Origin of the sequence: Gilvimarinus agarilyticus, from assembly GCF_000832015.1 — a bacterium.
Taxonomy (GTDB): Bacteria; Pseudomonadota; Gammaproteobacteria; order Pseudomonadales; family Cellvibrionaceae; genus Gilvimarinus; species Gilvimarinus agarilyticus.
Map to the genome: position 1 here is coordinate 74,827 of NZ_JXCJ01000001.1, position 92,290 is coordinate 167,116.

Here is a 92,290-nt window from a genome sequence, read left to right on the forward strand (position 1 = left end):
GTTGGTAGAACAACCTGTCTAAGGCGCCTTAATTAGCTGTTATATGGTTTTTAGTATGGAAGTGCTTTCTAATACGTTGCTAATAATTGGAATGGTGAGCGGTGGCGTTTTTACACCCCTTAGCATTTTCGTGCTTCATAGCTTTGAGAAAAAGCTTGGAAAGAGACCGCCAGCATTCAATTTTTGGCCATTCTATAAAGAGTTAAAGGAGGTCTACCCAAATGCTGCCAAGGTAGGATCGATTCTTGAGATCGCTTCAATGGCTTGTTTCGTAGCTTTCTTCGCAATTAATTACGTTGGCAAGCAGTGAGAGTCCGTAGTTTTTTACCCATATAACCAAACGTATCAGTACATCATCGCAAGGGAGATGAGGTGCGCGAAAAATCCGTCCATGTGCGCGGTGTTACATTATAAAGAGCCATACATGACGTTATACATAGCATTCTTTCGCGGTTTAAATGTCGGTGGAAAAACATTATTCCAATGAAGGGCTTGACGGGGCTCATGGAGTCGTGTGGTTATCAAAATATTAAGACGTATATACAAAGCGGTAATGTTGTATTTTACGGTGTAAAGGAGCCGGGGTTAGATATCGTCTCTGCGGTTGAGCGTGAATATGGGTTTAAGCCGGATGTTTTGTTTCTGCAGAAGTCAGAGCTACTTGATGCTATCGAGCATGGGCCTTTCAACTCAGAAGAGGGTAAAACGTCGCATGTCTATTTTTGTAAAAAACCGAAACTGGATCAGAAAAAGTTGAAAAAGTATGCAGCCGAATCCGAAAGGTATCACCTCAGCGGTAACGTGTTTTACTTGCATGCGCCCAACGGCATCGGCCGATCAAAACTAGTGGCTAATATAGAGTCGTGTTTAGGTTTAGGGACTATTGTGACAGGGCGAAACCTCAATACGATTTACAAGGTTTTAGATATGGTGCGCAATGCCTAACAGTAGGCGCCAGAGGGAGTTTGGGGGCGGCGCTCTTTTGCGAAGAACTTTGCGAGGTACAGCACTTTGACTCTTGATGGTAATGTATTGGTTTCGGTAAAAAAGGGAACCCTTACCTTCTTTTGCGGCAAGATGGGCGCCGGTAAGTCGACGCTGGCCCGGCAACTTGCTGCCGAGCAAGGCGCTGTGTTGCTTAGTGAAGACGACTGGCTGGCGGCGCTTTATCCCAATCAGATATTAACCTTAGCGGATTATGTCGCGTGCTCGGCCCGGTTAAAAGCGCCGGTTAAAAAGTTGGTGCAGTCGATACTGCTGGCGGGTACGGATGTGGTGATGGATTTTCCGGCCAATACTCAGGCGCAGCGGGCGTGGCTGAGTGAGGTGTTTAGCGAGGTCGGGGCCGAGCATTGTTTGGTGTATATCGACTTGGCTGATGATGTTTGCCTGAAGCGCATCGAACAGCGCCGCCTTACTGAGCCCGGGCGGGCGCATACAGATACGCCGGAGATGTTTGCGCAAGTGACCCGCTACTTTGAGGTGCCGTCGCCTGCCGAAGGTTTTACTCTCAAAGTGTATGAATAATCCGTTTAATGGCTGCAGTAGAGGACTTTAGACGCTATTCTTAAGGCTCTTGGGTAATGCATCAAGGAGTGATCCATGCGCTGGCAAAACCGCAGACGCAGTAACAATATCGACGATCGGCGTGGGCAGCGGGTAACGGGCACCCGCGCCGGTGGCGCACCTTTGCTGCGGCTGCTGCCGCTATTGTTGGGGCGCAAAGGTGGCAAATGGATACTGCTTATTATTGGCGGTTTGTTTGTCGCCTCGTACCTTGGGGTGGATATCCCGTTTCTATCGGCTACCGGGCCGGCCGGCCAGCAAAGCGCTGCTTACCAACCCAGCGCCGCCGAGCAGGAGCTGGCGGAGTTTACCGCCGTGGTGTTGGCCGATACCGAGGACACCTGGACGCAGTTATTTCAGCAGGCTGGTCGCACCTATCAAAAGCCCACACTGGTACTGTTTAGCGGGGCAGTACAGTCGGCCTGTGGCCAGGCCAGCTCGGCGGTAGGGCCGTTTTATTGTCCGGCCGATCAGCAGGTGTATATTGATTTAAGCTTTTATCAGGATCTAAAAAAACGGCACCAGGCGCCGGGGGATTTTGCGCAGGCGTATGTGATTGCTCACGAGGTGGGCCACCATGTGCAAAATCTTCTGGGTGTCTCCAGGATGGTGAATCAGCGTCAGGCGCAAATAAATCAGGTGGAAGCTAACCAAATGTCGGTACGCCAAGAATTGCAGGCCGACTGCTTCGCCGGTATTTGGGGCCACTACGCAGACCGTTTTAGGCAGCTACTTGAGCCTGATGATTTGAACGAGGCCTTGGTGGCAGCGGCCGCTATTGGCGATGATCGCCTACAGCGCGAAGCGCGCGGTTCGGTACACCCCGAGAGTTTTACCCACGGCACCTCAGAGCAGCGCGTGCACTGGTTTAAAGTGGGCTTTGACAGCGGTGATATTGCCCGGTGCGATACGTTTAATTAGCGGGGGACATCGGTTTCGTCTGTCGGTCCTTGTGCACACTTAGGTGCTGTTAGGGCGGCCTCATACCAATGACCGCGCTCGGCCCAAAAAATATGATCTTGCGCTGCAAGGCTGGGCGAACGATCGAGAGAGCCGGCTTGGACCACCCAAGTGGCATCGTCATCTAAATAGGGTGCCGGGCAGCCACAGGTTTTACAAAAACCGTGGCTAATTTTACGGCCGGGTACGGTGTACACGCTGATATTATTTTCACCACTTTTCCACCGTAGGGCGTCGCGTTTTATAAACAAATTTGCGACGTTCGCTGCCCCGCTTATTTTTTGACACTGCTTACAGTGGCATAAATGAAACGCACTAAACTCATCGCGCACACTAAATTGTACCGCTTTACACAAGCACCCGCCGGAAATGTCCATAGCTCTACTCACATGCCTAACCGTGTTGGTTGGCGTGCCGGGGTGCTTGCCTACATTGACTCACTCATAGGCTTTAATACCGTTTTACCACTGGCACGCGATTGTAATCTGTTGGCGTACTCTAACAGCTGCGGGTGATCTCTGACCAGATTAATGCTGGCTGGGGCGTCTTTGTTGTAGGCCAGCATAGGCGCTAGCATGGCATCGGCGAGGCTAAACGTATCCCCAACCAAATAGTTTTTATCGCCTAGCTGTTGGGCAATAATCTTCAGAGCGTTTTCGGCACTGGGGCGATTAGCGGTAATGACATCCAGGCGCGGTTCGCCATTGTTGCCCTTTGGAAATACCAGCTCCAGCATAAACTGACGCACCACATAAAAATCAACGTAATGCGAAATTAGTGAGCACCACTGATCTATGTGTGCTCGCTCCCATCCGTTGCCGCCCTGTAAAGTCTCGGGGCCAAAAGTGCGATCTAAGTAGCGGATGACGCTGGCGGTTTCACACAGAGTGTTATTGCGGTGACGCACAATGGGTACTTTGCCAAAGGGGTGTAGTTTAAAGTGCGCCTCGCTGTGCATCTCAAACGGTTGCTTGTTAATGTTTTTTTGGTGTTGGTAGACGATGCCTTTTTCTTCACACACCAATGCCACTGTGCGCACAAACACACTAAATGGTGCTCCATATATTTGAACGATCTGGCTCATGGCTGGCTCCTTACGATGTAGTAGGGGGCCTGTAAACACTAATTGAGTCCACCTGATGGAAGTCACTTTTGCATCCAGTTAGACCCCATGAGCGCAGCGAGTGCTTTGGGTCTCGGCAACAGATTGGATTCAATTAGTGTTAACAGGCCCTAGAAGCGAGCCTAGCAATCACAACAGTATGTTCAAGAACATATTTTTGAGTGCTTTATTTTAATAAGGAGCCTAATAGCCCGCGCATAATTTTACGCCCAAAGCCACTGCCTAAACTGCGGGCGACACTCTTTAAGAAAGCCTCGCCGACACTTTGCCGAGAGGATCTTGCGCGTGATTTTTTGGGTTTTACGGTTTCTTTTTCGGCTCGCTCAGCAAGCGATTTTTGCCGCTTTTGTAGTATCTCGTGGGCGGATTCAGGATCTACCGCTGTTTTATAGCGGGCCAGTAGGGGGTCGGCTGCAATCAGCGAGTTGCGTGCGCTTTTACTGATAGGGCCTATTTGCGATCCTGGAGGCGCCATGGTAGTGCGCTCGACTACGCTGGGAATACCGCCCTCCTGTAGTGTTGATACCAGCGCCTCGCCGACGCCCAGCTCGGCAATCACTTGCTCGGTATCGAGTGCGGGATTGGGGCGAAACGATTGCGCGGCAACCCGCACCGCCTTTTTTTCTTTGGGGGTATAGGCGCGCAACGCGTGCTGGATACGATTGCCCAATTGCGCGAGTACATCGTCGGGGATATCGCTTGGGCTTTGGCTAATAAAGTAAATGCCTACCCCTTTTGAGCGTATAAGCCGGACGACCTGCTCGATTTTATCGACGAATGCTTTGGGACAGTCTTTGAACAGCAAATGCGCCTCGTCAAAAAATAACACCATGACGGGTTTATCCGGATCGCCTACTTCGGGTAAGTTTTCAAACAGCTCGGACATTAACCAAAGCAAAAAAATAGCATAGGTTTTAGGGGTGTTTATCAGCGATCGGGCATCCAGTATATTGATGATGCCGTGGGATTTATCGGTGGATATCAAGTCCTCAAATTCGAGCGACGGTTCGCCAAAGAAATCCTCCAGTCCTTCTTGTTCCAGCAACAGCAGGCGCCGGCGGATAGCGGCAATCGAGGCGGCGGAAATGCGGCCGTAGCTCTTCTGAATATCGGCCGAGTTCTCCTGAATGAAACTTAAGCTGGTTTTTAAGTCGTTTAAATCCAGCAGTAAAAAACCCTGATCGTCGGCATAGTCAAAGATTATGCTGAGTATGGCCTCTTGCGTATCGTTTAAATCCAGTAGGCGCGACAGCAATTGCGGCCCTAGGTCCGATAGCGAGAGCCGAACAGGAATCCCGCGGGTTGCGGTTATATCCCAAAAACGCACAGGGTTGGCGTCAAAACTAAAATCCGGTATGGCCATTTTTACCAGTCGGTGCTCGATTTTTTTATGCGGCTTCCCCGCACAGGCCAAGCCCGATAAGTCGCCTTTGATGTCCGTTAAAAAAACCGGCACCCCTATACGCGAGAAGTGCTCGGCGAGCACTTGCATACTCACGGTTTTGCCGGTGCCGGTGGCGCCGGCGATTAAGCCGTGACGGTTAGCCAGGGCCGCCAATAAACATACATTGCGGCCGTTAGTGCCGCCTAACACAAGTGGTGAAGCCATAGGTCTACCTCAAAGAATAGTCGACTTTGACTATAGACCAGATTGCCTGCTTGTTTGTTGAATAGGCCCGGTCGCGCTGTTGTAGGGCTCGCAGTCGTCTACAATATGTTAATGAACATATTGTAAGGGGCGGTATGATACTGACCTAAACCTAAGGCTTAATTACTAGGAGCCGTACATCATGGCATGGAGCAAAACTCACAAACCTCAGTCGCGGCAAGCCATTTTAACGGCCGCTGCCAGGCTGTTTACCGAGCACGGCTACGAGCGGGTAGGCATTGATGAGGTGATGGCCGCCGCGGGCTTAACGCGCGGTGCGTTTTACTCGCACTTTGCTTCTAAATCGGCTCTCTATGCCGAGGCCATTGGTGTGGCCGCGATACGCGCGCGAGATCATATTCTAGAGCGTACCCCGGCAACTCCCTGTCTAACCGATATTGCCGATCGCTATTTGAGTCGCGAGCGTGCCGCTGGCGGCCCCGATCGCTGCCCGTTGGCATTTCTGGCGACGGATATTCATCTGCGTAACCAACAGGTGCGAGACGCCTATGCTCGGGTATTTAAAGGGTTTGTAAGCAATATCGCCGGTGCCGATAAGCGCGATGAGCAAGACACCAGTGCTTTGCAGGCGGCGGTATTAATGGTGGGTGGCCTGGCGCTTGCCCGGGCGCTGGGCGATGACCCTATTGGCGATCAGGTGCTGGCCGTGAGTAAGCAAGCCATTGCGCAATTAACGCGCAATAGTTAATTTTTCGATTGAGCAATTGGCGCAAACGTGGCGCCACACAAGCGGCTTAAATCGATGGGCGATAGCTCGATCTCTAAGCCTCTTTGTCCCGCGCTGATCAATATACACTCGTGATTATGGGCCGAGCTATCGATATAGGTTGGCAGGCGTTTTTTCTGCCCTAGCGGGCTAACGCCGCCCAATACATAGCCGGTACTGCGCTGCACATCGGCCGGCTGCGCCATACTGACTTTTTTAACGCCAGCGGCGCGAGCCAATAGCTTTAAGTTTACGTTGCCACTGACCGGTACCAGCCCCACGAGTAACGCCCCCTCCAGGCTCTGAACCACCAAGGTTTTAAACACTTTATCGGCGCTCACATTAAGCTTTTGCGCCGCCTCTAAACCGTAGGAGGCACTGCTTTCGTCGTGCTGATACTCGTGCAAAGTGAAGGGCACTTTGTGGCGGGTTAGCGTTTTTACGGCTGGTGTCATGGGGCGAGCCTTGTTGCTGTGGCAATGGTGGCGGGGTAAACCTTTATGCTATGGCTTCGGATCATAACCGCAAATTGGGCCCCTCTCTAGGGGCACGCGATAAAGCGGCAGAGAGCCTATTGCCACAATTGATCACAATTGCCCATCACAATGCCTTATTTAGTCGCGGAAAAGGCCGATTGTGCTGGTGTACTGCCTGTAATGACACTCATCAGTACAGGGAGATTCACAATGGTTAATCAACAATGGCGAATTGCCGGGAGAATGTGGCGGTGGCTCGGTTTGGTTGTATTTTTCAGCTTTTGTACCCATGCCAGAGCCGGAGACGACTCTGGCCGGCTGGTAATAACGGCGGCGGAAGAGGGCACAGAGCTGCCCCAAAACCTTCAGGATGCACTGCACCTGCGCACTCACTTTGAGCTGGATGTGCAGGGGCTGCAGACGCGTGTGCTGGTGACACAAAGTTTTAAGAATCAAACCGAACAATGGGTTAACGGCACTTACACTTACCCGCTTGCCGAAGACAGTGCGGTAAGCCAGTTAACCATGGTGGTGGGCGAGCGCGTTATTGAGGGCGAGATTCAGGAGAAAGCTCAAGCGCAAAAAACCTTTGCCGCGGCAAAGGCGGCCGGCCAGAAAGCCACGTTAGTTGAACAGCAGCGGCCCAATTTATTTCGTCAGCAAATTGCCAATATAGCACCCGGTGAAACCGTCCGTATTAAGTTGGGGTACAGCCAGCAGGTGTTGTACGAGGCGGGCGAGTTTCGCCTGCGTTTACCGCTGACGCTCACGCCGCGTTATATTCCGGGCAGCGTTATTCCGGGTGCCGTAGATGGCGACGTAGCGGCCGGGCAAAGCTTAACCACAGGGGTGAGTGGCTGGGCGCTGGCGACCGATCAGGTGGCGGATGCCGCTTTCATAACGCCCGGTCAGCAGCATCTGACGGCGGGCGAGACACTCAACCCGGTGACATTGTCGTTAAAGCTAAACGCCGGCGTGCCATTGGCGCAGGTGCACAGTGCCACTCATAAACTGGATATTAATCAGCCCACCGGCGCGGATCAGGGGCAGCGCCAGATTCAGTTTGCGCGCGGTGAAGTGAGTATGGATCGCGACTTTGAAATTACCTGGCAGCCTCAACCACAAGCCGCGCCCGTGGCTGCGCAGTTTGTGCATCAATGGCAGGGTGACCGTTATGTGCAGTTAATGTTGATGCCGCCGCGCGATATCAATGCCGCGCAAAAAATGCCGCGTGAGCTTATCCTGGTGGTTGATACCTCGGGGTCCATGGCCGGAGACTCGATTAAGCAGGCGCGTGCCAGTGCCTTGATGGCATTGGATACCTTAACGGCACAAGATCGGTTTAATGTGATTTTGTTTGCCAGCGACACCCGCCCCTTGTTTGATCAGGCGGTGATAGCCAGCGATGCCAATGTGCAGCGCGCCCGTCAGGCACTTAAGCGTATGCACGCCGATGGTGGCACCGAAATGATGCCGGCATTAACCCGGGCATTTGATCACAAGGCAACCGAGCAACACTTGCAACAAATAGTGTTTGTCACCGACGGCAGTGTCGGTAACGAAGCGGCGTTGTTACAGCACATTCATCGCAACCTCGGCGATGCCCGACTGTTTACCGTCGCTATTGGTAGTGCGCCCAATCGTTTTTTTATGCGTCGTGCGGCTGATTTTGGTCGGGGCAGCTTTACTGAAATTGCCACGGCGGCGCAAATCGAGCAGCGCATGGCCGGTTTATTACAAAAACTAAAAACGCCTCTGGTTAGCGATATTAGCATCGACTGGCCTCAGCCGGTGGAGGTGTTTCCCCGTCGAATTCCGGATTTATATTGGGGCGAGCCACTAGTGGTAACGGCAAAGCTAGCGCCTTGGCCAAGCCGATCGCAGCCGCTTATTACCGTGCGCGGCACCAGTGCGGGTAAAGCGTGGCAGCGTCAACTCCCATTAAGTATGGCAACTACGAAAGAGTTAAGTGACGCAAAATCACCGCCGCTGTTGGCGCAGCGCTTTGGCCGCGAGAAAATTGCATTTTTAGAAAACGAGTTTTACATCAATGGTCGCGATAGCGCCGATGATGCCCGCGAGAAAATATTGCCGGTGGCGCTTAATTATCAGCTAATGTCCCGCTACACCAGTTTAGTCGCGGTGGACAATACCCCGGCGCGACCGCCAGAAGTGTCGGCTCATGAGAAGGCGCTGAGTAATGCCATGCCCGCCGGCGCCACGATGCAGGCGGTCGGTTATCCGCAGACGGCGCTGGGTATCACCTGGCACTGGCTGTTGGGCACGCTGGCTTTAATGGGGTTAATCGCCTTTGCTACATGGGAGGTGCGCTATGTACGAGCCGCGTAACTCTTCGGTTAAACCACTGCCGCTTTGGCATCGCGGTCGGTTGGTCATTAGCGGGCTGTTGCTAGTGGTGCTTATTTGGCAGTGGGGCAGTGCCTTCGCCATCGAGGCAAAAGCGCAATTAGCCCAGGTATTAATTGAGCGTGCCTGGCAGCAAAAGCTTGATGCTCCCGAGCTTGATGTCGCGCCCTGGCCATGGGCCGATACACAGCCGGTGGGGCGCTTGCAGTGGGTAGACGCCGCTGGCCGGGTGCGCAAAGATTTATACGTACTGGGCGGTGGTCATGGCGAGGCGTTAGCCTTTGGCCCAGGATTAATGCAAGTGGGTGCGGGCAGCGGTAGTAGCGCGCGCGTTATAGGCGGGCACCGCGATACGCACTTTGCATTTTTACAGCAGCTACAAGGCGGCGAGGTGTTGCGCTGGCAGGCAAGCGACGGTCAGTGGCGCCGTTACGTTATTAGCCAGCGCAGTATTGCCGATGCCGAGCAGGGCGACTTATGGATCAACCCGGATGCCGACAGCCTGTGGTTAGTGACTTGCTACCCGTTTGATGCGGTACGCGCCGGCGGGCCACTGCGCTACGTTGTGCGTGCCGATAGTGTCTCTCTGGATGCAAGCTACGCACACAACCGCCGTTTTACCCTGTAGCTAAAGTACGAGTTTGCGCGGTAAAGCTGTAACGTTTATGGCGTGTCTTGCTGGCGAAGCAGTGGTTTCGCCAGTTCGGGCATGAGGGTTGGGTCGGGGTGTTTCAGCACGATAATACGGGTGTTTTTATCGCGGATATGCCTAATGGTATCGCCAAAATATTGCTCGAGGAACTGTTCATGGCTGCCGTCTTGTATCAGTTGCTCAAATCCCTCGGCAATGCGGTGGGCCAGTTCGGGGTGTTTGCCGCTCACCTGGAACACCATCGCATGGGGGTAGTAAACGATCGGTTGTTCGGCAACGCTTAGTTCTGCTTTTAAGGGGCTTGCCGCGAGCTCTTGTTTTGCCTCAACGGCGCCCAATAACAAAGCATCAAAGCGGCCATAGTTAAGCATTTCAAACAAGTTGGTAAAGCGGCCGTTATCGTTTACGGTGTAGTGGTTAAAACGCAAAATTTTGGCGTCCTCCCAGCCTCGGCCCTGGCCTATTACTAAGCTGCGTAAATCATTGTCGGCCGCGGCTTTGGCAAAACGCTCGGCGTCGTTTGTGCGGATAATAGCGGAGCGATAACCAATAAGCCCCTTCATGGTTGGTTGGCGCACCAGCAGTATTTGTTGTTCGCGCGTGTAGTCGTCTTCGCGTAAACCCGAAACGTATACGTTGGCAAGTTCGCCATCGGCGATAACCTGCCGGCCGCGCTGGGTGCCTAGCGGGTCGTGCATTACACTGAGTTGATAGGGTGGGTAGTGTTGCTCGGTGCGCTCTAAGATGGCTTTGAGCAGAGCTAGCTCAAACTCCCCCCGGCCACTTTTACTGGCCCATAGTGACACACTCATAACGGGGGGTTGCTGCGCGCTGGTGTGTATGGTTCGGCGTACGCCACGGGTATGCCCAATAAACTAACATAAAAGCTAAGCCACAGTGTTAGCCGTTTAATGGCCATAGAGAGGTGAGTGGCGATTGATAAATACATAGCGTGGCTCGCTGCGCACTGTGCTGGTAGGCGGTTTGGTGATGCGCTGCTATCGATAGTATAACGCGTCACGGCTTGGTGCAACCGGCGCGCAGGGCGTGCTATTAACACGTATAATTAAAATCTTTAAGCACAAGGAGAAGCTATGTCGGCGCGGCGTCATCTACAGGGGTTGCAGGTTGCCAGTGCGCTGCGCGCCAGCTGCTTGCGCGAGCGCTACAGCCTGGATAAGTTTCGCGGTGACCTTATGGCGGGCCTCACCGTGGGTATCTCTGCTATCCCGCTGTCAATGGCACTGGCTATTGCTATTGGCGTGCCGCCACAGCACGGGCTGTACACCTCGCTGGTGGCCGGGTTACTTATGGCGTTGTTAGGTGGCTCGCGCTATTCGGTGTCGGGCCCCACGGCGGCTTTTGTGGTGATATTACAACCGGTGGTGCAGGCTTACGGCTTACCCGGCTTACTCCTCACCACTGTGTTGGCCGGCGGTTTTATTTTACTGATGGCTGTTGCCCAGTTTGGCCGGGTGCTCAGTTATATTCCTCACACGGTTACCTTTGGTTTTACCCTGGGTATTGCGGTGGTGTTGGCCACCTTGCAGGTGCCCGATTTATTTGGCTTGGTTTTAACCGAACCACTGCCTGATTTTTTCTTTGCCAAACTGTGGGAGATCGTGCGCCATATCCCCACCATTCACTGGCCCACATTAATGGTAACCGCGGTATCGTTTGCCGTGATGTACCTTTGGCCAAAATTAAAAATCCCGATTCCGGCCCATCTCATTACGCTGCTAGCGGGGGTGTTGGTGGCATTTTTACTATCGCATTGGGGGTACCCGGTGGCTACCATTGCCAGCTCGTTTGAGTTTCATGCCCACCCGGGGCATACCGCCTCAGGCATCCCTAATTTTTTGCCGCAGTTCGCTTTGCCCTGGCACGGGCTCGAGGGCAACTACTGGACTTTTGATATGTTGGGCGAGGTGTTGCCCCAGGCGTTAACCATTGCCCTGCTGGGGGCCATCGAGGCTTTGTTGTGCGCGGTAATGCTAGAGCGTATGACGGGAAAGCGTTATCACGCCAACGCCGAGTTGTTTGGTTTGGGTGTGGGCAATATCGCAGCGCCTTTTTTTGGTGGCTTTAGCGCTGCGCCCGAGCTTGCCCGCTCCACCACAAATTTTCGCGCCGGGGCCGCCACACCGCTAGCGGCGGTTATTCACACCGGCGTTATTGGTATATGTTTGTTGTGGGCTTCGCCCTACCTCAAGCATTTGCCCATGGCCTGTATGGCAACCTTGGTGGTTATTGTCGCCTGGCGCATGTGCTATGGCCGACAAATTGTAAATACCGTGCGTACTGCGCCCACTGCTGACGTGGTGGTGTTTTTGGTGTGCTTCTCATTAACGCTGCTGGTGGACATGGTGGTTGCCATTGGCTCGGCTGTGGTCATTGCGGCGTTGTTGTTTATGCGCGATATCGCCGCTATGACCAAAGCGCGAGATATTACCAAAGCGCTTAAACATGTACCCCGGCCGTTGCCTGAGGGCTGGCGGGTTATTAAAATATCGGGCCCGTTATTTTTTGCCGCGGCCGATAAAATTTTTGCCGAGCTCGATGAGTTTGCCAAAGAGCAGCAAGGGTTGGTGGTGCATATGGACGGTGTGCCGCTGCTGGATGCCGGTGGCCTGGATGGCTTAACCGGGTTTATTACGCGCTGTAAAAAACGCAAATGCCAGCTGATATTTTCCGATATTCAGTTTCAACCGCTCAAGGCGATGGTGCGCGCCGGTATTAAAGCCGAAAACGGCAACTTTACGGTGTACCCTATTTTGGCCGATGCGCTGGATGCCGTGCTCGATCAAGATCCACATCAGCCGCCGGTGACGGAGCCGACCGCTGAGAGTTAAGGTGTCCGGCTGCTGAAAGTTAAGGTGTAGAGTACCGTTATATCGCCCGATACAATTGAATTTTCTTAACGCTGTCGTACAAAGCAAAAAGTGCATAGGCTGCCATGGCTAGTGCAATCGAAAGACTGCTTATGGCCCACTGACTACTTGTCTCGCCCGTACCGATGACGATTGTCAGTGGTGCATCCCAGCCGTAAATCACCGCCATAATAATCAGCGATGGAATATACAGCGCCAGCTCTTCGATGATTTTACGCCGCGTCCAGTAAGGGAATAGTAATTTGCTTACTGCTAGCACAATGCTGCCCAGTAGCACGGCGTTAATCCAGGGCAGTAATGTTGCCCACTGATCGGAAAAAACAAATCCGATAGGATTGTCCCCCAAGCTTTGCGGTATCACGCGGTTTAACCACGCGGCAAAATATACGGTAACGACCAGCTCAAACGTCGTTGCTGTGCGGCTTATATAGTCGCCCTCGGCAATGACTTTAGGCAAAGACTCTGGCCGCCAGCGTGTAAAAATATCCGCGCGGCTGACTGATTCGCCCAGTAGGTAAAAAATTAAAGTAAGCCAGGCAAAACCGTACAGGCTTTTTTCCAAAATACTCCACAGCAGTTGCGGTAAAGCTTGCCATAGGCGCACTTCACCGGCTCCGGCAAAGGCGGCCACCATCAGGCACAGCTGCACGGCGGCGATGGCGATTACCATCCATTGCAGCAGTTGCCGGTAAATGGGAAATAAGCTCTCGCTCACCAGTGTGGGGCGCGGTTGAAAGTCGGCCGCCACCAACATGGGGTGGCCGCGTTCGCGCAGTAGCGCCTTCAGCTCGTCATCGGTAAGTGGGCGGCCCAAAGATTCTTCGCGGTAATCGCGCTCGTCTTGTAAGTCGCTTAATAACTCGTCCGCCACATCGTTTCTAACACTGGCAGGCAAGTGGGATTTAACCGCAAAAGTATAGCGCTCTAACCAGTTCATGGTGTTGTCTCCGTAATATTGGCAAGCGCTTTATTAAGGCTCTGCCATTCCATATTCATGGCCACTCGGGCAGAGTCTCCGGTTTTGGATAACCGATATACACGCCGTTTACGGCCCTCCTGCACTTGCCACTCGCTCTCGAGTAACGTTTGACTTTCTAATCGGCGCAGCAATGGGTAAAGTGTGCCTTCATCTACCTCGAGCCCCTGTTCTTGCAAAAAGCGTCGCAGCGAATAGCCATAGTGCGGCTGCACCAGTGCCTCCAGCACCGCCATCACTAGCAGGCCCCGGCGCAGCTCCATGGTTAATTTGGTCAATCGGTCTGGATCGTCTGGCAAAATTCCACCTATACTGTGTAGTGCACAGTATATACTATGTGTCACACAGTATTGTATTGTCAATAGGTTAATTGTGGCGGTTGAGTTATCGCGTAATCACAGGGGCCCCAGAGGGTAGGTTAACTGCGTGCTAGGCGCCTCTAATACCGTGGGCCTTAAATTGCGCGTAGGCCTTTTGTCCCGCCGCTAGAGCTAGTGCCTGAACCGCTCTGGGCGTAATAAGCGCATAGAGCTCATTGCCGTGCCAGTCCAGGGTGGCGATGATACTGGTATCACTCACGGGGTTCAGCGCGTTAATGGTGACGGCCAGGGTATTGGCAATACTGGAGGGGGTGGGTGGCTCGCGGGCGATGGAGACTTCGTGGGCATCGATACGAAGGCGATAAGTCGCCTCAGGCAGTGGGCCGCACTCCAGGCTATGACCGCGTACCAATACTTGCCCGTCGCCCGGCGGTTGATCCAGTGGCCATAGGGCGTAGGCGTTGTCTGGCTGCTCTAGAACGTGGTGTTTATGGGCCTCAGAGATCGGGCAAAGGGTTTGGCTTTGCCATTGGTACAGCCAATCGCAAGTGGAGGCTAAATCGTGCCACTGATGACTGACGATAATGGCCGCGAGTTGCCGCTCGTGCGCCCAGCACCGCAGGCAGTTAAGGGCCTCGCGCGCGGCGTTGGCGTCTAGCGCCGAGACGGGCTCGTCGAGCAGTAATAAATGTTTAGCGCACATAAACGCGCTGAGCAGGGCGACCCGCTGGCGTTCACCACCGGATAAGGTGTCGGTGTATTGCGCCTGCAATGGGGTGATGTGCAGCTCGCGGGCATAGGCTTGCCAGTCGTCAAAGCCGTGCTGAGCGGCCAAGGTGGCGAGCATGGTGTGTACGGTTTGATTGGGCCACAAAGGCGCGCCTTGCACGGCCCAGCCAAGGCCGCGCTTATGTGTCGGATAGCTTAGTAAGTTAGGGCTTTGCGAACACTGTAAAAGCCCTTGCCGACCGCAGGCGGTGGCGGTTAATAACTGGGTTTTACCACAGCCCGATGGGCCACTAATGCCCAGCCACTGCCCTGCCGGCCACTGCCAGTGATGGTCGTTTAACTTAAGCTGCCACACGGTGGTGTCTCCGGTGTCGCTGCCAGCCGTAAAGCGCCACTAGCAAGACGAATGAGGCGGCCAACAAGCCGCCGGCAATACGATGGGCCTCGGCAAAGTTTAAGGTTTCTACCTCGTCGAATAATAATATTGAGAGCACCTGAGTCTCGCCGGGAATATTGCCGCCTATCATCAGTACCACGCCAAATTCACCCACCGTATGGGCAAAGCCCAGTGCGCCTGCCATCACAAAAGCGTGGCTGGTGGCGGGTAAGACGATGCGTCTGAGCAGCTGCCAGGTATTGAGCCCCTGGCTGCGTCCCAGTTGCAGTAGGCGAGTATCCAGTTGGGCGAAACTGGCGGCGAGCGGTTGCACCACAAATGGCAGCGAGTAAATGACCGAGCCAATCACCAGCCCGATAAAACTAAAGGCCAGCCCCGACTGACTGAACTGCCCGATAGCGCCATCGGGTGCCAGTAATAACAACAGATAAAACCCCAGCACCGTGGGTGGCAGTATCAGCGGTAGCGCCACGACGGCTTCGGCCAGAGTGCGTAAATAGCGACCACGGCCCTGCGCCAGCCACCACGCCAGCGGTGTGCCGATAACGAACAGCACCAGTGTTGTCACCAGTGCCAGTTTGCAGGTAACCCAAATTGCGGCGTTCACGGTGTAGCGGCTAAGTATCCGTTTTGTTGTATTAAGTGCTGAGCTTCAGCGCTAAGTAAAAAGCGTAAAAACTCTGGCGCAGCGCCTGTGGTATCCAACACGCTGGCCGCTTGTGTTAACACCGGCGCGTGATCCAGCGAGTACCAGTGTAGCTCAGGCGCAAGAGTTTGAAAGCTGCTCGCTACCAGGGCGCATTCGGCGTTGCCGGTGGCGACAAATTGCAGCGCGCCGGCCACAGAGCCGGCTTGTACTTGTTTGGCTGTCATTGATTTGCCATATTGTTGCAGCCAGCGGGTGGCGGCGCGACCATAAGGGGCGGTGCGGGCATTGGCAAGCGCCAGGGTGTGGGCTTGGGTTAGTGCTTGAGCGCCAGAGCTGGCGGCAAACGCGCAGGCAGCCACGAGTTGCCCGCGGGCGTAGACGACGGGCTTGGCGCTTTTGGCGTTTGCATGCAGTGCCTGGGGGTAATCGGCATCGGCCGATAAAAACAACCCGAAGGGGGCGCCGGCGAGTATTTGCTGGGTAAGAGCGCCGGAAGGGCCGCTGGACAGTACAACCGAGGTATCGCTGTGTACTTGCCAGAGGGGCAATAGGGCTTCGAGCGTAGGCTTAAAGTTGCTTGCCACCGCTATGCGCAAAGGCTCGGCGGCCTGTAATTGGGCGGTCAAAAAAAGCAGCAGAGCGGCACTTAATATTCTCATGGATACCTACTAATAGCGGTGGCGCCCAAGGTGTAACGAGCGCCAGTATCCGCTATTGTGCCACAGAAAACCGGTGTGATCAGGCCGCGTGATGTTTGCTTTTGCCTGAGCTTCCGGCTGTGCCGCGGCGCGTTGCAATGGGCTCGACCTTGCGTTGTTTCTCGTACAAAAAGCGTAACACGGCGCTGCGGTAGTGGTTGTACTCAGGGTTGTCGGCTAGGGCCAGTCGGTCGCGCGGGCGCGGCAATTCGATATCGAGAATCTCCCCCACAGTTGCGGCGGGGCCGTTGGTCATCATAACGATACGATCGGACAACAGTACCGCCTCGTCCACATCGTGGGTAATCATAATAACGGTGTTGCCCAAATCGGCCTGAATCTCCATGAGCGAGTCTTGCAGGTGCGCGCGGGTGAGCGCATCCAAAGCGCCAAAGGGTTCATCCATTAGCAGCACTTGCGGCTCCATAGCCAGGGCCCGGGCAATACCAACGCGCTGCTTCATGCCACCAGAGATTTCATCGGGTTTTTTGTGTAAGGCATGACCCATTTGCACCAGCTCCAGGTTGTGCTCGATCCACTCACGCATCTCGCGACGGCTTTTGCTGCGGCCAAATACTCGCTTAACAGCCAGCTCAACGTTCTGGTACGCGGTCAGCCATGGCAACAGCGAATGGTTTTGAAACACCACGGCGCGTTCGGGGCCCGGCTCGTTAACCTCGCGGCCATTGAGCACAACGCCTCCGGTACTCGCTTGATATAAACCGGCGACGATATTCAGTACGGTGGATTTACCACAACCTGAGTGCCCAATGAGTGATACAAATTCGCCTTTTTTAATTTTTAAATCGACGTCTTTGAGGGCACAAAAAGGCCCTTTCGGGGTTGGAAAACTGATGCCTACGCGGCTGAGTTCTAAATGTACATTGTTCATAGTGATCTCCTAACGCATCACAGCGTTCTTGTCCCAGTTAACCCGGCTTTGCAACAGCAGTAGGGCGCGATCTAATAAAAATCCAATAAAGCCGATCATTAGCACAGCCACACAAATTCGCCCTAGCGAGTCGGACGAACCGTTTTGAAACTCATCCCATACAAACTTTCCAAGACCCGGGTTTTGCGCCAGCATCTCCGCGGCAATTAACACCATCCAGGCGATACCAAGTGACAGGCGTAGGCCGGTAAACATCATGGGGATTGAGGCGGGTAAAACGATGGTTTTAACGTGCGTAAGCCAGCCCAAGCGCAGTACCCGGCTAACGTTTTTTAAATCCTGGCCGATGCTGGCCACGCCGACAGCGGTGTTGACCATGGTTGGCCACAAGCAGCAAAGAGTAACGGTTACCACTGAGGTGATAAACGATTTGGCGAACATCGGGTCGTCGGTGACATACACCGCGCTCACCACCATGGTGACCAGCGGTAACCAGGCCAGCGGTGAAACGGGCTTAAAGATTTGGATAATGGGGTTGAGTGCACGGTACATGTTGTTACTTAAACCGATACAAATACCCAGCGGTATAGCAATTACTGTCGCCAATAAAAAGCCCGTCATTACCGTAATAAGGCTGGTAATAATCTGATCGAAAAATGTGGGGCGGCGGTTGAAGTCGCGCCATTTAATGTCGGCATCGGGATTGGCCGCTAATTTTTTTTCGTTACGCTCTTGTTGACGCTCGTAAAAGGCCGCCTCGCGTTGGTTCTCGGCTTGGTGTTCACTAAGTAGGTTATGCCACTGCTGTTTGACTTCAACGGGCCCCGGAAACGTACCGAGCGACGTGTCGACTTGTTGCGCACCAATGTGCCATAACCCCATAAACAGTAGCAGCCCAAGAATGGGTAGAGCGACTGCCCGGCTAATGGCCAGCCATTGTGTTTTACCGAGATCGGTGTGTTGCCATTTTTGGCGAATTGCGATGGCAGGGTTCATAACGGATTCCTCACAAACGGGCGCCGTTGCCGGCGCCACAGTGTTTAATGCTTACAGGGAGTCGTCGGCTTTTAAGCCAATGGTGAGTTTTTCCAGATAGGCATTGGGTTGGCTACCGTCGTAGGTAATGCCGTCGAGAAAATCAGCCTGTGGTGGTTTGATGCCGGTTTCGCTGGCAAAGGCCGGAAACTCGTCTGCTTTAGCGGCGCCGTCGGCGATCAAGGCTTTGGCCGCAGTCGCGTAAATGTCGGGGCGATAAACCTTCTTCGCGGTATCTAAATACCAGGCGTCGTCTTTGTGCTCAGAGATTTGGCCCCAGCGGCGCATTTGCGTCAAGTACCAGATGGCATCGGAGTAATAAGGGTAGGTGGCGTGGTAGCGAAAGAACACGTTAAAGTCTGGAACCTCGCGCTTGTCGCCCTTCTCGTATTCAAACGTGCCGGTCATGGAGTTTGCGATCACTTCGTAATCGGCGCCTACGTAATAGGGCTTGGACAAAATCTTAACCGCCTCTGGGCGGTTGGCATTATCGTTTGCATCCAGCCACTTAGCGGCACGAATAAGCGCCTTGGTTAAGCGTACCGTGGTGTTGGGGTATTGCTCTGCAAACTCTTTGGTAATGCCGAACACTTTTTCCGGATTGTTTTTCCAGATTTCGTAATCGGTAATAACCGGCACACCAATGCCTTTAAAAACGGCTTGTTGGTTCCACGGCTCGCCGACGCAGTAACCGTAAATCGTACCGGCTTCCATAGTCGAGGGCATTTGCGGTGGCGGAGTTACGCTGAGCAGCGCATCGGCTTGTAGCTGGCCGGATGTGTCGCCTTTATGGGGTGCGTAATAGCCTGGGTGAATGCCACCCGCCGCCAACCAGTAACGCAGCTCGTAATTGTGCGTCGATACTGGAAACACCATGCCTAAATTAAACGGTTTGCCTTCTTTTTGGTAGGCATCCACCACCGGCTTAAGGGCGTCGGCTTTAATGGGGTGAACCGGTTTGCCATCGGCTCGCTTGGGAATGTTGGGTTTCATTTGCTCCCAAATTTCATTGGAAACGGTAATGCCGTTGCCGTTTAAATCCATCGAGAAAGGCGTAATGATATGAGCCTTAGTGCCGTAGCCAATCGTTGCCGCCAATGGCTGGCCTGCCAACATGTGCGCGCCGTCCAGCTCGCCGGTAATAACCCGATCTAGCAATACTTTCCAGTTGGCCTGGGCCTCTAGCTCCACGTATAGTCCTTCGTCTTCGAAGTAGCCCTTCTCTAGAGCAATGGCGAGCGGTGCCATATCGGTGAGTTTAATAAAGCCAAACTTTAAGTCTTCTTTTTCGGGGTCGCCCACGGCCAAGCTTGGGCTGCTGATGCAGAAGGTGGCCGTAACCGCCAGCAGACACTTAGCGAATTTTTTACTGACCTTTTTTATCAATCGGGCCGACGGTAAGCCGGGTGCGTTGCGCTCGTTCATAAAAGCTCCATCCGTTTTTTGTTTGAGGTTGCTTGCACTTGTTTGAGTAATAAAAAAGGCGCACACCAAAGGCGACACGTAATTGTGCTGCCGTTGATGGACGCCTTTGTCCGCTGCCTGTGACCGCCGTTGGCCAGTGGCAGAAATTAATGGGCCGTTAAAATGCCGTTTGCACGCTTGTTATTTCAATTGTCGTGCCAGATATTAAATCGCCCATAATCGTGCAAGAAAATCATGCGTATAACCTATTTGCAGGGGTATATGCACAAGCCTGAGCCGGGCGGTTTTTTTTAAGGCACGGGTTTGTTCGTTTCTGGTGCGCGTGCGGATAGGGTTTGGCGATTACCGTTGGTGCAAAAGTGGGGCGCGGTGGTGCATCTGGGTGCGCGGCTGTGCTCTCGCCGCAGCTGGGGGGATCGCTAGGGTTGCAACAGTTGCTTGACGGATAATAATTGACGGGCCAGTTTGATCATGGGTAGTTGGTGTTGCATCGCTTGCCGGCGCAGTTGTTGGTAGGCGTCGTTCTCACTGCAGCCTCGGGTTTGCATTAGCATGCCTTTGGCTTTCTCGATGATGATTCGGTCGCTTAATTGCTGCCTGCACTGTTGCAGCTGCTGCTGTAGCTGTAGCGATTTTTGCTGTTGTTTGTGGGTAGCGGCCACTAGTAGGGGTAGGCTTCTGGCTGTTAAATCTGCACTGACGAAGTTGCTGGCGCCGGCGTCGATAGCGGCACAGGCATCTGGCTCGCTCGCTTGGTGGCAAATAATAATTGAGGTTAGCTCGGGGTTTGATAGCCGCGCAAGCCATAGGCTATTGGCAAATTCGCTCCAGCGATTGAGTTCGGCGACTAGTACCGTTGCCGTCGGGCAAAGCTCCGAGCTTTCGCTGAGGCTGTGACAGGCCAGCGGGCCATAGGTAGACGCCATTGGTTCTATGCAGGCTGCAAGACTGGTGGGGCCATCAACGGATGTTAGATATAGCAGCGTCACATGAAGCTCCTCAGGGTTAAGCATAGGGTTGCCGTTGGTTAGAGCAAAAGGCGTACCATCGAGCCGTTTAAGACGGCTCCCCAAAGCGGTGCGTCGCAGGCAGTGCGAAACTGGCGAAAATGTGCGGGAGGGGTATACTCGAAGTGTCTAACCTATAAAGAGGCGCTGGCTATGTACCAGAAAGCTTCAACACGATTATTGATCACTGTATTATTTGGCGTTTGGTTACCCCTACTCATGGGGTGTAGTAACAACGCTATAAGCTGGCTGTTGCCGCCCTCGGACGAGGCGCTAGTGGCGCGCGCCCTAAGTGGCACGGCATTGGATATCCTGCACCAAACCCCCTCTGCGCGGATCTCTCCCGACGAGCTGCTGGCGTTAACGCCTGAAATGGCTGTTTTTGCTGAACAGGCCGTGAGTGGCGTACGCGGTGATGCCGATCGGGTTAGGGCGCTGCACAATGCCTTGTTGATACCCGAGTCGGGCGGTGGGCGGGGCATCCGCTATGACACGACGGCGACCTACACGCCGGCCGAGGCTTTTCAGGTACGTCAGGCGAATTGCCTGAGCTTTTCGTTGCTGTTTGTGGCGATGGCGCGTCATGTCGGTCTGCGGGCTGATATTAACGATGTGTCTATCCCGCCAACCTGGGATCGGATTGGCGACAGGCTACAATTTATGCGCCATGTGAATGTTAAAATTAACCTGCGCCATCAGGTTGATTCGCTGGTGGTTGACTTAGATATGCGTAATTATCGTGCTTACTACCCACAAGAAACCATCAGCGATCGAACGGCCAAGAGCCAGTTTTTTAATAACCTGGCGATAGCCCCTGTTGATACCGCGGGTAAAACCCTGGCCAACCGCTTCTTTAATTTACAGCAGGCAATTGAGCTCGATAGCCGCCAGAGTTTTTTGTGGAATAACCTGGCGGCGTTGTATCGGCGGCAGGGCCTCGTTGATTACGCAGAGGCACTTTACAGTGAGGCGCTGACGCGCAACCCGCAAGACTTAACGGCGATTCAAAATCTAAGCCAGCTCTATCGCCGTACCGGGCGTGATGATTTGGCCGCCGAGCTTGAAGCGGTGGCGCGCGAGTACCGAGAAGACAACCCGTATTATCAATACCGTTTGGCGTCAAAGTATTACCGCAACGCCGAGTATCAGCAGGCGGCGCAACGTATAGAAACTGCAATTGAAAAGCACCCCGACGAACCCCTGTTTTATAAGCTGGCCGCCGATATTTACGATACCATGGCCAATGATTAGAGCCGGCGGTTGAGCCGTGCGGTGGCTCCACGCGCGGGTTAGCCCCCGTTTAAGTCGACGCTTTTAGAGGAACTTGCCTCTTCCTAAATTGTCATATAAGTGTCTGAAGTATTGACGCCAGCCACGCGTATTTTTTACCTACACTGGCTTTACATAGACACAATGTGTACCCCCTTTAAAAGCGTTACACTTAGCCTGCTGTCCGGTCTGCTTAAACGCTTTTGCTTAGGATGCGTTCTCTTATGATCCACTCATCAGGTAAATTGGTGCCGCTTACAGCAGCGTCGCGTACATTTCTGCGGCCCACGCTAAGGCTTTGGCGTAAGGCGCTGCTGGCCACCGGGATTGGTGCTTTGTCGCTGTTGGTGTCGGCGCAACCCGAGCCAATTGTCGGCGAGCCCGAGCTAACGGATACGGCCAATACGGCCGAGGATTGCCTGATGCGGCTTAATGGCAGCCGGGCGCAAAGTTACGAACCGGCCTATCATCTGCCCGATGCATTTTCGATTTTAAGCTGGAACATTTACAAGGCGCAGAACGAGCATTTACTGCGCGATTTAACGCAGCTTAGCCAGAGTGTGGATATTGTATTGCTGCAAGAGGCGCTGGAAGACGAGCGGCTGGAAGCGCTTAAGCCCTACTGGCGGTTTTCGCCCGGTTATCAATCAGGCGATATGCAATCGGGGGTGATGACCTTGAGTCGCTGGCCCGCGGCGGTGCACTGCCAGTTTACTCACGACGAGCCCTGGCTTAACACCCCTAAAGCAACCGGTGTTGTAGAGTACGTGTTGCAAAATGGTGAGCGCTTACTGGCGGTTAATGTTCACGCCATTAATTTTACGTTAGGCACCAATGCCTACCGCGAGCAAATTGCAACGGTGGCTTCCTTAATGCGAGAGCATCAGGGGCCTATTATTTTTGCCGGCGACTTAAACAGTTGGAGCGATGCCCGCAATGAAGTGCTACAGGAGCTGTTAGAACCGTTGGGTTTAGTGGCGACCGAGTTTCCCGAGGATAACCGCACCTTGACCTTCGGTTTAGCACTGGATTATGTATGGTTGCGTGGTGTGACAATCAGTGCCGCTCGGGTGCCCATCTATGAAAGTTCGGATCACAACCCATTGTTAGTGTCGCTGACAATGACTGCGCCCGAGGAGGCACACCATGTGGTACAAGATTAATACACGTTTTGTGATTTATTTACTGTTGTGTTTTTTGACGTTGGGCGCTTATGCCGATACTCATTCCGATACCCCGACCGAGAGTAAAGACGAGCGCGAGGTAGCCTACCTGATCGATTTTGTTGGCAGCAGTGGTGCGATATTTGTGCGCAATGGCAGTGAGCACAACGCACAAGAGGCGGCCGATCATTTGGCCATGAAGTACCGTCGTGCCGGACGTTACGCGAAAACGGCTGAGGACTTTATCGATAACCTCGCCAGTAAAAGCTCCATCACGCGTAAGCCTTATATGATCATACTCAGCGACGGATCTGAAATTCCGTCCCGCGACTGGCTCTATGGTGCCCTTAACGATTATCGTGAACAGCAAGCCATGCCAACCTCGCCGGACTCAATGGGGTATTAACGTAAGGCATGCCGCAAACCCAACGACCAGAGCGAGATAAACAAGCCTTAATTGCGGCGATGGAGCGCGGTGTAGACGAGTATTTTAGGGAGTGTCGCGCGCGAGTCCCCGGGTTTGTGAGACGGCACTTTCGCTACCCCGGTGCCTGGCAAACCAATCGCCGCGCGCTGGGGTGGGACCTGTTACGCGCACCGCTCAACCTAATCTGGGTACCTTTTTATTTAACGTTGCAAGTGCTTGCCTGGCTGAGTGAGCGGTGCCGCTTGTTGTGGCCCGCGCGTCAGCTACGTCGGGTGCCGAGCGGTATGCAAACCAATATCCAGCAGTATCTTGTGAGCTGCGCTGAGCGCGAGCTGTTACAGCGCGGGGCCGGCCAACACCGATTGCGCGAATGTGTAGTGGCGGCTATCGTCCAGTGCGAACATTTTACCGAGCTTGAGTTTGCCCAAGAGAGCGCGCTTGAGCAAAGTCTGGATGATGCCCTGGCTCAGTACGCACTGACACGAACCGCCAGTGCCGATATCAGCAATACCTTGTTCGCCACCTTGGCCGGGGCGTTTACGCTGCAAAAGTTTACCCCGGGCGGTATCGCTATCGGTATGACGCTGGCCAGTGTGGTCGCTAACCGCTGGGCGGCGTGGGACTTTTTTCTGGGGCCTGTGTTGGGTGGTTGGTATTACAGTGTATTTCCGGTGGCACCGCAGACGAGTTTAATTGTGCTCTCTACCGCTTCGGTAATGGCATTGATGGCAGTATTTGCCTGTTTTTCCGGGCTTATTTCTGATCCCGTGCAAAGCTTGCTGGGAGTTCATCAGCGCCGGCTTAGGCGCATGCTGGATAGTTTGGAGCGAGATGTGAAGCGGCGCACCAGTGGGAGTTTTCGGCCCAAGGACGCTTATTTAGCACGCTTAATGGATATTATTGATGCCGCGAGGGTGGGTGTGGTGTAAACGCCGGAGCCGTGAAAGGCTCCGGCAGTAGGGTTACGGCGAGCTTGGTTCGTCGGGCTGGATTGTTGTATGCAGCGCTTCGTCTAAGGTCTCTGGAGTGCTGTCTTCCTGGGGATCATCGACATTGATCTCGCGCATAAATATCCCCCAAAAAGCAATAAACAGCGCGGCAATCAAGGGGCCGATCACAAAGCCGTTAATGCCAAACAACGCCATACCGCCCAGGGTTGAAAGCAGCACCAAATAGTCGGGCAGTTTAGTATCGCGCCCTACCAGCACAGGGCGCAGTAAGTTGTCCACTAAGCCAATTACTCCACCGCCGAAGGCGACTAAGATAATGCCATCGACATAATTACCGACCGCCAGCAAATAAATGGCGACCGGCCCCCAAATGATGGCCGCACCCACGGCGGGTAGTAACGAGGCAAACGCCATTACCACGGCCCACAACAGCGCAGCCGGAATACCCAGCACCCAAAAGATAAAACCGCCAAGTGCCCCCTGCACCATGGCGACCACCAGGTTGCCTTTTACGGTGGCACGGGTAACTTCGGCAAACTTTGAAAACAACAGGCGCTCGCGGGTATCGCCCATAGGCAAGGCGCGAATCATCAGCTCCAACAGCTGGTTGCCGTCGCGCAGTAAAAAGAAGGTGAGGTACAGCATAAGGCAAAAATTAAGCACAAACTTAAAGGCATTTTGCCCAATGTTAAAGGTGTACTGGGCGATGTACTTGCCGCTGTTCATGGCAAAGTTTACCGCTTGCTGCTTTAGGTCATCGAGGTTTACGCCAAAACGCGCCAGCGTATTTTGTACGATAGGGAAGCTACTCTCGAACTGCTCAATTTTTTTTGCCGGGTCGATCTCGCCAGAATCTATTTGCTGATACAAGGAGGCGGCTTGGGCCACCACCGAGCTGACCAAAAAAATCACCGGAATAATGACGATGACAAGGCAAAACCCCAGGGTGATCAGTGAGCGGATATTAGGGCGATGTTTAAGATTGCTTAAAAAGCGCGATTGCGCTGGATAAAAAATAATAGCCAGTGCGCAGGCCCAAAATACGGGGCCAAAGAACGGCTGCAGAATCCATAAAAAAGCGATGGATACCAATATTAATAATCCGAGAAAGGATTTTAACTCGAGCGTTTTTCGCAGCTCAGACATTGGTGGCCTCATGGCGGTAAACACAGGGAGAATGGCACAGCGTTAGTGGCCGTGCCCGTTAGATTATTCCGCGGCAGCGGCTTTAGTAGGTTGTGCCAGTAAAACAATCAGGGCGATGGTACCTATCACCGGAATTAAGCTAATCAGTATCCACCAAGGTGAGAAGCCCGCATCGCGTAAACGGCGAACGGCAGCTGCAAGGCTGGGAATAAAGAGCACGAGGCCGTAAAGCGAGCTGATGAAACCTATTTTAAGCAGAGACTCGACGACGACAATACCGAGAATGATTAGAAAGTTAACCAAGAAAAACATCCAGTACTGAGTACGCGTCCAGCGGCCGGAAAAATCAACGTATTGGCGAAATGCCTGAATATAGTGTTCCATAATTATCCTCGTCGTTATATGTGCCCAGCCTGAGTGGGCGGGGGAATCCTTTGGCGGCAGGCCTCGTGCTTGCCGCAGCGATATTCTCACCTATCGCTGCGATAGTGTCGACTGTTACTGACGGTTTATTGTCTGCCGCGGGGTGTTAAATAGTACGTGAATCCCCGACGCTTACGGTCGCGCTGAGACCAGCCGCGCGCCAGAGCGTTTGTGCGGCCCCGAAGCGGTAGTGTTGCAGGCTGAAGTTGGGCGTTATTGGTGCGCTTTAACGCCCATATCTGTAGCCCTAGCACAATATAGGCGCGACCAAAGCGGCCGTGCCGCGTTTGCGCAGGCTTACCTCTTGTAACTCACTGTTATAAAAAGCCTTTTATCACTTGTGTTGTTTGGCATATATCCTGCCTGCAGTGAGCAGTGCTAACCGGATATGGGGCTTATATGAAACGATTGCGCAGTCATTCAGGGGTTTTGTTATTAACGAGTTTGGTGCTGTTGTTTAGCGCGTCAAATGCGAGTGCGGCCGACACCGGCCAAGCATCACTGGATACCGTGTGGATAGCGGTTGCCGCTGCGCTGGTGTTTTTTATGCAGGCGGGTTTTGCGTTATTGGAAAGTGGTATGGCCCGCAGTAAAAACGCCATCAACGTCATTATGAAAAATTACGCCGATGTGTGTTTGGGTTCGCTGGTATTTTGCCTGGTGGGGTTTGGGTTGATGTTTGGCGCAAACCCCACGGGCTTTTTCGGCACCGATCACTTTTGGCTTAATCCGGCTTATGAGTGGGACTGGAGCGTGGTGTTATTTCAAACCATGTTTGCTGCCACGGCGGCGACGATTGCCAGTGGCACTATGGCCGAGCGCACCCGTTTTGGCGGCTATCTGATTGCCGCCTGTTTGGTGATGGGTGTGCTTTACCCTGTGTTTGGTAGCTGGGTGTGGGGCAGTGCCTTTAGTGGCAGTGGTTGGTTGGCGCAACTGGGCTTTATCGATTTTGCCGGCTCAACGGTGGTTCATTCGTTGGGAGCCTGGGTGGCGCTGGCGGGCGCACTGGTGGTCGGCCCGCGTATCGGCCGATTTGCCAGCGATGGATCGCCACGGGACATTGCCGGGCACAACTCCAGCTATGTAGCCATGGGCGGCTTTATTTTATGGCTGGGTTGGTTTGGCTTTAACGGCGGCAGTACGCTCGCGGCCGATGTTGCCATCGGTTTAATCAATTTAAATACGCACTTGTCGGCGTGTGCCGGCGCCGCTGGCGCGCTGTTAGCGTGCCGCCTGATCGGCGAGAAAGTAAAAGTTGCCCATGTTATTAATGGCAGCTTAGGTGGCCTTGTGGGCATTACCGCGGGCTGTGCCACTATGGACCCACTGTTTGCCATTATCACCGGTTTTATCGCCGGCATTGTTGTGGTGTTGGGTGCTCGGTTGTTGTTGCGCTTAAAAGTCGATGATGTAGTGGGCGCTATACCGGTACACGGCTTTGCCGGGGCGTGGGGCACTTTGGCGGCTGGCTTGTTCTATCGAGGTGATTTATTTTCGATAGATTTGTTTGTGGTGCAGTTAACCGGCGTGTTGGTGTGTTTTGTGTGGGCGTTTATCGGTGCACTGATGATTTACGGGGGGATTAATGTTATCTCGCCGCTGCGTGCCGAGCCGTTGCATGAGCAGCGTGGCTTGGATATTACCGAGCACGGTGAGATTGGCTATCCCGAGTTTGGCACCAGCAAAGCCTATAACAGCCGCACACTTGAGGTGATGGAGCCATGAGTAGCGCGGCCGATCAAACTCTTAAGCGTCGTATTGTTTTTACCGCGCTGGCCGATTATTTAAGCGGCGAGCCCTTAATGCAGGCGCTTAATTTATGGGAGGCAAATTACGCGGCGAAACCCGTGTACGCGTTAAACGAATTTGTCGGTAAATTAGGTCAATATCCAGCCATCGCTGGCAAGCGCAAAGAGGTGATTCGTACGCTTTTGAGTTTAAGCCAAAACCCGGTGGGGTTACTGCCCGAGCCTAACCCTTTACACACTGCCTATAAAGTACCAGAACCCCCGGCGCAGGCAGCGTACCCTGAGCGTTTAGATAAGGTATTTGAGCACTTCTTAACGGCGCTGGAAGTGGTTATGCCGAGTGTCGAATTTGGCAAATTACGCCTGGATTTTTTATTGCGTTTGGATGATATGTCGCTAAACCCGGTCTTGAAGGCCTGTTTGCGGCGGTGGTTTGAATCTGACGGCAGCGACAAAGCTTTTTCGGTGGTGTGTAGTGCGTCGGAGATAAGACGGGTTGTGAACCAGTTGTACGTCGCGCTGTGCGAGCAGTGCGGGCCGGTAAAAGCAGACGACACGTTAGAGGGAACGGTGATGTGGCTGGAGCGTAAACATCCGGCATGCGTGCGTGATATCCGGCGCTTTTTGTAGCGCCGGATTCAGGCTGTCATTACCAATTAAGTTGCGGCTCTGGGTAGTACTCGATGCCCATGGCATCCAGCATTGGCCGCAGGGCGTTAAGGCGTTGTAAAAACGCTTGGTAGTCGCGGTCGTCGGCACGGCTCCAGCCGAGCTCGGCGGTAACGGCAACCCGTGGCCACAGGCGGTTATCAGCGGCGCTGTCGGTGTGAACCAACTCTGACCACATGGCCGACTCAATCCCGACGATTTGCTCGAAGTCTTCAGGCTTTAACTGATAGGCACGCTCCAGCGGTACGCCCTCTTTACGGCACCAGTCGTAAGTGTTGGGCTGGCCTTCATAATTGCCGTGATCAAAGTAGGTGTAAGAGCAAGGTGACAGAATCAACTGGTGGCCGCGATCCAGCGCCGGTTGAATATCGTACTCATCGTTCCACAGTTGCAGCAATACGTCCGGGTCGTTATCGGCGACAGAACCCTCCTCCCAGGCAATGGCGGTACGACCTAGCTGATCGACAATGCGAGTCGCCCGCGCAATAAACTCAGGGTAGAGCGGATCTTTAATTTCGTCGCCGCCGATGTGGATATACTCCGACGGAAACAATTTTACGATTTCTGTCAGTACATCTTTAACAAAGGTATAAGTGGTCTCGGGGTCAGTTAAGCACAGCTTGCTAAAACCCACCTCTAAGCCGCTGTAAGGCGCCAGGTTAGTAACGTCGTCGCAGGCGAGTTCGTTGTACGAGGCAATCGCAGCCTGAGTGTGACCGGGCAGGTCGATCTCAGGCACCAGCGTTACGTGGCGGGCTTTGGCGTAGCGCACCAGCTCGCGGATGTCATCTTGCGTGTAAAAGCCACTGCGGCCACCTTTCACCGCGCTGGCTCCGCCAATCTCGGTCAGCTTGGGGTAGCCCTCTATCTCGACGCGCCAGCCCTGATCATCACTTAAGTGCAGGTGCAAGCGGTTGAGTTTAAAGCTCGCCATGCGATCGATGTGCTGTTTTAGGTACTCAACTGAGAAGAAGCTGCGGGCCACGTCCAGCATATTGCCGCGCCAGCTATAAGTGGGGCTATCGGTAATGCTGAGGTTGGGTAACTGGTAGCTCGCCTGTACGGTGGCGGGCAGCAATTGGCGCAGAGTTTGTACCGCGTAAAACAAGCCGGCATCGGTATTGGCGCTCAAGACAATTTGTTGATCAATGTCCAGGCGGTAACCTTCATCGCCCAGGGCTGGCTCATCCACCAGATACAGCTGGATCTGAGTGCTGGCCGAGCTGTCTCGGGTAATGTCGAGCGTATCGAGTAAACCGTTAAGCGCCAGTGCCGATGTGGGTGTGCCGTCGGCGGCCTCTACGTGGACAACTTTGTTGAGCTCTAGCGTGCCCGGCATCGGGGTGACCGCATCGGGGTACGGAATCAAAGACAATTGATTCGCTGATGTGCTGCTGGCGGAAGCGCTACTGTCCGGTGAGGTGGCTTTGTCCATATGGCTGCCACAGCCGGCAAGCAGGCAGGCTGCTACGGTGGCCAGTAATAGTTTCATGCGTTTGCTCCAATTAAGTGCTGTTGGGCTAGTCTAGCCTACGCCGTTGCGTTTTGACGTTACGGTTTTGGCAAACAGCCGCAGCTCATTATCATTGAGTGGCTATTGTTGGAGGGCATTATGGTCGGCATTGCGTCCGCCTTGACGTATATCGTTTAGTTTTTTCGTCAGGCTCGCCGCTGCCGCTGCTGGCTCAGCCACGCAACCATAGATAAATGCCCGCCACAACGCAATAATACCCACAAGCATTGCAACGAATACTTACAGTTCTTTAATATTGTTGCTGATTATACGAATAAGAGAGGCACACCTGTGGCGCAAGCAGCCCCAATCAAAAAGTTTGTTATTGTTGGCGGCGGTGGGAGTGCTTCCCGGAGGACTATAACCGTACCGTAGACGCGCTCGTTGCGCAGTGGCGCCAGTGCGATTGCCGTCGCCGCTCAGCCAAGTCATGATGAGTTTTTGCGTCAGTATTGTCCGGCGCCTTAAGGCGCCAGCTTACCGGCAACCGGCTCGTGCAGTTGTGCTAAGCGGGCCCGAACAGCGCTTTCGATACCGTTGGCGTCGAGCCCCTGCCCGGCAAGCTGGTCGGCTTGGCTGGCGTGGTTGACGAAGACATCGGCCAGACCCAGTTGCAACAACGCAGCCACTTGCCCACTGGCGGCCAGATATTCGGCAACCGCCGAGCCGGCTCCACCAGCGATGGCGTTTTCTTCGAGGGTGACGATCAGGCGATGGCGTTGGCAGATCTCATCGATCAAGGCTGTGTCTAATGGCTTAACAAAGCGCATGTCACACAGGGTTGCGCCTAAGGTGTCGGCCACCTGACGGGCTGTTTTACATAAAGTGCCAAAACATAAAATCGCTACATCGCCGCCCTCGCGCCGGACAATACCTTTACCCAGTGGCAGCGCATTCATGGCCGGCTCGATACTCGCTCCGGTGCCTGTGCCGCGGGGGTAGCGTACCGCGCTGGGCCCCTTGTGGGTAAAGCAGGTGTACAGCAGCTGACGACACTCGTTTTCATCGCTGGGGGCGGCAATCACCATGTTGGGAATGCAGCGCAGATAGCTGATATCAAAACTGCCGGCGTGGGTGGCGCCGTCTTCACCCACCAAGCCGGCGCGGTCGATGGCAAAAGTCACATCAAGTTTTTGCAGGGCCACATCGTGAATCAGCTGATCGTAAGCGCGCTGTAAAAAGGTCGAGTAGATGGCGACCACTGGCTTTAAACCTTCACAGGCCATGCCGGCGGCTAGGGTAACGGCGTGCTGCTCGGCAATGGCGACATCAAAAAATCGCTCGGGGTACTCGCGGGAAAACTCCACCATGCCCGAGCCCTCACACATGGCAGGGGTAATCGCATTAAGGCGCGGTTCCAGCGCGGCCATATCGCACAGCCATTGGCCAAACACCGCCTGGTACTTAGGCCGGTTGGCTACCGGCTTTTTCGGCGCCGGCTCCAGCTTGTTAAGCGCGTGGTAGCCCACCGGGTCTTGCTCGGCGGGCTCAAAGCCTTTGCCTTTTTGGGTGATGATATGCAGCAGTTTTGGGCCTTTAACGTTGCGCAGGTTGCGTAGGTAGCGCACCAGCGACGGTAGGTCGTGGCCGTCAATCGGGCCCACGTAGTTAAAACCCATCTCTTCAAACAGGGTGCCGGGCGAGACAAAGCCCTTAAAGTGCTCCTCGGTGCGCTTGGCAAATTCCCATGCCGAAGGGATTTTGGTCAGTACCTGTTTGCTACCCTCGCGCAGCGAGTTATAAAACTTGCTCCCCCAAATTTTGGATAAATAAGTGGCAAGGCCGCCCACGTTGGGTGAAATCGACATATTGTTGTCGTTGAGAATCACCAGTAAATCGGCATCGGTGTGGGCCACATGGTTGAGTGCCTCAAACGCCATGCCGGCGGTCATGGCGCCATCGCCAATAATAGCGGCGCATTTACGCTCGCCACCGGCTAGCGCCATGCCCAAAGCGGCACTGATTGAGGTGCTTGAGTGGCCCACGCCAAAGGTGTCGTACTCGCTCTCTTCGCGCTTGGGGAAGCCAGACAAGCCATCCTCTTGGCGCATAGTAAGTAATCGCTCACGGCGGCCGGTGAGAATCTTATGGGGGTAAGTTTGGTGGCCTACATCCCACACTAAGCGGTCGTCTGGAGTTTGGTAGATATAGTGCAGGGCAATGGTCAGCTCGACCACGCCGAGCCCGGCGCCAAAGTGCCCGCCGGTTTGGCCCACGCTATAGAGTAAAAACGCCCGCAGCTCGGCGGCAACGGTGGCGAGCTGCTTTTCTTTAAGCTCGCGCAGGTCCGCCGGCGACTCGATGGTGTCGAGTAGCGGGGTATCCGGGCGCTGTGTCGGGATCTCATTAAGCATGGACGTACTTTATCGTTTGCGGAAACCCGCCATTGTAGGTAGTTAGCTTCACACTGGCTAGAGGTACCCGGGAGTTAGTGGCTGCGCCGGATAACATATTGTGCAATCAGGTGCAGCGGCTCAACATCGCCGTCGAGCTCGTCCAGTGCCGCCAGCGCCTCTTGGTGCAGCTCTTCGGCCCGCGCCTGAGCGGCTTTAAGGCCCAGCAATGACACGTAGGTCGGCTTATTGCGGGCGATATCGGCGCCCTGTTGTTTACCTAACGTAGCGGTGTCGGCGGTGACATCGAGGATGTCGTCGTGTACCTGAAACGCCAGCCCCACCGAGCGACTGTAGCGCGCCAGCGCATTGAGTTGAGCGGGGGAGGCTTCGCCAATCGTGGCGCCCATGGCGACACTGGCATCGATCAGTGCACCGGTTTTACAGCGGTGCATGTGCTCGAGGCGGGTAATGTCCAGCTCGGTATCCACGGCGGCCAGATCGATTGCCTGACCGACAACCATCCCCTGCATCCCGGCGGCGCGGCTCAGACAGCGCATTAGCTGAACCCGGCTACTGTCACTGAGCGCCGGAGCATCGGCCAGTAATTCAAACGCCAGGCTTTGCAAGGCGTCGCCGGCGAGTATGGCGAGAGCCTCATCAAACGCAAGGTGGCAGGTAGGGCGACCGCGGCGCAGGTCGTCGTCGTCCATGGCCGGCAAGTCGTCGTGGATTAGGCTGTAGGCGTGGATCGACTCGATCGCGCAGGCGGCGATGTCGAGCGCCGGGTGGTCGGCGCCACCGGCCATGGCGCGATAACTCGCAAACAACAACAGGGGGCGGATTCTTTTACCGCCACCGGCAAGGCTGTAGCGCATGGCCTCGGCGAGTTGGCTGCCGGGCGTGTCGGGTATTACTTGATTGAGCGCGGCATCCATTCGCGCGCGCAGGGCACTGGCATACTCGTTAAAATCAGTCATTAACTGGCGCCATGGTCCTGAGGGTCGGTGTCAAATTCAGTTAGGCTGGGTTCGCCGTTTTGCTCGATCAGCATTTGCACCTGCTGCTCGGCCTGTTGCAAGCGAGTTTGGCAGTCGCGGGTTAGCTTTATGCCTTGCTCAAAGGCCGCCAGCGATTGCTCAAGGGTTAACTCGCCAGTTTCCATCTGCGCCACAATTGTTTCCAGCTCGGATAGCGAGGCTTCCAGATCGAGGCTTTTTTTCTTGGCGGGCATAGGGCAACCTGTTTTTGCAGTATAGAATTTGGGGTTATGTTCCAGCGTTGCTGGCCGATAAGTAACGATATGGCGGACGCTGTGGGTTCTTGTTGGCGGGCATTATACCGTTTGCGGGTGATCAGGTGCACTAGTGTCCGCGTCTAAACGGGTTACTATGGTGACTTGATACGGATTATGTGAGCAGATGCGCCGGCGATAGGGTTGTTTAACGCCTTAAACGCGGCAACAGTGAGGAGTGGCGAGTGGATTTAGCAACGCTGATCGGGCTGATCGGGGCCGTGGGCCTGATTATTGTCTCGATGTTTATGTCGGGTGAGATCGGCATGTTTCTTAACGCGCCTTCGCTGGTGATCGTGGTGGGCGGCAGTGTGTTTGCGGTGATGGCAAAATTTGGCCTCGGGCACTTTTTAAGCGCGTTTAAAGTGGCGGGTAAAAGCTTCGTCAATAAAATCGATGATCCGCTGGACCTGATCGACGAGGTAGTGGCACTGGCCGATGCCGCGCGCAAAGGTGGGTTACTCTCACTCGAAGGGCGTGAGGTGGGCAATAATTTTTTGCAAAAAGGTATTCAACTGTTGGTGGATGGCCACGACCCGGACGTAGTGCGGGTGATGTTGTCCAAAGATCGCTCTCTGGCCGAGCGGCGGCACAACAACGGCTCGGCGATTTTTGCCTCGTTGGGTGATGTGGCGCCGGCCATGGGCATGATTGGCACCTTGATTGGCCTGGTGGCAATGCTCGCCAACATGGACGATCCCAAAGCCATTGGCCCGGCCATGGCGGTGGCGTTGTTAACCACACTATACGGTGCCATGTTGGCCAACGCGGTGTTTTTGCCGATCGCCGATAAACTTCGGCTGCGCGCCAGTGAAGAGCACATGATAAAAAGTATGATTATCGATGGCTTGCTGGCGATTCAAGCGGGGCAAAACCCGCGGGTGATCGACACCATGCTGCGCACCTATCTGCCCGAGCGCAAGCGCGACGTCGTCGATGCGGCGGATGGTTAATCAGCCATGAATGTTGACGACGAAGATATCGGCGACGGCTGCGATTGCAAGCCGGGTTTGCCGGCCTGGATGGCAACCTTTGCCGATTTGATGGCGCTGTTGATGTGTTTCTTTGTGCTGTTGTTGTCGTTCTCTGAGATGGACGCCATGAAGTTTAAGCGCTTGGCGGGCTCTTTGGCCCAGGCGTTCGGGGTGCAGGCGGAGGTCTCAGTAAACGAAATTCCCAAGGGCACCAGTATTATTGCGCAGGAGTTTAGCCCCGGTAAGCCCGAGCCTACCCCCATCAATGAGATCAGGCAGCACACCGAGGATATCACCCAGATGAGTCTTGAGGTGCGCGACTCGCAAGAGTACGACATCGAGCGCGGCGAGCCCGATATGGATGACAGCGCGCGCGAGCGGCTAGAGCAAATTATGCAGGAGCTGGTGGCACAAACCCGCCGCGATGCCGCCGAGCTGGCCGATACGCTCAAAGAGCAAATCGCCAATGGTGAACTAGAAATAGAAACCCGTGGCCGGCACATTATCATCCGCATACGCGAGAAAGGCTCGTTTGAATCGGGCACCGCAACCCTGGCGCCAGATTATTACGATGTTATCGATGAGATTCGCGCCGTACTGATGCTGAAGCCGGGGCGCATTGAAGTGCAAGGGCACACCGATAACGTGCCCATTAACTCAGCACGCTTTCGCAATAATTGGGATTTGTCGGCGATGCGTGCCGCCTCGGTCGCCTCACAATTGCTGCGCGGCAACTACCTTGAGCCGCGTCGCTTTGAAGTGTCGGGCTTTGCCGATACCCGCCCGCTGGCCAGCAATGATTCAAGCGCCAACCGCGCGCGTAACCGCCGGGTTGAAATTGTGATTCGCCAGGGCCTTGGCGAGGATTTAAACCAAGACGACATCCAGCTGTTGAAACAGCAGGGAGACGACATCAGCCGTAAATTGGATGTGGCGCCGCAATACTTGTTTGACCTGGAGCCGGAGGAGGTTTTTTAACCTTGTACGATATGTCGTACACGAAACTGTGACAAAGGCGACTATTTTGGCTGTGCTTAGGGGCGCATAATAGCTCACTGGACACGAGCATATGGATCATGGCTGTTCAGAACGGACTTCCACGGACTGTCATAGGGACTATGGCGTAACACGGATTACCCACAAGGAGTGTGAGGCAAGGAACAGACGGATCTCGCCGACTTTGAGCCCAAGGCTGGTCTCCATCCTGTAAAACCCGCAGCAGGCCCCCTTGCTGCGGGTTTTCTTCGTTTTACTCTAGCGCTTTTCATTTAATCATTTAGTGTTTCGCCTTCGCTAAGCGGCCCAACTGCTTCCGCGCATAAAGACGGGTAAAGCTGGCCGGGTTTGTGCTGGCACTGTGTTTTAATGGTGTGAGTTTTGAGCGCGACGTATGAAATGACTCGCCTCTATTATTATGCCAGCCACGCCACTCTCGCTTTTTACAAAAGGTCTCCGCTTGAACAACAACGCACCTCTCCCGGAACAAAATGCCTCGCCCTGGCTGGTGTTACTGGTAGTTTGCCTTGGCGCTTTTGTTGCGCCACTGGGTATGGCCTCGGTGAATGTTGCGATCCCCTCCTTGGCAGAAGATCTGGGTGCCAATGCTGTACTGGTGAGCTGGATACCCACAGTGGTGTTGATCAGCAATATTATGTTTATGTTGCCCGCGGGAAAGTGCGCCGATTTATGGGGCCGTAAACGGCTGTTCTTTCTTGGGGTATGCGTTAATGCCGGCGCCACTGCGGTAGCATTTTTGGCCCAATCGATCGAGATGGTGCTGGTGTTGCGCTTTATTCAGGGTATTGGCTCGGCGATGATGTTTGCCACCAGTATGGCGCTGTTGATATCCGTGTTCCCCACCGATAAACGCGGGTTGCCGCTGGGGTTAAATGCCGCCTGTGTGTATTTGGGGTTAACTCTGGCGCCGGCGTTGGGCGGTTGGGTGACCGAGGCTTTTGGCTGGCGTTTTGTCTTTTTGCTACCGCTACCCATTGCTGCGGTGGTGCTGAGCATCTTACTACGGGTTAAAGGCGAGTGGCACGGGAACCAGTCGGGCCGTTTTGATTGGCGCGGGGCGATATTATTTGCCGCCGTGGCGGTTTGTCTGGCACTGGGGTTGGCGGGGTTACCCGGTGCCGGGCACATTGCGTTGGTGGTGCTCGCCGGTATTTTACTGGCGCTGTTTGTTCGTATGCAGGCACGAGCGACGACGCCGTTAATCCGGGTGCAGATGTTTCGCGAATCAAAGTTGTTTTCGATGTCGCTGGCCAGTGCCTCACTGATGTACGCCAGTAGTTACCCGCTGGGCTTTATGCTGAGCTTATACCTGCAATACGTGCGCGGCTACAGCGCGGGCGAGGCGGGCCAAATTTTGTTGGTGCAGGCGTTGACCATGGCTTTTGTTGCACCTATCGCGGGGCGCTTATCGGATTTTTTACCGGCGCGTTGGTTGGCCAGTGCCGGTTGCGCTTGCACGCTGGCAGGCTTTGGTCTGCTCAGCACCTTGGACGCAACCACCGAGCGGGCCGACATTGCGTTGGCGCTACTGTTGATTGGTTTTGGATTTGGTTTTTTCTCCAGCCCAAATAATCACGTGGTAATGCATTCGGCGGCGCCGCATGAGGTGGGGGTGGCGGCCGCCACGCTGAATTTGTCGCGCGTGATGGGCAACTTAGTGGGGATGAGTATGGTGAATTTATTGGTGCATTGGCACTTAGGGGAACGCGCCATGAGCCGTGCGATTGCCGAACCGCTGCTGTTAACATTTCACCAGGCGATGAATTTAACTTTGTGCTTTTTACTGGCGGCGCTAGTGTTATCGTTGCTGCGCGGCGGCACCCGCGCCGCCGCAACCTCAGAGTAAGGTGCGGGCAGGCGGGTAATCGTGCGTGGTTAACGTTTACGCGTTGCCAATTAGCGTGTCGTACAAAATCCGTGTGGCCTGATCGGCAACGGTTTGTGAGACTCCCACATGAAAGCAAATTTGCGACGGGCTCTGGTCGATTAAATCGATGGGAATATAAGCCTCGCCCAAGGCGCTCAAGGCCTCGATTATGGGGTAGGAGTTGCGGTTAAGGCCTAACCCCACGGGCGTAATAACCGACAAGTTATACACCACGCGCATATTGTCTGGCTTTAGGCGCTTCTCAATCACCCGGCGCAAATCGTTAATGCTGCCCAACAAATCGTCTTTACTTACCAGCACCGCAATGTCGTCTTTGTCGGTGGGGTAATGGTACGTGTTAATGCCAAAGTCGTGAAAAATCTGCAGCAGTGAGGCGGTAAAACCTACCTCTTCACCCAGCATGTCTTTTTCGATGTGGATGTACGACATGTTATCCAGCCGGGCGATTCCCACCACGCCCTCCTCAGGTACGCGCTCGTTTAAAATAAGCGTGCCGGGGTTTTCCGGGGCGTTGGTGTTGCGAATATTGATGGGAATTTTGCGGTCGCGGCACTTAAGCATCGCATCCAGGTGAAAAACGTTAAAGCCCTTGCTCGATAGCAGGCGAATTTCTTTAAAGGTTAACCGTGGAATCGCGCGCGCCTCGGTAATAATGCGCGGGTCGGCCTCGTAGACGCCGTTTACATCGGTCCAGTTTTCGTAGGTGTCGGCGTCCAGAGCGTAGGCGATTTCACCACCGGTTAAATCTGAGCCCCCGCGAGAGAAAACCGCGATATGGCCGTCTTCGGTCACCCCGTAAAAACCGGGGATAACCGATATGCCGTCGTATTCGGTAAGGCACTGTACGTTTTCGTAGGCCTGATCGAGGGTTTTTGCGGCGAGGAAATTGTCGCTGACCAGAAAACCGATGTTTTCGGGCAATTGCGCCTGGGCTTTTAAGCCGCTTTTATCCAGATACGCCGCAATAATACGGGCGTTGTAGTGCTCGCCCCGTGAGGCCAAAAAGGCCACGCGTTTGTCGCCGCCGAGGTCAGTGTCTAAATCTTTGGTGAGCGAGGCGAGAATGTCTTTGTTATCGATTTTTAAGTCGCGCATGATGGCTGTGAATTTTTCGATCACAGCTTTGCGGCTGTCGTCGGCGGTAATTTCCTGGCGCTGGTTGTAAAAATGAATGCCCTTGGTGGCAATATTGATGAGATGGTCGGTGACCTTCTCTTCATTTTTATGGCTGCGCCCGGGGCCGGATACAACGATAACGCGACGCTTTTTATCGCTCTGAACAATGTTTTTAACTTTGGTGATTTGCTTGGCATCGGCAACTGAGCTGCCGCCAAATTTACTGATAATAATATCTGACATGGCGTCCTTCTGATGTGTCGTGGCGGCGGCCGGTAATCGTTAGGGCAATTGCCCAGCCGCCTGCAGTTCAAAGTGGTGCGGGCTTAGCGCCCTGTGCTAGCAAGACACTACTGTCCGGTCATCATTTTGTCGCGTCGCTCGGATAGCACCTTAAGTGACTCGCGGATAATGCCAAGCCCCTCGTGCAGGAGGTCTTCATCGATGAGCAGCGACGGTAAGAATTTTAATACCTGATCGTCAGCGCCGGCGGTTTCGATAACCAGGCCACGCTCAAAGGCTTCGGCCGAGGTCTCGCTGGCCACACCATTGGGTAGCTCGAGTGCGTAAATCATCCCCAAACCGCGCACTTTGGGATCAAACTCAGGGAAGTCGGCGGCGATTTTTTCCAACTCGGTTTTCAGCAAGTTACCTTTGTACTCGACCGCTTTGGCTAAATCGTCGTTATCCCAAAAGTTTAGCGCTTGCGTGGCGGCAATAAAGGCCAGGTTGTTGCCGCGGAAGGTGCCGGTGTGCTCGCCGGGCTGCCACTGGTCGAGCTCAGGGCGCATCAGCAACAGCGCCATAGGCAGGCCGCCACCGATGGATTTGGACAGAGTGACCATATCGGGATGGATTCCCGCACGCTCGAAACTAAAGAAGGTACCGGTGCGACCATTGCCCACCTGAATGTCGTCGATTATCAGCAGAATATCGAACTCGCGACAGACATCCTGTAGCCCTTTAAGCCACTCGATGCTGGCGACATTAACACCGCCTTCGCCCTGGACAGTCTCAACAATAATCGCGGCGGGCAAATCGATACCGCTGCTGTTGTCTGAGAGAAACTTACGCAGGTAATCGATGGTGTTAACGTCTTCGCCTAAAAATCCGTCGAACGGCATAAAGGCGGTATTGGCGCGTGAACCGTAGGATTCATCTTTGTAAAAGTAATTGCCGGTAGCCGCGAGTGCACCCATGGTCAGGCCGTGGTAACCGTTGGTAAAGGCAATCACGTTGGAGCGCTGTTTAACCATGCGCGCCAGCTTTAGGGCGGTCTCTACGGCGTTGGTACCGGTAGGACCGGTAAACTGAACTTTGTACTGCAGGTTGCGCGGCGCCAAAATGGTATCGCGAAACTTTTGTAAGAAGGCGCGCTTGGCGATGGTGGCTTTATCCAGCCCGTGGACAATACCGTTGCGCTGTAGGTACTCAATGATTGCCTCGGTAATCATCGGGTGGTTGTGACCGTAATTAAGAACACCGGCGCCAGCGAAAAAATCGATAAAGCGTGCACCGCTCTCATCAAACAGCTCAGAGCCCTGTGCCACGTCAAAGATTGTCGGAAACGAGCGTACATAACCGCGTACTTCTGATTCCATCTCTTCAAAAATTCTCATAGATTGCTCCTGCAGCTGTTGCTAAGTGTTAGGTCGAACGAATCAATCAGGGCAGAGGTGCCTCTGTTGACTCTAAACTCGGGGCCGGCTATTGGCTCCGGCGCCATACTGCCGTATTCGGCAGTATTTCTGTGCTTTGGGGGCTCAACGGCTTAGACCGGTGAATGTTGCGGTGTAACCTGAATACCGTTGGGCGTTCTATTACAAAAAGATCGATCTGCTGATTGGTTTGACTGTCAGCCGCATCGCAGCAAATGGCCGCTCCCGCTAGCGCACCAGTTACGTGCAGCTGCCGGGTTTGGTTCAAATTTGCGGGAGGCGCTAGGCCCCGCTTAATAATAGATGATAACAAGCGAGGCGGAGAAAAACTAATCAACCACTTGCGGCGGCGCTTTGCCGGCGTTAGTCATCACGTACAATAGGGCCAAGAATTTATCGCAGTACCGCCCACGCAGGCGGCAGGAGCCGTATGAGTCAAAGTTATCAGGTGTTGGCCGAACCTTGTGAGTATCTTTATGAGGAGAAGCGCAGCACTTTTACCGCGGTGTTACAGCCTGCTCAAGAGCGAGAGGCGGCCTTAGCGCAGCTTGAGGCGATTCGTCGCGAGCGCCCCGGCGCAAGCCACTACTGCTGGGCCTATATCTTAGGCTCGGCCAGCCAGCCGCTTAGTATGGCGTTTAGCGATGATGGCGAGCCGGGCGGCACCGCCGGCAAACCTATGTTAAGCGTACTGGAGCACCGTCTGGCGGGCGATTGTATGGCGGTGGTGGTGCGTACCTTTGGCGGCACTAAACTGGGGGCCGGCGGCTTGGTGCGCGCCTATGGTGCCGCCGTGTCGGGGGCGCTTGATTTGGCTCAGTGGCGCCAGATAACGCCGACCGTACCGGTGGCCATTGCGGTGGGTTTTGCCTTGGAGGAGCGCGTGCGACACAGTTTGATGCTGCGCGATATTGCGATTAGCTCGGTCAGCTACAGCAGCGAGGTAACACTGGTCGTTGATGTGCCGGAGCAAGCGCTGGATACACTGAGCTCTGAGCTGGCCGAATTAAGCTCGGGCGCGGCGCGGGTATGGCCGGCACGATAGAGTACTTGTCGACCGCAAACAGTACCGAAAAGCCCACAGTGTTAGGGGTTTACTAGGTAAATGAGTAAAAAAGGGGTACATTTGACATATTGTCGTCATATACAAAACACATTGTATAGCTAGGCTTGTGCCGAGGTGAGGTAGCGCAGTAAACCGCGTGAAACAACATAACCCATAACAGCAACGCAGTACCGAATAGATCGTTAACTATGCCGTAAGTAAGATTTGACTTACTTAGGAGGTATCGATGGAAGCGCGGATTCTGAGGCTTAATATTGCCGGCCAGCCGATTGAGTGGTTGCACTGGCAAGATGCCGTTTGCTTATACGCCCGGGACCTGGTGGCCTGGAGCTTGGGCGGCTCGGTGCGGCGGGTGCTGGGCGGTCATGCTCGCACCAGTGGCCTGCAGTCAGAGATTAACTTGCCCGCTATCATCGCCTGTGGTGGCAGTCGTATTGCCCGCTACCGGCAAATCCCCCCGTTGACCAATCGCGCCCTGTTTGCCCGGGATGATTATCTCTGTTTGTACTGCGGTAAAGAGTTTCCGCTGGGGCTCTTGTCGCGCGATCACGTTCACCCGGTAAGCCGAGGCGGGCGCGATATCTGGCGCAATGTGGTGACGGCCTGTAAGCGCTGTAATCAGCGCAAGGGCAGTCATTTGTTAGCCGATATCGATATGGAATTACTGGCCCTGCCTTTTTGCCCTAATAATGCCGAGTACCTCGCGTTGATTAACTCCGATCGTATCCGCGGCGATCAAATGGAGTTTCTGCGCCCGCAGTTTTCCTCTCGCCGCAATTGGCACTGACGCGCCCACGCGCTAGAATCTCAGAACGATTAATGTTTACCGTTGCGTCACTGGCGCGATGGTTGTTGTGAGGTTGGTATGGCTGGTTTATCTCGTCGGCAATGTTTGCAGTGGGCCGGTGCTGTGCTGGGTGGTTCGGCGCTGGGGGTAAAGGCCGATGGGTTAACGCCTTCAGTGGCGCCATTTCATTTTGATATGTCTCTCGCCCAGTGGTCGCTCAATAAAGCGTTTTTTGATAAATCGCTAAGCACGTTGGATTTTCCGGCGGTGGCGCGCACCAGTTTTGACATTGGCGCAGTGGAATACGTTAATCAGTTTTTTATGGATAAAGCGCGTGATACCGCTTTTATTCGCGATTTAAAACAGCGTGCGGACGACCATAACGTTAAAAATTTATTGATTATGGTCGACGGCGAAGGCGATTTATCTACCGTCGATGAAAAGCGTCGCAAGCAATCGGTAAGCAATCATCACAAGTGGGTCGAAATGGCCTCGGAGCTCGGCTGCCACAGTATTCGTGTTAATTTGCACGGCAGCCGCGGCGCCGAGGATTGGCACCGGGCATCGCTGGCGAGCCTGCTGGAGTTGGCCGAGTTTTCTGAGCCCCTGGGTATTAAAATTTTGGTGGAAAACCACGGCGGCTATTCATCCCATGGTGCTAAGTTGGCGGCCGTTTTAAAAGCCGCCGATTCGCCTTATTGCGGCTCTATGCCGGATTTTGGTAACTTTTGTTATCAGCGGGAGTCGGGCGATTTGTGGGACTCGGCGTGCGTCAAAGAGTACAACCTCTATCAGGGGGTGGCCGACTTAATGCCCTATGCCGGTGCCGTTAGCGCTAAAACCTTTCGCTTTGACGAGCAGGGCAACGAACCCAATATCGATTACCTGCGTATCTTTGACATTATTAAAGCCTCGGGCTATAGCGGCTATGTAGGCATTGAATATGAAGGGCACGACTTGCCCGCCGCCGAGGGGATCCGGTCTACCAAAGCATTGCTCGAGCGGGTGCGCACAGAACTTAGTTAGTTGGTCGCTCGGGTGGTTGCGGTTAGGGTGTCCGAAGCAAAGGCCAGTGAGCAACCGCTGTATTAAAAAAGCCGGATTCGCGATAGGCGCGCTGGATGGTTCCCCGGCGTCGCATCTGCGCCAGCCCACGCTCTAGTGCGGCAAGGTAGGCCGGCCCGCTCGGGTGCTGCCGGCTGACAATCCAGTGCCGCGAACCTTGCAACGCCACCTTAATATTAGGAATGGGCACGAGCGTTACCCCCTCTGAGTGCAGTTGCATATCGTCACCCGCCTGAAACGGCGCGAGGGTGATGTCGCCACGCTGGGCGTGGAGCATACGCACAATAGAAACCCAGGTATTGGTCAAATGCACCTGCTTAAAGCCCAGCGCCTGCAGGGTCACCTGATCGGTTTTCCAATCGAGGCTGGTGACAGCGGTTAGCTCGCGCAGGGCCTCGGGGGTGGCAGCCAGAGCGTGCTGATTCTGCGGCGCGACATACAGCCCGACGATAAACTCACCATCCTCAATTACGGCGCTGCTAATAAATAGCTCATTGCGTAAATCCGCGGTATCGGCTCGCCAAACCAGTGCCCCCGAGCCTATAAGCTCTCCGTTGGCCACTTGGTGTAGGGTTCGCCGGTAAGTTTGCTCGCGCACGATGGCGATAGCCTGCTTAAATCCGCCCAGTTGCAGCGCCTGCTGCAACAGCACCAACTCTATGACGTCGCGTCTAGCGCCGGCGCCGCCGTAAAAACGAATGGCAGCAATGTCACGGGCGCCGACAAAACGTTGGTAATCGGCAATGACGTCGGTTGTTGCCGCGATTTTTACCGGATGTTCAGGGGGGGAGGCCGGGTGGGCGGCGGCGCACAACAGGGCCGCTAAAATCCCGATAAAAAAACGGATCGCAAGAGGTCGTCGCACGGCTTAGGCCTTTTGGGTGATCGCAAGCGGTTAATCGTAGTATAGCCCTCGAGGCGCACCGTCGCTTAGCTGTACACCACCTGCCCGCGATAAACCCGCAGCGGCCGCTTCGTTTCAGGCTCGGGGGCAGTGGGTTTCTCACTGCGCTGCTCCAGGCTCACTTGGCCGCGATACACTTTTGTTTGCGTTTTGGGTGAATCGGTTTTAGCCGGCGTGCTCAGCCGCTCCGGCCAGGACTCTCCCGCCAGCTGCATTAATTCCTTAATTAATGTGCGAGTAATTGTGTCACGGGACACCGGGTAGTGTTGCGCCAGCTCGCTTAGTAGCTCGGGGTTTGCCAGTTTCACGCTGGGCTTTAAGTCGGATGGCAGGCGGCGGCGAACTTCCATAACAATATCGATCATGGGCTTACTGTAGTGCATAGGTTTGAACCTTCAGTGCCAGTGAGGGAGTAATTATCGGGGCGCGCGACAACCCGTACCTTTCGTAGGTAAAGCGGCTCTTAATCAGAGCAAGAGGTCAGAGCAAGATACCGGCCAACTGCTTAATAGCCCTGATTTTACGGCTATACTCAGTTTGCTTGCTAGATTATGGCGCACCTCGCCGGGCACGGTGACCGATATGGTGCGTTATTAGGTGCGTTTGGCCGGCAGTGCAACGTTCGTACGCAAACAATACTTAACTTGAACGCCGGTATCGCTGGCTTATACTCCAAAATCGCCACAAACTCTAAGACTATAATGATAACTGTGAAGCTTATGTTCAAAACTCAGAACCTTACTCGTTACCTCTCGACCTTTAAATTATCCGCACTTGCCGCTGCCATTGCGCTGGCGGGTTGCTCGCAAGATGATTCGGCTGCAAAAACTGAGGCCGTCGATGCCCAGTTACCTGCGCCAGAAAGCGTCAGCGAGCCGGTAAAAGCCATTGCCATGACCGACGCTAAAATGGCCGAGCGAGCCAAGGCTATTCGCTCGCAGGTAAGCCTTGATTTGGCCGAGGGGCTGGATATGACTCTGTGGGCCTCGGAGGATTTAATGGCCGACCCGGTGGCGCTGAGTATGGATAACCAGGGTCGTGCCTGGGTTGCCATTACCCATCGCAGCAACAACTCTGAGTTTGATATTAGGCCTTATCCCCACTGGCTAACCGACTCCATTGCGATGGAGAACAACGAAGATCGCCGCGAGTTTTTACACAAAACCTTCGCCGCCGATAAAAACCTGACCGAAAAAGATGTGCCCGATCGCAATGAAGATGGCGTGCACGACTGGCAGGATCTAGCCGTGGTAAAAGAGCAGGTGTTGCAAGTGAGCGACACCACCGGGGATGGTCGCGCCGATCGTGCACAAACCTTTTTAGAAGATTTTAATTCAGAGATCACCGATGTGCTCGGTGGTATTTATTACGACAATCGCAGCAAAGATGTGTTTTTGGGGGTGGCGCCTAACGCCTGGCGCGTTACAGACACCAACAACGATGGTGTTGCCGACGAGAAGCAAGCCATATCCGACGGCTTTGGCGTACACGTAGGCTTTAGCGGCCACGGTATGTCAGGCATTGTCAAAGGCCCGGATGGTCGTATCTATTACGGTATCGGTGATATCGGTGCCAACATCACCGATGTGGATGGCAATCAATTTCCCTACCCTAACCAGGGGGTGGTGGTACGCAGTGACCCGGACGGCAGCAACTTTGAGATTTTTGCCCATGGGGTACGTAACACCCACGAATTTACCTTCGACAAGTACGGCAACCTGATCAGCGTCGACAACGACGGCGACCACCCGGGTGAGTTTGAGCGAGTGGTTTATTTGGTGGATGGCTCTGACTCGGGTTGGCGTATCAACTGGCAGTTTGGTAAGTACACTGACCCGAAAAACAACACCTACAAAGTGTGGATGGACGAAGACTTTTATAAACCGCGCTTTGAGGGGCAGGCCGCCCATCTTTTGCCGCCCATTGCGGCGTACCACGCCGGCCCCACCGGTATGGTCTACAACCCCGGCACCGCCCTTAGCGAGCGTTGGGTGGATCACTTTTTTATTGTGCAGTACACCGGCTCGGCGCCGCGCTCAGGTATTAATGCATTTACCCTCGAGCCCGATGGCGCGGGCTTTGAGTTGGTCAGCGATGAGCCGTTTATGCGCGGTGTGCAAGCCACAGGCCTGGACGTTGGGCCCGAAGGCGCGCTTTACGCCAGCGACTGGATTGAAGGTTGGGGGCGCAATGGTAAAGGCCGTATCTGGCGTTTAGATACCCCGGATACCGCCGCCTCTGAGGCCCGTGCCGATACGCAACAATGGTTAACCTCCGATTTCAGTCAGCACGATCTGAAAACCTTAACCGGCTTATTGTCCCACGCCGATATGCGAGTGCGCTCGGAGGCTCAGTTTGAGTTGGTCGATCGCAACGAGCAGGCCACCCTGGTGGCGGCGCTTAATAGTAGTGAGCAGTTAGCACGCATTCACGCCATCTGGGGTTTGGGGCAAATCGCACGCGATCAGGCCGATGCCGCTGAGCCGTTACTGGCGTTGCTAGAAGATGCCGACCCGGAAATTCGCGCGCAAGCTGCCAAAGTCATTGGCGATGCGGCCTATCAAGCGGCATTGCCGGCGTTGCTTGCAAATTTGCAGCACGACAATGCCCGGGTGCGCTTTTTTGCCACACAGGCACTGGGCCGTTTAGGCAAAAGCGAAGCAACAGCGCCGATCATCGCTATGCTTGAGACAAACAACGGCGAAGACGTGTACTTGCGCCAAGGCGGTGCAATTGCACTGGCGCGCATCGGCGATACCGAGGCCTTGTCCGCGCTCGCCTCGCATTCGTCCGAGGCGGTTCGAATTGCCGCTGTGGTTGCGCTGCGCCAACTGGCCAGCCCGGCCTTGGCTGAGTTTCTCGACGATGACAGCCAGTTTGTGGTGACCAATGCCGCCCGCGCCATTAACGATGATTTATTCGTCGATGACGCTTTGCCGGCGTTAGCCAAACTGTTGGGAGACACTCCTTTTAGCAACGAGCCCCTGGTGCGCCGGGTGATTAACGCCAATGCGTTTGTCGCCGATGCCGAATCGGCTAAGCGCTTAGCCGGTTACGCGGCTGACACCAACGCCCCGGCGGCCATGCGTGCCGAGGCGGTGGATGCTTTGGCCAACTGGGCCGAGCCCTCGGTGTTTGACCGTGTGAGCGGCCGCTACCGTGGTGAGCGCGAGGGCAATGGCGATGACGCCAAAGCCGCGCTGGCGGATGTGTACCCTAAACTGCTAAAAGATGCTGATACCAACGTCCGCGAGGCCAGCGTTAATGCACTAGGCGCCTTGGTGTACGCTGACGCGGCCGCCCGTTTAAACAGCATCCTCACCGAAGATGATTCGGCAGCGGTACGCAACGCCGCGCTCATTAATTTGCAAAAGCTCGATTACGCTGACATGCAAAAAGCGATTTACAAAGCGCTGGAAGACAATTCAGTAACGGTGCGTATGACGGCGCTGGGCATGGTGCCGAGCCTGGATATTCCGGTATCCACCAAGGTAGATATGCACACCATTTTGCTGGCGCAAGGCTCGGTTACCGAGCAGCAGGCTGCACTAAAATCGTTGGCGCAAATCAAAGCCCCGGAGGCCGAGACTGTGTTAGCCGATCAGCTGCAACAGTTAATCGCCGGTGACATAGCTCCTGCGGTTAAGCTCGAGTTGATTAACGCCGCCGAAAACTCCGGCAGCGATGCGCTTAAGCAATTGCTTACCGAGTACGAAGCGGGTAAAGATCGCGACGACCCGATGCAGGTATACGCCGAGTCGCTCGCCGGTGGTGACCCCGAGGCCGGGATGGCGTTGTTCCGTTACAACAGCACCGCGCAATGTGTACGCTGCCACGTCGTGGGTACCCGCGGCAGCCGGGTGGGCCCCGAGCTTACTCACATTGGCCAGCAGCTAACCGAAGAGCAACTGCTAGAGGCGATGGTTGCTCCGGGGGCGCGTATCGCGCCGGGTTTTGGCCGCATTAGTGTAACTTTAACGGACGGCACAACGGTTGAGGGCTTATTTACCGCCGAGACTGATACCGCGTTGACGATTGAGTCCAGTGATGGAAAAGCGCAGCAGGTCGCGCGCGCCGAGATTGTCGAGCAAACCAATTCGCCCTCGGGTATGCCGCCCATGGGTTTGTTGCTGGATAAAACTCAGCTGCGTGATTTAGTGGCTTACCTCAGTAACCTCGATGGTGCCGAGGCGCCCGAGAGCCACTAATCAAAGCTAAGCGTTAACCCACAAAAAAAGCCGCCCTACGTAGGGCGGCTTTTTTTGTGGCTCGGTGAATGTATTGTTAAGAACCCGAGCGCGGGCGTTATCCGTCGTACAGGCAAGAGTCGGCGTTATTTTTTATAAAATATTCGCGGTAATTGTTGGCTGTTTTATCCATACAGCCCGCTAGGTTTAATAGGCGTACGCGTCTAAAATCTGTCGGCGCGCTCTCGGCTTGTAGGGCGATGTAACCGCTGCCGTGAGCCGTGCCATCATCTAGTTGCAAGTTGGTGTACTGCATGACCGGTTCGCCGTTAACGCGGTGCACCGCCAGCTCACTGCCGTGGACTTCCAGTTGTACGGTTACCCATTGATCGCCGTGGTAGGTTTTACTGGATGAGTTGATGCAATGGTCTTTACGCAACTCGCCGTCCATCACCACCTGGGTTGCCGGGGTGCAAAGGTTGGCGGTCGAGCGCTCATCAGTGCCGTTGCCGCCTAATAACTGATACTCGACACTGAGTGGAAAATCCTGATCCAGTGCCATCGTTTCTGGGGCCTGAGTGTGGTACATCATGCCATTGTTGCGGTACGCCCAAGCGGGGCCATCGGTCACTTGCTCGCCAACAAAGCGGTACTCAACCTCTAAAATATAATGCGAAAACGCGCGCTCGGTGTAAAAAATATGGCCGAAGCCGGCGTTTTCTTCAGGGAATTTTTGGTAGTGATCGTAGCGTATCTGCAACAAACCATCGGCGACCCGAAACGTATCTAAAGGGTTTTCGCCCAGCTCGGAGCCTTGAATCTTGATGCTCCAGGCATCCAGGTCTTTACCATTAAATAACTCGATCCAATCGCTATTCGCGGCAGTGCTGGCAGGGTCGGCATAGGCAAGTGTGCCTGGCAGCGAGCTGGCGGCAACAGCCAGCGTTAATGAGGTTATTAAAGCGGGCGCACGTGTGGGCATGTTGGTTATCCTTATTATTGCAGTTTTTGTGGGTATGACTCTGTTTTATGGGTAAAACAAAGGCTTAATATACACCACAAAAACGGCTCAAAGGGTGAACAAATGCAAAACCTCGCCGGGCGGTTTAACCGTCCAGCGAGTGATTCATGGCTCGCGAGGGGKGATCGCAATCGGCGCTGCCTACCACTTTGGCGGGTACGCCTGCAACGGTACTGCGCGGCGGCACGGGCTTGAGCACCACGCTGCCGGCACCGACTTTGGCACAGCGGCCAATCTCGATATTGCCTAAAATTTTGGCACCGGCACTAATCAGCACACCGCTGCGCACTTTGGGGTGGCGGTCGCCGGACTCTTTGCCGGTGCCGCCCAGCGTGACCGACTGCATAATCGATACGTCGTCTTCCACCACGGCGGTTTCGCCAATCACAATGCCCGTGCCGTGATCGAGCATAATACCTCGGCCGATAACCGCAGCCGGGTGAATATCCACTGCAAACACTACCGAGATGCGATTTTGCAAAAACAGCGCCAGGGCGTGCCGCTCACGTTGCCACAACCAGTGGGCCACCCGGTATGCCTGCAACGCGTGGAAGCCTTTAAAAAATAAAAACGGTGTAGTCAGCGAGCAGCAGGCCGAGTCGCGCTCGTTAATGGCCTGAATATCGGCGCGTACAGCGGCGCCAATGCTGGCATCGTCGGCCAGTGCCTGATCAATGACCTCGCGCACTGAGATGGCCGGCAGGGCCGGGCTGTCGAGCTTATTCGCCAAATGAAAGCTCAGCGCGTCTTCCAGCGTGTCGTGATTTAACAAGGTGGCGTACAAAAAGCTCGCCAACATTGGTTCGCGGTTCGCCTGCTCAAAGGCGCGCTGGCGAATCTCATCCCAGACGGGATCGGCGCTTGAGGTGGCCGTATCGATTGACATGGTAACTCCTTGGTCGCGCGGTCAATGTGCCTATTATGGCGGCATCAAGCGCAAATGCCCAATGGCCCGGTTTAATAAATCTCTAACGCTGGCTCGTTTATGGCGGCCAGCTGTTCACGCAGCTCTAAAATGTGCTCGGCCCAATAGCGCTCGGTGTTAAACCACGGAAAGCTGTGCGGAAAGGCCGGGTCCTGCCAGCGCTTAGCTAACCAGCCGCTGTAATGCATGATACGCAGGGTGCGCAGCGCCTCAATCAGCAGCAGCTCGGCACTGTTAAAGTCGCAAAACTCGCGGTAGCCCTCCAGCACCTCAGATATTTGTGCCGTCTGCTGGGCGCGATCGCCCGAGAGCAACATCCACAAATCCTGTACCGCCGGGCCGTTGCGGGCATCGTCAAAATCGACAAAATGGGGTACATCGTCACGCCACAAAATATTGCCCGGATGACAGTCTCCGTGCAGGCGAATACTCTCGTACTCCACTTGGGCAAAAATCTCGTGGCAGCGGGCAATTAAATCTCGCCCCAGAGTGGTGTACGCTTCCAGTAAAGAGCGCGGGATAAACTCGTTATCCAGCAAAAAGTTAAAGCTCGCCTCGGCAAAGGTTGCGGTATTCAGTGTGGGGCGGTGCTCAAACGGTGCCACCTGGCCCAACGCATGAATACGCCCCAGCGCGCGCCCCAAACTTAGCAGGTGATCAAAGTTATCCAGTGTGGGCGCGTGCCCACCCTGGCGCTTATACAGCGAAAACCGAAATCCCTGAAACTCAAACAGGCTCTGGGCGTTATCGTCCTCAATTGGCGGCACTACGGACACGCCCAAATCGTACAAATTGGCCGAGAAGCTGTGCTCCTCCAGAATTTGCGCATCCGTCCAGCGCGCCGGGCGATAAAACTTGGCAATGATGGGTGAGCTATCCTCAATGCCCACTTGGTACACGCGGTTCTCGTAGCTGTTTAGGGCAAATACCCGCGCATCGCACGGGTAGCCAAGGCTCTCGACGGCATCCATAACCAAATCGGGGGTTAAGGCTTCGTACGGGTGTGAGGTGTGCTCGGGTGATTCGCTCATACGGGCCCCCTAGGGTAGTGGGTGGTTGTGGCGGGGTATTGTACGGGGTTTGCTGAGGCTTCACACGTTTTGTGATTGGTGGGGGTTGTTGTAAGTTTCAGAGCTGTTGCTGGTATGTGCATTGTGCTCTGGTAAACGAAGTAAGGCTGGTAAGCGCATGAGCCGCCAAGGCGAGCTTTGTTTGTATGCCCGCGTCGCCGGGCGTGGTGAAATACTTTTCGTTTCGCGACGAAAAGTATTCAGCCGTTCCTGCGCATCTCGACAACTGCTCCTGCGTTGTTCTACTTCCCCACATCCATGTGAGTCACGTGCGCTCACGGCATTAGTGAATCCATTCACGTCAAAGGCGCGCTCCCAACATATCCAGCCCTGCGGGTCCCCTCATTCCAACCGATTTTTGCGGGCCGCACCCTGGCCAGGGGATGCTTGTGCGCACGCAGCCCAGGCTGTCCTCTCTGTCGCTCCGCGCCATTCACCTTGTCCCTGTCCACGTACCCCCAAAAATAGGTCTTCATTCGGCTGTATCTACGGGGGATGTGAAGGCGGTACTTCGTGGTTGGCTTAACATCAACCATTCGCTGGCGTTCTCGCTAGCGCCCAAATATGCACTTCAGCGGCGCCGGCGCGGCGCAGTACTTTACTGATCTCGCGGGCGGTTGTGGTGGTCGTGACAACGTCATCGACTAAGGCTACGCGTTGGCCTTTTAAGTCGCCCGCAACAAACGCTCCGTGTAAGTTTTCTAACCGTTGGCGGCGTGTGAGGCCTTGTTGCGGTTCGGTGGCGCGGATACGTTTTAGTAGTTTTCGGCTTAGGGGTAAACCAATGGCGCGAGCGCCGGCGCGGGCGAGTGGGTGGGTTTGATTAAAGCCCCGGCTAATGTGCCGCCGCCAGTGTAGGGGGACGGCGACGACTTTGGTGGGCCATTCTCGCTGTGGTAGTACGCGATAGTACTGCTGAATATGGCATTGCATTAATTCACTTAACACCCGTGCGCTACGTAAGCAGTGGTGGTGTTTGGCGCGGCCAATTAAATAATCCAGCGGGTGCGCGTACACGCAGGGAGTAACAACACGATCAAACGCCGGCGGCATTGCCAGGCACTCGCCGCAATATTCAATATCGGTATCCAGCGGTAGAGCGCACTGGCGGCACTGGTGCTCGCCGATCATTAGCGCTCTTAATTGCGCGGTGCATCCGGCGCAAAGAATTTCATCGGCGCTTTGGTGGCATAAGAGGCAAAGGCTGAATCGGGGCAGGCGCAATGGGAGTCCTTTCGGGTTTTGTGCCGAGGTTTAGTTTTGTTGGTTTAGTTGTTAGGTTTAGTTAAACCTTAAGCAAAAGTCTAGTTTGGGGCTGGATATATTGGCGGCTGTGCTAAAGTAAACCTTCCGCTAACGGCGGTAGCCATGCCCCGTGATAACGGGCTAAATGAGGATTAAGCAATGTTGTTGTTAAAAAAATTGATGCGCAGCGTGTGGCTGTTAATGCTGGTGTTTATGGTGGCGTGTGCGCAAACCCCCGCGACTGATCAAAATGACTTTAAGATAATCGGCTACGTTAGCTTAAGCGCCGATAACTACCTAAGCGCGGTAAAAGCTCAGCTACCGTTTAACACCCATATTAATATTGCGTTTGCCAACCCAACCGATGATGCCAGCGGCGACATTCAACCGGTCAATGAGCAGCTACTGCAGCAAACGGTGCGCCTGGCTCACGCTCAGCAAAAAAAGGTGTTTATATCGTTCGGAGGTTGGCGCGGCGACGATAGTGGCTACGATCTCGTGTATGAAAAAATCGCCGCAGATGATGCAGCGCGGTTAGCCTTTATTCGCAATATTGTTGCGATGGTTGAACGGTTTAATTTCGATGGTGTTGATATGGATTGGGAGTATCCTCGCCTTAAAGGTGCGGCTGATTACGAACGATTTATTGTCGGGCTTAGTAATGCGTTGCACGCGGTTGATAAAAAGCTAACTGCTGCCGTCATCGGCACTAGAACCAAAGTAACTGACGATGGGGATGCCAGCGCTTATAGCGATCGCGCACTGGCCGCCTTCGATTGGATTAACCTTATGGCCTACGATGATCGCCCGGATGATCACTCGCCCTATAACTTGGTCGAGCGCTCCACCGATTACTGGCTGGCTGAGCGAGGTGTAGACCCGCAAAAGGCCGTGCTTGGGTTGCCCATTTATGCGCGCCCCAGCTGGCGCAGTTATCGTGAGGTAGTGGCCGATGATCCAAGCCACGCCTGTGTCGACAGTGTCATTTATAAAGGTAAAACCGATTACTATAATGGCCTGCCCACAATCGCTAAAAAAACTCGCTTTGCGCTCGATAACAATCTCGGCGGCGTGATGGTATGGGAGCTTGTGTTAGATAGCACGGCCCCCGAGTTGTCGATTATGCAAGCCATTAATGCCGAAGTTAACAATAAGAGCGCTGCTGTTTTTTGTGAAAAAAATGATTGAAGGGCTTTCTCTGTGAGGCAGAATCGCGGTGGCTAAGCGCCTTTCATCTATTGGGAGAAGGCCTCTGATTAGCGAGCCGGCGAAAGTTGAGATACGAACTGATAACTGGCCTACGCAGATGCGTAGTGCCATTGAGGCCTGGCAGGGGCACTCGCGCACGCCATATCTGCTAAAATCGCCACTCATTCCCTCCTTGTGTGTATTGATATGATCCCCTGGCAATTACTCGGCACGGCCGTTATCCCAAACAACGGCGGTGAGCTGCGCCTGATGCAGCGCGACAAAGAATTCTCTATTTCACTTAAAGGCGTGCGCGGTGAGTTGATGAATAGCCGGATGCATAGCTCGGAGCTGGCGTTAGCCGACTTAGGCTGTGCCCATATCGCAAATGTAAAAAACGCCGCTGTTTTAGTGGGCGGTATGGGCATGGGCTTTACCTTAGCCGCTGCGCTTACGGCGACCACCGAGTCCACCAAGGTTACCGTGGCCGAGTTGGTGCCGGAGGTTGTTGAGTGGAACAAAGGCCCGCTCGGCGAGTGCGCGGGTTACCCGCTTAATAACCCAAGGGCGCTTGTGCACTTGGGCGATGTGGCGGAATTATTTAAAGCGCAAAAGCCCACTTTTAACGCGATACTGTTGGATGTGGATAACGGCCCCGAAGGGTTTACTCACGCCGATAACACCAGCTTGTACTCGATGGAAAGTTTGCAGGCCATTCGCAGTACTTTGCACAAAGGCGGTGTGCTGGCCGTGTGGTCGGCGTGGCACGATCCGGCGTTTACCACACAGCTCAAAAAAGCCAGGTTTACCGTGGAGGTAAAAACGGTGCGCGCACACAAGGGCAAGGGGAGTAAGCACACGATTTATCTGGGCGTGAAAGGGTAAATCTGGTTTTGTCGGCAACGCCGGATTTGATTTCAGGCCTGTATCTCGGATGCTTATGCCTTGTAAGCTATGCTACATAAACCAACCGACGCACGCTTGCAAACGATAGGGGCACCCCATGACCGATAAACGCAAACATTCGTCCAAAGTAGTCGACGGTATAGAGAAAGCACCCGCCCGCGCCATGTTGCGCGCCGTGGGCTTTAACGATGATGACTTTAAAAAACCGCAGGTCGGCATCGCCTCTACCTGGAGCATGGTCACGCCCTGCAATATGCACATTGATAAACTGGCCGATGAAGCCTGTGCCGGCGCCGACCAGGCGGGCGGCAAGGGCGTGGTGTTTAACACCATTACCATATCGGACGGCATATCCAACGGCACCGAGGGCATGAAGTACTCGCTGGTCTCCCGCGAGGTAATCGCCGACTCTATTGAAACGGTCGCCGGCTGCGAGGGCTTTGACGGGCTGGTGGCCATTGGCGGCTGCGACAAAAATATGCCCGGCTGCATGATCGGCCTGGCGCGACTGAACCGCCCCTCGGTGTTTGTGTATGGCGGCACCATTAAACCCGGCGCTAACCATACCGATATTGTCTCGGTGTTTGAGGCTGTGGGGCAACACGCCCGGGGCGATCTATCCACCATTGCCGTTAAACAGATCGAAGAAACCGCCATACCCGGCCCCGGCTCCTGTGGCGGTATGTATACTGCCAACACCATGGCCTCGGCCATTGAGGCATTGGGCATGAGCCTGCCGGACAGCTCGGCGCAAGAGGCGGTGTCATCCTCCAAAGCCGAAGACTGCCGCCGCGCCGGCGCTGCAGTACTAGAGCTGCTGGAGCAGGACATCAAGCCCACCGATATCATGACCCACAAGGCGTTTGAAAACGCCATTACCGTCACCATTGCCCTCGGCGGCTCGACCAATGCCGTGCTGCACCTGCTGGCTATGGCCCACGCCGTGGATGTGCCGCTCTCGCTGGATGACTTTATGCGCATCGGCAAAAAAGTCCCCGTACTGGCCGATCTGCGCCCCAGCGGACAGTACATGATGTCCGAATTAATTGCCGTGGGCGGCATTCAGCCGCTAATGAAAATGCTGTTGGATAAAGGCCTACTGCACGGCGACTGCCTGACCGTCACCGGCAAAACCCTGGCCGAGAACCTAACCGATGTTAAGCCCTACCCGGCCGAGCAGGACATTATTCACGACTTTGACAACGCCATTAAAGCCACCAGCCACCTGGTTATCCTTAAGGGCAACCTGGCACCCGAGGGCGCGGTGGCCAAAATTACCGGTAAAGAGGGGCTGGTGTTTACCGGCAAAGCACGGGTGTTCCACTCTGAAGAAGAAGCACTAGAGGCCATACTGGGCGGCACTGTGGTTAAAGGCGATGTAATTGTCATTCGCTACGAAGGCCCGCGCGGCGGCCCCGGCATGCGCGAAATGCTCAGCCCCACCTCGGCAGTCATGGGCAAAGGCCTGGGTAACGATGTTGCGCTTATCACCGATGGCCGCTTCTCAGGCGGCAGCCACGGTTTTGTAGTGGGCCATATAACGCCCGAGGCTATGGACGGTGGGCCCATTGCCATTATCGAAAACGGCGATGAGATTACCATCGATGCCGAAAACGCCCAGATTAGTATTAATATTCCTGATTCGGAAATTCGGAAGCGCCTGGAAAATTGGCAACGCCCTGCGCCGCGTTATACCCGCGGGGTGTTGGCTAAGTTTGCTAAGACGGTGTCGTCGGCTTCGGAGGGGGCGGTGACAGATAAGGGCCTATAAGCAAGAACCGGCAGTAATCGAGGCAAGGTGTACGCTCGCTTATTGGCGAATGTATTGCAGCCGTCTATTGGCCTATTTACGGGTTTTTACTAGCGGCTGGGTATAACCGCTCGCTATTTGCTGTCTGTCCGCTCGGCGATACTTTGGCGCGATAAACAGCTTTTAGCTATAGAGGTAGGTTGAGCGCGCTCTATTGATATCGCTAACCCATTCAGCCGTACCAGCCTGACTCTAAACTTGTGCAAGCTTATGATAACTTATGCAAACTGGCTGCATATTGAGCACATCTGTGTCATCAAGTTCCTGTAACGTAGGTAATAGCATTGAGGCTCATTTACGGAGGATTCACATGGTATCGCGCAGAAGTTTGATCAAAGCAGGGGCAGCAATAGGCGTCGGTTCAGTATTGGGTGCACCGACGTTCGGCCAGACATTAGAGGTAAAACAGTCCACTGGGCCTTTGATGAAAACCAGAGGTCAGGTTGATAGAAGTGCCTCGTTACCGACCAACGCCCAGCGCAATAGTAAGCACTATCGGCCCAAGTACAGAATGGGTCTAGGCGGTCTTGCTGCTGGCAATGGTTTTAATACCATATCAAGTGATGAAGAAATACTAGCTATGCTCAATGCGGCCTGGGATTCGGGCATCAGGCATTTCGACACATCGCCGTTCTACGGGTTGAGCTTAAGCGAAAGACGTTTTGGCGATCTTTTGCGAAATAAAAACCGCGACGAGTATGTTCTCTCTTCGAAAGTCGGCCGTCTCCTCACCCCTTCAGCTGAGCCTTTAGAAAATAGCTGGCATTGGGCCAACCACTCACCGTTTCATTATCATTATGACTACTCAGCCTCGGGAACTCGTCGCTCTATCGAAGACACCTTGCACAGAATTGGCGTAGCATCTCTCGATATTGTATATATTCACGACCTGTCGCCGCAAAACAGTGATATGGGCGAAGACTGGGTGAAATACTTTGACGATGCCGCTAAAGGCGCAATCCCTGAGCTTACTAAAATGCGGGATGAGGGGATCATTAAGGCTTGGGGTTTTGGCATTAACACGCCTCATGCCGTCGCCAAATCTCTTGAGATATCAGATCCGGATATCTTCCTATTGGCATTGCAATACTCTATATTGGATCATCAGCAGGCGCTCGATGAAACCTTCCCCATGCTAGATAAGAGAGATATGTCTGTAGTGGTGGGTGCGCCGCTAAACGGTGGTTTTCTGGCCGGGAGAAATCGATTTAACTATTCGCCGAAAATCCCCGACCCCATGATGCAAAAATTTATACAAATGAGTGAGGTCGCCAATAAGCATGGCATCGATATAAAAACTGCAGCGCTGCAATTTGCCGAAGCCCCCGAAACGGTTTCAGCGATTATCCCCGGCGCTCGTACCAAAGAGCAAATTGAAACAAATGTTGCCGCCATGAAAGTCAAAATTCCAGAGGACTTTTGGGTTGAGCTCAAATCTAAAGGCCTTATCGCGGAGCATGCGCCGACGCCCAGTTAAAACCTACCGCTCATCTCTCGCGACAAAGAACCTAAACTCTAGAGGTCTCTAGATTACTCACGTAAAAGCCGCATCATCGATGCGGCTTTTTCTGCATTGCTAAAGCGCATGCCCGCGGTTGATAAGGGCGCCAGGAACATACGCTAAGCCTTGGAATACTATCGATTACTAGGAGGAGATTGATCTGCAACCCGGAAAAGAATCTGGCCGGTTAGAACGGAGGGAGAGAATACACAGGCATTAGTGTGACAGAGCGCACGAATCGGTAGGTCGTGACGTGGGGTTAGCACTAAGATTTTCCCTTTCCGGTCTGGATACTAAGCCGCTATTACTGTGCTTGCTGGATCTATACGACTGTCAGTACCTAAGCCCCAGACTCCAATGGGCTGTTAGAAAATCCCTCTTACCTGATATAGATCAAATCCGTCCGTCGAGATGCACGTAAAATTATCCCCTCATATCAGGGGGGTAATATGGCTTATAAAAAACTAGCGGGTACATCGGCGGTGTTTGTTGATGAGAATAACCCGAATAGCTCGGCCCAGGAGCGTGATGGCTTGACGTGGACGGCGGCAGAGCTACATCTAAACGGCATGCCCAAACGATTAGTCCGCAAGACGCCAATGGCCAACAGTTTGGCGCTGGAGGGGCTTGAAGATTATGATCCGCCAGAGGCTGGAGACTTGAGGTTGGTGCAATGCATTCACTCGGATTTTGTGTATGTCGCTTCGTCCAAAGCATGGGTGCAATACAGCATTCAATAGCCTTGGCTACCTCAAGCTCTACACGCTAGGGCTGCGTGTACGTTGTACCAGCTTTTACAATTCCATCGGGTAGTAACACACACAGGCGAGCCTAATGAGTTCTGGGACAACAGTGTTGCGCATTGATTGAACTTGACAATATGCGCCGTTTTTCGCAAAGTCTCCGCAGGAAAAATAATGACAATAGGAGCTTGTAGTCGGATGTGGAAGTATTTGTATTGTGCGTGTCTGTTCTTAGCCGTTGGGTGTTCTTCTGTCCCGACACTAGAAAATAAGCCCGTGGGAGAGGATGGCATAGTATTCTTCTCGACGGCCGGTGAGTGGGATTATGGCAGTGTAGAGGTTAGTGGCGAGCCCCGTGGCTGGTTAAGGGGTGGTTATGCAGCCATTCGCTTAGCGCCCGGGCAGTATGAGCTCACCAAGTTTAAGCGCCATTCAGGGTATCAGGGGCAATACGTATCGACCCTTTCTATGAATATTCCATTCACTATTAAGGCGGGCCAAGTAACTTCACTGGGGGAATTGGCGATTTTCAGTCAGGGTGGTAAGCGGGCCATTATTGCACTAGCCGATGAAGAAACCGGCCCGTGGTATTTGGAACGATACTATCCTAATGTTTATGGCAGCTTGACGGAGGAAGATTTCCAGCCTGCCGATATAAAATTCTCCCCTGAAGAGAAGTTGACTGCAATTCGTCATGCATTTGCTCGCGCCCACAGTATCAAGTTGCAGCGTCAGGGAAATCTAGAGTTTGGTGAGCTGGGTATCATAGCTAAAAAAGAAGGCTCTACGCGAAGTTTTGTCGATACTGAAACCTTGGCAACCCTAATCCCTGCGGTACAGCACGCCTCGGTTGATGAGCACTATTTCTTTGACAATTTTGGCCGGTTGTTTTGCTATTGTCAGGAGGAGATTACTCCTATTAATCATGCTGACGGCCAGTATGTGACAGCGCTGGCTGTGTCAAACCATATGATGGTGGCGGTCGATGGAAACGGTGGTTTGAATGTATCAAAGGATCGGGGTGAAAGTTGGTCTGTCGTACCCGAATCGCTCAGTGATGTGTATATGATTCCACATTTTTCCTTCGATGAAGGCCAATTGTTTGTTGGGCCGCTGACACACGATTACCGAGCGGCGGACGCAAACCCTCAGGGTGTCATCTTTAACGTTAATACGGCTGAGTTTGATGCAGTAGGCTGGTCAGAATACGTAACCGAAAAAACACGGTTTTATAAGGTTGGTGGTGACTATATATTCGACCCGGTTAATCTGGATGGACAAAAGACGTTCCTTTTTCGTTACGAACACGACGATGATGACTGGGATGAAGTTAGGTTACCTAATAGACATTGCGATATTGTCGTTGAGCAGGATGTGATAAATCTTGATTGTCGGCAGGGTTCAAATTTCACTTCTGCAGATGCAGGGCGTAGCTGGCAGGAGGCGTTAAAGAACTAACAGAGAGCGATAAGAGCATCGTGCCTCTTGAGTCGAGACGTCGGGATCAATCTATAGAGTCGCTCCGTCTCTCACGATTTCCCGCCTCAACTGATTCTTGAGGCGGGTGTAGATCCACTCGAGTGGACGTCTTTCTGAAACCTGAGTGTCCTCCGTAACTAAGATGTAGAGAAGCATTAGGCCAGGCGATATCTTCTTTGGCCTCAATAAAGCCTACGCTTGAATCGGCATGGGTTCTGAAAACTCAAGTTTCCGTCAGCACCTCGCGCAGATCTTAGCGGCGACCGGCTTGAGAAATAGTGCCAACAAAGTTTTGGCTAACAGCCTTGCCGATTTCGGCGCATACCGTAATACCCTGCACAAAAGGCTTTAATGGCATGAGGTAAGGCAATGCCGCCAATGCGACGCATCCCTTTTGAATCGTGGGTAGGTCAATAATGTAATCATCGTTGATGGGCGGTTTGCCATGTGGCTTCTGAAGTAGTTGTTTTCTTAACTGCGGAAAAGGCAAGTCGAGCAACTTTAAGGGCTTTTGCCCACGGGCATCGATAAAGATATCAAAGTTAAGGTTGGTTTTTTCGCTACGAATAGTGGTGTAGTCCTGATGAGTTATCAGGTCGTACTTGTCTCCCAGTGCGACTAAGTCGATGATTCCGGCTTCTTTAAGCGCCAGTATTCGGCGTACTGATTCCGGGGGTACCGCGGCGTAATTATCGATAAACACGCGCTTTAACCCTTGTTTAAACCGGTCTGAGTCTTTTTTATCAAGATGCGGGAACATTGGTTCTACGGCTTCGTGCAAGCGTAATAGTGTATATCGCCAGGGTACCGTGCGGCGTCTGGCTTTGTTCTCCACTACCTCTTCGAGGTTCTTTCTCGCCCAATAGAAGGGGTTGTGCTCTTGCCGCGCCGAAAAATAGGCGTCCGAAAAGCTGTCGGCATCCAATGCGTCCAGTCCGATTTTTTCGCTCCATATGGGATCATTCAACTTCAGCTCTCGAACAATCAAGGCAAACACGCGATCCAGTAATCCTTCAGTCGGTGCCGCAATTGCCCGGCGTATAGTTTCTGGTGTGGCAATGGTTAAGGGCTCGTGCGGAATCGGGCAGTAGAAGTCGGCCTCTGGAAGAATGCCGGATCTGGACAGTAAGGTGATCCTTAAATCTGAGTTTGAGGTAGTTAAGTCAAACCGTAGTGAGTTGGCGTCACGACCTTGCTGCTCTACAAAGCGCCCATGTTGAACCGCCACTGCCATGGCGGCATCTATACCGCTTAGTGATGCTCCCATAATACCTATACGTGCAGCGGGAATGTTGCTGTCTATCAGGCCGGACCAAGGGCTTGCAAAATAGCTCGGTGTACTCTTCGACTCTGAGGGCCAGTGGTGTCCAGTGGCAATAACAAGGTAATCGAAGCCGTGTGGCTCACTCTCGTCTTTTAGCCAAAGCCTGCATGATGTTTTTGCATCGATATCAACTACAGTGCTGCTTACCCGAGTAGAAATGCAATGGCCGTTCTTTCGCCCGCATTCAATCAGCCGTTGAAGCTGGTTGTGAAAATAGTGGCCAAGCAAAACCCGTGGTAGAAACTGCCGCTCATTAAGGTCAGCTTTATCGACACCGTATCGTTTCAAAAAACTATGGCTTTGCTGTTGCAGCCATTCTAGGTAAGAGCACGCCAGCGGCGGAATTTCTATGCTGGCGATATTGGCTAACATCACCGGATGATTGGTGTGTTCGTCAAAGGGCATGCCGACGCCTGCCACTTCACGCGATTCGTAAAGAGTAATGCTCACTGGCATAGGGGATTGGATCAATCCGGCCAGTGTATAAAGGCCTGTAGGCCCGGTACCAATAATGGCGATTTTTTTCATGGCTGAGCTCATCGTTTGATGGTCATGTCTATCAACAGAAAATCTTATTAGCAATTTCTTTGCCTAGTCGTACCGCGCGCGGTGACGCGCATGCCTATGTGCAGGATTTAAAGTGGGCATGCTCGATGCTTACCTGTTAGTAGGCAGAGTTCATGGGAGTAACCGCTATGAGTCAGAAGTTCAGAAAAGGCGATCACGTTAAATGGAACTCCGAAGCAGGCATGGTGAGTGGCGTAATTATCAAGGTTCACACCACAGATTTTGATTATAAAGGGCATGCCCGACGAGCCTCAGAGGATAATCCCCAGTACGAAATAAAAAGTGACAAAACTGATCATGTTGCGGCGCACAAGGCGTCTGTGTTGACGATAGTTGATTAAGTTCACTCCGTGCCTGGATGGTACTGTAGGTTTAATAGTCAGAGTGAATATTTTTGCACTTCGCAATCGTTATTGTTGTCCAGTCGCGTACCGTCAGGTTTGCTTCGACAGGCCAGTATGTTTAAGGACGGCTTTGATCGCCAAATTTGTACAGAGCATTGTAGATTTTACTCATCTGCAGGCGAGAAAGATGCACGTGTTGACGCTATTTGCCTTTCTCAACTGCTGGTTGGGCGCTTACAAGCGGGGTTTTAATAGCTGGCATACAAGCTGCAGTGACCTGTTTGCAAACGCGTAATCTGCGAGATAAACACCGCGAAGTTACGTTAAACGACGAGTTTATTTTATAAATATTGTTAACCTCTGAAGAACGAATAGGAGACACTACGATGAATAATGATCAGTTCGAAGGAAATTGGCACAAATTTAAAGGCGCGGCACAAGAAAAGTGGGGCGATCTGACAAATGACGATATTGACCGCGTAAATGGTAACCGCGAGAAGCTCGAAGGTGAAATCCAAGCTAAGTACGGAAAATCGAAAGAGGAAGCAAAAAAAGAAGTGAATGACTTTATCGATAGTCTCTAACGGTATGAAACAAAATGTATCGCCCGCACCGCTGTTTTGTTCAACGGTGCGGGTCTTTGCGTGGGTGTATACGCAAAGCAACGCGCAAGTCATTGGCGCTTTGTAAGGCGCACCTATCGCTGCGTCCAGCCCCCCTTGCAGGTGGCTAAGCAGGGTGTGATACTGCAGCCTCATGCTTAAACCTCTTACACGTTTAACACCCTATGCCTGAATCCGAGCAAGCACTTGCCGCTATTATCGACAGTTGCCAGCCCAGCACGATGGTTGCTTTGGGCGAGATGGTGCAGCAGCTGGCGCAGCGGTGGTCTGAACATCATGAGTGTGAAGTTMCCCGCCTATCCGCCGACGATACCGACGTCGGGCAATCGCTCTCGGAAGTGCAGGATCTCGGTTTGGTCTCCGACACGCTGGAGCATATGAGCTTTCAGCAAGGGCAGATACTCATCGGCCAGTTGCGTAATTACGGCACTCGCCAGATCGCGGTGTTGGTGAGGGATCAAAGTGGCTGGGGGTTGAATGATTTTATCGCTTTGGGCTTTAAAAAAGAGGCCCAGCTAGAGGCAGGCGGCGGCGAACCCTTGACCCTCTACACCTACAATATCAACAGTTATAACCACCAGCGGCCATGGAATAACCCCCGGTTTTGGGCCAACCCGAACATGTGGGGTAAAGCGTGGTGGTGAGGTGCGCCCCAGTCATAGTGTCTAACGAGCCAAAAGCGAGTGTGTTAAAAGAGTAAGCCCTGCAGTAAACCGATATGTAAGTGTCTTAACCTTGCTCACTGAGCACTTACACGGCTCGCCAGCCAGCCGTGTATCAAGCCCGCTTGAAAAAACGGTATAGGCGAATCAAAACCCCCGGCCCTTATTAATGCGGATACCTCGTTGGGTGGCAACACGCCAACATCGTTCGTGTAAGTGCTGCGCATACGAGCCAACCCTTCCTTTGTTGTTTCGCCCGAGGTCATCACCATCCAGCTGCGCAGTAGCACCTCGAACTCGGGTGAGGTGACCTGCGCGGAAAGATCGGCGCTGACCAATAGGCCCTTGGGCTTTAGCCTGGCGGCGATGTCGCGAAAAAACTGTACACGCTCTGCACCCTCCAGAATAAATTGCGACACCAAAAAACAAGTAGCCGCATCGTGTTGGGGGATGCTCGGCTGCTCGTTCAAATAGCTTTGGTAAAATTCACAACGCGAGGTCACGCCTGCCTGCTCCGCTTTATCTCGGCAAACTGCCAGCATGGCGCCGGAGGGTTCAACAGCTGTGAAGCGCCACCCTGCATGTTGCCGGGCAAGGTGCAGCAATTCATCCCCAGTGCCAACACCAACACAAAGGATATGCGCATCGTTTGGTAGCGACATCAGTAAAGCGCTGGTCAGCAAATTTAAAGCGTCGCGAATCGCTGCGGTTTTGGTCCAGTAGGTGTCGTAGTAGGCGGCCTGCCGGTCGAACAGAGCGGTTATATCATCGGGCTGCATCGGGATCTCGCTGCTTTATGAGAAGTCGTAACGTCATTGGGCGCTAAGTTTGGGGATTCTAATGATTAAATATCAACGCACGGTGCGCGGCGACACCGGCCATGGTGCCCGATGCAATGGCAAAGGTGCCGCTTTGCATTGGGTTGGATAGATCGCCCGCCACAAAGATGCCCGCTGTAGAGCTTTCTTTAAGTTCATCAACCTTGATGCAAGTGCCCATGGGTGTCTCTACCCTTTCCAGGTTCAGCTTGGCGACCAAGGGCGACGTGATGGTTACTTTGGGGACAAGGTAAAGGCCTTTAATCGCTATCTGGCGGCCATCGCTCAACTCAACTCGCTGAATGTGCTCTCCATCGCCCACCACTCGGACTATCGCTGTGTTTTCTATGCTGACACCTCTTCTGTGAAGGTGATCGAACACGGCGTCGTCGGGGGTATATTGCCCTTGGGTAAACAGGGTTGTTGTGCCCCAGTCCGGGATCATGGCCGCTTGGTGAAAAGACATCTCGCTAGTTGCCAGCACGCCAAGGGCGCGATTTTGCAATTCGTAACCATGGCAGTATGGGCAGTGGATGACGCTCTTTCCCCAGTGCTCTTTGACACCGGGAATATCCGGTAGCTGATCGGTGATGCCGGAGGCGAGAATCAATTTCTGCGCATGGTATTGGATACCGTTTGCCAGCGTGACAGAAAACCCCTCTTTGGTTTGCGCTACATCGACGGCGGTGTCTTCAGTTAACCGGAAGGTTGGGTAAGACCGTAGTTGTGCTAACGCCGTTGCGCGAATCTCTACGGGTGTTTTCCCGTCTAGGCAGAAAACGCCGTGGGATTCTTTGGCGAAACGATTTCGCGGTGAATTGGCGTCCACGACGACGACACTGCGCCTGCCGCGAACCAGCTGCATAGCCGCCGATAAGCCTGCAAAGCTGCCGCCTATAATCACTACATCTGTCTTCATGCGCGTTTCCTTATACTTAAGAAACATCAATAGTTACATGAAAGTGCAGTCCCTGGCAACCCATGTAACATATGGTGTGTCGTGATATAGTTGGGCGTTAAACGTTAAGGTGATATATGCGCAAAGATAGTCGGCTTTCGCGAGTGCTACATGTACTCGTACACCTCAACAGGTTTGATGCTCCGGTCACGTCAGAGACACTGGCAAAAATGTTGTCGACCAACCCCGTGGTCGTGAGGCGCACGATGGCGTTGTTGCGCGCCCAGGGCTATGTGCATTCCTCCAAGGGCCATAACGGTGGCTGGGCACTTGCTAAGCCTCTGGCTGAAATTTCGTTGCTGGATATTCATAACTCGCTAGGAGAGGGCTCTGTCTTTACCATCGGTTTAACCGATGAGCACAACAGTTGCCCGGTAGAAATTGCCGTTAATAAGGCGTTAAAAGACACAATGGCTGAGGCCGAAATGCTTATGTTGAAGCGGTTTGGCGAAATCACCCTCGATGCTCTGGAGCTTGAATCTATGGGCCACGGAAAAGCACTGAATAACTAAAATGGCCGGTGTAGCCAAACAGCTGTCGTCTTTAGTCGTAGTGCTTCTCGGCGTTATAGCGCGTTGGGAATTCTCGCGATGACCTTAATTTCAAAATCAAMCCCCGCCAGCCAGTTTACGCCCACGGCGGTCCAGTTTGGATAGGGGCGGGTGTTGAATGCTTGAGCTTTCACGTCCATTATCGTGGCAAACTGATTTTCGGGGTCGGTATGAAAAGAGGTAACGTCGATAATGTCCGCCACGGTGCAATCGGCCGCGGCAAGTACCGCTTTTAGGTTCTCAAAGGCTAGCTCTACTTGTTGTTTAAACTCGGGCTCTGGGGTGCCGTCGTCACGGCTACCTACTTGGCCAGACACAAATAACAAGTCGCCAGACTTAATGGCAGCGGAGTAGCCATGGGCCTCGTATAAAGCGTGTTTATTTGCTGGGAATATCGCTTCTCGTTGCATCATAATTTACCTTTTTTAGTCACGTTGAATAGCGGTCAAGCGTTATTGCTGAGCCTGCGTATGTGCCCGAGGTGGGCGCTAGCCAGTTATTGCATACGGTGCGTATGTGAAATTACTTCACGTACACTCCGTATGTCAAATGATTTTTGGGATAAGTGTAAAATGAATAAGCGCGATATAAGTGCCCGGGAAAACAGGGCTAAGCTGATTGCAGCAGCCCGCCAGGCTTTTGCGGAGCATGGCTACGCGGCCGCATCGATGGATGACTTAACGGCAGCGGCGGGCCTTACCCGCGGTGCGCTTTACCACAGCTTTGGTAATAAACGCGGGTTGTTCGCCGCCGTGGTCGAGCAAATGGATTCAGAGATGGCTTTGTACGCGCAAACGGTGGGTGATAAATCCGAAGGCGATTGGGAAGGTTTGTTGGCCGAGGGTGCGGCGTATATCGAAAAAGCCCTCGACCCGGAATTTCAGCGTATCGTTTTGTTGGATGGCCCTGCCGTATTGGGTGATCCATCTCAATGGCCCAGCCAAAGCAGCTGTTTGCAGGCGACTATAGCTATTGTAGAAAAGTTGATTAACGAGAAAGCACTGAAGCCCGTGGATACCGAAGCGGCCGCAAGGTTGCTGAATGGCGCTGCCCTGAATGCGGCATTGTGGGTCGCCGCCAGCGACACTCCGCAAGAGGTTTTGCCGAAAGCGATAGAGGCTTTTCGGGCACTGGCGACCGGCTTGCTGAAATAAAGGGTAGAGGCACGGGCCTTTTATGTGCCGCTTTCAGAAATATTTAAATGGCAGTCGCAGAGTCTGTCTTTTTAATGGGGCTGATAGATTGTTACCCAAGCGTGCCTTTACTCCTCGACAGCCTGACAGGCACAGCGCGCCCACCCAGAAATCGCTCGCCTAGCCGTTGAGCGTAATTTACGAGAGGGCTGCCCCCTCAGGCTCTGCGACGCAAAACATTCACGGCGCGAATAGGTCGGGTGGTCCGTATCGCCGTTTGACCTAATCAAACTTGTTAACCCAAGCTCTATCTCTGGGTTGACAGATCCCCCCCACAGATTACTATAGCCACTAACCAAGATTAGCCGCTGCCGGCCGCCGAGCTGGCAGTAGCATTTAAGATTCAAAACGACTTAAAACGTTACCCGGACGCCTTTATGAACGCCTCTATTACCCCTGCTCCTGTACGTCACGACTGGACTCGCGCCGAGATTATGGCGTTGTTTGCCCAGCCGTTTAACGATTTGTTGTTTCAGGCGCAGACGGTGCACCGCGCCCACTTTAACCCTAACGAGGTGCAGGTAAGCACCTTGTGCTCGATTAAAACCGGCGCTTGCCCGGAAGATTGCGCCTACTGCCCGCAAAGTGCCCGCTACGATACCGGGCTTGAGCGCGAACGCCTGATGGCGGTAGAGAAGGTGGTGGAAGAGGCTCGTGCGGCCAAGGCGTCGGGTGCGACGCGCTTTTGTATGGGTGCCGCCTGGCGCTCGCCCAAGGGCAAAGACATGCCTTACGTAACCAAAATGGTACAAGAGGTTAAATCCCTCGGTTTAGAAACCTGTATGACGCTGGGCATGCTGGATGAGAAACAAGCGGGCGACTTGGCCGCCGCCGGGCTGGATTACTACAACCACAACCTGGATACCTCGCCCGAGTACTACGGCGAAATTATCACCACGCGCACTTACCAAGACCGTTTAGAAACGCTGGATAACGTGCGTGCCGCGGGCATGAAGGTTTGCTGTGGCGGTATTGTGGGTATGGGTGAAGAGGCGGGCGACCGCGCCGGTTTGCTGCAGCAGTTGGCCAATATGCCCGAGCACCCCGAGTCGGTGCCCATTAATATGCTGGTTAAAGTGGCCGGCACGCCGCTAGAGACCGAGGCCGATCTGGACCCGCTGGAGTTTGTTCGCACCATCGCGGTGGCGCGTATCTTAATGCCGCACTCCCATGTACGTCTGTCGGCAGGCCGCGAAGAAATGAGCGATGAGATGCAGGCCATGGCCTTTTTTGCCGGCGCCAACTCGATTTTTTACGGCGAGAAACTGCTGACGACCGCCAACCCCGAATCAAACAAAGACATGCAGCTGTTTAAGCGGTTGGGCATTAAGCCCGAGTCGCGCGAAGTGCATGAAGACGACTCTGAAGCCGAGGCCTCTATCGCCGCCTCGCTGGAAGGGGCACACAACGACAAATTCTTTTACGACGCTGCCCAGTAAAGTCACTACCCCAGCCCATGAACCCCTTTGATCAACACCTGCAGGCGGTGCTCGATGAGCGCCGTTTACAGCATCGCTATCGCCAGCGGCGCGAGGTTAGCTCGGCCCAGGGGCCGGTGCTGACGGTCGACGGCCGCGAGCTGGTTGGCTTTTGCAGCAACGACTACTTAGGCCTGGCCGCCCACCCGGAGATGGTTGACGCCATGAACGCCGCTGCCCGCGAGCTGGGTGTGGGCAGTGGTGCGTCGCATTTGGTGTGTGGCCACTCGCGCGAGCACCACGAGCTTGAGCACGAGCTGGCCGAGTACACCGGGCGCGAGCGGGCGCTGTTGTTCTCTACCGGGTATATGGCCAACCTTGGCGCTATTACCGCACTGGTGGGCAAGGGCGATGCGATTTGGCAAGATCGCCTTAACCATGCATCAATGCTGGATGCCAGCGCTCTCTCGGGCGCGCGCTTTGGCCGCTTTTTGCATAACGACCCGCAAAGCCTGCACAGTAAAATGGCGGGTTTTACGGGTAACCGCCAATTGGTGGCGGTGGATGGTGTGTTTAGTATGGACGGCGACTTGGCGCCTTTGCCCGAGTTGGCCGCCACGGTAAACGACCATAACGGTTGGTTGATGGTGGATGACGCCCACGGCTTTGGCTGCTTGGGCGCCACCGGCGCTGGCAGTTGCGAGCATTTTGGTTTAAACCAGACCGATGTGCCGGTCATGATGGGCACCCTGGGTAAAGCCATTGGCAGCTTTGGGGCATTTATTGCCGGTTCCGAGCGTTTGATTGAGTCGTTAATTCAATTGTCCCGCAGTTATATCTATACCACCGCCATGCCCCCCGCAGTGGCCGCTGCAACACGGGTAGGGCTGCGCTTGGCGCAAACCGACTCCTGGCGCCGCGAGCATTTAGATGAGCTGATCGCACACTTCAGAAAAGGCGCCAGCGAGCTGGGTTACCAGCTGATGGACTCGCCCACCCCTATTCAGCCCATTGTGATTGGCGCCGATGCCGACGCCGTGGCTTTATCCGAGACGTTGCGCCAGCGCGGCTTTTGGGTGAGCGCTATACGCCCGCCCACCGTACCTGAGGGCAGCGCCCGGTTGCGGGTGACCTTAACCGCTGGCCACAGTGTGGCGCAGGTAGATGGGTTGCTGGCCGCCTTAAAGGATGTGCAACCGTAACATGCCCCTTCATATTCAATGTTTGCCATCGGCCGCGAATCACCCGGAGCCTATCGTGTTACTGCACGGTTGGGGTTTTGATTCGCGCGCTATGACGCCGTTAGCTGAGGCGTTAACCACCGTAGCCGAGGTGTGGTTATTGGATGTGCCGGGCTTTGGTGAGTCTGACGCACCTCGCGAGTGGCGGGGGGTGCACGTGCTAGAGCAGCTTGCCGAGGCGCTGCCTGAGCGCTGTCAGTTGGTGGGCTGGTCGTTGGGTGGAATGTTAGCCACGCAGTTTGCGCAATACTATCCCGCGCGGGTGAGTCGTTTAGTCACCCTTGCGAGCAACGCCTGCTTTGTGGCTCAACCCGAGTGGCCGCAAGCCATGGCTCCGGCGGTTAACACGCAATTTAACGCCGCCTTTAGCGATCAGCCTGCCGCCGCCGCGCGACGCTTTGCCGGGCTGGTAGCGAGCGGTAGCCCCGCCGAGCGCGAGCGTTTAAAGCAGTTGCGTCAGTGGTTGCCCGCTCAAGGTGTTATAGCGGCTAGCAAAAACAATTGGTGTGCCGCGCTCGACTATTTAGCGACAAGTGACAATCGCGCCGCGTTGCAGCAATTACAGATTCCCGTATTGCATTTACTGGCCGAACACGACGCTCTGGTGCCGGCGGCCGTTGCTCCGCCGCTGGCAACACTTAACCCGGCTCATCAAGTCAGCGTGATCGCAAGCGCCAGCCACGGCATGCATCTAGATCAGCCACAGGCGGTTACACAGGCAATTTGCGATTTTTTTAAGGCGGGCAATGCGCCGCTTAACCGCCTCGATAAGCAACAAGTCGCCCGCTCGTTTAGCCGCGCCGCCGCTACCTATGAATCGGCCGCCCGCTTGCAGCGCGCGGTTGGTGAGCAACTGTTGAGTGCGATTAACCAGCCCGCAGCGCGGGTACTTGATCTGGGCTCTGGCACCGGATTGTTTGGCGCCGGGTTGCGCCGTGCCACAAGCGCGGATCATCACTGGGCGCTGGATTTGGCCGAGGGCATGCTGCGCTATAGCCGCGAGCACCACCCGGAGCCGACCGCCTGGCTGTGCGCCGATGCCGAGGCGCTGCCGCTGGCGGCCGAGAGTGTCGATTTGGTGTTCTCAAGCTTGGCTATTCAGTGGTGCGAAAACTTACCGGCACTATTTGCCGAGCTGTACCGGGCGCTAGCACCCGGTGGCCAGCTGTATATTGCTACGTTGGGCCCTGGCACTCTGGCCGAGTTACAAAGCGCTTGGCGGGCGGTCGATGCGTACGTGCATGTCAATAATTTTGTGCCGGCCGCGCACTTGGTGCAGGCGGCGCGGGCGGCAGGCTTAAGCGAGGTGTGCCAAAGTGTGTACACCGAAACCCTGTTTAGCGCTAATGTGCGCGAGCTAACCCGCGAGCTAAAAGGCTTAGGTGCACACAATGTGAACCGTGGCCGGCCCCAAGGGCTTACCGGCCGCCGGCAACTGCAATTGTTGGAGGCCGCCTACGAGCAATTCCGGGAGCCCCGTGGGCTGCCCGCCAGTTATGAGGTGGTGTATCTAGCCGCACGCAAGCCGGAGCTGAGTTCATGAAGCACTTTTTTGTCACAGGCACCGACACGGATGTGGGCAAAACCCAAATCGCCAGTGCGTTGTTGTGCAAAGCGCGGCAGACGGGTTTAACGACGGCGGCGGTAAAGCCTGTGGCTGCTGGTTGCGAGCACGATGGTGAGCGCTTACTTAACGATGATGCCTTGCAGTTGCAGGCGCAGTGCTATCCGCCGCTGGAGTATCAAGTGGTTAATCCGGTCGCGTTTGCGGCGCCTATTGCCCCGCACATTGCTGCGGCCGAGCAGTGCGCCGAGTTGAGTGTGACGCAGCTGGCGCCACGGTGTGAGCAGGTGTTGGCGGCGGGCGCTGAGTTTGCATTGATCGAGGGTGCTGGGGGGTGGCGCGTGCCATTAAGCGGCGCTGAGACACTGGCCGATTTAGCCCGCGCCCTGCAGTTGCCGGTTATTTTGGTGGTGGGGGTGCGTTTGGGGTGTATTAATCACGCGCTGCTCACCGCCGAGGCGATTGCCCGCGATGGCCTGCCCTTAGCTGGGTGGGTGGCGAATATCATCGACCCGCATACCAGCAGGCTGAAGGCCAATATCGCCACGCTAACGGAGCGCTTGGGTGCGCCTTGCTTGGGGGTGGTGCCTTTTTTGGCAAGCCCCACCCCCGAGTCGGTGGCCGCGCATCTTGATTTGGCGCCTCTGGGTTAACGACGGGCCTGCCTTAGCTACCCTGTAGTTTTAGCTATAACCTTGAGATTTTTAGCCCTAACCAATCTTACCAGCCCCGGTTTTGTGGCAGATTTTGGCTGTTTATTGTACGCCGATGACGCTAAAATAAGCCTGTATAGAAGCCGGCTTGGCTTCTCGCCCGTAAGTGGAAGGTGACAGGGGGTATCGTGGATATCGGATCAGTGGTTAATCAAAGTTTAATCGGCATGCAAAGCTCCCGTGCCGAGATGACGCAATCGGCCCAGCAGATTGCTCAGGCGGGTGCTTCTCGCGCTAGCCAGCCGGCCGATGTTGTCACGCCGCTGGTTAACATGCAGCAACAGCAGCAAGTGTTTGACAGCTCCGCCCGGGTGCTGGAGGTGGCCGATCAGGCCATTGGCTCGCTGTTAGATGTAAAAGCTTAGGTTGTCTTGCCGTGCTAAACACGCTGCCCTCCAGTTTTGCCAGCGCCGTAACCCCGTACGCCCCGTTAGGGCGGGCGGCTGTTGGCTTGGAGAGTGTCGAATTAAAGGCCTCGAGCTTTAAACCGCTAGAAGAGGGTGCTAAGCCCGGCCGCAGCGAAAACCGTCGCTCCCCTGAAGATCAGCCCAACCAAACCGAAGAGCAAGAGCGCACCCGCGCCGATGCCGAAGCCAAAGCTCAACAAAAAGCCGCCGAGGCGCAGCAGTTGAGCGAGCGCCAGCAGCAGATCTCTGAGCTGGCCGCGCGCGATCGTGCAGTGCGTGCCCACGAGCGCGCTCACGCCGCCGTGGGCGGGCAGTACGCCGGTGCCCCCAGCTACCAGCTGACGCGCGGCCCCGATGGCGTTAGCTACGCGGTGGCGGGTGAGGTGCGTATTGATACCGCCAAAGTGCCCGGTGACCCGCAAGCCAGCTTAGATAAAGCCTTGCAGGTAAAGGCGGCGGCGAACGCACCGGCCGAGCCCTCGGCGCAAGATCGGCGGGTGGCCGCCGAGGCATCCCGCATGGCCGCCGACGCGCGTGCCGAGCTGGCGATGCTGGTTCGTGAGGAGCAGGTGCAACAGCAGCAAGAGCTCAAGGCGCAGTCCCAGTCTGGTGGCGACAGCGCGAAAAAGGACGATGCTGTTGGCCTAGATTCCGCTGCCGCGTCTTTTTACTCGCCCGCTGTTGTCCGGCCATACCCGCCGCTGGATTTGCGCACCTGAGCAGAATCTTCTTTCTATGTCATGTTCGAGGCATTGCACGGTTGGCGCTGCGACAGAGGCTTGTTATTCTCTGGCAGGATAACAATAGGAGAGTGGAGCTATGCCGAGTAAGTTGTCGCCCGAAGATCAGGCGCGGGTCGATCGGGTTATTAATCGCGGCACCTACCGTACTGAGCGCGGGCCGTTTCGGATTAAAACGCTTTTTTTTGGATTAATTTTATTATTAACGGTGATGAGTGTGCTCAGTTACGCCATCGCCTGGTATCACGGGGTGGTCTAGTGAGCGGCCACGCCAGCGTATTGTTCGCGTCTGTTGTTTGCACAATAGGCAATTTGCTCTGTAACTGAGCTAACTATCGGTTATTTAAAAGTATTTTGTAATCGGGCTTGACCGATGCCTAAGTGCTCCCTATAATGCGCCACCTCGGTTCAGGGAATACCCAGAAACGAGTTGATGATGCGGGGTGGAGCAGCCTGGTAGCTCGTCGGGCTCATAACCCGAAGGTCGTTGGTTCGAATCCAGCCCCCGCTACCAAATTACAGTTTGGCGTTGTTTTAGGTAGGATGTTTGTCCTGTTAAAAGGCCGTTAAACTTGAGTGAGTACTTGTTAAGTATTCAGTCGGCGCACCGTTATGACGTGCGCAGGCAGCTTGCCGGGGCTGCTGGAAATACAGATTATTGGTTAGGTTTATCAGCTTTGAGATAAGCGCCCAATAATCATTGCGCGAAGTGTGCGCAATTCTAAAAGCCCCTGTTTGGGGCTTTTTTGTACCTAAAAATCAGTGGCGTGCCACTGCCACTTTTTCGGTGGTGTAGATGTCAAGGTGGGCCTAGGGCCCATTTTTTGTTTCTGGGCTAAGTGCTCTCGGCGGTTGTTGCCGGTGTTGTTGGCCCGATTAGTCTGCATCTCCCGACTTGCGGGTTGGCCCGCTGCCATTTGGGCGTCGTAGTTTGCACGCCTTGTTCATTTAAATCGTTTTGCGCAATCAGTTTTATCGGGGGCAGTGTATGGCGTCGAAAGAAGAGCAGTTGTTTGCGATGTTTGCTCCCGTGGTTGCCGCGTTGGAGTGCGAACTTTGGGGTGTCGAGTATATGACCGGCACACCTACAAAAGTGCTGCGAGTCTACATCGATAAAGAAGGCGGTGTGGCGCTGGAAGACTGTGAAAAAGTCAGTCGTCAAATCAGCAGTTTAATGGATGTTGAGGACCCGATTGCGGGTGAGTACAACCTGGAGGTTTCTTCGCCGGGTATGGATCGTCCGCTTTACACGCTTGAGCAATTTCAGCGTTATATCGGTGAAGTGATTGCGGTTCGTTTGCGTGTGCCCTTTGATGGGCGGCGTAAATTTAAAGGAAAAATGATCGGCATCGAAGATGAGGATGTCGTGGTGGTAGTGGATAATGAAGAGTATCTGCTGCCGGTAGACTCGATTGAAAAAGCGAATATTGTCCCCCAGTTCTAATCAGACGGTTTGATTAGCCCAGGAGTTGAACGAGGCAAACTCATGAACAAAGAAATTTTGCTTGTCGCCGACGCGGTATCTAACGAGAAAGGCGTAGAAAAGGATGTAATTTTTGAGGCGATCGAAAGCGCGTTGGCTATGGCCACTAAAAAGCGCTTTGATGAGGACTCAACGATTGAGGTGAATATCGACCGTGCCACTGGGGACTACGAAACCTACCGTAGCTGGGAAGTGGTTGCCGATGATGTGCTGGCTGAATTGGGTACTCAATTAACCACGCAAGAAGCGGCCGAGGCCGACCCCGAGCTGCAAGTGGGTGATACTCACCGTGAAAAAATCGAGAACGTTGAGTTTGGTCGCATTGCCGCGCAAATTGCCAAACAAGTGATCGTGCAAAAAGTTCGTGAAGCCGAGCGCGCACAAATGGTCGATGAGTATCGCGACCGTGTCGGCGAGCTGGTAAGCGGCACCGTTAAAAAAGTAACCCGCGATAGCATTATTGTCGATTTGGGCAATAACGCCGAGGCCTTGTTGCCCCGCGATCAGTTGGTGGGTCGTGAGATCTTCCGCATGGGCGATCGGGTTCGCGCTTTGCTGCAAGATGTGCGCTCTGAAGCGCGCGGGCCGCAACTGTTTTTGAGCCGCTCGTGCTCGGAGATGCTGGTTGAGCTGTTTAAAATCGAAGTACCCGAAATTTCGGAAGGCATTATCGAAATGAAAGGCGCCGCACGCGACCCTGGCCTTCGCGCCAAGATTGCCGTTAACACCAACGATGGTCGTATCGACCCGGTGGGTGCTTGCGTTGGTATGCGTGGTTCGCGCGTACAAGCGGTATCGAACGAGCTTGGCAATGAGCGTGTTGATATTGTGTTGTGGGACGACAACCCGGCGCAGTTTGTGATTAACGCCATGTCACCGGCCGAGATTGAGTCTATTGTTGTTGACGAGGATGCCAACTCAATGGACGTGGCCGTTGCCGAAGAAAACTTAGCAATGGCCATTGGCCGCGGCGGTCAGAATGTGCGTTTGGCGTGCGAGCTGACCCAGTGGAACATCAACGTGATGAGCGTTGCCGAGTGGGAAGAAAAACAACAAGCCGAAACGGGCGGATACATTCAAGTGTTTATGAACGCGCTGGATGTGGATGAAAATGTGGCTGAGGTGCTGGTAGAAGAAGGCTTTACCACCATCGAAGAGGTCGCCTACGTACCGCTGGAAGAAATCGCCTCGATTGAAGGCTTTGATGAAGACGTAGCCGAAGAGCTGCGCGCACGCGCTAAAGATGCGCTGCTGACTCAAGCACTGGCATCGGAAGAGCAACTCGAAGGGGCTGCCCCGGCCGATGATCTGCTGAATATGGAAGGTATGGATAAAGAGCTGGCTGTCGTACTGGCCAGCCGCGGCATCGTTACCATGGAAGATCTCGCCGAGCAGGCGATCGATGATCTTCTGGGTATAGAAGGMTTAGACGAAGAACGTGCTGCGGCCTTAATTATGAAAGCCCGAGAGCCCTGGTTTGCCTAAGCGCCAGTAGCAATGAATGGTGTTGTGGGCAATATACGAAACTGAGGATATGTAATGGCAGAAGTAAAAGTTAGCGAACTCGCCAAATCAGTGGGTACTCCCGTTGAGCGACTGCTGAAGCAAATGCAGGAAGCCGGGCTGAAGCATACCGCTGAGGATGCATTGGTCTCTGATGAAGAAAAACAGCAGTTGCTGGCCTATTTAAAGACCAGCCACGGCGAATCGGCGTCAGAAGAGCCGAGCAAAATTACTCTCAAGCGTAAAACCACCACAACCCTAAAGACGGGCAGTGGCAGTGGGCGTAAGACGGTAAATGTTGAGGTGCGTAAAAAGCGTACCTACGTTAAGCGCAAMCCCGCCGACTTGCTAGAAGACGAGCAGGCCGAAGAGGTGGTAGACGCGCCGGTAGAGGCACCGGAAGCGGTTGTCGAGCCCGAGCCCGTGGTGGCTGCGCCAGAGCCGGAAGTGGTGCCTGAGCCTGAGCCGGAACCTGCTCCAGAGCCTGAGCCCGAGCCCGAGCCAGAAGTTGCACCGGCTCCCGAGCCGCCTAAGCGCAGTTCGTTTGTCGATGATATTGAAGAAAAGCGTCTGGCTGCGCTCGAACGTCGCCGCGCCGAAGAGGCCGCGCGCGAAGCACAGTTGCGGGCAATAGAAGATGCTAAGGCCGCCGAGAAGGCCGCCGCGGAAGTTAAGCCTGCGGCCGCCAAGCCTGCGGCTAAGCCCAGTGCTCCGGAGGCCCCTGAGCCCCCGGGTGCGGGTAAGCCTGACACTAAGCATGGCCGTAAAAAGAATGAGCGCCGTGGCAACTTTGAAGACGACGACGCTCCTCGCGCCAAGCGCGCCGGTAAAGCTGGTAAGAAAGGCATGGGACCGAAAAAGTCATCCAAAGCCGATCTGTACGAGCTGGCCGATGATGATGTCGATCAGGCGTTTATGGCACGCCGTAAAGCCGGACGTGCGGCACATAAAGCGTCCAACAAACACGGCTTTAAGAGGCCCACGCAAAAAATGACTCATCAGGTAGAAGTACCCGAAACCATCATTGTGTCTGACCTTGCTCAGCGCATGAATGTTAAAGCGGGCGACGTGATCAAGCAGCTGATGAAGCTAGGTGTCATGGCCACCATCAACCAGCCGCTGGATCAAGAAACAGCCCAGTTGGTCGTTGAAGAAATGGGCCACAGCGCTAAGCTTGTGAGCGAAAACGATATCGAGATCCACCTGGAAGAAAAAATTAAGGTGGAAGGCGAAGAGGTGCCGCGCGCGCCGGTGGTTACCGTTATGGGTCACGTAGACCACGGTAAAACCTCGCTGCTCGATTACATTCGTAAAGCTAAAGTTGCCTCGGGCGAAGCCGGTGGTATTACTCAGCATATCGGCGCTTACCGGGTGCAAACTAGCCAGGGTGAAATCGCCTTTTTGGATACCCCCGGGCACGCCGCATTTACCGCCATGCGGGCCCGCGGTGCACAGTGTACCGATGTGGTGATTTTGGTTGTCGCCGCCGACGATGGTGTTATGCCACAAACCGAAGAAGCGATTAATCACGCACAAGCCGCTGGTGTGCCACTGGTTGTTGCGATCAACAAGTGCGACAAAGAGAGTGCCGATCCAGACCGCGTTAAAAACGAGTTGGTGGCTAAAGGTGTTGTGCCGGAAGACTGGGGTGGTGACACGCAGTTTATCCAAGTGTCTGCGCACACCGGTGCCGGTATCGATGAATTGTTAGAGGCGATTTCGCTGCAGGCTGAGCTGTTAGAGCTTAAAGCCGTTGTCGATGCTCCTGCGCGTGGTGTGGTAGTTGAGTCGCGGGTTGATAAGGGCCGCGGTGTGGTCGCGACCTTACTGGTTCAGCAAGGCACCTTGAAGCACGGTGACTTAGTCTTGGCCGGCCAAAGCTATGGCCGTGTCCGCGCTGCCACCAACGAGCTGGGTCAGCAAGTCAAAGAAATCGGGCCATCATCTCCGGTGGAGATTCTTGGTTTGGATGCTGCGCCAAGTGCCGGTGACGACTTTGTGGTACTGGACGACGAGCGCAAAGCGCGCGAAGTGGCCGAGTTCCGCGCCGAGAAAGAGCGCTCCGATCGCATGCAGCGTCAGCAAGCTGCCAAACTTGAAAACATGTTTGCCGGTATGGACGGCGGCGAGAAGAAAGTCTTGCCAGTGGTTGTTAAAACCGATGTGCGCGGCTCGCTTGAAGCCATTTTGGCCTCACTTGCCGATATCGGTAACGAGGAAGTCGAAGTGCAGGTGGTCTCGTCCGGCGTGGGTGGTATTACCGATAGCGACATCAACCTGGCGCTAACGGCCAATGCCATTGTACTGGGCTTTAATGTTCGTGCTGGCAGCGCTACGCGTCGTATGGCCGAGCAAGAGAGTGTCGAGATTCGCTACTACAGCATTATTTACCAATTGCTGGATGAAGTGAAAAGCGCGCTGTCTGGCATGCTCGACCCAGAGCGTGTGGAAGAGATCATTGGTATTGCCGATGTGCGCGAAGTGTTTAGCTCGCCTAAGTTTGGTCAGGTGGCCGGCTGTATGGTGACTGAGGGCACTGTGTACCGCAACAAACCCATCCGTGTACTGCGCGACAACGTGGTGATCTTTGAGGGCGAGTTGGAATCTCTGCGCCGCTTTAAAGACGACGTTAACGAAGTACGTAACGGTATGGAGTGTGGTATCGGCGTTAAGAACTACGACGTTAAAGTGGGCGATCAGATCGAAGTCTTTGACGTTAAGGAAGTAGCCCGCGAGCTGTAAACCGCGCGGATTACTTTGCCCCGCTTGAGGTAACGGCGGGGCTTCAAGGGCGCCTGAGTAAATGCAGGCGCCCTTCATCGTTTTAAGGTGACTCACGTTTTTAGCGATTTACGTTTATTAAGCGTAACTGTCGCACCCATTGAGCAGGTATACCCATGCCTAGAGAATTTACCCGTTCCGACCGCGTCGGAGATGCGATTCAGCGTTATCTGGCGAATATGATTCAGCAAGAAATTCGCGACCCCCGTGTGGGGATGGTCAATATTAACGATGTGAAAGTCACGCGTGATATGGCCTACGCCAAAGTCTACGTTACCCTGGTGGGCGCCGACGAAGAGGCAAGCCTGGCCAGCGTAGGTGTGCTGAATAAAGCCGCGGGCTTTTTGCGTACTATGTTGGCCAAAGAGCTCAACATGCGCACCGTGCCGCGCTTGCAGTTTTACTACGATCACACCTCGGTACGTGGTCAGGAGTTGTCCTCGCTGATTGATCGCGCCGTGGCGGCCGATAAAGCTAAGTCGGGTGATGAGGACGAATAATGGCGCGTCGACGTAAAGGCCGCGCCATTGATGGCGTATTGCTGCTGGATAAACCGCTAGGGCTTAGCTCCAACCACGCCCTGCAGCGCGCCAAGCGCTTGTTTTTTGCCGCCAAAGCCGGCCACACCGGTAGCCTCGACCCGCTGGCCACCGGTGTATTGCCCGTGTGCTTTGGCGAGGCCACCAAGTTTAGCCAGTTTTTATTAGATGCCGATAAGCGCTACCGCGCCACTTTTGTGTTGGGTGAGAAGACCGCTACCGGCGACGCCGAGGGCGAGCTGCTGGAGGCCTTAAGCGCCGCGGCCGTAACGGAGCCTGCGGTACTAAAAGCTATGCAGGCGCTGACCGGCGAGATTGATCAGATCCCGCCTATGTACTCGGCCCTAAAGCAAAACGGCCAGCCGCTGTACAAGCTGGCCCGCCAGGGTATCGAGGTCGAGCGCGAGGCTCGCCACGTCACCATTTATGAGTTTGACCTACTGGCGTTTCGCGCCGGTGAGCGGGCCGAAGTCGAGGTGGATGTGCTGTGCAGTAAAGGCACCTACATACGCTCTCTGGCCGAGGATTTAGGTGAGGCTCTCGGCTGTGGTGGTCACGTTAGCGCTTTGCGCCGCACGGCCACAGGACCGTTTGACGAAAGCCAGTGCGTGAGTATCGACGAGCTGAACGACGAGCGCGGCGACGGTTTGGCCGAGCTGCTCGATCATCACCTACTGCCCACGGATACCCCGGTGGCGAGTTTGGCCGCCATCACACTACCAGAATCCAGCGCCTATTATTTCCGTTTGGGGAACCCGGTAATGGACTCGCAGGTCTACCGCACAGGCCAAGAAGGTGATATGGTGCGTGTCTTTTGTGAAAGTGGCCAATTTTTAGGCGTTGGCACCCTCGATGAGGGCCGTGTCGCCCCCAAACGTTTGGTCGCAAACACCGCCACCGCCAGTTAAGCGGGCGCGGTGATAAACCCCCAATTTGCCGTTTTGGCGGTAAATCTCCGGCCTTTGGGTCGGGGGCAATAGTTGCCAGTCTCGCACTGGTAAATGACTTTGGCCTACCTGTAAATATGCACGGGTATGGCTGTAAATCATGCATATTAAATGAGGATATGATTATGGCACTAAGTGCTGCTGAGAAGTCTGAGATTGTAAAAGAGTATCAACAAGCTGAAGGTGATACTGGTTCTCCTGAAGTACAAGTTGCGCTGTTGACCCACAACATCAACAAGCTGCAAGGTCACTTCGCAGGCCACAAACAAGATCACCACTCCCGTCGCGGTTTGATCCGCATGGTAAACCAGCGTCGTAAGCTGCTGGACTACCTCAAGGGTAAAGATMCCAGCCGTTACGCTGCACTGATTCAAAAACTGGGTCTGCGTCGCTAATTGCACAGTGCCCGCTTATGCGGGCACTTTTTTGTTGTACATCATTTGGGCGTCTCTATTAATTCAGGGTTGCCTCTGACGCTCGGGGCGCGGCCTAAACCGCAAAGCGTACCCCGCTGAGTGAGCTACACTTGTGCCCGAGTGCATGAGTGTTGGGGGAGCAACGACCGCAGGCGTGGTCGAGGGACACCCCTGAATTAATAGAGGCCCATGTTTGACCGACAAGCTGCGTAGAGCAAGCAAACGCAAAAAAGGATAGAAGAGTGAATCCGATTATTAAGAAATTCCAGTATGGTGATCAAACCGTAACCTTGGAAACCGGGCGCGTAGCGCGTCAGGCCACAGGTGCGGTAATGGTGACTATGGGCGAAACCACAGTCTTGGTGACTGTTGTGGGCGCCAAAGAAGCAAAAGCAGATCAGCCGTTCTTCCCGCTGTCTGTTCACTACATTGAGAAGGCGTACGCCGCCGGTAAGATCCCTGGCGGGTTCTTTAAGCGCGAAGGCCGTCCTACCGAAAAAGAAACTCTGACTTCACGTCTGATCGACCGCCCCATTCGTCCGCTGTTTCCTAACGGCTTTATGAATGAAGTGCAGGTAGTTTGTACCGTTATGTCGACCTGCAAAACCACCGACCCGGATATTGCCGCTATGATCGGCACCTCGGCGGCTCTGGCAGTATCAGGCATCCCGTTTAGCGGCCCCATTGGTGCGGCGCGTGTGGGCTACACCACCGACGGCGGTTATCTGTTAAACCCTAACTACGAAGCCCAGAGCACCTCTGAGCTGGACATGGTGGTAGCGGGTACCAAAGACGCCGTATTGATGGTGGAATCAGAAGCCAACGAGCTGCCTGAAGACATCATGCTGGGCGCCGTATTGTACGCTCACCAAGAGATGCAAGCTGTGGTTCAGGCGTGTGCCGAGCTCGCTCGCGACGCTGGCAAGCCAACCTGGGAGTGGGCGCCTGCGCCAGAGAAGACCGATTTAGTGGGCGCGCTGGAGCGCGACTTTGCTGAGTCTATCGGCGTTGCCTATCGCATTACCGATAAAGCCAAGCGTTACGACCGCTTGGGCGAGCTGCGCAACCAAGCCGTTGCCGAGCTGGCTAAAGAAGGTTCTGAGTACAGCGAAGACGACGTTAAAAAAGTCTTTGCCAAAGTCGAGAAATCCATTGTTCGCAGCCGCATTGTGGCCGGCGAACCACGTATTGATGGCCGTGACGCCAAAACCGTACGCGCTATTGATGTTGAAGTGGGCGTACTGGGTAAAGCACACGGCTCGGCCCTGTTCACCCGCGGTGAAACTCAGGCGCTGGTGGTAGCAACGTTGGGCAACGCCCGCGATGCACAAATCATCGATGCACTGGAAGGCGAGCGTAAAGACCCCTTCATGCTGCACTACAACTTCCCGCCTTACTCAGTGGGCGAAGCCGGCCGTATGGGTGGCACTGGCCGCCGCGAAATCGGTCACGGCCGTTTGGCCCGTCGCGGTATAGCCGCGGTACTGCCAGAGCTGGAGTCTTTCCCTTACACCCTGCGTGTGGTGAGCGAGATTACCGAATCTAACGGTTCTAGCTCGATGGCCTCTGTGTGTGGCTCGTCGCTGGCACTGATGGATGCCGGTGTACCGCTTAAAGCACCGGTTGCCGGTATCGCTATGGGGCTGGTTAAAGACGACGAAAACTTCGCCGTATTAACCGACATCCTGGGTGACGAAGACCACCTGGGCGACATGGACTTTAAAGTGGCCGGTACTTCTAGCGGTATCACTGCGCTGCAAATGGACATCAAAATCGAAGGCATCACCGAGCAGATCATGGAGATCGCACTTGAGCAGGCTCTGCACGCTCGTTTGCACATCCTCGATGAGATGAACAAAGTGATCTCGGTATCGCGCGACACCGTTAGTGATAACGCCCCGCGCTTTGAAACCATTAAGGTTAATCCAGACAAAATCCGCGACATCATCGGTAAAGGCGGCGCCACTATCCGCTCGATCACCGAAGAGACCGGCGCGTCTGTGGATATCGACGACGATGGCACCGTTAAAATCTACGCCACCGACAACGAAGCGTTGCAAGCGGCTCTGAACAAGATCGAAGGCATTACTGCCGAAGCCGAGATTGGCGCTACCTACGAAGGTACCGTGGTTCGCATCGTCGACTTTGGTGCGTTTGTTAACTTCTTGCCGGGTAAAGATGGTTTGGTACACATCTCGCAGATCGCTGAAGAGCGTGTAAACGCTGTAAGCGATTACCTGAAAGAAGGCCAGGTGGTTAAAGTTAAGTGTCTGGACGTGGATCAGCGCGGCCGTATCAAGCTGTCCATTAAAGAGGCTATCGCCGACCAGAAAGCTGAGTCGGGCGACGCGGCCCCAGCCGCTGCTGAAGAGAACTCTGAAGAGAGTTAATCCTGCAGTAGCTTTGGCTAAAAAAACCGCCTTCGGGCGGTTTTTTTATGTCTGCTTTTTATGTTGTGACCGGGGAGGGCTTTGGCCGCTTTAGGGTGGTTTTGTCTCCGATCCAGGCTTGTGAGCCAAAATTGCCCCATACCGAGGGTTGGTCAGAAAGGTTTGACAACGTTGTCTTTAGCGGATATTGTCTTGTAGTAACCAGGCGATCAAGATTGTTGGGTTACGAGGTGGCGCATGGATGCGCTGCCTTGAGCCAGAGGTTCATGCGAGCCCTTAAAGACAAGGTTTTCCGCGTGAACCCGCCCGTTTTTAAGGGCGACAAGTAAATAGATCAGGACGATTTGTTTGCTTGCCAAATTAAAATAGTGAGATAAATAGTCACTATACTGAAAGGCGGTACAACCGCACCTACATAACTATTACAACGAGATCTCCCGGCGCTTAGGGCGGCGGCTACTGGAATGTATAGGTAACCTTATGAGCAACGAAACTGCCGCTGCACCCAATGCAGCGCCTCAGGCGAGTAACAGCGTGATCGTCCCCATGGCGATTATCGCCGGTCTGTTTTTTATCTTTGGTTTTGTCACCTGGCTAAACGGCGCATTGATTCCGTTTTTGCAAACGATCTGTGACTTAACCGCGTTTGAGGCCATGTTGGTTGCCTCGGCGTTTTATGCCGCTTACACCGTCATGGCCATGCCAATGGCCTACATTATTGAGCGCACCGGTTATAAAAACGGTATGGCGATTGGTTTGTTTATTGTCGCCGTTGGTGCACTGATTTTTATCCCCGCCGCTTATGGTCGCCATTTTAGCGTGTTCTTGCTGGCGCAGTTTGTGGTGGGTACCGGCTTGACGATTCTGCAAACCGCCTCCAACCCCTACGTGGTTAAGCTCGGCCCGCCAGAGTCGGCCGCGGTGCGTATTTGCGTTATGGGCTTGCTCAACAAAGGCGCGGGTGTAGTTGCACCTATCGTGTTCTCGGCACTGGTGTTGTCGGGCATTACCGGCGTATCTGACGTAGAGCTGGCGGCACTGTCGGAAGCCGCGCGCGATATAAAATTAAACGAGTTGGCCGCGCAGCTGGTGTCACCGTATGTGGGTATGGCCATTGTCCTGGCCGTGCTCGGTGTGGCGATGTTGTTTGCTCCCATCCCTGATATTGAAGACGAAGTGCTTGAGGGCCAGGAAGAGGGTGATATTCGCTTATCCGGTGTATTTAAATTTCCCCACTTAGTGTTAGGTGCGTTGGCCTTGTTCTTCTACGTCGGTGTAGAGGTAATTGCCGGTGACGCCATCGGCTTGCTTGGTAAGCAGGCGGGCCTTAGTAGCTCTGTGAGCTCTATGCTCACCTCCTACACTATGATCTTTATGGTTATCGGCTACTTGGCCGGCGTGGTGACCATCCCGCGTTATATCAGTCAGCAAACCGCACTGATGTTCTCCGCTATTTTGGGTATTATTTTTACCGTGTGTGTAATGACGGGCTCGCTGCAAAGCACGGTTATGTCCGCGGCAACCTTAAGCCTATTTGGTATGCCTGAAATCCCCAACGCCGTTTACTTCGTAGCGTTACTGGGCTTTGCCAACGCCATGTGCTGGCCCGCCATTTGGCCACTGTCGCTACAAGGTTTAGGCAAATACACCAGTAAAGGTGCGGCGCTACTCATTATGGGTATTGCCGGTGGTGCCGTGCTGCCGCCGATTTACGGACACTTTGCCGATACCGGCGATGGTCAGCTGGCCTACGTAGTGTCGATCCCGGCTTATTTGTACATTCTGTTTTACGCGATTAAAGGTCATAAGATGACCAGCTGGAAATAGATTTCACGGAATAAAATTGACTTTAACCCGGCGTATGCCGGGTTTTTTTTGTCGAGTTACACTGCTTGCATCGAAAGCGGTCGCCAGTACAACATGTGTCTTCAGCTAAAGCACAGCCGTTCGTGTAGAGATTGAGCAGTGATACGTTGTGTGTTAATCTCGCACGCAATTGGAAATAATAAGTGATATCAATAGGGATTGTTCTGCGACACCGCTGTATTTCTCCACTTTTTAAGCTTTTAGCCAGAGTTGTTTATAGCTCAGGCCTAATGTTGTCTGGTTTTTGATGATGTAGGTCTACCATTTAAGCTTAGTCTGCCCCTTTTGGTTTTACATTCTGATTGCCTCAAATAATATTGTTCGTTTGCACGTACTCTATGGTGTGCCTTGCTGAGTACAATAAAATGGAGTTTACCTTTATGTCTTTACCAGATTTTATAAAACACTTGTCCCGGGCTAGCATTCGGCTGATCGCGCTCGCCAGTATAGTAAGCTTTACTGCTTGTGGCGGTGGCGGTGGCGGTGGCGGTGCGAGCTCCGTGCCTACAGCGACCAGCTCTTCTTCCAGCAGCGTAGAGAGTGTTCAGGGGCTATCACTTGATGCTGGGCCGGATCGGACGGTCGAAGAAGGTGAGGTGGTCTCTATAGATGTACAAATTAATGACCCAAACAACGACATTGTCAACCGTGAAACAAGCCGCATTGAAGGTCCGTCAGTTTCGTTGCAAATATTAGATTTTAACGATATGCGGTATCAGTTTGTAGCTCCTGATACCGGCGTTAATACAACGGTCCAACTGACCTACCGGTTTACTGTTGAGGACAGCCAAGGTAATACCGCAGAGGATACTATTACCTATACGGTTAATCGTGTGAATCAGGGGCCTAGCGTAGAAGCCGGTGCAGCATTTGAGGTAAAGGCAGGAGAATCGACCAGTCTGTTGGGCTCAGCTAGCGATAATGACGGCGAGATTGTGAGTCATTTATGGGAGCAGACCTCGGGCGATATCAGTGTTGAATTGCTCGATAGTGAAAGCTCCGAGGCGAGTTTCGTTGCGCCAGAGACTGATGCAGCTATCGACATTGAATTCACCTTGAGCGCCACCGATAACGACGGCGAGATCGGCCGTGATACGGTGATAGTTACTCTGTTGCCACAGAACCTACCGGATGTCGCGATACATTTCCCTGGTGAAGTCTCCTATTTTGAGGGTGGTCAGCTACCCGTGTTTGGTAAGGCGAGCGCAATCGAAGGCGCAAGTATTAGCACGATTACTATTACCACAGATGTAGACTCTTACAACGCGACAGTTGAAGCCGATGGCAGCTGGCGTGTGAACGAAGTTGTCATACCAGATAGTGTAGGTCAAACGAGTATTACCGTTACCGCAGGGGACAGTGAAGGTCGTTCAACGAGCGTGATGGCCACTGTATACCAAGAGGAAGTCGATATCGGAGACGGTGAAGCATGGACCCGAGCGATTGCCGTTAGTGTTGATAGTGAAGCTAAAGTTGCTTGGGTTTTGACCGGCGGAAACTATCAACGTGATCTTAAATTAATTCCCGTTGACTTGAGCACTGGAGATCGGGGACCGTCAATTACCGATTTCACCGACGAAGCGCAGGGCATCACGGCATCGGAGCTTGCCTTAAATGACATGATTTACGATCGGGACAACCGACGCTTTATTATATCGAGTAGCCCTGCGGCCGAGTCACTTAGCCCTTTGATTCTTAGCGTGGATGAACAGACTGGGATGCGTGCTGTTGTTTCGGGTGATGGTGTTGGTAGTGGTGAAGATTTTGTGCACCCTGTGAGCTTAACGCTGGATACTGCTGGCCGATTGTATGTTGCTGAAAATGGAGGTGACAGGGTTGTTCGTGTGAATGTTAACTCTGGCGAACGCCGTACCTATGTCGACAGAGATTCATCTGACGAAACAATTGTTCATCCGATCCAAGTTGCCTGGGACGTTGCGCACAATAAGCTCCTGGTTATTCCTAATTTTAACTGGAGAAATCACCTAGTATCGGTCTCTCAGATAGCCACAATGTTGTCGAGCTCTATTGTTTCAGCTGTTGACCCAAGTAATGGTCCATCGATTAGTGATGACAGCAAAGGCTTGGCAGTCGATGGGGATCTTGAACGTGCGTATATTCTTAATGATTTTCCGGATGACGTCCTGTCGGTCAATTTGAATACAGGCATGCGATCACTTTTAGATATTGACTTTCCGCTGCGAGGCGACCCTACAGATATAGATGTTGATAGTGATACCGGCATTATTTATGTAGGTGCTAGCGGAATTACAGGCTATGCTTTTTACGCTGTTGATCCAGTGTCAGAAACAACGATAATTAAAAGCTATTACAAACGCTTTTAATTAGGTTGGCTTGGGTGTTGCCGCATCGCGCGGCAATMCCCGCCTATTCAGCTATAATAACAAAATCAATGGGGTCAGAAAATCAATGGGATCAGAGTCGTTGATTTTTGAGAGTGGTTTGGTTATTTTAGATTTCTAAGGTTAGGACAATTGAGTTGTTCAAGGAGGAGAGATCATTGGGGTCATATACGGTCCGCCCCGTATTGCAAGATAAAATGTCTCGTAATCGTAAAAAGGTTGCTTCCATATATCCGGCCTTTGGATGAGRTTATTTAAACCTCTGGCCCTGATGGAATTCGCGCCTATCTGTCTCATCAAGTCTTCGGCTTCTAATGAGCCCGAGACCCCAGCAGACTTACTGATAGACAGGTATTACCTTTTTTGCCATCACTTGAACTGTATCTACGCAACTCGTTGATAACAGCTTGCTGTTAAATTCTTTGCACTATGCTGCGCTGGCCTGATAYGTAGATTTCTTGCTAAGTAATGCCCAGGCCACTCGTGCATTTTTGTTGGCGACCGCAACGGCTGATATGTTTTTGCCTCGCCGCCCTTCTAGCTGCGTCACCCATGTACTACGCTTATCTTSATGCTTGTTTGCCACTCTAACCACTGTGCGTCCGCCGTGTATGAGCAGCGTTCGTAAATAAGTGTCTSCGCGCTTACTAATACCTAGTAACGTGGGCTTGCCTCCAGTGGAGTGCTGCCGAGGCACTAACCCCAGCCAGGCCGCTAATTCCCGACCATTTTTAAAGACGCTAMTGTCGCCGATGGATGCCACCATCGCCGTTGCGCTAAGCAGCCCCACACCCGGAATACCCAAAAGACGTTGGCAGTCTTCATTCTGGACACAGAGCGATTCAAGCTTGATTTCTAGGGTTTTAATCCGCGCATCCAGATGAACCATTTCATCGTAGAGATTGGCCAGAAGCTCTCGAAACATAACGGTTAATTCATTATCGGCATCTTCTAGTATCAGCGRTATCGACTTTCTAACGTAAGCAATCCCCTGCGGAATGATAAGGCCGTACTCCATCAGTAAGCCGCGGATCTGGTTGGCTTGCGCGGTTCGTCGAGCAACAGCTTGGCTCCTGATGCGGTGCAAGCTTTGGATGTCTTGCTGCTCAAGACTTTTCGCAGGCACAAAACGCATCGACGGCCTCTGCACCGCCTCACATATTGCTTCGGCATCGGCAGCATCATTTTTATTGGACTTCACATAAGGCTTTACAAATTGTGGGGCAATCATATGCACAGTGTGGCCGAATTTCTCAAATACCCGAACCCAGTGGTTTGCGCCACCACAGGCCTCTATGCCAATGGTGCAAGCTGGGAGTTGAGCGATAAAGCTGTAAAGATCTTTCCTGGATAACCTCTTTTTCAATACAGTTTTTCCACCGGTATCCACGCCGTGAAGCTGGAAGCTTTGCTTTGYCAGGTCAATGCCTAACRCCGCCACGTCATTTTTTAGGGTATGATTACTCATGGTCTGCTCCACTCTTTTTGATGTCTGTTCGCACACACATCATGGCTCATTCGAAGCCGTATTGGGAGTGGGGCGGACCATTCCATTAAGTCTTGAATTGTGARTTTCGTTATTGRCGTCTAAGCTTGCTTCTATGGCTAGACCACTACGTATAGAATTTGCCGGTGCGCTTTACCATGTCACCTCTCGGGGCGACGGTAGAGAAGACATCTATCTGGATGATAAGGATAGGGAGGTCTGGCTGGGCGTGTTGGCTGAGACTTGTAATCGTTACAATTGGGTGTGCCATGCCTACTGCCTGATGACCAACCATTATCATATTCTGATRGAAACCCCTGAATCCAAYTTATCCTTAGGTATGCGCCAATTAAACGGTGTTTACACGCAGCGTTTTAATCGGCAGCATTCTCGCATCGGGCATGTATTTCAGGGGCGCTATAAGGCGATTCTGGTGGATAAGGAATCCTACTTGCKGGAGCTGGCGCGTTATATCGTTTTAAACCCTGTTCGAGCGAGAATGGTCCGAAAAGCTCAGCAATGGCGCTGGAGTAGTTATCGAGCAACGGCTGGATTCGAGCAGGTAGAACCTTGGTTAAAWGTCGATTGGTTKCTGAGCAGTTTTGCTCGTCGACGAAAAGCCGCTTGTGAGCGCTATCAGCGCTTTGTGGAAGAAGGAAAAGGGCAGCCATCACCGTGGGAAAGTTTAAAGAATCAGGTGTTTCTAGGGAGTGAAGCATTTGTTGAGCAGATGCAAACTTTATTGGATTCCGATAAAAGCTTAGATGAGGTGCCAAGCAGTCAAAGGCGTCCATTGGCAAAACCACTCAGTGACTATGAAAGATCAAGCGAATCACGCAATGGAGCGATAGTGGCCGCCTGGYTTTCGGGTGGATATAAAATGAAAGAAATAGCTGAGTACTTTGGGTTACATTACTCTTCTGTGAGTAAAATAATAAAAGTCTACGAGGATTCACAATTCAAGACCTGACCCTATGTTCTCGGACACTTCATCTATCTGGGATATAGTCGATAAAAGATCTAAGGAGCAAAGAGAGGGGGCAAATCATGATTGATTTTGTTGCGTGGATATATGAATGGATGGCATTTATTCTCTTGGCTATCTTTCTCCCTTGGGTCATTTGTGCCTTAATGACGATTTATTCTCTTTTTAGAAAAAGCCCCAAAAAAGTCGTAGCTAGATATGCTTTTTCTTGTATGGGAATAATCATTTTTATAGGAATATTTTCTGTAGTATTAAATAATATCGCTAGAATAGCGGTAGTAAGAGAAGTGGAAAGAATTTCCTCAGGGAATGGGTTCCAAGCGTTAGTTAAAGATCTTGTTTATAGGAGTCCCTATGATATGGTAGCTTCTTTTTCAGAAGACCGCTTGCGAGTTAAGAAAAGTGGATCGAGACCTAAAGAGAAAATACATATTAGTATGCAATCTAGTGAAGGGGAAATAAAATTTATTTTTTTTCGAGATTCCAGAGATAAGGATGTGTATTGGGTTTGGTATACAGGTTATAAAGGACCTCATAATGGTAATTTCTATTTGAAAACTGATCTGTTGAACGATTTCTAAATACTAATATCGCAAGGGAAGATAGGGGTCTGTAGTGGTCAAGTAAATTTGGCCACAGTTTAGGAGGCTGCCCAGTACAACTGCTCGGCTGCATTTGGGCTCGCTCCATTGTTGTTTCTGTGTGGTCTTATCTGGCTGTAGTAGCCAGTGATGTATTCAGGGAGCAACGGGGTCAGGCCTTACATTTGACATTTCGAAGACGACTACTACGTTTTAGGTAGTCTGATCTTTGGAGTTGTCCTTTATGGCTCGCCCTCTTCGCTTCTTTCTGAGCTCCTTTTTTCTATCCCTATTGAATATCACTAACCTCTAAGTTATTCTCTCTTTTGGCGCTAGCCGAAGTTCTAAAGAATGGATGCGAGAATAACTTTCAGGATGAAACCTACCTTTTTACACATCAGTATTTCTTCCCTCTGTTTGATTTTATTCTGTGTGAATAATTCGCGCGGTACTGGTGTGTACCTAAGAAAAATATGGAGAACAAAATGCATATGAATGCTAAGTTAATGACAGCGCTTATGGCCCTTGCACTTTCTGCGTGCGGTGGAGGCGGAGGTAGTTCCTCTGGTGGGTCCACTTCGAGCGTTGCTTCTACTGCTCAGTCCAGCTCATCGAGTGTTACTAGTTCTGAATCTACAGAATTCAATGAGATTATGGGGCTGTACGATGCTTCATCTGGAGTAGATAACAACTATTATTACATCGATTCCAGCGGCACCTTGACGGCGTACAATTATTTAGGTGATGGCGCAGACGCGGGCGATAATTGCTACCGCGAGGCTGTAGAGGATGATGTGAACGCCGATATTACGGGATCTAGCTTAAATGCAGAGTCGTCCGGTGATTACTCGATTGATATTGGTGGTAATACCGTCACTTTAGAAATGACGGGTGATGAAATTACCCGAATTTCGGCGGGTGGTATCTCGGCAGGGGGTAGCATGGCGTTGACACTCGGCGGTGTTTCTTTTCGCTTGACGCCGGATAGAGCAACTGACTTGTCGATTGATGACATTACCAGCATGATGTGCGAATAAGGTTTTCGGTTACAGCGATAAAAAAGTCCGCTTAAACAGCGGGCTTTTTTATGTGCAATTATTTTTTCCGCAATCCTTTTCCTGTTGCGGCCCAGTACACGCCGCCGTAGATATGCTCCAGAAACATTTTATCTTGGTAGGTTGAGGGCATGTGGCCGAGGCCGGTGTAGAAAGCGCGGCCGCCGTCGTATTCGTGGTACCAGGCAATTGGGTGAAAGCCCATGCCTTTACCGGCCACCTGGCCCCAATCGGCGACGGGGTCGTAGGTGTTTTCGTCTACGGCGAGAATGTAATTTAGGCTGTCGATGCGCTCGGCGCCAAACTCGTAGTATTCGTCGGTCCAAAGGAAGCGGTCGGGCATGCGCTCAAGGCCTGGGAATTTACGATCCAGAACTTCCACTTCGGCGGTTTGAATGGCCGGATGAATGTGGAAGGTGCGGCCCACCATTTTGGTGTACCAGTCCCAGTCGTATTCGGTATCGGAGGCTGAGTGGATACCGACAAAGCCTTTGCCAGATTGAATAAAACGCTCCATGGCGGCTTGCTGGTCATCGTTAAGAATATCGGCGGTGGTGTTTAAGAAGACGATGACGTCGTAGTTTTTCAGACGGTCGTCGGCAAACACGTCGGACATTTCCTGCCAGTCGAGCTTAAAGTGATAGGATCATTGGGGTCATATATGGTCCGCCCCGTATTGCAAGATAAAATGTCTCGTAATCGTAAAAAGGTTGCTTCCATATATCCGGCCTTTGGATGAGGTTATT

General features: G+C 53.7%; 83 protein-coding genes, 1 tRNA gene and 1 pseudogene. 51 read left to right on the top strand and 34 right to left on the bottom strand.

All coding sequences use genetic code 11. The annotated features are described in order from the left end of the window. Window positions 1-477 precede the first annotated feature (477 nt). The 3 genes from SD69_RS00350 (at window position 478) to ypfJ (ending at window position 2,487) form a co-directional block, all read left to right on the top strand. Window positions 478-945, top strand: coding sequence for a DUF1697 domain-containing protein (locus SD69_RS00350; protein WP_269745029.1), 468 nt, complete (start codon window positions 478-480; stop codon window positions 943-945). 66 nt (window positions 946-1,011) lie between these two features. Beyond that, window positions 1,012-1,527, top strand: a complete 516-nt coding sequence (locus tag SD69_RS00355) for an AAA family ATPase (RefSeq protein ID WP_232301122.1) — start codon at window positions 1,012-1,014, stop codon at window positions 1,525-1,527. A 75-nt stretch (window positions 1,528-1,602) separates the two neighbouring features. Next, entirely contained in the window at window positions 1,603-2,487 is an 885-nt protein-coding gene (gene ypfJ, locus SD69_RS00360) for a KPN_02809 family neutral zinc metallopeptidase (protein WP_041521621.1), read from the top strand. Here ypfJ and SD69_RS00365 read toward each other — a convergent pair. The 3 genes from SD69_RS00365 to SD69_RS00375 all read right to left on the bottom strand — a co-directional run bounded on the left by SD69_RS00365 (window position 2,484) and on the right by SD69_RS00375 (window position 5,258). After that, complete coding sequence (locus SD69_RS00365; protein ID WP_041521622.1) at window positions 2,484-2,903, bottom strand: GFA family protein; 420 nt, start codon at window positions 2,901-2,903, stop codon at window positions 2,484-2,486. The two genes, ypfJ and SD69_RS00365, sit on opposite strands and share 4 nt — an antisense overlap. Window positions 2,904-2,953: 50 nt before the next feature. After that, window positions 2,954-3,610 carry a glutathione S-transferase family protein gene (locus SD69_RS00370; protein WP_041521623.1) on the bottom strand — a complete coding sequence of 219 codons (657 nt, stop codon included), beginning with the start codon at window positions 3,608-3,610 and terminating at the stop codon, window positions 2,954-2,956. Between the two features lie 205 nt (window positions 3,611-3,815). Next, a complete protein-coding gene (locus tag SD69_RS00375; RefSeq protein ID WP_041521624.1) occupies window positions 3,816-5,258 on the bottom strand; it encodes a helicase HerA-like domain-containing protein in 1,443 nt (480 codons plus the stop codon). A gap of 181 nt (window positions 5,259-5,439) precedes the next feature. On the opposite strand from SD69_RS00375, the gene SD69_RS00380 reads away from it, so the two are divergent. Beyond that, window positions 5,440-6,006, top strand: a complete 567-nt coding sequence (locus SD69_RS00380; protein ID WP_041521625.1) for a TetR/AcrR family transcriptional regulator — start codon at window positions 5,440-5,442, stop codon at window positions 6,004-6,006. Here the strand turns inward: SD69_RS00380 and ybaK are convergent. Further along, entirely contained in the window at window positions 6,003-6,479 is a 477-nt protein-coding gene (ybaK, locus tag SD69_RS00385) for a Cys-tRNA(Pro) deacylase (RefSeq protein ID WP_041521626.1), read from the bottom strand. The genes SD69_RS00380 and ybaK overlap by 4 nt on opposite strands. 231 nt (window positions 6,480-6,710) lie before the next feature. Between ybaK and SD69_RS00390 the strand changes: the two genes are divergently transcribed. Then, entirely contained in the window at window positions 6,711-8,849 is a 2,139-nt protein-coding gene (locus SD69_RS00390) for a marine proteobacterial sortase target protein (RefSeq protein ID WP_198144032.1), read from the top strand. Continuing rightward, window positions 8,833-9,495 carry a class GN sortase gene (locus tag SD69_RS00395; RefSeq protein ID WP_052480766.1) on the top strand — a complete coding sequence of 221 codons (663 nt, stop codon included), beginning with the start codon at window positions 8,833-8,835 and terminating at the stop codon, window positions 9,493-9,495. The genes SD69_RS00390 and SD69_RS00395 overlap by 17 nt, the downstream gene beginning before the upstream one ends. 35 nt (window positions 9,496-9,530) lie before the next feature. Here SD69_RS00395 and SD69_RS00400 read toward each other — a convergent pair whose 3' ends face one another. After that, a complete protein-coding gene (locus SD69_RS00400) occupies window positions 9,531-10,331 on the bottom strand; it encodes a type 2 periplasmic-binding domain-containing protein (protein WP_041521627.1) in 801 nt (266 codons plus the stop codon). 282 nt (window positions 10,332-10,613) lie between these two features. On the opposite strand from SD69_RS00400, the gene dauA reads away from it, so the two are divergent. After that, a complete protein-coding gene (dauA, locus tag SD69_RS00405) occupies window positions 10,614-12,371 on the top strand; it encodes a C4-dicarboxylic acid transporter DauA (RefSeq protein ID WP_052480767.1) in 1,758 nt (585 codons plus the stop codon). A 37-nt stretch (window positions 12,372-12,408) separates the two neighbouring features. Here dauA and SD69_RS00410 read toward each other — a convergent pair whose 3' ends face one another. From SD69_RS00410 to SD69_RS17900, 9 genes are all read right to left on the bottom strand, one after another. Beyond that, window positions 12,409-13,347, bottom strand: a complete 939-nt coding sequence (locus SD69_RS00410) for a hypothetical protein (protein ID WP_041521628.1) — start codon at window positions 13,345-13,347, stop codon at window positions 12,409-12,411. Next, the gene (locus tag SD69_RS00415) at window positions 13,344-13,685 is read right to left on the bottom strand and encodes a PadR family transcriptional regulator (protein ID WP_232301123.1); all 342 of its coding nucleotides are present in this window, start codon (window positions 13,683-13,685) and stop codon (window positions 13,344-13,346) included. The genes SD69_RS00410 and SD69_RS00415 overlap by 4 nt, the downstream gene beginning before the upstream one ends. 130 nt (window positions 13,686-13,815) lie before the next feature. Next, complete coding sequence (locus SD69_RS00420; protein ID WP_041521629.1) at window positions 13,816-14,790, bottom strand: ATP-binding cassette domain-containing protein; 975 nt, start codon at window positions 14,788-14,790, stop codon at window positions 13,816-13,818. Next, entirely contained in the window at window positions 14,777-15,439 is a 663-nt protein-coding gene (modB, locus tag SD69_RS00425; RefSeq protein ID WP_041521630.1) for a molybdate ABC transporter permease subunit, read from the bottom strand. Before modB ends, SD69_RS00420 begins: the two co-directional genes overlap by 14 nt. Then, window positions 15,436-16,140 carry a molybdate ABC transporter substrate-binding protein gene (modA, locus tag SD69_RS00430; protein WP_041521631.1) on the bottom strand — a complete coding sequence of 235 codons (705 nt, stop codon included), beginning with the start codon at window positions 16,138-16,140 and terminating at the stop codon, window positions 15,436-15,438. The genes modB and modA overlap by 4 nt, the downstream gene beginning before the upstream one ends. Before the next feature lie 79 nt (window positions 16,141-16,219). Further along, complete coding sequence (locus SD69_RS00435; protein ID WP_084591439.1) at window positions 16,220-17,071, bottom strand: ABC transporter ATP-binding protein; 852 nt, start codon at window positions 17,069-17,071, stop codon at window positions 16,220-16,222. Between the two features lie 9 nt (window positions 17,072-17,080). Further along, window positions 17,081-18,067, bottom strand: a complete 987-nt coding sequence (locus tag SD69_RS00440) for an ABC transporter permease (protein ID WP_041521633.1) — start codon at window positions 18,065-18,067, stop codon at window positions 17,081-17,083. A gap of 51 nt (window positions 18,068-18,118) precedes the next feature. Next, window positions 18,119-19,531, bottom strand: coding sequence for a CmpA/NrtA family ABC transporter substrate-binding protein (locus SD69_RS00445; RefSeq protein ID WP_157471583.1), 1,413 nt, complete (start codon window positions 19,529-19,531; stop codon window positions 18,119-18,121). 419 nt (window positions 19,532-19,950) lie between these two features. Further along, entirely contained in the window at window positions 19,951-20,520 is a 570-nt protein-coding gene (locus SD69_RS17900; protein WP_052480768.1) for an ANTAR domain-containing response regulator, read from the bottom strand. Between the two features lie 237 nt (window positions 20,521-20,757). Between SD69_RS17900 and SD69_RS00455 the strand changes: the two genes are divergently transcribed. From SD69_RS00455 to SD69_RS00470, 4 genes are all read left to right on the top strand, one after another. Beyond that, window positions 20,758-21,789 carry a transglutaminase-like domain-containing protein gene (locus tag SD69_RS00455; RefSeq protein WP_198144033.1) on the top strand — a complete coding sequence of 344 codons (1,032 nt, stop codon included), beginning with the start codon at window positions 20,758-20,760 and terminating at the stop codon, window positions 21,787-21,789. A gap of 242 nt (window positions 21,790-22,031) precedes the next feature. Further along, a complete protein-coding gene (locus tag SD69_RS00460; RefSeq protein WP_084591441.1) occupies window positions 22,032-22,970 on the top strand; it encodes an endonuclease/exonuclease/phosphatase family protein in 939 nt (312 codons plus the stop codon). After that, window positions 22,954-23,376, top strand: a complete 423-nt coding sequence (locus SD69_RS00465) for a DUF5329 family protein (RefSeq protein ID WP_198144034.1) — start codon at window positions 22,954-22,956, stop codon at window positions 23,374-23,376. The genes SD69_RS00460 and SD69_RS00465 overlap by 17 nt, the downstream gene beginning before the upstream one ends. Window positions 23,377-23,384: 8 nt before the next feature. Next, window positions 23,385-24,326 (top strand): DUF6635 family protein, encoded by a 942-nt coding sequence (locus tag SD69_RS00470; protein WP_052480769.1) that lies wholly within the window; start codon window positions 23,385-23,387, stop codon window positions 24,324-24,326. A gap of 33 nt (window positions 24,327-24,359) precedes the next feature. On the opposite strand, the gene SD69_RS00475 is transcribed toward SD69_RS00470, so the two are convergent. Together SD69_RS00475 and SD69_RS00480 are read right to left on the bottom strand one after the other, a co-directional pair. Continuing rightward, on the bottom strand, window positions 24,360-25,493 hold the full coding sequence (locus SD69_RS00475) for an AI-2E family transporter (RefSeq protein WP_084591442.1): 1,134 nt from the start codon (window positions 25,491-25,493) through the stop codon (window positions 24,360-24,362). A 63-nt stretch (window positions 25,494-25,556) separates the two neighbouring features. Further along, entirely contained in the window at window positions 25,557-25,877 is a 321-nt protein-coding gene (locus tag SD69_RS00480; protein WP_041521635.1) for a DUF805 domain-containing protein, read from the bottom strand. Between the two features lie 438 nt (window positions 25,878-26,315). Here SD69_RS00480 and SD69_RS00485 point away from each other — a divergent pair, with 438 nt between their 5' ends. Beyond that, window positions 26,316-27,644 (top strand): ammonium transporter, encoded by a 1,329-nt coding sequence (locus SD69_RS00485; protein ID WP_041521636.1) that lies wholly within the window; start codon window positions 26,316-26,318, stop codon window positions 27,642-27,644. Continuing rightward, the gene (locus SD69_RS00490) at window positions 27,641-28,297 is read left to right on the top strand and encodes a hypothetical protein (RefSeq protein ID WP_041521637.1); all 657 of its coding nucleotides are present in this window, start codon (window positions 27,641-27,643) and stop codon (window positions 28,295-28,297) included. The genes SD69_RS00485 and SD69_RS00490 overlap by 4 nt, the downstream gene beginning before the upstream one ends. Window positions 28,298-28,316: 19 nt before the next feature. Here SD69_RS00490 and SD69_RS00495 read toward each other — a convergent pair whose 3' ends face one another. The 4 genes from SD69_RS00495 to SD69_RS00510 form a co-directional block, all read right to left on the bottom strand. Further along, window positions 28,317-29,828 carry a beta-N-acetylhexosaminidase gene (locus tag SD69_RS00495; protein ID WP_052480770.1) on the bottom strand — a complete coding sequence of 504 codons (1,512 nt, stop codon included), beginning with the start codon at window positions 29,826-29,828 and terminating at the stop codon, window positions 28,317-28,319. A 485-nt stretch (window positions 29,829-30,313) separates the two neighbouring features. Beyond that, window positions 30,314-32,203, bottom strand: coding sequence for a 1-deoxy-D-xylulose-5-phosphate synthase (dxs, locus tag SD69_RS00500; RefSeq protein ID WP_041521638.1), 1,890 nt, complete (start codon window positions 32,201-32,203; stop codon window positions 30,314-30,316). Between the two features lie 74 nt (window positions 32,204-32,277). Next, window positions 32,278-33,162: a polyprenyl synthetase family protein gene (locus SD69_RS00505; RefSeq protein WP_041521639.1), complete on the bottom strand. Its 885-nt coding sequence runs from the start codon at window positions 33,160-33,162 to the stop codon at window positions 32,278-32,280. Further along, window positions 33,162-33,416 carry an exodeoxyribonuclease VII small subunit gene (locus SD69_RS00510; RefSeq protein WP_041521640.1) on the bottom strand — a complete coding sequence of 85 codons (255 nt, stop codon included), beginning with the start codon at window positions 33,414-33,416 and terminating at the stop codon, window positions 33,162-33,164. The genes SD69_RS00505 and SD69_RS00510 overlap by 1 nt, the downstream gene beginning before the upstream one ends. 245 nt (window positions 33,417-33,661) lie before the next feature. Here SD69_RS00510 and pomA point away from each other — a divergent pair, with 245 nt between their 5' ends. From pomA to SD69_RS00525, 3 genes are all read left to right on the top strand, one after another. After that, a complete protein-coding gene (pomA, locus tag SD69_RS00515; protein ID WP_041521641.1) occupies window positions 33,662-34,429 on the top strand; it encodes a flagellar motor protein PomA in 768 nt (255 codons plus the stop codon). 6 nt (window positions 34,430-34,435) lie between these two features. Further along, window positions 34,436-35,428: a flagellar motor protein MotB gene (locus SD69_RS00520; protein ID WP_041521642.1), complete on the top strand. Its 993-nt coding sequence runs from the start codon at window positions 34,436-34,438 to the stop codon at window positions 35,426-35,428. A gap of 478 nt (window positions 35,429-35,906) precedes the next feature. Beyond that, window positions 35,907-37,313, top strand: coding sequence for an MFS transporter (locus tag SD69_RS00525; protein WP_052480771.1), 1,407 nt, complete (start codon window positions 35,907-35,909; stop codon window positions 37,311-37,313). Window positions 37,314-37,349: 36 nt separating this feature from the next. Here the strand turns inward: SD69_RS00525 and SD69_RS00530 are convergent, their stop codons facing one another. Continuing rightward, window positions 37,350-38,714, bottom strand: a complete 1,365-nt coding sequence (locus SD69_RS00530) for an aspartate kinase (protein WP_041521643.1) — start codon at window positions 38,712-38,714, stop codon at window positions 37,350-37,352. Between the two features lie 107 nt (window positions 38,715-38,821). Then, on the bottom strand, window positions 38,822-40,090 hold the full coding sequence (ectB, locus tag SD69_RS00535; protein ID WP_041521644.1) for a diaminobutyrate--2-oxoglutarate transaminase: 1,269 nt from the start codon (window positions 40,088-40,090) through the stop codon (window positions 38,822-38,824). 469 nt (window positions 40,091-40,559) lie between these two features. On the opposite strand from ectB, the gene SD69_RS00540 reads away from it, so the two are divergent. The 3 genes from SD69_RS00540 to SD69_RS00550 all read left to right on the top strand — a co-directional run bounded on the left by SD69_RS00540 (window position 40,560) and on the right by SD69_RS00550 (window position 43,008). Then, complete coding sequence (locus SD69_RS00540) at window positions 40,560-41,174, top strand: IMPACT family protein (RefSeq protein WP_041521645.1); 615 nt, start codon at window positions 40,560-40,562, stop codon at window positions 41,172-41,174. 247 nt (window positions 41,175-41,421) lie between these two features. Then, window positions 41,422-41,982, top strand: coding sequence for an HNH endonuclease (locus SD69_RS00545; RefSeq protein WP_041521646.1), 561 nt, complete (start codon window positions 41,422-41,424; stop codon window positions 41,980-41,982). Window positions 41,983-42,060: 78 nt separating this feature from the next. Further along, on the top strand, window positions 42,061-43,008 hold the full coding sequence (locus tag SD69_RS00550; protein ID WP_041521647.1) for a sugar phosphate isomerase/epimerase family protein: 948 nt from the start codon (window positions 42,061-42,063) through the stop codon (window positions 43,006-43,008). Between the two features lie 22 nt (window positions 43,009-43,030). Here SD69_RS00550 and SD69_RS00555 read toward each other — a convergent pair whose 3' ends face one another. Further along, window positions 43,031-43,912 carry a hypothetical protein gene (locus tag SD69_RS00555; RefSeq protein WP_041521648.1) on the bottom strand — a complete coding sequence of 294 codons (882 nt, stop codon included), beginning with the start codon at window positions 43,910-43,912 and terminating at the stop codon, window positions 43,031-43,033. A gap of 65 nt (window positions 43,913-43,977) precedes the next feature. Then, on the bottom strand, window positions 43,978-44,334 hold the full coding sequence (locus SD69_RS00560; RefSeq protein WP_041521649.1) for a hypothetical protein: 357 nt from the start codon (window positions 44,332-44,334) through the stop codon (window positions 43,978-43,980). 336 nt (window positions 44,335-44,670) lie between these two features. Here SD69_RS00560 and SD69_RS00565 point away from each other — a divergent pair, with 336 nt between their 5' ends. After that, on the top strand, window positions 44,671-48,159 hold the full coding sequence (locus SD69_RS00565) for a HEAT repeat domain-containing protein (RefSeq protein ID WP_052481323.1): 3,489 nt from the start codon (window positions 44,671-44,673) through the stop codon (window positions 48,157-48,159). Window positions 48,160-48,256: 97 nt separating this feature from the next. Here the strand turns inward: SD69_RS00565 and SD69_RS00570 are convergent, their stop codons facing one another. From SD69_RS00570 to SD69_RS00590, 4 genes are all read right to left on the bottom strand, one after another. After that, a complete protein-coding gene (locus SD69_RS00570) occupies window positions 48,257-49,120 on the bottom strand; it encodes a 3-keto-disaccharide hydrolase (protein ID WP_052480772.1) in 864 nt (287 codons plus the stop codon). 124 nt (window positions 49,121-49,244) lie between these two features. Next, the gene (gene cysE / locus SD69_RS00575) at window positions 49,245-50,045 is read right to left on the bottom strand and encodes a serine O-acetyltransferase (RefSeq protein WP_041521650.1); all 801 of its coding nucleotides are present in this window, start codon (window positions 50,043-50,045) and stop codon (window positions 49,245-49,247) included. A gap of 71 nt (window positions 50,046-50,116) precedes the next feature. Next, complete coding sequence (locus SD69_RS00580) at window positions 50,117-51,115, bottom strand: serine/threonine protein kinase (RefSeq protein WP_041521651.1); 999 nt, start codon at window positions 51,113-51,115, stop codon at window positions 50,117-50,119. A 567-nt stretch (window positions 51,116-51,682) separates the two neighbouring features. Continuing rightward, complete coding sequence (locus tag SD69_RS00590) at window positions 51,683-52,378, bottom strand: double zinc ribbon domain-containing protein (RefSeq protein ID WP_041521653.1); 696 nt, start codon at window positions 52,376-52,378, stop codon at window positions 51,683-51,685. Window positions 52,379-52,558: 180 nt separating this feature from the next. On the opposite strand from SD69_RS00590, the gene SD69_RS00595 reads away from it, so the two are divergent. From SD69_RS00595 to SD69_RS00620, 6 genes are all read left to right on the top strand, one after another. Further along, window positions 52,559-53,587: a glycosyl hydrolase family 18 protein gene (locus tag SD69_RS00595; protein WP_052480774.1), complete on the top strand. Its 1,029-nt coding sequence runs from the start codon at window positions 52,559-52,561 to the stop codon at window positions 53,585-53,587. A 207-nt stretch (window positions 53,588-53,794) separates the two neighbouring features. Then, window positions 53,795-54,472 carry a spermine/spermidine synthase domain-containing protein gene (locus tag SD69_RS00600; protein WP_041521654.1) on the top strand — a complete coding sequence of 226 codons (678 nt, stop codon included), beginning with the start codon at window positions 53,795-53,797 and terminating at the stop codon, window positions 54,470-54,472. 118 nt (window positions 54,473-54,590) lie between these two features. Continuing rightward, window positions 54,591-56,264, top strand: a complete 1,674-nt coding sequence (gene ilvD, locus SD69_RS00605) for a dihydroxy-acid dehydratase (RefSeq protein ID WP_041521655.1) — start codon at window positions 54,591-54,593, stop codon at window positions 56,262-56,264. 349 nt (window positions 56,265-56,613) lie between these two features. Beyond that, window positions 56,614-57,780, top strand: coding sequence for an aldo/keto reductase (locus SD69_RS00610; protein ID WP_041521656.1), 1,167 nt, complete (start codon window positions 56,614-56,616; stop codon window positions 57,778-57,780). 473 nt (window positions 57,781-58,253) lie between these two features. Next, on the top strand, window positions 58,254-58,544 hold the full coding sequence (locus tag SD69_RS00615) for a hypothetical protein (RefSeq protein WP_041521657.1): 291 nt from the start codon (window positions 58,254-58,256) through the stop codon (window positions 58,542-58,544). 279 nt (window positions 58,545-58,823) lie between these two features. Further along, complete coding sequence (locus tag SD69_RS00620; RefSeq protein ID WP_157471584.1) at window positions 58,824-60,005, top strand: hypothetical protein; 1,182 nt, start codon at window positions 58,824-58,826, stop codon at window positions 60,003-60,005. Window positions 60,006-60,279: 274 nt separating this feature from the next. Here the strand turns inward: SD69_RS00620 and SD69_RS00625 are convergent, their stop codons facing one another. Then, window positions 60,280-61,878, bottom strand: a complete 1,599-nt coding sequence (locus tag SD69_RS00625; protein ID WP_041524273.1) for an FAD/NAD(P)-binding protein — start codon at window positions 61,876-61,878, stop codon at window positions 60,280-60,282. A gap of 167 nt (window positions 61,879-62,045) precedes the next feature. Here SD69_RS00625 and SD69_RS00630 point away from each other — a divergent pair, with 167 nt between their 5' ends. The 3 genes from SD69_RS00630 (at window position 62,046) to SD69_RS00640 (ending at window position 63,528) form a co-directional block, all read left to right on the top strand. Beyond that, the gene (locus tag SD69_RS00630; RefSeq protein ID WP_041524274.1) at window positions 62,046-62,258 is read left to right on the top strand and encodes a hypervirulence associated TUDOR domain-containing protein; all 213 of its coding nucleotides are present in this window, start codon (window positions 62,046-62,048) and stop codon (window positions 62,256-62,258) included. A 389-nt stretch (window positions 62,259-62,647) separates the two neighbouring features. Next, window positions 62,648-62,845, top strand: a complete 198-nt coding sequence (locus SD69_RS00635; RefSeq protein WP_041521659.1) for a CsbD family protein — start codon at window positions 62,648-62,650, stop codon at window positions 62,843-62,845. Window positions 62,846-63,048: 203 nt separating this feature from the next. Then, a complete protein-coding gene (locus SD69_RS00640; protein ID WP_041521660.1) occupies window positions 63,049-63,528 on the top strand; it encodes a DUF6231 family protein in 480 nt (159 codons plus the stop codon). 95 nt (window positions 63,529-63,623) lie between these two features. On the opposite strand, the gene SD69_RS00645 is transcribed toward SD69_RS00640, so the two are convergent. Both SD69_RS00645 and SD69_RS00650 read right to left on the bottom strand, forming a co-directional pair. Further along, the gene (locus SD69_RS00645) at window positions 63,624-64,325 is read right to left on the bottom strand and encodes a class I SAM-dependent methyltransferase (RefSeq protein WP_041521661.1); all 702 of its coding nucleotides are present in this window, start codon (window positions 64,323-64,325) and stop codon (window positions 63,624-63,626) included. 58 nt (window positions 64,326-64,383) lie between these two features. Continuing rightward, window positions 64,384-65,283, bottom strand: coding sequence for an NAD(P)/FAD-dependent oxidoreductase (locus SD69_RS00650; protein ID WP_041521662.1), 900 nt, complete (start codon window positions 65,281-65,283; stop codon window positions 64,384-64,386). Window positions 65,284-65,399: 116 nt separating this feature from the next. Here SD69_RS00650 and SD69_RS00655 point away from each other — a divergent pair, with 116 nt between their 5' ends. Further along, window positions 65,400-65,834: an Rrf2 family transcriptional regulator gene (locus tag SD69_RS00655; protein WP_041521663.1), complete on the top strand. Its 435-nt coding sequence runs from the start codon at window positions 65,400-65,402 to the stop codon at window positions 65,832-65,834. A gap of 53 nt (window positions 65,835-65,887) precedes the next feature. Here the strand turns inward: SD69_RS00655 and SD69_RS00660 are convergent, their stop codons facing one another. After that, on the bottom strand, window positions 65,888-66,286 hold the full coding sequence (locus SD69_RS00660) for a RidA family protein (RefSeq protein WP_041521664.1): 399 nt from the start codon (window positions 66,284-66,286) through the stop codon (window positions 65,888-65,890). A 159-nt stretch (window positions 66,287-66,445) separates the two neighbouring features. On the opposite strand from SD69_RS00660, the gene SD69_RS00665 reads away from it, so the two are divergent. The 18 genes from SD69_RS00665 (at window position 66,446) to SD69_RS00755 (ending at window position 87,419) form a co-directional block, all read left to right on the top strand. Further along, window positions 66,446-67,027: a TetR/AcrR family transcriptional regulator gene (locus SD69_RS00665; protein ID WP_041521665.1), complete on the top strand. Its 582-nt coding sequence runs from the start codon at window positions 66,446-66,448 to the stop codon at window positions 67,025-67,027. Window positions 67,028-67,443: 416 nt separating this feature from the next. Further along, a complete protein-coding gene (gene bioB / locus SD69_RS00670; protein ID WP_041521666.1) occupies window positions 67,444-68,505 on the top strand; it encodes a biotin synthase BioB in 1,062 nt (353 codons plus the stop codon). A gap of 17 nt (window positions 68,506-68,522) precedes the next feature. Next, window positions 68,523-69,686 carry an 8-amino-7-oxononanoate synthase gene (bioF, locus tag SD69_RS00675; protein WP_041521667.1) on the top strand — a complete coding sequence of 388 codons (1,164 nt, stop codon included), beginning with the start codon at window positions 68,523-68,525 and terminating at the stop codon, window positions 69,684-69,686. Between the two features lies 1 nt (window position 69,687). Continuing rightward, window positions 69,688-71,268, top strand: coding sequence for a malonyl-ACP O-methyltransferase BioC (gene bioC / locus SD69_RS18305; protein WP_084591444.1), 1,581 nt, complete (start codon window positions 69,688-69,690; stop codon window positions 71,266-71,268). After that, entirely contained in the window at window positions 71,265-71,942 is a 678-nt protein-coding gene (bioD, locus tag SD69_RS00685; protein ID WP_041521668.1) for a dethiobiotin synthase, read from the top strand. The genes bioC and bioD overlap by 4 nt, the downstream gene beginning before the upstream one ends. A gap of 188 nt (window positions 71,943-72,130) precedes the next feature. Beyond that, complete coding sequence (locus SD69_RS00690; RefSeq protein ID WP_041521669.1) at window positions 72,131-72,367, top strand: hypothetical protein; 237 nt, start codon at window positions 72,131-72,133, stop codon at window positions 72,365-72,367. An 11-nt stretch (window positions 72,368-72,378) separates the two neighbouring features. Next, window positions 72,379-73,128 (top strand): putative metalloprotease CJM1_0395 family protein, encoded by a 750-nt coding sequence (locus SD69_RS00695; RefSeq protein ID WP_052480775.1) that lies wholly within the window; start codon window positions 72,379-72,381, stop codon window positions 73,126-73,128. 100 nt (window positions 73,129-73,228) lie between these two features. After that, complete coding sequence (locus tag SD69_RS00700) at window positions 73,229-73,408, top strand: DUF3094 family protein (protein ID WP_041521670.1); 180 nt, start codon at window positions 73,229-73,231, stop codon at window positions 73,406-73,408. Between the two features lie 178 nt (window positions 73,409-73,586). After that, a tRNA-Met gene (locus SD69_RS00705) sits at window positions 73,587-73,663 on the top strand. A 474-nt stretch (window positions 73,664-74,137) separates the two neighbouring features. After that, window positions 74,138-74,593 (top strand): ribosome maturation factor RimP, encoded by a 456-nt coding sequence (rimP, locus tag SD69_RS00710; RefSeq protein ID WP_041521671.1) that lies wholly within the window; start codon window positions 74,138-74,140, stop codon window positions 74,591-74,593. Window positions 74,594-74,635: 42 nt separating this feature from the next. Further along, window positions 74,636-76,117: a transcription termination factor NusA gene (gene nusA, locus SD69_RS00715; RefSeq protein ID WP_041521672.1), complete on the top strand. Its 1,482-nt coding sequence runs from the start codon at window positions 74,636-74,638 to the stop codon at window positions 76,115-76,117. Between the two features lie 54 nt (window positions 76,118-76,171). After that, window positions 76,172-78,877, top strand: a complete 2,706-nt coding sequence (infB, locus tag SD69_RS00720) for a translation initiation factor IF-2 (RefSeq protein ID WP_041521673.1) — start codon at window positions 76,172-76,174, stop codon at window positions 78,875-78,877. Between the two features lie 155 nt (window positions 78,878-79,032). Further along, window positions 79,033-79,416, top strand: a complete 384-nt coding sequence (rbfA, locus tag SD69_RS00725) for a 30S ribosome-binding factor RbfA (RefSeq protein ID WP_041521674.1) — start codon at window positions 79,033-79,035, stop codon at window positions 79,414-79,416. Continuing rightward, window positions 79,416-80,363 (top strand): tRNA pseudouridine(55) synthase TruB, encoded by a 948-nt coding sequence (gene truB / locus SD69_RS00730; RefSeq protein ID WP_041521675.1) that lies wholly within the window; start codon window positions 79,416-79,418, stop codon window positions 80,361-80,363. The genes rbfA and truB overlap by 1 nt, the downstream gene beginning before the upstream one ends. Window positions 80,364-80,527: 164 nt before the next feature. Then, window positions 80,528-80,797 (top strand): 30S ribosomal protein S15, encoded by a 270-nt coding sequence (gene rpsO, locus SD69_RS00735; RefSeq protein ID WP_041521676.1) that lies wholly within the window; start codon window positions 80,528-80,530, stop codon window positions 80,795-80,797. A gap of 263 nt (window positions 80,798-81,060) precedes the next feature. Further along, window positions 81,061-83,208, top strand: a complete 2,148-nt coding sequence (gene pnp, locus SD69_RS00740) for a polyribonucleotide nucleotidyltransferase (RefSeq protein WP_041521677.1) — start codon at window positions 81,061-81,063, stop codon at window positions 83,206-83,208. A 480-nt stretch (window positions 83,209-83,688) separates the two neighbouring features. Continuing rightward, window positions 83,689-85,035 carry a sugar MFS transporter gene (locus tag SD69_RS00750; RefSeq protein WP_041521679.1) on the top strand — a complete coding sequence of 449 codons (1,347 nt, stop codon included), beginning with the start codon at window positions 83,689-83,691 and terminating at the stop codon, window positions 85,033-85,035. A gap of 419 nt (window positions 85,036-85,454) precedes the next feature. Beyond that, a complete protein-coding gene (locus tag SD69_RS00755; RefSeq protein WP_157471585.1) occupies window positions 85,455-87,419 on the top strand; it encodes a PKD domain-containing protein in 1,965 nt (654 codons plus the stop codon). Window positions 87,420-87,864: 445 nt separating this feature from the next. Here SD69_RS00755 and SD69_RS00760 read toward each other — a convergent pair whose 3' ends face one another. Further along, window positions 87,865-88,905 carry an IS110 family RNA-guided transposase gene (locus SD69_RS00760; RefSeq protein WP_041521681.1) on the bottom strand — a complete coding sequence of 347 codons (1,041 nt, stop codon included), beginning with the start codon at window positions 88,903-88,905 and terminating at the stop codon, window positions 87,865-87,867. Window positions 88,906-89,038: 133 nt separating this feature from the next. Between SD69_RS00760 and SD69_RS00765 the strand changes: the two genes are divergently transcribed. The 3 genes from SD69_RS00765 (at window position 89,039) to SD69_RS00775 (ending at window position 91,526) form a co-directional block, all read left to right on the top strand. Beyond that, on the top strand, window positions 89,039-89,893 hold the full coding sequence (locus tag SD69_RS00765; protein WP_041521682.1) for an REP-associated tyrosine transposase: 855 nt from the start codon (window positions 89,039-89,041) through the stop codon (window positions 89,891-89,893). Between the two features lie 77 nt (window positions 89,894-89,970). Beyond that, a complete protein-coding gene (locus tag SD69_RS00770; RefSeq protein WP_041521683.1) occupies window positions 89,971-90,489 on the top strand; it encodes a hypothetical protein in 519 nt (172 codons plus the stop codon). A 485-nt stretch (window positions 90,490-90,974) separates the two neighbouring features. After that, window positions 90,975-91,526: a hypothetical protein gene (locus SD69_RS00775; protein ID WP_157471586.1), complete on the top strand. Its 552-nt coding sequence runs from the start codon at window positions 90,975-90,977 to the stop codon at window positions 91,524-91,526. A 58-nt stretch (window positions 91,527-91,584) separates the two neighbouring features. On the opposite strand, the pseudogene SD69_RS00780 reads toward SD69_RS00775, so the two are convergent. Beyond that, window positions 91,585-92,172 (bottom strand): annotated as a pseudogene (locus tag SD69_RS00780) (ThuA domain-containing protein); the annotation flags it as partial. Window positions 92,173-92,290: the final 118 nt, after the last annotated feature.

Coding starts and splice junctions, on each gene's coding strand:
- ypfJ (WP_041521621.1), top strand. CDS start 1,603: ATGCGCTGGCAAAACCGCAGACGCAGTAACAATATCGACGATCGGCGT.
- SD69_RS00365 (WP_041521622.1), bottom strand. CDS start 2,903: ATGGACATTTCCGGCGGGTGCTTGTGTAAAGCGGTACAATTTAGTGTG.
- SD69_RS00370 (WP_041521623.1), bottom strand. CDS start 3,610: ATGAGCCAGATCGTTCAAATATATGGAGCACCATTTAGTGTGTTTGTG.
- SD69_RS00375 (WP_041521624.1), bottom strand. CDS start 5,258: ATGGCTTCACCACTTGTGTTAGGCGGCACTAACGGCCGCAATGTATGT.
- SD69_RS00380 (WP_041521625.1), top strand. CDS start 5,440: ATGGCATGGAGCAAAACTCACAAACCTCAGTCGCGGCAAGCCATTTTA.
- ybaK (WP_041521626.1), bottom strand. CDS start 6,479: ATGACACCAGCCGTAAAAACGCTAACCCGCCACAAAGTGCCCTTCACT.
- SD69_RS00390 (WP_198144032.1), top strand. CDS start 6,711: ATGGTTAATCAACAATGGCGAATTGCCGGGAGAATGTGGCGGTGGCTC.
- SD69_RS00395 (WP_052480766.1), top strand. CDS start 8,833: ATGTACGAGCCGCGTAACTCTTCGGTTAAACCACTGCCGCTTTGGCAT.
- SD69_RS00400 (WP_041521627.1), bottom strand. CDS start 10,331: ATGAGTGTGTCACTATGGGCCAGTAAAAGTGGCCGGGGGGAGTTTGAG.
- dauA (WP_052480767.1), top strand. CDS start 10,614: ATGTCGGCGCGGCGTCATCTACAGGGGTTGCAGGTTGCCAGTGCGCTG.
- SD69_RS00410 (WP_041521628.1), bottom strand. CDS start 13,347: ATGAACTGGTTAGAGCGCTATACTTTTGCGGTTAAATCCCACTTGCCT.
- modA (WP_041521631.1), bottom strand. CDS start 16,140: ATGAGAATATTAAGTGCCGCTCTGCTGCTTTTTTTGACCGCCCAATTA.
- SD69_RS00435 (WP_084591439.1), bottom strand. CDS start 17,071: ATGAACAATGTACATTTAGAACTCAGCCGCGTAGGCATCAGTTTTCCA.
- SD69_RS00440 (WP_041521633.1), bottom strand. CDS start 18,067: ATGAACCCTGCCATCGCAATTCGCCAAAAATGGCAACACACCGATCTC.
- SD69_RS00445 (WP_157471583.1), bottom strand. CDS start 19,531: ATGAACGAGCGCAACGCACCCGGCTTACCGTCGGCCCGATTGATAAAA.
- SD69_RS00455 (WP_198144033.1), top strand. CDS start 20,758: ATGGGGTGTAGTAACAACGCTATAAGCTGGCTGTTGCCGCCCTCGGAC.
- SD69_RS00460 (WP_084591441.1), top strand. CDS start 22,032: ATGATCCACTCATCAGGTAAATTGGTGCCGCTTACAGCAGCGTCGCGT.
- SD69_RS00465 (WP_198144034.1), top strand. CDS start 22,954: ATGTGGTACAAGATTAATACACGTTTTGTGATTTATTTACTGTTGTGT.
- SD69_RS00470 (WP_052480769.1), top strand. CDS start 23,385: ATGCCGCAAACCCAACGACCAGAGCGAGATAAACAAGCCTTAATTGCG.
- SD69_RS00475 (WP_084591442.1), bottom strand. CDS start 25,493: ATGTCTGAGCTGCGAAAAACGCTCGAGTTAAAATCCTTTCTCGGATTA.
- SD69_RS00480 (WP_041521635.1), bottom strand. CDS start 25,877: ATGGAACACTATATTCAGGCATTTCGCCAATACGTTGATTTTTCCGGC.
- SD69_RS00485 (WP_041521636.1), top strand. CDS start 26,316: ATGAAACGATTGCGCAGTCATTCAGGGGTTTTGTTATTAACGAGTTTG.
- SD69_RS00490 (WP_041521637.1), top strand. CDS start 27,641: ATGAGTAGCGCGGCCGATCAAACTCTTAAGCGTCGTATTGTTTTTACC.
- SD69_RS00495 (WP_052480770.1), bottom strand. CDS start 29,828: ATGAAACTATTACTGGCCACCGTAGCAGCCTGCCTGCTTGCCGGCTGT.
- dxs (WP_041521638.1), bottom strand. CDS start 32,203: ATGCTTAATGAGATCCCGACACAGCGCCCGGATACCCCGCTACTCGAC.
- SD69_RS00505 (WP_041521639.1), bottom strand. CDS start 33,162: ATGACTGATTTTAACGAGTATGCCAGTGCCCTGCGCGCGCGAATGGAT.
- SD69_RS00510 (WP_041521640.1), bottom strand. CDS start 33,416: ATGCCCGCCAAGAAAAAAAGCCTCGATCTGGAAGCCTCGCTATCCGAG.
- SD69_RS00520 (WP_041521642.1), top strand. CDS start 34,436: ATGAATGTTGACGACGAAGATATCGGCGACGGCTGCGATTGCAAGCCG.
- SD69_RS00530 (WP_041521643.1), bottom strand. CDS start 38,714: ATGTCAGATATTATTATCAGTAAATTTGGCGGCAGCTCAGTTGCCGAT.
- ectB (WP_041521644.1), bottom strand. CDS start 40,090: ATGAGAATTTTTGAAGAGATGGAATCAGAAGTACGCGGTTATGTACGC.
- SD69_RS00540 (WP_041521645.1), top strand. CDS start 40,560: ATGAGTCAAAGTTATCAGGTGTTGGCCGAACCTTGTGAGTATCTTTAT.
- SD69_RS00545 (WP_041521646.1), top strand. CDS start 41,422: ATGGAAGCGCGGATTCTGAGGCTTAATATTGCCGGCCAGCCGATTGAG.
- SD69_RS00550 (WP_041521647.1), top strand. CDS start 42,061: ATGGCTGGTTTATCTCGTCGGCAATGTTTGCAGTGGGCCGGTGCTGTG.
- SD69_RS00560 (WP_041521649.1), bottom strand. CDS start 44,334: ATGCACTACAGTAAGCCCATGATCGATATTGTTATGGAAGTTCGCCGC.
- SD69_RS00565 (WP_052481323.1), top strand. CDS start 44,671: ATGTTCAAAACTCAGAACCTTACTCGTTACCTCTCGACCTTTAAATTA.
- SD69_RS00570 (WP_052480772.1), bottom strand. CDS start 49,120: ATGCCCACACGTGCGCCCGCTTTAATAACCTCATTAACGCTGGCTGTT.
- SD69_RS00580 (WP_041521651.1), bottom strand. CDS start 51,115: ATGAGCGAATCACCCGAGCACACCTCACACCCGTACGAAGCCTTAACC.
- SD69_RS00595 (WP_052480774.1), top strand. CDS start 52,559: ATGTTGTTGTTAAAAAAATTGATGCGCAGCGTGTGGCTGTTAATGCTG.
- SD69_RS00600 (WP_041521654.1), top strand. CDS start 53,795: ATGATCCCCTGGCAATTACTCGGCACGGCCGTTATCCCAAACAACGGC.
- ilvD (WP_041521655.1), top strand. CDS start 54,591: ATGACCGATAAACGCAAACATTCGTCCAAAGTAGTCGACGGTATAGAG.
- SD69_RS00610 (WP_041521656.1), top strand. CDS start 56,614: ATGGTATCGCGCAGAAGTTTGATCAAAGCAGGGGCAGCAATAGGCGTC.
- SD69_RS00615 (WP_041521657.1), top strand. CDS start 58,254: ATGGCTTATAAAAAACTAGCGGGTACATCGGCGGTGTTTGTTGATGAG.
- SD69_RS00625 (WP_041524273.1), bottom strand. CDS start 61,878: ATGAAAAAAATCGCCATTATTGGTACCGGGCCTACAGGCCTTTATACA.
- SD69_RS00630 (WP_041524274.1), top strand. CDS start 62,046: ATGAGTCAGAAGTTCAGAAAAGGCGATCACGTTAAATGGAACTCCGAA.
- SD69_RS00635 (WP_041521659.1), top strand. CDS start 62,648: ATGAATAATGATCAGTTCGAAGGAAATTGGCACAAATTTAAAGGCGCG.
- SD69_RS00645 (WP_041521661.1), bottom strand. CDS start 64,325: ATGCAGCCCGATGATATAACCGCTCTGTTCGACCGGCAGGCCGCCTAC.
- SD69_RS00650 (WP_041521662.1), bottom strand. CDS start 65,283: ATGAAGACAGATGTAGTGATTATAGGCGGCAGCTTTGCAGGCTTATCG.
- SD69_RS00655 (WP_041521663.1), top strand. CDS start 65,400: ATGCGCAAAGATAGTCGGCTTTCGCGAGTGCTACATGTACTCGTACAC.
- SD69_RS00665 (WP_041521665.1), top strand. CDS start 66,446: ATGAATAAGCGCGATATAAGTGCCCGGGAAAACAGGGCTAAGCTGATT.
- bioB (WP_041521666.1), top strand. CDS start 67,444: ATGAACGCCTCTATTACCCCTGCTCCTGTACGTCACGACTGGACTCGC.
- bioF (WP_041521667.1), top strand. CDS start 68,523: ATGAACCCCTTTGATCAACACCTGCAGGCGGTGCTCGATGAGCGCCGT.
- bioC (WP_084591444.1), top strand. CDS start 69,688: ATGCCCCTTCATATTCAATGTTTGCCATCGGCCGCGAATCACCCGGAG.
- bioD (WP_041521668.1), top strand. CDS start 71,265: ATGAAGCACTTTTTTGTCACAGGCACCGACACGGATGTGGGCAAAACC.
- SD69_RS00700 (WP_041521670.1), top strand. CDS start 73,229: ATGCCGAGTAAGTTGTCGCCCGAAGATCAGGCGCGGGTCGATCGGGTT.
- rimP (WP_041521671.1), top strand. CDS start 74,138: ATGGCGTCGAAAGAAGAGCAGTTGTTTGCGATGTTTGCTCCCGTGGTT.
- rbfA (WP_041521674.1), top strand. CDS start 79,033: ATGCCTAGAGAATTTACCCGTTCCGACCGCGTCGGAGATGCGATTCAG.
- truB (WP_041521675.1), top strand. CDS start 79,416: ATGGCGCGTCGACGTAAAGGCCGCGCCATTGATGGCGTATTGCTGCTG.
- SD69_RS00750 (WP_041521679.1), top strand. CDS start 83,689: ATGAGCAACGAAACTGCCGCTGCACCCAATGCAGCGCCTCAGGCGAGT.
- SD69_RS00755 (WP_157471585.1), top strand. CDS start 85,455: ATGTCTTTACCAGATTTTATAAAACACTTGTCCCGGGCTAGCATTCGG.
- SD69_RS00770 (WP_041521683.1), top strand. CDS start 89,971: ATGATTGATTTTGTTGCGTGGATATATGAATGGATGGCATTTATTCTC.
- SD69_RS00775 (WP_157471586.1), top strand. CDS start 90,975: ATGCATATGAATGCTAAGTTAATGACAGCGCTTATGGCCCTTGCACTT.